Source organism: Flavobacterium sp. UBA2787, from assembly GCA_002352205.1.
Classification (GTDB): domain Bacteria; phylum Bacteroidota; class Bacteroidia; order Flavobacteriales; family Flavobacteriaceae; genus Flavobacterium.
This window is the reverse complement of the sequence record DEHZ01000010.1, coordinates 576714-692056: the sequence shown is the minus strand read 5'-3', so window position 1 is coordinate 692056 and position 115343 is coordinate 576714. Positions and strand designations below refer to the sequence as shown.

The window sequence follows — 115343 nt, the reverse complement described above, 5'->3', positions numbered from 1 at the left end:
ACTTACCTACAAAACAAAAGACACAGAACCTCGCCTAGGATTTCTTCATAACAACTTAATCATTGATATGGAAGATTTTGGTGAAATATCTAATTTTCCATTACCAATTGATATGTTAGATTTAATTGATTTGGGATTTGAAATTATCGAAGAAATTACCGAGATGATAAAAGAAACCCGTGAAATCGACTTCGAACAAATTGGTTATACCTTTGATGAAGTAGAAATTTTGGCTCCAATTCAACGTCCACGAAAAAACATTATCGGAATTGGTTTAAATTACACCGAACATGTAGCAGAAAGTGCCCGAACACTCGATACAACAGGAAAATTACCTCAAAAACCAATTATCTTTTCTAAACCACCAACAGCTGTTACAGGTCCAAATACTGAAATAATATTGAACACAAAATTAACCCAACAATTAGATTGGGAAGTTGAATTGGCTGTCGTAATTGGTGATTATGGTAAATATGTTCCGAAAGAAAATGCGTTAGATTATGTATTTGGTTATACTGTTATAAATGATATTTCTGCTAGAGATTGCCGCCGTGAAGGACAATGGATAGTTTCCAAAGGACAAGATACGTTTGCACCGATGGGGCCTTATTTGGTGACAAAAGACGAAATTCCGAATCCGCATAATTTGAATTTATCATTAAAGCTAAATGGTGTTGAAAAGCAAAATTCCAATACCAAATATTTACTATTTAATATCAATGATTTGATTGAAGATTTAAGCACTGTTTTCACCCTAGAACCCGGCGATATCATTGCTACAGGAACACCAGCCGGAGTTGGAGCCGGTCGTAATCCCCAAGAATGGATGTGGGATGGTGATGTGGTGGAAGCCACTGTGGAGGGAATTGGAACGATTGTTAATACTGTAAAAGAAATTTAGTATTCTGTTATTTATATTAACTTGAAACTTTAAACCTGAAACTTTTTAAAAAATGAAATACAGAATAGGCCAAATCGTCCCTTCCTCAAACGTAACAATGGAAACCGAAATCCCAGCTATTTTCAGAGCAAGGGAAACCATTTTACCTGAACGTTTTACCTTTCATTCCAGTCGAATGCGGATGAAAAAAGTAACGAAAGAAGAACTTGAAGCTATGGATGCAATGAGTTTAAAATGTGCACAAGAATTATCCGATGCTCACGTAGATGTGATGGGATATGCTTGTTTAGTAGCCATTATGAGTATGGGTCGAGGTTATCATTGCGTTTCCGAAGTGAATTTGCATCAGGAAACTGTTGCGAATGATTTCCCTACTCCAATTGTAACATCTGCCGGAGCATTGATTAATGGTTTGAAGGTTTTAGGTGCCAAACAAATATCGATTATAACTCCCTATATGCGTCCGCTCACGGATATGGTTGTAGATTATATTGAACACCAAGGCATCAAAGTAAAGGAAAGCATTGCTTTAGAAATTCCGGATAATTTGGAAGTTGCTGCACAAAATCCGATGAATTTATTGGAAATATATAAGCAACTGGATTTAGCTGATGTTGATGTGTTAGTTGTTTCAGCCTGTGTACAAATGCCTTCGTTGGAGTCTATCGATTTAATTCAGAAAGAATGCGGAATCCCGGTGACTTCCGCTGCAGTTTGTACGACTTATGAAATGATGAAAAAGTTAGGAATAGAAGCTAAATCAAGTATTGGTGGCGAATTGTTGAGTGGAAAATATTGAAAAAGTTCATCACATACAAAATCAAATTTTTCTTGTTTTTGTTGATGGGAATTATGCTGCTGAAATGGTTCGGAATATATTTTGCATTATGTATTCCTATTATAATTCTTGTATTTATAACAATTGTGAGAATTAAAAATCATAGTTAATATTTATTCTTTTAAAACCATGTTAAAATTATATTTCAAATTATTTATATTTAGCGAATTAATAAAAAACTTAACAAAATGAATAAAACTGTTGCATTGCTAATTCTTACAATAACAATAATTGTGACGCTTCCAATTTTTTTCATTACAATACCAGTATTGATTGTGATATACAACGGCTTGGTTAAGAAAAAAAATCAAGTACAATATGCTTTTAGTGGTGTTGATGTGGCTTTGCAAAAAAGAGGTGAGCTTATCCCAAATTTAGTTGAAAGCGTTAAAAAGTATATGGATTATGAACAAACTACCTTAAAAGATATAGTTGAGTTACGAAGTAGAATAGGCAATACAAATCCGAATTCAACGCAAAGATTTGAAATGGAAAATAAGTTAACTGGACTTTTAAAAAATTTAATGGTTAATGTAGAAAGCTATCCCGATTTAAAAGCAAACCAAAACATGATTCATTTACAACGCACTTTAAATGAAACTGAAGAACAAATAAGTGCATCAAGAAGAGCTTACAATTCTGCTGTAAATAGTTTAAATAATGCTATTCTAACTTTTCCTTCCAATGTGTTAGCCAGTCTATACAATTTCAAGATAAATCCATATTTTGTTGCCGACGAGAGTGCTAAAATCACACCCAACTTAAAGCAATTATTCAATTAATTCACAGTTCTAATGATTGACGAAAAATTAAGATCATTTTTAAAAGAACGTGCAATCTATTTAGAAAAGCAACGAGTTAAAGCAATACGGTATAATCATCTTTTCAAAATAGTAAAGCCATTAAGGAAAATTCTAAAATTTGTTCTGATTCTATTGGTTATTATCAACCTGATTATTCCAATTCTTATTCCGTTGACCATTACTGTTGGCGTTGTTTATCTCCTACTTTGGTTTGTAAATGATCCAAAAGAAGTTTTTGAATCAACACTCAAAGAGGATGTGTTGCCTTCTCTATTCAAACACATCAATGAAACGTATAACTATTCTGCCTATGGATATAACCAAAATTCGTTGCAAAACAGCGAAATTCTTTCCAAAGGACATTTTATCAACACCGTAGAAATTGAAGGAGAAGATTATGTAAGTGGAATAATTGAAAACATTGAAGTAGAATTTTTCGAAATTAAATTTTACAAAGAAAAAATTAATTACGTCAAAACGGCTGGGGGTTGCTTACTCGCATTGGTTTTGTTACCTATTTTCATCATAAAAAGTTTTTTTGATGATGATAATCAACTTGATGAAGTTTTTGATGGACCGGTAAAAGACATAAACGTTTTCTTTTCAGGATTTTTTATGTTTGCCGACTTTCACAAGGAATTTAATGGTAAAATTATGATGATTCCTAAAAATAAAGATCGCATCAAAGATAAATTCAATGAATTATTAGAACCCAAAAATTTGACTAAAATAACGGTTGAAAATTCATACATAAATGATAATTACAACATTTATGCTTCTAACATTCAAACAGGTTATTACGTTTTGTCGCAAAACTTAATTGATAAAATTCATACACTGGCAGAAAAAGAAAAAACATTGCCAATTATATCGTTCATTAATGGTAAAATGTACTTTATTATTCCTTGGAATAAGAACTTTTTTAAAGTAAATTTATTCCAGAAAATTGAAGATGAAAATTATTTTCTAACTTACATTCAGGAAATAAATGAGTTTGAAAAAATTGTAAAAGACTTGAATTTAGATACTAGGATTTGGAGTAAAGTATAACATTGAAAAATAGTAAGTCTATTTATTCATCACAATGTTAGCCGTTTCAGCTGCAATGCCAATGGTAACAATTGCACCGCTATTAAATTTTAGAAAATCCGATTCAATTCCGTCACTAAAAATAATTCCGCCTGTAGGCATTAATGATTCAATAGTTAGATGATTTTGTCCTTTTATGATTCCTGCTGTTATTCCTGTTTGGGTTCGAATACTTTGAAAAGGTTCTCGAACAGCAAATAACAATTCATTATCTTTTAGTTTAGGTTTTTTGGGTTTTAAATTTTTTTCAAACATACTCGCAACACCATACGCCATATTGAAAATTGAACTCAACCAGCCCGTTGATCCTGCCGGTGTGGAGACTATTAATCCGCTTGACGAATGTTCTTCGATGGTTTTGTTGAAGGCTATTTTATAACGAGCAGAAACATGAGAAGAAGCTCCAATAAACAGATCATTAAATGCTAAAAGTCGTTGTCCGTCATTTAACTTCGCTTCTGCAAATCGCATAGTTTTTGATTGATATTGTTTCGAAATAACTTGTTCAACACCAACCAAAAAATCAGAAGTATCAAACGGTAACAATACACCATCATATCTTTCTTTATCAGGATTTACAGCTACAATCGGACATCCTTTAGAATATTTAGCTGTGTTTGCAACCAACCCATCTTGGCCAATTACAATAATCAAATTCTTTTCAGAAAATAAAAATGATGGAAGATATAATCGTTCAATAGTTTTGTTTTTTACAACTTTTGAAAGCTGCGTTTGCAATTCAACCAACGCATGATGAAAAGTTTCATGTTCACGAACATAGTCATCAAAATTTCCACCTAGACTTTCTATGTAAAATTTGGCTTGTGCTTTTGTATTAAATCGTTCAATTAAAGCCTCAAGTCGGGTTTTATTCTTGACAATTATGGCGTATTCGATATTCATTTCTTATTCTCTCGCTTATCACTTAAAATAGATTCTAAAAGTTCGGGGCTAATATTCAAATTACCAATTTTATCAGCATTTTCGGCAAGTTGTCTAAAAGCGAGTGAAATATTGAATTTTGGATCCGGGTTATTATTCAAAGCTGTTAAAATCTTCCAGTCAATATCTTTATACGGTTTTAAAGTCGTTTCAATTACAAAACCTTGCGTTTCAGCTTCTTTTTTATCGTTGGCCGTTTGTTGCTCAATTAATAATTTTCGTTGATTTTCAACAGCTATATCGGCTTCGAGTTTCATTTCACGGAGTTTTCTGTCGTTATCTGCTTTTTGAACATCCGACTCCATTTTCTTTTCAGCAATTTGCTTTTGTTTTTCTTCCACAGCAATTTCGGTATTCAATTCGGTTTCTCTGATTCTTCGCTCCTGCTCTACAGCAAAATTTCTGCGTTCATAAATGGCTTGGTCGGCTTCTTGTTGCAACTGTTCACGGGTTTCAGTTTCCAATGCTCTCGCCATTTCAGGTGTAGCTTGAATGGCTAAAATATTGGCTCCTAAAATTTCAATTCCAAGCATAGTAATTGCCGGTGATACTTTTAAACCTTCCAAAATTCTATCCTCAATCGTTTTGGCAGATCGAATGGCATCTTTCAATTTAATTTCATGAATAAAAGAGGAAGTAGCGGTTTGTGCTTCGTTAATAATTCGCTGATTCAATTTCTCAATATCATTTTTTTTATATTGTCCGTTATCAGTAACGGTAAAATCAAGAACATCGGCCAATGTTTTCGGATTACTTATTTTATAACTAATTTGACCTTGAATCGTCACTGTTTGATAGTCATTCGTCGATTCATTAAAAATAAACGGCAAATCATTACTTCCCATAGGAATGGCAACAATCGAACTATTAGGAGCAAAATAGAAAAAAGAAAGACCTCTACCTTCTCTCGAAATCTTTCCATTCGAGAATTGAAGAACGTAAGTCATTGAATCAAATTTGATGTGTTTTATACCGAACATAGGTTTGTGGTTTTTATCGAAATCAAAGCTATACAAATTAATGTAAGAATCAAAAAAGAATAGTAAATGAATTTTCAGTAAAAAATGTTAGAAATTAACAAACAAAAAAAATGCTTCATTTATTAAATTCAATAAATATTTTAGATATTTACTATTTTAAAAATATCGCTATAATCTTATAATTATATGAATAAACATCTCAAGTACATTGACGGAAATTCAGATAAATTTTGGCAAATTGAAGTTAAAGGAAATCAATATACTGTTACCTACGGCAAAAATGGAACTTCAGGTGTATCACAAATCAAATCATTTGAGAGTGATGAACTTTGTCTTAAAACAGCCGAAAAACTTGTAAATGAAAAACTTAAGAAAGGATATTCAGAAACCGGAGAAGTTGCTATTAAAGATAAAATTGATGCTAAAACCGGAAAAGTAACAAATATAAGTGCCATTCTGGAAGAATACGATGAAATTATTAAACAAAAAGATGTCTCTCGTTTACTACCTTTTTTGATTAAAAATACAAAAGGAAATTTAGAACCAATTCGTAAACACATCAAAAAAAATAAACGATATTGGATGACCTATGTTGATTTGAACCTTGAACCCGGTGCGAAATTTAAGAGGAATGAATGGCGTTGGGGAATTAGAGGTGATGAAAAGATTACAGAAATAATCTCTCTTAGTGCAATGGCCACGTTTGACAAAACAGATATAATTTCATTTGAAGAGGTGTTTTCTGTTTTGGAAAAAGCAAATGAACCACACATTTTAGAAATTCTTCAATGGGCAAAACCTACATGGATAGAGTTTTTTCTGTTGGATAGGTTCAGAAAAAATGATTGGATTAGTTTTGATTATAACTCTTTACGTTTTCTTGAAGAAAATGATTTTTTATCCTATAATCCTGAACTTTTTACACTTTGTTTATCACGATTTAATAGTTGGCACGGAAAAGTTAAACCGCGGGAATTTATTTTGTTTCTCGTAAATGATAAAACTGCCTACGAAAGGGATGTTCCTCAATTGTATAATTATGAAACTAACATTCAAAATAGTACATTTAGAGAAAATGAAACGGCAAGTTACAGAGAATTCAATACTTGGTCAATTTTATTTTTGCAACTATTAGAAGAAAATAAGTTAGATAAAAAAACATTTATTGAAAATGCAATTCTTATTCAAACCAAAGATTGGAACAATAATCTGAAACTGTTTTTTAGAAAGCTATTAACAGACATAAATCCATCATCAGATGAATTAATTCCTTTTCAAGAATATATATTTACATTTTTTCATAATTCTAATCCAACTATTGTTAATTACGGGGCAGAGTTAATCAAGAAATTGTTTGACCATCCAAAATTTAAAACAAAAATCTATTTGGAATGGTTAGAAAGTTTGATGATGCGAAATGATTCTAAAAACGCCATCAAATCAAGCTTAATGGTATTAGAAAAATTAAGTAAATCCAATGCTAAATTAAACAAACAAATTGCTTCTTTAATAGTGGACATTTATGTGATTCCGGATTTGAACTTACAAGAAAGAACAACGAAATTACTCCTAAAAATTGGCAATGAAAAAGATAAAACACTCACCGAAAAATTAGAATCTTATTCTTCTTATTTACAAGGAAGTATTAAACCACTTTTGAGTAAATTCTTAAGCGAAGAGATAATTCTTGAAAGCGAAACCTTCTCTGCCGCGTATCAATATCATCCGCAAAGAGAAAATTATCTTGTTGAAGAAGTTGAATTACCAAAAGATTGGAACGATATTCTTATGCAAATTGGACGTTTTATTTCTTCAGATGATATTATTGATTCAGAAATTATATTGCATATCTTTATTACGCAAAGAGATTTATTTCCAAATGATTATAGTAAGCAATTGCAACCTTATTTAAAACAATTGGATAAAACTTATTTTAATAGCGTTTTGAAAAATTATGTCAAAAATTTACTTATAAATAAAATCCCAAACAAAAATCTTGTTTATAAAATTGAAGACAAAGAATATATTTCTCTTACAACTTTAAAATTAATTAAACCATTAATCGAAATTACGTTACAAAAGAATAATAAAAACTCAACGTTACCTTTACTTTCGTTACCAACCCACAAGCCGCATTGGATTGAACCAAAAACACTTTTGAACAGATTAATTCAATACGAATCTGCTAATGAAAATATTGACATGGTTGATTTAAGTATTGCCATTAGCAGAATGCCACGTGAAAATGTGGAAAAGGCAATTCCTTTATTAGATAAATTAAATCCTGAAATGAAGGAATTAATGGCGTATTGTTTAGGTACTTCAAATGAACTTAAAATCAATAGCAATTCGACTTCACTATTATCAAAACTTTTTCAAAAAGCAACCGGAAATTCGCAAAACGCAGAAAAATTAGCACTTTGGGCTGTGGCTGCACGAACTTTTTATCCTAATGATACTTTTAATGATTTTGAAAAAACCGAACTCAAGGATATTCCTTTTGTAACAGCTCCTTTTGTCCCAAAAATTGAGTTTAAAGAGAAATGGAATGAATGGAAAAATTATCAAACAAAGGAATTGGAACGTTCGCCATCTTGGACGGAGTTACGATACAACCTTCCAGTTGAAAAATCGGTTCCTAGAAATTTTATTTATAATTTAGATTTGCATCCCAAAAAAGAAAGATATACTTGGCATTCTGAATATGTTTTGAATTCCGACGAAAACACATATTACTGGAATAGCCTAATGCCCCAAAATAACGAACCATTGGCTTGTCTTTTGCTGAAAAAAAACTGCAAAACTGCCGATGGAACAAACAATGAGTTAAAAGGTTTTTTAAATGTAATAAACCAGAATGGATTTCAATTTACTGATACCTCCTTACTCGTTTTTGCTTGTTGTTTTTTTCAAGAAAAAAAAGAAGTTAGGTTATTGGCTTCTGAGGTTTTAATTAATTTAGTAGAAAAACAAGCAATTGACATACATGCTTTTTCTGAAAAAATAGCCTTATTAGTTTCAAATAAATATGGTGTTTTACTGCGAATGGTTGACGGAGTTATAGCGTTAAAAGATACTTCGCCTCAACATAATGCCGCTTTATTTTTAGTATTAGATGGGATTTTTAAACGATTCGTTATCAAAGATAAATTGCCTACAAACTTTAAAAAAATGGTTGAAAATTATGTGGATGTTACACTAAAAACAAATAGTAAGCCTTCTTCTGAAAGTATCGCTTTTTTTGAAAAACACAAAGAGAACAATTCATTAAAACAATTAATCAAACAACTACCAATCTCTTAGCTATGAATGATTTACAATATAAATATCAAAGTATTTCTACTCTCAATAAAACCAAAGGAATTAATAATTTGGTAATGGCTCATCAATCAGAAATTGAAGAAGTAAATACAATTCCATGCTTTTTTTGGGGTAGTTTAACAGAACCCTATATTACTGCCAAATGTTGGAGCACCATTGCAAAAGTGGTTCGATCCAGTTTTGGTCCGATTCCGCCAAGTCTTCGCGATCCAATTGTGTCTGCCGGTGCAGAACGACTTCGGTTTGAAGGTTTCTCATCCTGCAATGGCGTTTATGTTCGCTTAGACATGAAACCGGAAGCAATTGATGGAGAATTCATTGCATCAGGAACGACCAATGTTGATTTTAATGAACCTATGCTGAATGCTTTAAATGCAATACAAAAAAATGAAAAGGTAACGCTTGCTGTAGGTCAACACGACGTTCAAGTGATAACCACCAAAACGAAAGTAGTAGAAAAAAAAGTTACACTTCCAACCCGCTGGATAAAAGGATTAACGAGTGTTCAACTCTATTTAGCTGATATGGAATTGAAATTTGAATTGTCTAAAATACAAACCATTCAACTTTTTCAAAACCTTCCTAAAGGAAATGTAAAAGGAGAATTCTATATTACTAAAAGAGCCGATAAATTTATGTTTTCAACTTTATCAACGATAGATAGTACCAGAATTGGCGGAATTCATAGACTTCGACTATTGGAAGGAATTCTACCGATTGTTGAGAAAATTATGATTTATGAATCTATGGATAAGGAAACTTGTGCAGTGGTTGCAGAATTTGGAAAAATGCAATTACTTATGGCCTTTTCTCCTGATGCTTACCGTGGTTTTTCAGGAGAAGGAAAAGCATTGGAAAACATGTCTGAAAATTTACCCGTCGAGTGGATTTATGGTTTAAATAGTCTATTAAAATCAAATGAATCTTTTGACCCTACCCTACTTTCATTAGAAAATGATATCGATTTTAAAACAATGGAGAATTTGACAGCCAGTCTATCGTCAATGGGATTATTGGGATATGATATTACACAAAGAAATCACTTTTATAGACGATTACCATTTAAAACAGAAAGAATTCTTAGTCTTAATCCTCGTTTAAAAAATGCAAAAAAATTAATTGATAATGAAGACATCCAAATAGTAACAAAACGACACAATTACATCGAAGCTAATGTAAAAGGAACTGGTGTAACACATCGGGTCATTCTGGATGGTAACAATCAACATTGCACCTGCGATTGGTTTACAACCTATCAGGGAAAAAGAGGGATTTGTAAACACATTTTGGGTGTAAAAATGATGGGGGAATAACTTTATTGTCTTTTTTTGTTCAACTTAAATTTTAAAATATCCTTAGTTATGGATACATTATCTTGATTAAAAAAAGCTAATTCTGAACATATTTCAGGCTTCTGGTCAATCAATTTTGCAATAATTTCATAACTTATGGCTTTTACTTTTTGTTGTAATGTTTCATCTTTTTTATATTGAAGCTTGATGATTTGTAAAAACGACTCCAAATTTCTTTCTGTGGTTTTACTTTCATAAACAGATTGAATTTCGGTTAGCAATGTTTCAGGTTTAACAATATTATCAAAGTAATGTTTTAAACAATTTTGAGCATCGGCATTTTCATCCCAGCCATTCATTAGCATTTCCTGAGTTTTACTAAAGGATTCAATTTTAAATTGGTAAATTAGTGAGGCTTTTATATATTGTTTTAAACTTATATGAGATTCAATTGCCTTTTCAAAGTAAATTAAAGCATCTTTACGATTATTCATAAGCAAATAAACATCGCCTGTTTTTTCATGTAGTTCTAGTTTCTTATATAACTTTAAAGCTTCAGAATACGATTTTCCTTTTTCAAAACATTCAGCCGCTCGTTCTTCATTTTTTAAATAGTTAAGATTTATTGCTGCGGCCTCTAAATAGTAACCACCATCATAAAGTGTACTAGCAGCTGTGTAAGGATCTTTTAATAGTTTTAAATATATATAGGCTGCTTTTTGATAATTTCCTTCTTGAATATTTTTTGCAGCTAAATCTCTGTATTTCTGAGCTATTTTATCAAAAACACTTTCCCTTAAATAAACAGAAGAATCATATCCATCTCCATTCCCCGAAGTGAAATCATTGAAATTACCCGTAAAACCTCTTAGCAACACTAAAATAATTAACCCAAAAAATAATGTTCCAAAAAAAGAATTCATAAATTGAATACTTGTAACATCTCCAATGCTCAACAAAATATATACTATCTTAATTAAAAGTAATAGTAACACTACTGCAAACACTTTATCTTCAAAAGATTGATACTTTTTATTCATCTCCAAAAATGTCTTTATCTGCATGAAACAATCGATACATAAGAATGCCTATAATTACTAAAGTACCTAAAACATACCATTTAGTAAATCCATACAAACTATAAATTGGCATTAAAAGATAAAAAAGCACTACAAATAGAATCACTACCATAGCAACTCTAGAAAATGGTTTAGCAGTACCTGAAATACTAAAAGTCGAGTTTAAAAATAGTTTAATAAACAAACCAACTAGGGTACAACAAAAAACAACGAGTATAACAACATTCCAAAAATTGGATGAAACAGTTGGTGACGAGCCAATTTCACGTGAGGAAGCACCATCAACAAGCGAAAACAAAAAGTAGAGCAGAATTCCTGTAAAAAATAAACTCCAAAAAATCTTCAGAAATCCTTTGAAATAAGAACTTATACCCGATCCTGATGTTTTCTTTACGCCAAAAAAGCCCATGAAACTTTGCATAAAACCACCTCCAAAATTAAATTCGCCCATTAAACTTCCTCTGCCAGTTCCTAAAGTATCAAGTGGTAAAGCATATTTCATGGCCAATTCAGGATTTTTTTCCATAAATGCCATAAATTTTTCCATTTCACGCTCATTTCCTGCCATTAATTTCTTTAAATTGAATGGTAATTTCGCCAATTTCTCTTCCTCTGTTAAGGGCTTTTCAATTTCCATTAATAGTTTATTAGCATCCATTTCCAGACGGAAAGACTGAATATTTTTAGGAATAAACACACCAGAATGAGGTTGTTCAATTGCAATGGTAATTGATCGATATGGTTGTAAAATCATTCGCCAATCAATCGGGTCGTTTAGTTCTACTAATCCTAATTCCGGATGCAAAAAATGAAGGCATCGATTAAAAACTGTCTCAATTTCTTCAGCTGAAAGCAATGGTGAAATAGTTGAAAATGCAGGTATAAAAAGACGATTTTCAACTAATTGAACACAAACATGCTGATTAAATTGTTTGATAGATTGTAAATCAGATGAAGAAATCACAACCAAACAACCATAAATTTCGTTTGCTTTTATTCCTGGAATTGGATAGCATTGTGCTACTGATAAATTCAATTGAAATTCATCCATCGCTTTTAACCATGTCAAAGGAGAAGAACCTTTAATAAGTATTCCCCGAAGCGGATGAACGTTTTTATGACTTGGTTTTAGCTTAAGAAACATATTCCTTAATATGATTTACAAACGGTTTAAAATATTTTTGATGAAACTCATCAACAGAAATAATTGTGAGTGTACTATTTTCGGGTAAAAAATACTCATTACCGGCAAATTCTGAATCCGTACTCATTGCGGATGGTTTGTTAACAATAAACGGAATGTATATTTTCGGAATTGTTGAACTACTTTCTAATTCTAAAATTCCATTGTTATTTTTAATGGTACTACCATCTTCTGAAAAGAAATAAATTATCTCAATGTAACAAATTGCTCCTATTTTTTCGAGTTCATACTTTAAACTTTCTGCTTCATGATGCATAATATCTTCCTGAATAACCGGCAGATCTTTATCTAAAATAGATTGGCTTTCATGAAACGAATAATTTAAACGTGTCATTAACAATCGAATAACAGAAATTCGATCCGGACCAACCCGTTTTAGAATCAAATTTGATTTACTTTCAAATCTATCAAATGAATCACCGTTGAGATTTTGAGCATTTATGAACGAAGTATTGAAAAAAATATAATTATTAATTTCTAACAAACCTGTTCTCAAATTGAGTTGACAAGTATTGATTCTGCGAAGAACATTATACCGGTTATAATTCTGTTTATAGGAATTTATAAAGTCATATAAAGTACTTACATACGTGTCTTGCCCATGTGAAATAATTTTTTTAAAAGTATTATTTTTAAATTCTAAATGTTCATCGATCTCCCAATAATCTTCAGAATTAGTAAGATAAATGGTATTTTGAGTTGAAAAAAAATTTAATCCAACAAAGGAAATTGCCTTACTAAATGGTTTAGATAAAATTTCTTTACTATCTAAATTACAAGAATATAGCATGCCATCTTCTTTTTCTAAAATTATTAAAAGAAGTTCTCCTTTAGTATTTTCTTTCAACATGAATTTTTTACTTCGAAAAGGTATTCCTTGTGTAACCATTCGGAATCCTTTTTCAAATCCATCAACAAACGTGAGCAGATTGCCATTTAAAAAAATATAAAATTCATTTTTATACAAAGCTATCGCGTGATAATCGCGTTCCAAGGGATAATAAATCGGCACCTCTTCATTCAAATTTTGACTAAATGCTATTTTGCCGTTTACTTTATTTTTAACCCAAAGATCCAAAAGATTTAATTTAATTTTTTGAACGTGTTTTCGAGCCTTGTTTTTAATTTTATGAAAGTCAATTACTCCATTGCTCTCTGTAGTAATAAGAAAATTAATGCGATCATAATTTTCATTAATAACTCTCAAAAAATCAATCGAGTTCAAGGTGTCTGGTGTGGTTAAAATCATTATTTCAAGAGCAGAAGCATTGCTATATTGTTCATCGAAATAAGCTTGTAAACCTTTTGAACAATCCAACTTTCCATTGAGCTGATTTAAACCCTCAATGACTTGAGATACTTTTTCAAAATCAACTTTTTTATACGTATCACCCAAAGCAAAGGCTTCACAAGCAATATCTGTTTTAGGGTGCTTTGCGATAGCAATTGCGGTGGCAAACGAAATTATTTTAGGGTTTCCCCAATTTCTTAGTGAGCAATCGATTAATAAGATTCTAGTTTTTCTCGTGTCTTGCGGTGGAATTTCTCTAAGAATATACAACGCCTCGTTGTTTGCGATTCTTGACATAAACACATCCTCATCATTTGCAAATTCCGACAATAATAATCGATCAAAATCACCTTTGTTTGTTAAATCTGAAACTCCTCCCATGGGTTGATGACTTGGCACATTGTGGTGCAACGGAATGTTTAAACCGGACCAAATTTGTTTAATCAAACGACCAACTTGAAACGTTTTTGGATTTTCAATTAAATCTTCAACAAACTCTATAGGTTTTTTGGGTGGTTGTTTTAATTCTAATAAGTCTTCTTCAAATTGTGCCGAAATTTCTTCTTCCGGTAAACCCGTTAAAGCCTTTAAAAGTGAAGATGCTAAGGGAAATTGATGTTTGAGTAACGCGATAGTTCTAAAATCTTTGACAAAGTTTGCCTGATTAAACGAAATTGGATTTAAATCAGTGTAAAAATCAAATGCATTTTTTTCAAAATCAGTCAAAATTGCCTTTGCTTTTTCTCTTGTTAAACGGTTATGACAATCATGAAAAATAGTTTTAAAAAGTAATATCCGTTTATCACCGGTTTTATATTCTGAAGGAAGTTCAGCCAATAACTTTAAAAAATCTAATGTTCGAGTAACATTACTCAAATTGGCATTGGGAAACGAATTAACTATTTTTGTCGATCTAGTGAATTCTTCTATCAAAGCAATTGAAGTATGACTATCCGGATTAGTCGCTGCTATAGCTAAAAGCAACGAACCTAATGGCGGAATTGATTCGTCTGAAAGCAATTGTAAAACTTCGATAACATAATTACTGTATGCAATAGTTGTTCCGTTTGGTATTTCAAAAATATATTGCGTCTCACCAAAATCATCTTGATAATGATTCAGTATCCAGAAATAGTCGCTGTACGTTTGAAAATACCTAATATAATCCATTAAAATACTTGTTTGATTGAGAGCCTAAACGAACTTAAAGACAATTGTTTAAAATCATTTTTTGGAATTACAATGCAACTGTTGTCATTTTGGACCAAAATCCAGTTTTCCTTTCCTCTATTCAGTAAATCTGCAACTATTCCAGAAGTCAGAGGCAATTCAAATTCATAACCGGTTGGCAATAAAAAATTATTTAATCGCCAATACGTGATACCTTTAAAAGGCAATAATGGCGTTCCTAAGAACAAAGCTCTTTTTTCTAATACAGCCCATTGTAACGATTTTAACCTAATTTCAGGTAATGCTACGATACTCTTTTCAACATTTTCCAACTTACTGAGCAAAGCAAAAGAAGTTCTAATATTATCGCTAGGAACCAATTTAATTATTACTTTTTCCTGAATTCCGAAGAAGTTCAAATTATATTTTGGCAATTGAATTGGTAAAGCTCTAGCAATAGGTGACCACAATAAAGCGGAAGGCATTTTTTTTGAAGGTAACAAGCTTCCTTTCAAAAAAAGAAATTGCTCCTTCAATTCATACAATTTTATACCCGGAATTTGACGAAGTAAACCCGAATGAATTTGTTCCTCTGTAAAATCTTTTATGAGAATCATTTCATCACTAATGGCAGCTTTCAGGTTGTCCCAATGTCTAATGCCGGCGAGAAGTTCTGAATCCGCTCGTTGAATTTCCAAATAATACATTAGGCAATTGTTTTAAGAATAGTTTGCCAAAATTTTTCAATTTCATCCTGAATATACTTCTTTTGTTCTTGATTTTTAATCCAATCACAGCGAGTTTGCACATACCGAAGTTTGTCTTTAATCACGTTTTGCTCTTCAAAAGACAAGGTTGAATCGTTCCACTTATCAGATAGATATTTCACTTCTTTCATTACCTCTTCAGCCTGTGGAATTTTATTGTACATAGCTTGCGGATGAGATTGTTCATGTGTATCTTTTTCAATAACATGGTTTACAATGCCTTCCAATACTTCAATTTGTTCTTCATTATCCCAAATATATTTTAACACCCATAAATCGGAAACGGTAGCTTTGTTTCTACCACATATAAAAGCACTTGCTGCAATAAGGTTCTGAATTTTAACCGCTCTTCGGTCAGAAACGCTAATTCCAGTTGTGCGAAGTGAATGAACTAAATCTACATACTCTTTTCTGATAGAAGATAAATCGACTTGACGACAAGCTAACTGCAAGGCTCTAATTTCAGTTGAACTGATTGTAGGAACTTTTTCGTTGGAATTATTTTCTAATTTCCATCCGGCTAAAAGTACTTCGTTTAATAAATCAGGATCTACATAATCACATTTTACACGAACTAAAAAGCGGTCTAACAAAGCATTTAATGCTTCGTCTTCGGGCAAAATATTACTAGCTCCAACAAACATCAAGACGGGAAGTTTTTTAGTTTCTTTTCCTCTACGGAATATTTTTTCGTTCAATGCTAACAGCAAACTATTTAAAATAGCCGAGTTTGCGTTGAAAATTTCATCCAAGAAAACCATTGATGCTTCAGGCATCATTCCCTCCGTATTGGTAACTAATTCTCCTTCTTTCAGTTTTCGAATATCAAAAGGACCAAAAATCTCATTCGGTTCTGTAAAACGAGTAAGTAGGTATTCAAAATTCTTACCATCCTCTACTCCATTCGATAAACTTCTAACAATGGCACTCTTTGCAGTTCCCGGAGGACCGAGCAAAAAGGCATTTTCACGGGCTAATAAACAAATTCCTAACAAATCAATAATTTCATTTTTTCCAATAAAAGTTGACTTAACGTGGGCTAAAAGAGCGTTTAATTTTTCAGTTGAATGCATAGTGGTTTATAAATCACGATTGTTAATAAGTTCAAAATCTGTCCAAAAAACCTTTTGGTAATCACCAAAATTGGCCATTAACCGTTGTTTTATATATGGTATTTCGACAAAAGGTAATGCTTTTTTTTCTGTTATACGGTTCAAATACAATTGTTCCAAACAATTATTTTGTTTCAAAATGTCGAAGTTGAGTTGCTGATAATCGGTTTTCAAATCATAACCAATTGATGAATAATGAAAAGTGGTTAAAAAATCTTCCAAAATAGGGATCACAACATCTTCTGGATCAATACGACTGAACTCATTGAGTAAAAATGGTAGAAAACGAAGACATAAATCGGCAGAAAGTACTGCAGATGGATTGATTGTAGCGTTATAATTGGGTAAAAAAATGTTAAAATCCTTAACCGTATCTTTTCGATTAATCAAAAACTGAGTAGCAAAATAGATTGTTTTGGCAGCCCACAAAGCCGCTTTTGGTTCAAATTCTGGTGGTTGAAAAGGATAATTTAATTTCTCTTTTTCATATTCATCCACTAAAAATGAGGTCGTATCTTCTTCTTCAGCTTTTGAAACTGTTAGAATCGAATCATATAGTATTGCCTGCTCAATTGTTCGCAGTTGATAGATGGTTTCCGATAAAGGGAGCTTTTCATTAAGCATTAATTAAATTTCTTTTGTTTTTTGATCCATTAATTTCAAAAGATAGGGTAACCTAAATTCACCATGCATGGCTTTTATTTTTTCTGCTGCTATTTCTTTGCTTATTCCAATTGCAGAAACATAAAGTGGTTTACTACTTTCACCTCTTATAACAGGAATCACAGTTTCCGAATTGGCATGAAAAGTAGTTTTGGCAACACCAACCACAGGAATTTTTTGTTCTAGTGCTTCATATAAATGAGCACCCAATCCTTGTTTTAATTGATTATCAGTGAATACATAACCATCAACGATGATAGTAGAAACATTTTTTAAATCAATTTTTTTTAAAGCTTGCAACAAACAAGGTAATTCTCTTTTATAAAAAAATCCCGGTTCATAATCTGCTACTTCGAATGTGTTAACCTCTAAAATTTCAGTATAAATATCATCCAGCCAATCTTCAAACAGAACCAAAACTGTTTTAGCATAAGCTTTTTTATAGTGAACATCGACCGCAACAATCATTTCAAAATCATTTAATCACAAATATAAAAAAAGTAAGATATGATTTATCCTTATTATTTTATGAAAGAGAAAAAGGATAGTCATTTCTTAATAAATTATAAAAAAATAAGCCACTCAAAAAAAGTAGCTTATTGTTGCTCCAAACACCAATACAAAATCTTCGCAATATTCCTAGCATCATCTACACCACGGTGATGTGTACCCTCTAATGGAAGGTTTAATAATTCTAAAGCTCCGTTCATGCCTACTTTCTTTTGCATACCTCGTACTTCACTGAACAATTCTTTCACATTGATGTGATGGCTGCCTAGCGGATAATGCACATTTCGAAATTTGCATTGTTTTTTAAGCATATTCAAATCATACTGACCATAGCTCGCCCACGTATATTGATCGGGTTGATAGTCTTGTTCAAGTATCTCGATAGCTTCTTCAAAACTTACACCTTCCCTATCCAATAGTTCTTGTGTGATGGTAGTTAATTCCGTGCAAAACGGACTCACTACCGAACGTTCGGGTTGAATTAATATGCCTTTGTTTTTGGAAATCAGACCGGTTTTTGTATCTAATTCACAAATACCGATTTCTATGATTTCATTCACTTGTCCTTTCGGAATTTCGCCGTTCCAGCAAGTGGCTTCTAAATCGATTACGATTATTTTTTCTGTTGTTTTCATTTTGTTTTATGAGGCTCAAAGCCTTCGTGTTTTTTTTAATTATTATTTTGTGAATTCAGTGATGAATTCAATTCTGAATTTTTAATACAAAACTCTATTTTGCTTTTAATTACAACTCATTGCAAAAGCAAAAATTTTGATAACCAATATAGCTATTTTCAAAAAATCCAAAAAATCTGTGTTATCATTATTATCTTCCATTTCTTCAAGGTTTAATGAAACCCTGAAAAAATGCTTCAGGGTTTCGGTTATTTTACAAAAATGTCTTTTAATTGTCCAATGATGTTTCCGCTTCCGGATACGGTGATCTCACCAATTTTATCGGCAATTTTCTCTACGTATTCCATCTCTTTCAATTTCCACAACATTTCATTATCCTCCATTAATTTGGCGGTGTTTAACAAGCTTCTCATGGCAGCTGTTTCTTCTCTTCGCATGATGCTGTTGGCTTGGGCTTTCTTTTCGGCCACCAACACTTGGTTCATGATTTCTTTCATATCACCCGGCAAGATAATATCTCTAATTCCGGCATCTGAAATAGTTAATCCCAAGGCGTCGCTTTTCATGGCAGTTTGCTCTAAAATATCTTGAGCAATCGTATCTTTTCTGCTCAACAATTCATCTAAAGTAAAACTTCCTACAAAAGCTCGTAACGCTAACTGCATCAATACATACAATTGTTTTTCAAACTCTTTGTTTTCCACCAACGCTTTGGTAATATTGACCACTTGATATCGCACAAAAAAGTTAATTCTCAACGCTGCTTTATCTTTAGTCAACAATTCTTGACCGGAAATTTCCATTTGTTGCAATCTGATATCGGCGGTTTTTACTTCCACTGAAATAGCATTATTCCAGAAGTAATACGTTCCTGCTTCTAACACTTTTACAAATGTTCCGTTAACAAACAACAAACCTTTTTCATAGTTCATCACTTGAAATATTTTGATATAAGCTCTCAACTTACTGTTTTCCAAAAGTGCTTGATTCACAGCTTCTGTGATTTCAACTTTAGACAAATCCACTTTAATGAAACTGTTTTCTTTATAACCTTTCCAGAATGCGTATCTTCCGGTGGTCAAGACTTCGCTAAAAATACCGTTTACAAAGTACAAGGCAATTTCAGCATCGGCTACTTCAACAATTTCTAACAAAGAAGCTAAGGTTTCATTTTGCAATAAAATGGCTAATTCAATTGGTGCTACGAAAGATTGTTTCATTTCATACACCATAATTTCTCTTTTGCCCAAAATCCAGAATTCGCCTTCTTGCAACACTCTTTCTAATTTTCTGTTTCTAAATACCAATCCTACTTGATAGGCATTAATTGTAATTTTTCTAATCATTTTATTTCGTTTTTTGTTTGTTTATTTATAAAAAACCATTGATCTATGTCCTCAAAAAAAGGACGGAATAAAGGAAGTTTACGTAAGTATTTGATTGGTTTCTATCTTATTTTCTAAAAGAAATCACTTCTTTCAGGCAAAGCAAAAAGCAAAAAAACAGTTGCGAAAACGTCGTCTTCATTCAGGTCTTTTTTGGAGTGTGATTGGCTTACGAATAAACCCATCACCAACAAAGACCAACAGTTTTACTTTTCATTCTTTTTTGTGAGTGAATGAAACTCGGTGAACAGTTTTCAAGACTGCTGGGTGACATCCTCTGTCAAACACAATTAAATGTTGTGTGTAGGATTCGAACCTACGTAACCAAAACTAATGCTCTAACCAACTGAGCTATCTCGTTTTCATGACGAGAATGGGAGTCGAACCCACGACCGTTAGTGGCGATGATTTTTTGGTAAACCACCCAAACCTCCAACTCAAGTTGCACAGTACAACATCATTCGCCAAGGCGAAACGAATACTGCAATGGTGCTATACAGAAACACGCAACAGGACTTGGTTAGTATTTTAAATTCAAAAATCTTAAATCGATAATCATCCACAAAGATTTCAAAATGACTACGCAAATAAATCATTCTAATCCGAGGCGAACTTGATGGGCTTTATCCCTTTGCTCAATGGCTCCAAAAGGACTTCCTTTGAAATAACCAATATTGACAAATCCGTTTTCTTCGGTAATCAATGATTCTTTTTTAGTTATCGCACCGGTATATTTTGAACCATAATTTCCTGTAATTTGTTTTGTAGCCGGATCTACGTCGCCCCATTTAGGTGTTTTACCGTTATAAATTGGTTCTACAAAATAGATAATTCCGGTAATTCTTGATTTCATCAAAAACCTTCCTGTTTCGTCTGTGTTGGTTAAAAACCTTTTTAGTATTTCTGTTCTCATAACATATCAATTTAAATTAAACTTCATTTTGTCTGGGAAGCAGGATTTGAACCTGCGACCTCCCGCGTCCAAGGCGGGTAAACAACCTCCGTTATCTTCCCAGTTTATTGCAATTCATATCGTAATCTTTAAACTATGAACCGTTGTTTTATAAAAAGTAGTCCTAATAGGATTCGAACCTATAACCTGCTGCTTCGAAGGCAGTTGCTCTATCCGGTTGAGCTATAAGACTGTGCGGAGAGCAAAGGAATCGAACCTTCACCACACGAATGTGAATCTGATTAGCATTCAGACGCAACGAACCAATAGTTGACCTACTCTCCTATTTTGCGGCTTATACGAGAATCGAACTCGTGATGCCCGAGAGACAGTCGGGCATCCCGATAATTATCGGGACCAATAAGCCGGTTCCTTTCTACAGAACTATTTGCGATTTTGACAGGACTTGAACCTGTAACCTTTTGATTAACAATCAACCGCTCTACCATTGAGCTACAAAATCTTAACTTTTAATCATAAAAAAAGCACCTCGTTACAGGTGCTTCGTATCATCACAATGGAATACTATTATTCCAACTGCCTGCTCTTTTGCACCTGATTATTTTTTAATCTGAACTCAATACTCGGATTATGATCATTTGTACTATTTATTTTATTTGAATAACGCATTTTTTATTTTTTATAAAAATTATTTATTTTCTTATTATTGATAAACGGATTAATTTTCTAATTGACAAATTATCGAATTGCCTCATCGAAAATTCCTCCGCAAAGATAAAGTCAAAAAAAACTAACCTCCAAATAAAATTTTAATTTATTTTATTGATTATCAATTGATTACGATTTATTTAAGACAATAAAAATCCTGTCCGTAAAGCTACAGATTCGTTGAAATCGTCAAATGACTGTCTCTCATTTGGTTACTTTTCAAAGCTATAATTCAATCATTTGGTTAGTTGTAAAACATTTTTTTAAATTATTTTTTATTTTTTTCATTTACAATCGGTTTAAAACAAAAAAACGCCCTTTTTGCAAAGGACGTTTTGGTATATTAATGCTATTTTTAGCCGAAAATCAATTCATATTTTCTTTAAAAACCATACCAACGTCCATAAATTTACTCGGATTTAGCCCGAATAAACGATCACTTTCTATCGAAAGGATGCAATTTTTATGTTGGTTTGTGTTTTTCATGATTGGGCAAATGTATGGAAAAAAGTTAAAATAAAACAAATGGTCAATTTAGAGTAACTTAAATTTTTGTAATTGACAGATAACCGACAACTTTCATCCTTCCCCGAACGTCAACAAATTCCCATCCGGATCCAATAGCGAAAATTCTCTTTGTCCCCAAGGCTTTGTTTCCAAAAAACCATTTGGATGAATTCTGACTTTGTTATCCAATAAGGTTTGATAAAAATCGTCGATTCGATTGACACGAATATAAACTTGACCGTAATTTTGTTCCGGATCGAGATTTGAAAATAGAAAGAAATGCAGTTGAATGGCATCCCTTTCCATCATTAAATAATCGGGGTAATCCGTAGTTCCAAACACTCTAAAACCTAATTTATTTTGGTAATAGTTTTGGGTTATAGATTTATTCCGCATAGGTAATTTAGGGTGAACACTAATCAACATCTTCTTTTTATTTTGAATTATTTAAACCCTAACACTTGTTCCTCTGTCGTTAAAACATCTTCAACATACTTTTTAAAAGTAGGATAATCTTCTTTTGAAATATCATCCCAAGGAGTTGAAACATTTCGTGTAATTTTTAATGAACTCGGCGTAACTAACTCGAAACTTAGTGAATATTGATGGTTTTTAAAGTTAAAGGTACTACTTTCCGGAATATCAGTAAATTTCTTTCCTTCAGGTAAATTAATGATAATTGAATTTAAATAAGTATTACTATCTTCATAAGTAACGTAATTTATATCATAATTTCTGGTCTCCTGAGCTATTATGCTTCTTGTATATACATTGAAAATAAACGGAATATCAATAATTTTTAAACTACCCACATTCTTTAATTTTTCAGAAACTGTAAATTGAGTTTCAAATTCAATAAAATCATCGGTAGTTTCATCTTTTATAAGTTTTGCCGATTTTAAAGAAACAGTCTTCTTTAATCGTTCATTATAATTCTCTTCGAGATCTTTTTTTCGTACATCTTCAGTAGTAGATTCGGAGAATAATTCACTGTAGTATGATTTAATAGAACCGTTCATTTTATTATTCAAAACATAACTTACTTCTTTATCATTTACCGTCAAAACTGTGTTGGTTTCAACAATGTTCTTGGTTACATTATCAAAAGGTATTTTAATAATTGTTGACTTTTCATTCTCTTTTTTATCAAAGGAAATTACCAAAGCATTGGCATGATAAAGAGATATTGGCAATGATTTGAAAGGAAGGTATTTACTTGTAAGTTCTAAAAAATATTCTTTTCCGTCTAGGTTAGTTTTTATAATACAATGATTGAAATCTTTTGATGGCATTGCCATTTCATGATCGCTATTGTCGTTTGTGGAAACCAATACTAAATTAGATTTTAATCCCGCTAATTCAGAAAAAGCAATAAAAAGAGTTGATACATCTTTACAATCTCCCAATTGGGTTATAATGGTTTTAGATGGTTTTTGAGGCACATAGCCACTTTGTCTGAAATCTAATGAACTGTACTTTATGTTTTTAACGATATAAGTATAAATTATTTGAGCTATTTGTTCTTCGCTCATGCCGTTTATTCCTTTTGGAAAAAGTTTATCAAATGTACTTCTGGTAACTTTATCTGGTGTTAACGTCTTTTTTACCAAATCTGAATACCAATTTGAAATCTCTTTCCAAGACTTAATTGAACTAACCTGAATAGTGTTTGTTAAATCTCCATACGGTTTAGAAAACGATTCTAATAGAGGAATGGCTGCAATATTCGCCTTTCGCCAAGTTGTATAAACCTTGTTATTAGCTTTTTTTATAGTAGGTTTAATTTCACCATTAAAAAGTTTGTATTGGTATTGAATATTTTCAGGATTAATAATAACAAATACTGATTCTGCTGAAGGATATACGCTATTAAAATAACAATCTAAATTAAAGTCCTTATAAAATCTTCCTGTCGAATTATTGTAGCCATCATATTCAATATAAACTACGTCACCTACTTTAAGATTAGAAAAAACCAATACACCATTACCTTTTTCAGCAGGGACAATAGAACCGTCATTCTTTACAATTTCCGATTTCTGAAGATTTATTCCATACGTATTTAGACTATATTCTTTTAATTCATTGATTCCATTTTCTGAAGTAATTTCATAAATTAAAACCACTTTAGACTTCATACCGCCCTCAGGAAATATATTTACAATATATTCGTCTAACAACGTAGCTACGCCGTAGTCACTTTTTAAATTAGAATTCCTTCGTTCTTTGATTAATTTATATTTATCTTTTACGTCTATTTCTTCTATTTCATCCTTAACTTTTTTAATATCATACAATTGCTTGCGAAGTGAACCGTTTTCAGAATTGTGTTCTAAGGATTTGCGTATATATTTTTCGGCTTCTTTTTCATTATTCATATAATGATTAACCATGCCTTTTTTCTCCAAAAGAGTGTACGAATACGGAAATAAATCTAACGAATAATCTATTTCAACAAGTGCTTCGGCATACTTCTTTTCCTCAATTAAAAAGTTAATATAATCATATATAATTCCGGTTGAATGAGGAAAATTTGTTTATCTTTCCAATAACAAACGTTTTACATCTTCTTTTCTATTGGCAGCATAATAATAGTCAATTAATTTTGCAACAGCCAAATAGTTATCGCGTTTGCTAACCAATTCCTCCAACATGTCGATGGTTTTTTGTTTATCATTTTCTAAAGTATCATAAAATACTGAAAATTTAACGATATAACTCTCTCGGTATTCCGACATATTAATGATCGTATCGATATTTTTAATCATATCATCAAACTTGGAATTTCGTGCATTAATTAAAAAATCATACAACTCATAAAAAAGAGGTGATATTAATTTTTTTGCTTTTTCACGATATTTTTCCAGCTCAGTTATGTTAGCAGATTTCAACCAATTGCTATCGGTAGCCTTTACTACTATATTATAATAATAATCAGAGTCATTTAACTCAATGTTTTTAATTATCTCATTTACTTTTGCACTATCATCTTTATGACTATAATATTTGGCTAATCGAGTCTTGATTAGTGAACTATTTGGATATTTCTCGTCAAGTTCATGAATAATATCTTCTGCAAAGTCTAACTTTTTGTTGTGCATATATGCGTCAAAAAGCATCAGTTTATATAAAACATGATTTGGTTGTTCCTTGATTTGTTGAGCTAAATAAACTTCATAATCCGGAGTCAATTCTTCCACAGCAAGTGTGGCTAGTGTGGATTTTTCATAGGGTTTATAAGTGTTATGAAAAACTAACGATTCAATGTTTTGTTGTTTTTCGTCTGTGATTGAAAGATAAAAATAACTGTTTGACTGAATTGACGATTTTACCAATATGCGATTCATACCTTTTGGTAACGTCATTTTCACTTGGTAGGCATTTAAATCAGACATATTGTTTAGCGTGTTGACATAAACCTCTACATCATTTACGAACAACTTGAGTGAACCACTCATGCCTAAATTAAATACTACAGTTTGTTCAGTCGGATTTTCGGCAAACAATTGCGAATACATAATTCCATTACCATATTCCGATTCATTAGAAAAAATTTGATATCCTTCATTCAATGGTATTTTTGGATTATACCAACCAAACATTCCATTACTGTTTCCGTCAAACAATTTGTCGTTTTTAGGATATATTTCAGGCTCATATTCTATGTCAATTCCGCTGTCATTCAGATTTTCAAAAACACCACATAACTGCCAATTCATCAAAGAATTCAATTTCTTAATACCTACCGAATATTCGTCGAATTTCTTTCGGTTACGGTCTGCTACAGCTTTGTAATAAATAATCATAGGATTCTGCTCATAATGCGGAACAGTTGCCATTCTATCAATTTTGGCATAGGAGTTATTATTGAATCCAACATCAGAAATGTCATCCAATAAAAATGGCTTTTTTATTAAAGAAGTTAAGTAATATTTACTTTCATCAAATTTTGAAAAATCGGTTACAAACTCCTCTTTAAAATCAATCTTTCCGTTTTCTTCATCTAGTATTTCACCTAACAAAAAAATCTCTAAATTATTCTTGCTTGTTTTTTTCAACTCTTTGTCATACAGTTTCTTGGCTTCAACTCTTTGGTTGCTTAATAATAAATCCCATACTTTTTTTTCAGTGGTTTGAGCAAAGAAAATTTGTGTAATGAACAAACACAGGAAACCGATCTTTTTCATAAATAAATTTTAAATTTTATGTTGAATATGATAGTAAGCAAACAAATGAAGTAATCAATACCTAAAAATAGTCAAACTTGATTAATGAACTTGTCCTTAGGCTCAAATATAAATAAAAATAAACGTGTTATTTTAGTAAAGTTTAGCATTCTAGCTGCCCTTAATACAATAAAATATTTAAAAGACCTTTTGCTAGCTAGTTAATTAATAACTTTAGAAAACTTTCCATTTAACGAATAATTACCCATTGACGTATTGCAAAAAATAATAGTCATAACAAATCCATCGTTTTCCACATAAATTTTAGTACCGGGTTGGGCAGTTGCTGCAGCAGGTCCACCCATACCAAAATTCATTATATTTAATCTAGCGTTACCTTTTGAGAGATTATTAAACAGATTAAAATCGCTGTCATTTGTAATGGTATATTCTCCCGTGAGAGGATAGTTTGCGTTAATTTCATTAAAGCTTACAAAAATTCTGGCCGTTGAAAAAGAACTTCCTGCTTCAAATTCTAAATTTCCACTTTCTGAATAATAAGGATCTTCATTTAATGAAACATTATTAACATTGAGTTGCCCTAGACCATAATCAACTCTGTTAAGTTGTGTAGGATTACAAGGAGTAGCAACACCTGTAGTGAACTCATAGGATTCACCGTAGCCTGCTCCCACTTCATTAAGTCCGTATGCTCTGTAGTAGTATGTTGTTGCAGGTTGTAAATTGGAATAGGCGACAAAGAACTCGCCTAAACGGTTTCCTAAAACCGCTTTCATATCGTTTGTTGTTGGATTTTCGGAAGTACTTAAAACTACACCGTATTCTGTAACATCTTTTCCACCTTCAGCAAGCACTATTCCACCCAAGTTAGCACTATTTGTCAAAACATTTTCAGGTTCATATGAAATGACCAATGGAACTTTATAATTGATATTTTCAATTTCACATCCAGATAATAAAGAAACAAATGCTACAATGGCAATAAACTTTTTCATTTTTAAAAAATTTTATCAAAAATATATAAATAGGATTATATTTGCTAACTAAAAATTAAAAAAAGTCTTATTAATAAAATGAAAAAAAATATAACTGTTCTTTTATTTTTTGTACTTTCTAGTAACGTTACGTTTGCTCAATTTGGTGGTCGATTTGGTTTTACAGCCGGAGTAACCAATTTTTCAACTGATACTGAAATTTTATTTTCTAAATCGATGCCGGGTTTTAGTTTAGGAATTGTTGGTACAGCTGAGATTGCCGATAATTTGGAATTATTAGTTGAATTTAATTATAGCCAGCATTACCTAAAATTAATAGGAAGAGAAACACCTGAATCGACTCCGGAAGATATTAAATTCAAAATGGGCAATTATAATATTCCATTTATATTTAATTACAATATTTTAAATTTAAAAAATGACTTATTATTTGGAATTCAACTAGGTGCTTCTGCCAGTTTAATGCACGAAATGAAATTAACAGACATCAGCAAAGAAGATTATTATTTAGATCCCTATTATCTAAAACCCTCTGATTTGGAATTTGACTCTACAAATGGACAAATATCATTTAATGCCTTCGCTGTAATGGGTGTAAGTGCTTCGTATGAGCGTTTCATGTTAAATTTCAGGTATTTTAAAGGAATAACCGATCCATACAGACAAGCTCCTTTTTATATTCCGGTTGACGGTATTGAAGTAAAAGGAAAAGATAATTATTACAATTTCACCTTGATTTATTTTTTAGATAATGGCGGTTGGTAAAAATTATTGAAACAATTCCAGCTGGCTCCCCTGCTCCAATGCCAACAATTTTTTCTTAGCAGACAATCCTCCAGCATACCCCACTAATTCTTGATTACTACCAATTATTCGATGGCAAGGAATAATAATTGAAATAGCATTTGCACCATTTGCAGAAGCTACTGCTCGAATCGCTTTTGGATTGTTTAATTGTTTGGATAAACCCAAATAGGTTTGAGTTTTGCCATAGTCAATTTGTTGTAACGCTTTCCAAACAGTTTGCTGAAAATCGGTTCCAATCAACAAAAGTGGTAAATTGAAGGTAGTTATTTTTTTATCGAAATAAGATTCTAATTGGTTTTGGGTTTCGGATAACAAAGGCGTTAACCCTTCAACAAATTCAGCATGTAAACCTTTTAAAATTCGGTTATCGACTTCACTACGCATTTTGCGGTAACGCCAATCGCATAGACAAAGTTGGTTATTAAAGTCGCCCAAAACCAGTTCTCCAACAGGTGAATGACAATAGTGAATGTGGATGGTATTGGGTTGCATTATAGTATTTTAAGAATATAAAAATACTTAATTCAACTTACTTTGACAACTTTCACACAAGCTAAGTAGAGCATTATCAATAGTGGCAACACTTTCAACAGCATCGGTCATCACACATTTTTTATCAGGACAATGAGGCAAACCTAAATTATGCCCGAATTCGTGAACAGTAACTTTTTTTAATCGCATAAAATGGACTGCTTTATTTTTGTGTTGAATTCTAAAGGTAGAAACCACACAACTTTTTCCCGGACAATAAGCCAAACCCATAATTCCCCAATCTTGGTATTTGTGAGTTGGTTCTTTTATTTTTCCGTTTTCTTTCTTAGAAGTTGAAATGTCTTTTTCGGTTAAACCAATGATATAATCCAATGAATCGTCAAGTTCATCCTTTTGAAGTTTAATAATTTTATCGGCTCTATAACGTGGCGATTTTACTTTAGTAAAAGTTGAAATGTCATGGAGTTTATTGGGCAAAATAATCGTTTCAACACCATAAAATGTATGAATAATTTCAGCGATTGTGTCTGTTTTGGATTTTGGAAAATCTGCATACGGTTGAATGCCAACTTTAATTTCATTGGTTAATTTTTTATCACATCCAACTAATAAAAAAGAAAAGATAAAAATATATACGATAGACCTCATTCTATTTTTTATCAAACATACAACAGAAAACCGATTACAAAAAATCAATAAGCCATCAACTCCAACAACTCTTTTTCAAATCGTTCTTTCGGCAGATATTGATCTTCTAATGCTTTCACAAACGGAATCGGCGATTCCAAACTACCTACTCTTCGAACAGGAGCATCCAAATGCTCAAAACAATTTTCCATAATCATCGCGGATATATCGCTGGCAATTCCGCCAAAAACAGTATCTTCTTGCAAAATGATACATTTGTTTGTTTTCTTTACTGATTTGTATATGGCTTCTGTGTCTAATGGTTGCAAAGTTCTTAAATCCAATAAATCAGCACTAATTTCAGGATTTTTAGATAAAGTATCCAAAGCCCAATGCACACCAGCTCCAAAAGAAATGATGGTCACTTGTGTACCTTCTTTCAACAAAGCTGCTTTTCCAAACGGAATAGTATAATAATCCGTCGGAACATCTTGATAAATACTTCTGTACAATTGTTTATGCTCAAAAAACATCACCGGATTCGGGTCGTTTATAGCTGTATTTAATAAACCTTTCGCATCATATGGAAAAGCAGGATAAACTACTTTTAAACCGGGCGTTTTGGTAAACCAAGCTTCATTCGTTTGCGAGTGAAACGGACCGGCTTGCGTTCCGCCACCACAAGGCATTCGAACCACCACATCGGCTTTTTCATTCCAGCGGTAATGTTGCTTTGCTAATAAATTCACAATCGGATTAAACCCTGTAGAAACGAAATCAGCAAACTGCATTTCTACAATCGCTTTGTGTCCGTTGATGGATAAACCCATTCCGGCAGAAACAACTGCACTTTCACAAATCGGAGTATTACGAACACGTTCTTTACCAAAAAGTTTTACAAAACCGTCCGTTACTTTAAAAGCTCCACCGTATTCTGCAATGTCTTGACCCATAATCACCAAGTTGGAATGACGTTCCATAGACTGCTTTAAACTTTGCGTAATCGCATCAATCACACGAATATTTTCTACAGAATCAGAATGCGTAAATTCTTCAAAATCATACGGTTTGTAAACATCGTTTAATTCTTCTCTTAAATCAGCTGTAAAATCCGGTTCATCAAAAACCAAACGAATATGTTCGTCCATTTCTTGCTTGAATGCGGTTCGAATTGCATCATCATAGTCATTTGTCAACAAGCCAATCTCCTTTAAATATTCTCTGTAATTATCTATCGGATCTTTTTGAGCCCACTCATCCATCAAATCTTGCGGAACATATTTGGTACCACTCGCCTCTTCGTGTCCACGCATTCTAAACGTCAAAAATTCCAATAAAACAGGTCTCGGATTTACACGAAGTGAAGCAACTAATTCGGATACTTTCGTAAAAACTTCTAAAATATTATTTCCATCAATGATGTGACTTTCCATACCATAACCAATTCCTTTATCCGCCAAATTTGTACAACGGTATTGTTCATTAGTTGGTGTTGAAAGTCCGTAACCATTGTTTTCAATTACAAATAAAACCGGCAATTCCCAAACGGCAGCAATGTTTAATGCTTCGTGAAAATCTCCTTCGCTGGTTGCTCCTTCTCCTGTAAAAACTGCAGTAACTTTACCATTTTTTTTGAGTTTATTGGCTAAGGCAATTCCGTCTGCCACACCTAATTGCGGACCCAAATGCGAGATCATCCCGACGATTTTATACTCTTGTGTTCCAAAGTGAAACGAACGATCACGACCTTTGGTAAAACCGCTTTTCTTTCCTTGCCATTGAGCAAATAAGCGTTGCAACGGAATGTCTCGTGTTGTAAAAACACCTAAATTTCGATGCATAGGTAAAATGTATTCATCTCTGTCCAACGCCGACGTAATTCCCACCGAAATGGCTTCCTGACCAATCCCGGAAAACCATTTGGAAATTTTACCTTGACGAAGCAAGATGAGCATTTTTTCTTCAATTAAACGAGGTTTCAGTAATCGAATATATAAATCAAGAAGAGTCGTGTCGGAAAGATTTTTTCTGTCGAAAAGCATAGTTTGGGTGTTTTAAAAACGCTTCCAAAAGTACAAAAAATAACAAATTCTAATCGTTTTGTGATACTTTTTTATAAAACGTTTTCGCCACTGTTGATAACTTTCAATTTTGCATAACAAAATATTTATTTACATTTGTATTTACAAGCATTCAACTCACTTTGAGTTATTAACAAATAATAATTTTAGTATGCAAAACATTCCTAGTGTTGACTTGCGTGATTTCCTGTCGGATGAACCGGCACGTAAACAAAAATTTGTAAATGAAATCGGAAAAGCTTTCGAAGATATTGGCTTCGTAGCACTTAAAGGTCATTTTTTAGATGACAAATTGGTTGATGAATTGTATGGCGAAATTAGAAATTTCTTCGCTCTGCCATTAGAAACCAAATACAGTTATGAGATTCCGGGAATTGGTGGTCAAAGAGGCTATGTTTCCTTTGGAAAAGAACATGCAAAAGGTAAAAAAGAAGGCGATTTAAAAGAATTTTGGCACTTTGGTCAGTATGTTAGCAAAGATTCAAAATATGCTTCTGAATATCCTGACAATGTTGAAGTAAAAGAACTTCCTCGCTTTAACGAAGTTGGAAAAGAAGCTTATCAAATGCTTGAAAAAACAGGTATTTATGTGTTGAGAGCATTGGCTTTGCATTTAGGTTTAGATGAATTTTATTTTGATCAATATGGTAAAGAAGGAAATTCAATTTTAAGACCAATTCACTATCCACCAATTACTTCCGAACCCGAAAATGCAATTCGTGCGGCTGCTCACGGCGATATTAATTTGATTACACTTTTGATGGGTGCTCAAGGAAAAGGATTGCAAGTTCAAAACCACAATGGCGATTGGATTGATGCGATTGCTGAACCGGACGAATTAGTGATTAATGTAGGTGATATGTTGTCGCGTCATACGAATAATAAATTAAAATCTACCATTCATCAAGTAGTGAATCCGCCAAGAGAATTATGGGGTACTTCACGCTATTCCATTCCATTCTTTATGCATCCGGTAAGTGATATGCGTTTGGATGTATTGGAAGATTGTATTGATGAAAATAACCCAAAATTATACGAAGACATTTCTGCAGGAGAATTTTTGCACGAACGTTTGGTTGATTTGGGATTGATTAAAAAGTAATTTACATTTGAATTAAAATAAACCAAATCTCATCTTTTTGGGGTTTGGTTTTTGTTTTTGAAATAATGTTACACGCCATTTTAGAACGCTGATTTAACAGATTCGCTAAAGCGAAACGCTGATTTTTACAGATATAAACCATAAAAAAAAATTATATGCACTTATTACACAAAGAATTAACAGCACTCATTTTGAAAACATTTTATGAAGTATATAATGAACTAGGATACGGATTTCTGGAAAAAGTTTACCAAAATGCTTTATTTTTAGAATTAAAAGAAAAAGGTTTAAATGTTGTTCCCAACAAGAAGATTAAAGTTTTTTACAAAGGAAATAATGTTGGTGATTATTATTCAGACTTAATAGTTAATGATACTGTAATATTAGAATTAAAAGCAGCAGAATATGTAGTTGAAGAATTTGAAACACAATTATTAAACTATTTAAGAGCAACTGATTGCGAAGTTGGTTTATTACTTAATTTTGGTAAGAAGCCTGAATTCAGAAGAAAAGTATTTGAAAATAAAAGAAAACTAAGAAAAAATCCGTTTTAGAAGCAAATCCGTCAACATCAGCGTTTCGCTTTAGTGAATCTGTAAAATCCGCGTTCCAAAAAAATAACAACATGCACGATTTAAACGAACAACTAAAAAAACTCTTCCCCGACCATCAACCTTCCAACGAACCGGAACAAGTTGATGAAACACCACACGAATTATACGTTCAAAAAGAACCGATAATTTGTCAATACGAAAAACGAAAAGGCAAACCAACCACCATTATTTCAGGTTATGAAGGAACCGATGAAGATTTCAAAATCTTAGCCAAAGAAATAAAAAGTAAATTTGCCGTAGGCGGAAGTTTCAAAGACGGTGAAATCATCATTCAAGGTGATTACCGTGATAAAATAATGAAATTTCTCCAAGAAAAAGGATTTAAAACCAAACGTGTAGGAGGTTAAAATTGGTTTAATTTGTTCAATTTTGTTTAAAATGGTTTACTGTTGTTCTGTTAAACTTTTAAACAATTTAAACTTTTAAACCATCTTAAACAATAAAAAAAATCATGATAAAATCATCCGAATTAATACTAAACCCCGACGGCAGTGTTTATCACATCAATTTATTGCCGGAACATATTGCTCACGACATTATTTTCGTAGGTGATCAAAATCGGGTAGAAAAAATCACCAAACATTTCGATTCCATTGAATTTTCTACACAAAAAAGAGAATTCAAAACGCAAACCGGAATCTATAAAGGCAAACGAATGTCGGTAATGTCAACCGGAATTGGTCCGGACAACATTGATATTGTGATGAACGAATTGGATGCTTTAGTGAACATCGATTTAAAAACCCGAACCATAAAAGAAAAACTAACTTCGTTAAACATTGTTCGAATTGGAACTTCCGGTTCGTTGCAAGCTGATATTTCAGTGGATAGTTTTGTGATGAGTGCGTATGGTTTGGGATTAGACAATATGCTTCGCTCCTATTTAATTGATGCTATTTCTGAAAAAGACATCGAAGATGCATTTATCAATCAAACCAATTGGGATTTACGAAAAGGTCGTCCTTATGTAATTAAAGGGAGTGAATCGTTAGCTCAAAAATTTGAAAGCAATCAAATTCACAAAGGTTTTACAGGAACAGCAGGCGGATTTTATGGTCCACAAGGCCGTGTTTTACGTTTAAACATTCAAGATGCAGAACTAAATTCTAAAATGGACTCGTTTAATTACAATGGCATTCAAATGACCAATTTAGAAATGGAAACCGCTGCTATTTATGGTTTAGGAAAATTGTTAGGTCATCAATGTTTATCGTTGAATGCGATTATTGCTAACCGAGCAAATGGAACATTTAGCGAAGATCCGTACAAAGCGGTGGATGCGTTGATTGAATATGCGTTGGATAAATTAGCGGAGTAAAATGGACTTTTTTGGCAATGAAATTTTAAACTATATTGGAGGAAGCATCAGATGGTTTTTTGGAACTATTTACAGTAAATTAATGAAGAAAGAAAAATTTTCTTATCATGAGTATCTTTATGGTAAAGAAAAAATAAATAATGACTACAATAAATTAGAACATGAATTCGCTAATAAAGTGATTGCATTTATCTTTTTTTTCTTTTTAGTTTTACTATTTACTTTTTTTTAAAATCATATAAGTCGATTTGATTAACTAATACTATTAGTTTTATTAAAATAAACAATGAATCTAACCCTCGAAACCAAACGCCTCCTCCTTCGACCTCTTGAATTAAGCGATGCAGATGCGTTTTTTGCGATGGACAATAATCCTAGTGTTCACAAATACCTTTGGCAAAAGCCTACTCAGGATATTAGCGAAACGATTAAGACTATTGAATACGTTCAACAGCAGTATCGAGAAAACAAAATTGGTCGTTTTGCAACGATTCTGAAAGAAACCGGCGAATTCATTGGTTGGACAGGAATTAAATTCGTAAACGACCACGAAGAAAACGGCAACACAAATTTCTATGATTACGGTTATCGTTTAAATGAAAAATTTTGGAACAAAGGTTATGCCACCGAAGCTTCAACTGCTTGGTTAGACTATGGTTTTAATCAAATGAATATCGAAAAAATGCACGCTTACACTCACGCTGAAAACGGAGCATCCAATCACGTTTTACAAAAAGTGGGCTTTAATTTTATGGAAAATTATCCGGATAAAGATGGTGTGATTTGGAAATGGTGGATGATGGAAAGGTTAGAATTTAGAAATCAGAATTTAGAAAAATGAAAAATAAAATTTCAATAGTAGCAATCAATCTATTATTTCTCCTCGTTGCTTGTGAGAAAAAGAGAGATATTATTGAAATTTACTTAACAAAAAACAAAATTGAAAGTTACGAAGGTGTTCCTTTAAGAACAGCAATCAAAGATACTACGATAATCAGGCAAGTTCTTGAAAGTTATAATGAAGAAATTAGAATTGATACCTTAAACAACAAACCAATTTATATGGGTCATTTTGTAGCTGAACTTGGTGATTTAGAAGAAAAGCCTTTTATAAATGATTCTGAAATTTTAGGTTTTGATTTTGATGATTCTGAAATACATTTTAGTAAATCGGTAACCGAAAAAATATATAAATCAATTCCTAAGTGGAGAAAGAAAAGTAATTTTGGTAAACAATTTGTTTTATGTCATAATGGTAAAATAATTCTAAACGGATATTTTAATAACTCAATGTCCTCCTATTGGTCTACTACACATCAAATTATTTATCATAGTTACCCTGAACACAAAAGAAACGATACTTTAAGTAGTGTATCGTTTTTAATGTCCGATAGTTTAAACTTTGAAAAAAACAATTTGAAGAAAAACAAAGACTTATACAATGCGTTTAAAAATAGATTAATAATTCAATCTGAATAGTATAACTACTTAATACTCCCCATCTTAATACTAAAAAAAATGAAAACCATCAAAATAGCAGGCGTTCCCGAACATTTCAACTTACCTTGGCATTTGTGCATTGAAAACGGTGAATTTGAAGAAGCCGGAATCGATTTAAAGTGGACAGACGTTCCCGAAGGAACCGGAAAAATGTGTCAAATGTTAAGAGATAGCGAAACGGATATTGCCGTGATTCTTTCGGAAGGAATTGTAAAAGATATTACTGCCGGAAATCCATCCAAAATCGTTCAAATTTATGTAGAAAGTCCGCTCATTTGGGGAATTCACGTTGATGCAAAATCAAATTATACTTCACTTTCTGATTTAGAAAACACAAAAGTTGCCATTAGTCGATTAGGTTCAGGATCTCATTTAATGGCAATTGTAAATGCTCAAAATCAAGGTTGGAAAACAAATGATTTGCAGTTTGAAATCGTCAACACAATTGATGGTGCGGTTGAAGCTTTATCAAACGGAAAAGCCGATTATTTTATGTGGGAAAAATTTATGACAAAACCATTAGTTGATAATGGAACTTTCCGCAGAATTGGCGACTGCCCCACTCCTTGGCCGTGTTTTGTAATTGCGGTTCGCAACGAAATTCTCGAAAAACATCCACAAACTATAGAATTGATTTTAGAAATCATCAACACAACCACTGAAGAATTCAAAGACATTCCGAGTATCAACAGAACATTGGCTAGTAGATTTAATCAAAAAACGGAAGACATTGATTCTTGGTTACTTCAAACCAAATGGTCGCAAAAAAATATAACTTCGGAAACGTTAAACAAAATTCAAAATCAGCTGTTTGAGCTAAGTCTTATCGATAAAAAAAGTACTTTTGCAGAAATCGTGCACGCCTTTTAGCATTTTGACGTTTCTATGTAAATGAATCTATTCGGAACACTTAAGTATCAAGAATTAAAAACTAAATTCCAGGTCAAAAAACCATGGGACGATGTGATTATTTTTGTACTTAATATTCTGATTGCGATTCCGATTTTTATCATCATTCATCAAAATTTAAAAGATCCTGAATGGTGGTTTAATTTAGACAGAATACTTATCGCAATTGTTCTTTTGGTAATTATTCAACTTATTCTTAGACTTATACGAACCATTTTAATTCTCGGAATTGCAGCCTATTTAATAGTTTTAATTTATGGAACTGTATTTAGCGGATACGGTTTTGAATCGGTTTTTCAAGATTATGGTTATATGATATATTCAATGTCGGAAAATCCAAATCCGCAAGATTTAATGATTTCAAAACTTCTTCCGTTTCCTAACAAAAATCAGATTCTAAAAGCCATTGAATATGATAATCCGCAAGTTCGTAATTTTGCTCTAACAGCCACTACTTTGCATTTTAAAGATATAAAAGGTCAGCAAGAACATCGAAAAATGATTCAATGTTTTGCAGTTTTTAAAGAAATAAGAAACCGCTGGAACTACGTAAACGATCCGAAAGGACAAGAATATATTGCTCATGCTACTGAAAGTTTAATACATTTTTCCGGCGATTGTGATGATCATGCTATATTGATGGCGGCTTGTATTCGAGCAATTGGTGGCACTCCACGCCTCATTCATACCGGTGGACACATTTATCCTGAGATGCTAGTGGGCAAAAGAAGTGATTTGGAAGCGGCAGTCTATCTCATCAAAGAGGTACTTTTTGTAACCGAAAGTAAAAACAAAGAAATTCACTACCACATTGATGAACGTGGTCAAATTTGGTTAAACTTAGATTATACGGCACGTTATCCCGGAGGGCCGTTTATGTCTGAAGAAATTCTAGGAGCTTTAACATTAAACTAATAGTTTATCGAGTTTTTGGTTAATTTTTTTATTTCCAACCAAGCTTTTTATATATTTACACCACATAAACCCCAAAAAATGAAAAAAATTATTTTTATCTTTTTAATTCTCACTCAAGTTTCATTAGCTCAGGAAAATAATTCTTCTGATTTGGGTAAAAATGAAATCAAGTTTGATGTTGTTTCTTTAGTAGCTTTGGGAAAAATTCATGTGAGTTATGAACGATTCCTTGGTAAGGATTTTTCAGTAGGAATTAGCGGAAATTTTAATCAAAGTAAATCGCGAGAGGAAGATTTTGAAAGTGGAAAAAATCGTACGCTTGAGGAATATCAAATTATTCCGTTTGTGCGGTATTCACTTTCTAAAAGTCAGATTCGTTATTATTTTATTGAAGTTTTTGTTTCTGCAAATCAAGGAAAATACCGTGAATTAGAGCGTTTACTTGATCAAAATAACAACGGTTATTATGAAGCTATTCAAAAAGAATACTCAGATTTTGCAGTTGGTGCAGCGATTGGACACAAGTTTTATATTAAAGAAAAATTTGGTGTTGATATTTTTGTTGGAATGGGGAAAAACCTTTTCAGCAGTGGCGAGAGTCCTGATATTATTTCTCGTGTGGGTGTGAATTTAGGTTACCGATTTTAAAAATTTGATTATGAAAACATTAAAATATACATTTTTTCTTACGCTAATTGTAATTTCATTTTCTTGTAGTAAGGAAGATGAAGAGTTTTATAATGCTGTTTACACGACTATTCCCGGCTTAGTTACCATTGAAGTTCAACCGAATTATGAAGTTAATGATGTTCTTTGGATAAATACTAACTCATTTTCAAGATATTTGTCTGAACCAAATCAAACTACACCATTGGATGTTTACCGTACAACTAATTCGCAAAAATTTAGCTTTATCTATAGCTTAGAAAGACAAGTTGATGGAAATTGGGAAAATGTAGCTATTGGTAATAATTTTGTGCAAGAAAACGGATCAACGAGCATTGGAAACTATGTTACTGCCAATGCAATTTATAATTCTACTACAGAAACTTATGAATTTAGGGGTGGTTTACGGTTATTGCAAACAGGACAATATCGAATTGGTTTTTTCAGTGGTTATAACGGTTCTAATTTTGATATCATTTCAGATAGTGGTAATCGTTCAACTTTTTTAACAATTGCCACCACAGCTATTAATGCCAATAATGGTTTTTATAATTTTACAGTCAACTAAAACCATTTTTTTCGTTTAAAATAATAAATCATTCCTAATACAAGGACAAACATAACTCCCAATGTGATAAAATATCCGTTGGGAGTTTTTAATTCAGGAATATTTTCAAAATTCATCCCATAAACTCCAACAATAAAAGTCAGTGGAATAAAGACGACCGATACAATCGTAAGTGTTTTCATAATTTCATTCATTCGATGACTTTGTGCAGAAAAGTAAAAACTGGAAGCACTTTCCAATGAATTAATATCATAATCAACCTGATCCAAAAGTTCTAAGCTCTTTTGATGTAATCGAGAAAAGAATGTGTAATTAGATTTATCAATACCATTAAAATCATCATCATCTTGCATCGATTTTAAGTTAAAAAGAGAATCTTTCAGAGGAATAATGGATCGTTTCAAATAATTCAAATCTTCACTACATTTTTCAATTCTAACTAAAACATCCTGACTTTCATTCACTTTTGCTTCAATCTGAAGTAATTCGATTATATCTTCATACTTTTCTATTGTAATATAGAAGTTTTCCATTACGGCATCTAACATCAAAAACAATAAAAAATCATTTTTCTTTTTACAAACCAAACCTGTATTGGTTTTAATTCTTTCGCGAATATGAGTAAAAAAATCACCTCTTTTTTCTTGAAAAGAAATCAACAAATTATCTTTTAGTAAAAAACTAATTTGTTCAACCCGAACATTAGCTTTCTCTTTTTCCGGTAAAATAGATTTTATACTAAAAAACAAGGCATTGTCTAATTCTTCCATCCTTGTTCGTTTAGCCACATTCAAAATATCACCGGCAATATAGCTATCTACTCCGATGGTTTCTACAATTTTTTTAATTAGTTCACCGTCATGTAAGCCATGAACATTCAACCATTTTACATCTTCAGAAGCTAGTAATTCATCAACTTGCACTTTCTCTAAATTCAAATTTTTAGTTTCAGTATAGGATTCTGAATTATACAAAAACAATTGCATCTCAATCGGCTGATCTTTATGCTCCCCTGTGTATTCAAAATGGTTAGGTTGAACTTTTCTTCCTTTCTTATATTTTAATCGTTTCACGCTTTTATTTTTTATAAATTTAAGTGATTTAATTTTTTCATTCTATTTTTACAGAAAATATTTTTCATTATGCAGACACTTATCATCAATATTAAAGAACTCATTCAAATTAGGGAAATGGAAATTAAGAAAGTTTCCGGTAGCGAAATGGCCAATTTACCTTTATTGAAAAATGCTTTTTTATTGATTGAAAATGATTTGATAGCCGATTTTGGTTTGATGAACGATTGTCCTACTCTATCCAATGCAAAAATCATCGATGCTTCAGGGAAAGTGGTTCTACCAACATGGTGCGACAGTCACACCCATTTGGTGTATGCCGGAAATCGTGTGCAAGAATTTGTAGATAGAATCAATGGTTTGAGTTATGAAGAAATTGCCAATCGCGGTGGCGGAATTTTAAATTCGGCTCAAAAACTCAATGAAACTAGTGAAAATGAAATTTACGAACAATCGAAAGTTCGTCTTGAAGAAGTAATGAAATTAGGAACCGGAGCCATCGAAATTAAGTCCGGTTATGGGTTAACAGTAGAAGGCGAAATCAAAATGCTTCGTGTTATCCGACGTTTAGCAGAAAATTATCCCATCAAAATCAAAGCTACTTTTTTGGGAGCTCACGCCTTTCCGAAAGAATATAAAGAAAATCATTCAGGTTACATCGATTTGATTATTAATGAAATGTTACCGAAGATTGCTGCAGAAAATTTAGCTGACTACATTGATGCATTTCTGGAAACAGGATATTTTTCAGTAGAAGAAACTGAACGAATCATGGTAGCCGGAAAAAAATACGGCTTAATTTCTAAAATCCATGTCAATCAGTTCACAGCTATCAACGGCATTGCCTCTTGCGTGAAGCATAATGCATTATCAGTAGATCATTTAGAAATTGTAACCGATGATGACATTCAAGTGCTTAAAAACGCTGAGACCATGCCGGTAGCTTTACCTTCATGCAGTTATTTCATCAGCATTCCCTATACACCGGCTAGAAAAATGATGAATGCCGGATTGCCATTAGCCTTAGCAACGGATTATAATCCGGGAACAACTCCGTCTGGCAATATGAATTTTGTGGTGGCAACTGCTTGCATTAAAATGAAAATGACTCCGGAAGAAGCCATTAATGCAGCAACAATCAATGGTGCCTATGCGATGGGAATTTCAGATTCGCACGGAAGTATTACAAAAGGTAAAAAAGCGAATTTAATCATCACAAAACCAATTCATTCGTTTTATCAACTGCCGTATGAATTTGGTAGTAATTTGATAGAGAATGTGATTATCGAAGGAAAATTTATTCAATAAAAAAAGGAGCAACATCACATTGCTCCTTTTATATTCTATTAAATTAATTTTTATTTCAAAGAGAAGCTTGTTTTTCCAACTAATTCTCCTTTGTCAAAAATATTTACAAAGTAAGTTCCTTTTTCAAAGTTTTCACCAGGAAGATTTTCAGAAACATTTACTGTACTATTTTCGTATTGAACAGTAGATACAAAACTGTAAGTTAATGATTGCTCACCAAACTCAACTAGTTTTTTCTCGCCCAATACATTGTTTTTACTATCAATTACTTGAATGTAATACGATTTATCGCCTGATTTAGCCACTTTGTTTTCAGCAATTGTGAAGCTTACTTTCAAAATATCAGCTCTGCTAGCTCTTTCTGTAGCAACTTCTTTTCCTGAATTTCTCACTTTAAAAGCTCCTGTTTTTAAATTCAAAATAGAAAGTTTTTGAGCTTTTTCAACAGTTTTAGATAATTCTTCATTCTGTCCTGTCAATACTTGATTGTACTGTTGAGATTCAACTAAAATAGTTTTTGTACTATCAATTTCAGTTGTTAAATCTTGATTTAATTTCTTTAAAGCATCATTCTCCTGAATCAAAGCATTCATTTTATTTTGTAAATCAGCTACTTGACCTTTGTATCTGCTCATTGAAGCAGCATCGCCTTTTGCTTTTTTTACTTCTTCCATTAATTTAACCACTTTGTCACGCTCAGCGATTAATTCTTCAGACATCGATGTGTTTTCAGCAATAGCTGCATCGTAGGTAGTTTTCAATTGAGCTAATTCTGCCAAAGCTGTTTCTTTTTCTGTTGATACAGAAGATAATTCGGTTTCTACTTTTTTAGCATCAGAACTCATTTTAAACATATAGCCCAAGCTGGCTAATAGCAAAAGTGATAATACTAAGATTATCGCTTTTAGTTTTGAATTGTTGTTGTTTTGGTTTTCCATTTTTTAAGTTGATTTTAGGCAAAGTTAAATTTATTTTAGATTCGTTTTGCATTAGCATAACGTTATTTTGCATAAAAATAGTATTTTTGAATGCAATTATTTTTTTATGGAAAACCTAGTTCCGTTTACTTCCATTGATTTGGGAAAAATTACCAATCACAGAAGTGGTGAAATTAAATTTGGCGAAAAAATGCTTACTATTCCGAAAGGAGTTGATCCAATAGCGTTTCTAACCGAAAGCAAGGCCAAATTTGTTTTATTCGGAATTCCGGAAGACATTGGTGTTCGAGCTAATTTTGGTCGTCCTGGAGCAGCTTCCGCTTGGCAAAGTGCAATCAGAAGTATTGCTAACATTCAGCATAACCGTTTTTGCAAAGGAAGTCAGCTTTTGATTTTAGGCTCATTAGACGTGGCTGAAGATTTAAAAATAGCCGAAAAACTTGATTTTTTAAATGTTGATGATCGAAAAACCTTTTCAACCTTAGTTGAAAAAATTGATAAAGAAGTTTCACATATTATATTTACCATCGTAAAAGCAGGAAAAATTCCTATTATCATTGGTGGCGGACATAACAATGCTTACGGAAATATCAAAGGAACAGCCTTAGCGAAAGGAAAACCAATTAATGCTATCAATTTAGATGCTCACTCCGATTTTAGAATTTTGGAGGGAAGACACAGTGGAAACGGATTTTCGTATGCTTTTGACGAAGGTTTTTTGAAAAAGTATTTCATTTATGGTTTACACGAAAGTTATACTTCTAAAAATGTATTATTGCGTTTGAAAGATTTAGAAGATCGCGTTCGTTTTAATACCTATGACGAAATTGCCATCCGAAAAGTAAAAAACTTTGAACAAGAACTCAATCAGGCTTTAACTTTTATAAAAAATGATTTTTTTGGGATAGAAATCGATTTAGATTCACTTCCTAATATTGCCAGCAGTGCGATGACGCCAAGTGGATTTTCGGTAGAACAAACACGTCAATTTATTCATCATTTTGGGCAACACGCCAATGCGGCTTATCTTCATATTTGCGAAGGTGCTCCCGATTTATCTGATGAAAAAAATCCGCAATTGATTGGTAAATTAATTGGTTATTTGATTACGGATTTTATGAAGGCGAAGAGTGTGTTGGAGGTTTAATAACTTCTTCACTCTTTGACCTCTTTCACAAAAACTCATATATTTAGCCTATCTTTGCCGGCAAATAAATAATTTATGACTTTTCAGGATTTAAATCTACTTCAAAATATACAACATGCCTTGTCTGACGAAGGCTATACAACGCCTACTCCTATTCAACAACAAGCCATTCCGGTAATTTTAGAAGGAAATGATTTGGTTGGATGTGCTCAAACCGGTACCGGAAAAACGGCCGCTTTTGCTATTCCGATTCTGAATTTGTTGCACAGAATTGTTGGTTCGGCTCAAAAACGCAAAAATATTCGTGCGTTGGTGGTTACTCCCACACGAGAATTAGCCATTCAAATTGGTGAAAGTTTTGAAACGTATGGTCGTTATACTAATATTCGTCAACTCACTATTTTTGGTGGTGTTAGCCAAGTTCCGCAAGTAGATCAATTGAAAAAGGGTGTTGATGTTTTGATTGTTACACCGGGTCGTTTGTTGGATTTACACAAACAAGGTTTTATCGATTTAGATCATTTGCATACGTTGGTTTTAGATGAAGCCGATCAAATGCTAGACATGGGTTTTATCAATGATGTAAAGAAAATCATCAAATTAACTCCTGATAACAGACAAACTCTATTGTTTTCGGCTACCATGCCAATTGCCATTAGAGAATTGGCCGATAGTTTTTTGACCAAACCTAAATATGTTTCGGTTACACCCATTTCATCTACGGCTGAAACGGTGGAACAACACATTTACTTTGTAAATAAAGAAGATAAACGAAAATTATTATATCATTTAATTCGAAATGAAGGCTTAAAACAATTGTTGGTTTTTAGCCGAACCAAGCACGGAGCCGATAATGTGGTAAAAGCCTTGAAGAAAAACGGTGTAAATGCAGAAGCGATTCACGGAGATAAATCGCAATCTGCTCGTCAACGCGTATTGGAAGCTTTTAAAAAGAATGAAATTTCTGTTTTAGTCGCTACCGATATTGCGGCTCGTGGAATTGACATTGAAAGTTTGCCGTATGTTTTGAACTTCGATTTGCCTAACATCCCGGAAACGTATGTTCACCGAATTGGTCGAACAGGTCGTGCAGGAAATGGCGGAATTTCCATCTCTTTTTGTGGAAAAGACGAAGAAGTATATTGGAAAGACATTCAAAAACTGGTCAAAGTGAATGTAAAAACCATCAAAAATCATCCGTATCCTTGGAATGATGTAGAGGAAGTAATTGAACCAGAGAAAAAAGATTATCGAAATACCAAGAAAGCAACTCCTTCTCGTAAATCAGACGCTTCTAAAAAGAACAAAAAACGTTGGTACTAAACGTTATTTCGTTTCACTAACGTTTCAATACTGTAAATTAATTTTGATGGTTCGAATGGTTTAATTAAAACATCATTCATTCCGGCAGAAATGGCTTCTTCAGAAATTTCATCTTTGGCAAAGGCTGTTAATGCGATGATTGGAATAGTAATTCCTTTTTTTCTGATTAACCTGGTTGTGTCAAATCCGTTGATTAGTGGCATGTTGATGTCCATCAGAACCACATCAAATTGTTCTTTTGACAATGCTTCCATTGCGGCATAACCATCATCTACAATTACGGTTTTAAAATTATTTTTCTCCATAATTTTACGCGTAACCATTTGGTTTATTTTGTTGTCTTCCACCACTAAAACTTTGTAAACCATATCGCTGGACAAATCGACTTTGATGTCGTTGATAATTTCATTTACTTTAGTCATATCAGAATCAAAAGCAATAGTAAACGTAAATTTTGTTCCTTTTCCTTCTTTACTTTCCACAAAAATTTCACTTTTAAAAATAGTAACCAATTTTTTTACGATGGAAAGTCCCAAACCGGCACCTTGATAATCGTCTTCTTTTCGATCAATTTGAACGAATTTATCAAATATTTTTGAAAGATCTTTCTCTGCAATTCCAACGCCGGTGTCTTCAACTTCAAACTTAACGAAGCAAAATGTTCCTTCTCTTTTTTCTAAATTTGCTTTGATTCGAACTTCTCCGTTTTGTGTAAATTTAAGTGCGTTTGAAACTAAATTCATCAAAATTTGCGACAAACGTAGTTTATCTCCAACCAAATAATCAGGAATAGATTCGTCAATCATTGTCACCACTTTATTACTATTGCGGTTGGCTATAAACGAAAGCGAATTAGAAACCATATTAATTTCATCATGAATATTCATTGTCAGGTTTTCTAAAACCACTTTGTTTTCTTCAATTTTATTAATTTGAAGCAAATCATTTACCAAGGACAAAAGGTAACGAGCAGAAAATTTCAAAGAGTTCAAATGCGGACTATCGGCCAACTCTTTATGTTCATCGGATAACATATTGGTTATTCCAACTACGCCATAAAGCGGTGTTCGCAATTCATGACTGATGGTTGAAATAAATTGCGTTTTGAGTTTTGATGCCTCTTCTGCTTTTTCTTTGGCAATTTTCAGCTCTTCATTTTTAACTTCTAAATAATCGTTTACTTTTCTTCTAAAAATATTATTTCGATATAAAATGTATAACAAAAACATCATTAACATTAAAAACACAAGAATTAAAGAAACAATAATTTTTGTCTTTTTTAAATTTTCCGATAGAAGAAGTTTTTCTTTGTTGATGGCAGACAATTCTCTTTTTGACTCGTCTAAAGCGATATCCATTCCAATAATTTTGGCATTTTTGATTTTCTCTAAATCGAAAATTTCGTTTTTCAAAATTTGATGTTTTTCTAAAAATGTATAAGCTTCTTCATGCTTTCCAACATCAAATAAAAATTTAGAATAATCATTGTAAGAATCAGACAAATAGATTTTTGAATTATTTTCTTCACCAATTCGTATCGCTTCTTTAAAATTAAATTCGGCTTGTTCGTACTCTTTTAGATAGTGGTATTTTTTTCCTAAAAGAATGTATAAATAACCTTGTACATCAACAATTCGAATTTTATCACGATTTTTTTCTACATAATCAAGATGAATAATTCCCTTTTTATATTCTTTTTCTTCAAAATAAAGCGAGGTTAAATTTAGTTTTGATAAGACAACCGAATAAACATTATTGATTTTTTCAGAAATGGCAATGGATTGATTATAGTAGTCTATTGCTTTCGGAAAATCTTTTTTTCTATAAAAATAAATATTGCCAATGTTATTAAAAACAGCTGCTTTGAGTGTATCATTCGAGGCTTTTTCAAAATGATAAACCGATTTATCATAATACTCCAATGCTTTATCAATCTCTACAATTTCCTCATAATTTCCGGCAATCGTGTTATACGACCGAGCAATTAAGTCATCGTTTTTCAATTCTAAAGCAAAATTTAATGCTTTACGTGAAAATGACAAAGAGTTTTTATAATCTGATTTGTATAAGCAACTATCAGAAGAATTTAATAATTGCAAAACCTCCTTTTTTGTTACTATTTTTTCTTGTGAAAAAAGAGCATAAGAAGTTAATACAAAAATAAAAAGTAGTAGGTTTTTTGGGGGCATCCTAAAAATATATTTTATCAAATATAAGCTATTTATTAAAAAAAAATCCTGATTTCTCAGGATTTTAATAAAATTTAATTTCTAACTAATTTTTTGTATTTGATACGTTTTGGCGTCAAATCTCCACCTAATCGTTTTCGCTTGTTTTCTTCATATTCAGAGAAACTTCCTTCAAAGAAATAGACTTGAGAATCGCCTTCAAATGCTAAGATGTGCGTACAAACTCTATCTAAAAACCATCTGTCGTGCGAAATAATTACAGCACAACCGGCAAAGTTTTCTAAACCTTCTTCTAAAGCTCTTAATGTATTAATATCTAAGTCGTTGGTTGGCTCATCCAAAAGCAAAACGTTTCCTTCTTCTTTTAATGTGATTGCTAAGTGTAAACGGTTGCGTTCTCCACCGGAAAGTGTGGCTACTTTTTTATTTTGATCGCTTCCGCCAAAGTTGAATCGGCTTAAATAGGCTCTTGAATTCACTTGTCTTCCGCCCATCATAATCAATTCCTGACCATCACAAAAGTTTTCCCAAATTGATTTTTCAGGATCAATGTTGGAATGCGATTGATCTACATAAGCAATTTTTACTGTATCTCCGGTTGTAAATTCGCCTTTATCCGGATTTTCTTCACCCATAATCATTTTGAAAATGGTGGTTTTTCCGGCACCATTCGGACCGATAATTCCAACAATTCCGGCTTGAGGAAGGGTAAAATTCAAATCTTCATATAACAATTTATCGCCATACGCTTTAGAAACGCCATTTGCATTAATCACATTTGTTCCCAATCGAGGACCATTTGGAATATAAAGTTCTAATTTTTCATCCAACACCTTTTGATCTTCGTTCAACAATTTATCGTAATTCTGTAAACGTGCTTTTTGTTTCGTTTGACGACCTTTTGCTCCTTGTCGAACCCAATCTAACTCACGTTCTAATGTTTTTCTACGTTTGGAAGCTACTTTTTCCTCCAATTCCATTCGTTTCGATTTTTGATCTAACCAAGAAGAATAATTTCCTTTCCACGGAATACCTTCACCTCTATCCAATTCTAAAATCCAACCTGCTACATTATCCAAGAAATAACGGTCGTGCGTTACGGCAATGACAGTTCCCGGATATTGTTGTAAATGTTGCTCTAACCATAAAACCGACTCGGCATCCAAGTGGTTGGTAGGCTCATCCAACAATAAAACATCCGGTTGTTGAAGTAATAATCGACATAAAGCTACACGCCTTTTTTCTCCTCCCGATAATACTTTAATTGGTGTTTCCGGATCTGGAGTTCGAAGAGCATCCATCGCAACTTCCAATTTATTATCAATTTCCCAAGCTCCGGCTGCATCAATTCTATCTTGCAATTCCGCTTGACGATCCATTAACTTTTGCATTTTATCAGCATCTTCATAGACTTCAGGCAAACCAAACATATCGTTGATTTTATTGAATTCATCCAACAAAGCAAAAATTTCGGCTGCTCCTTCACGAACAATTTCGATAACTGTTTTTGTTTCGTCCAATTGTGGTTCTTGCTCCAAATAACCTACTTTGTAGCCCGGTGCAAAAACCAAATCACCTTGAAAATTTTTATCAATTCCGGCTATAATCTTTAATAAGGATGATTTCCCTGAACCATTTAGACCTAAAATACCAATTTTAGCTCCGTAGAAAAAGCTTAGGTAAATATCTTTTAAAACTTGTTTGTTCGTGCTTGAGTAAGTTTTACTTACTTTCGACATCGAAAATATTACTTTTTTATCGTCTGACATTTTTGTGTTTATTTATAAAATTATACTCTTCCTTTTAACGCATTAAAAACCCAAGCAATGGCAAAAAAACCAAAGCCTACGGTGGCAAATCCCCAACCGGCAACATCGGCATAACGATAAATTCCTAATCCGATTAAAATCAACCCCATTAAAATCATTATAAAAGTTGCCCAAGCTAGGACCGTGTTTTTATTCATTCCCATAATTTAGTTTTTTGTTTTGGAGTGGCAAATATCGGTAATATTTAAAGATTTTTTAAAGACTAATTAAAGATTTTAACTAACATTTCTTTCAATAAATCTGATTCGTGTAATTGATTCGCACCAACTCCTTTGCTTTTAATATCAATGTCACGTAATGTTCCTACAATTGAACTGACTTTTTTCATTGGATAATTTCTCAAAGCCACGTCATAATCCTTTACAAAATAAGGGTTTATCTTTAACACACTTGCCACATTTTTAGGATTTTTATCTTTTAAACCGTGGTATTGCAGTACTTGCGAAAAGAATGAGAAAACCATTCCCGTTGTCAAAACCATTGGATACTCTTTTTTGTTTTGAGCAAAATGATCGGCTATTCGATAGGCTTGCAACTGATCACGATCGCCTATTGCTTTTCGAAATTCAAACACATTGAAATCTTTACTAAATCCAATATTTTCTTCTATATGATTGGGATTGATAACTGTTCCTTTTGGTAAAATAATTTGCAATTTGTCTAATTCATTGCTAATTCGGCTCAAATCGGTTCCTAAAAATTCGACCAACATGGCAGAAGCTTTCGGCTCAATTGAATAATCTTTAGGTTTCAAAACCCTTGAAATCCATGCCGCTACTTGGTTTTCATATAATTTTTTGCTTTCAAATAACAACCCGTTTTTATCAATAATTTTGGTTAATTTTTTTCGCTTGTCTAAAGTTTTATACTTATAAGCAATGACCAAAACCGTTGATGGTTGCGGATTTTCGGCATAACTTTCTAATTTATCAATTGTTCGCGAAAGTTCTTGGGCTTCTTTTACAATAACAACTTGTCTGTCAGCCATCATAGGATAACGTTTAGCGTTTGAAATGATATCTTCAACCGAAACATCTCTTCCATACAAAACCATTTGATTAAAACCTTTTTCCTCCTCCGACAACACATTATCTTCGATATATTCAGTTAATTTATCAATATAATATGGTTCTTCGCCCATTAAAAAATAAATGGGTTTGATATTTCCGTTTTTAATATCGTTGATGATTTTTACAATTTCGTCCATTCTACTAACTGTTGGCAGTTCGTTTTAAATAATTAAATTTGCGGTATGCAAAAACTGAATTTTCCCGACTTTTCCTTTCGCTTCAAAAATAGTGAAAATAAAGTGTTGGTGTTTGATGAAATCAGGAAAAAATTTATTGTTCTCACTCCCGAAGAATGGGTTCGCATTCATGTTGTACAATTTCTGATGATAGAAAAAAACTATCCAAAATCATTGATTAATGTTGAAAAAGTGATTAAAATTAATGGTTTAATAAAACGATATGATGTTGTTGTATTTCAACCAGATGGAAGTATATTTTTAGTTGTGGAATGTAAACAACCTAATGTTCCGATTTCACAAACTGTATTTGATCAAATTGCACGTTATAACCTTACTTTAAAAGCCAATTATTTAATGGTAACCAATGGATTGAATCACTATTTTTGTCAAATGGATTTTGAAAAGGAAAGTTATTTGTTTTTAAACGACATTCCGAATTATAACTCAATAGAAAAATAATCTTGAAAAAAATCGCAGTTGTTATTCTCAATTGGAACGGAGCAAAATTACTTAAAGAATTTTTGCCTTCAGTGGTCAATTATTCACAGGAAGCCACTGTTTATGTTGTTGATAATGCTTCTACAGATAATTCAATTTTGGTTTTGAAGGAGAAATTTCCATCCGTTAAAATCATTCAAAATAAAGCAAATTACGGCTTTGCACAAGGTTATAATGAAGGGCTTCAATTTGTGGAAGAAGAAATTTATTGCTTGGTAAATTCAGATATTGAAGTAACCGAAAACTGGCTCACTCCTATTTTGAATTTATTTGATAAAAATCCAAACACAGCTATTATTCAACCTAAAATTTTAGACTATAAAAGTAAGGCTTACTTTGAATATGCCGGAGCCGCTGGCGGTTTTATTGATAAATTTGGTTATCCGTTTTGTCGCGGACGAATTTTTGATACGATTGAAAAAGATAATGGTCAGTATAATGATATTGCAAAAGTTTTCTGGGCTTCCGGTGCTTGTTTTTTTATTCGAAAAGAAGTTTACAGAGAATTAAATGGTTTTGATGCTGATTTTTTTGCCCATCAAGAAGAAATCGATTTGTGCTGGAGAAGTTTCAATCGAAATTATGACACGTTTTATTGTGGATTATCAACAGTTTATCACTTAGGAGGAGCAACTTTGGCTACATCAAACCCTAAAAAAACGTTTTTAAATTTTAGGAATTCACTGTTGATGCTCACTAAAAACCTTCCCAGTAATAAATTGATTATTATCATTATTGGAAGAATGATTTTAGACGGAATTGCCGGAATTCAATTTTTAATAAAAGGAAAGTTCAAACATTTCTTCGCTATTCTCAAAGCTCATTTTTCATTCTACGCATTGTTAATCAAAACGATACGCAAACGAACGTCAAAAATAAAAACTAATTATTATAAAATTAACAGCATTGTTTATGCCTATTTTGTAAAAAATTGCACGATATTTGTAGATAAATTTTAACATTAGTTTATCTATCAAAATGTAATTCTATTGATAGAATGGCGTTAATTTTGTAAAATAAAAAAGTATAATTATGAGAAAAGTAGTTTTATTACTATCAGTTGTTGCCTTAACCTTGGGCTCTTGTGGTACAAAAAAGAAAATTGCAGCCTTAGAGGCACAAAACAAAGAATGTCAAGATTTGTTGAATTCTACCACGGTTAAATTAAACATGTGTTTATCTGAAAAGGAATTATTGGCCAATCAGGTTAGTGATTTAAAGAAAAACACTTCTGATTTAATCAATAACATGGGTAATTTGACAACTTTAACCACTAAGGGTGCAGAAAATCTTGAGAAATCGTTGGAAAGTTTAAAAGAAAAAGATTTAAAAATTTCACGTTTGCAAGATGCTCTAACTAAAAAAGACAGTGTTACATTGGCTTTAGTGACTAGTCTAAAAGGTGCTGTTGGTATTTCTGACCCGGATATTCAAATTAATGTTGAAAAAGGAGTTGTAATGATTTCTATTGCTGATAAATTACTTTTTAAATCAGGAAGTTATGAAATTAGCGACCGTGCTAAAGAAATTTTAGGTAAAGTTGCTAAAGTAGTAAACGATAAGCCTGATTTTGAATGTATGGTTGAAAGCCACACAGATAATGTTCCTTACAAAAATGGTGTTTTAGTTGACAACTGGGACTTGAGTGCAAAACGTGCTACTGCCGTTGTTCGTGTGTTAACCAATACACATAAAGTAAATCCACGTCAGTTGATTGCAGCCGGTAGAGGTGAGTTTATGCCATTGGTTGAAAACAATACTGTAGAAAACAGAGCGGCAAACAGAAGAACAAGAATTATTGTGATGCCAAAAATCGATCAATTTTATCAAATGATTGAAACGGAAATGAAAAAACAATCAGGAAAATAATTTTCTAAATTGATATAAACATAAACGCCCCGAATTTCGGGGCGTTTTTTGTTTTAAGTTGAATTAGATTTATTTTTTTCTTGGCATGTCTGAAGCGGCCATATCTCTAATACAAACATATTTTCCATCACGTTTTTCAAATAAAGACATGTAATGACCATGATAAATTGTGGTTGTAGTGCTGTCTTTAACAGTAAATTCACCTAATTCTACCACTTGAACTCCATCGCTTGATGGAAAAATATCTTTAACTTCAAATGAAACTTTATAATCTTTACCTTCTTCAAAATCTTTTGCAAGTGATTCACGTAAAGCAGCTTTACCGGAAATTGGTAATTTATCAGTAGGATAACTCACAATATCATCTGCATAGTAGTTCATTACAGCATCAACATTACTTGAATTTGCAGCATCTGCATACATGTTTTCAAGTTCTTGAATTTCACTTTTTATTGCTTCTACATCAATAGCAATCGGTGCTTCTTCAACAGGCTCAGATGCTTTTTCCTTGCATGAAAAGGAAAGAAAAGCAATCATTCCGTAAACCATAATCAGTTTAACCATTTTTTTCATAATTAATTGAATTTAGAATTTAACACTTACATAATTAACTAATTCTTTTTCAACAGCTTAGACTAAATTTACAAAATAACTGAACATCTTTTTCATATTTATTTAAAAGTTTTGTGATTGATAACAAATAGGAATGAAATTGATTAATTTAAGTGCCTTAATTCTTACGCTATATCTACATAAAATAAAAAAAAATGAAATCATTATTTTGAAGAAAATTTCGTTTTTGTTAAAACTAAAATAAATTTCCTACCTTTACATAGTTGTTATAAAAACACTCTATTGTAATGAGAATACTAAAGTATATTTTATTGTTGATTTTGTTGATTTTATTGGCTTTTTCGGTTTATTTGTCAACCAAAGAAGGTGATTTTTCTGTGACCAAAAGTAAGGTTATCAACATCGAAAAATCAACTCTTTTTCAATATTTAAACGATTATCAAAATTGGGAATCATTCTTGGCTTTGAATGAGAAGAATCTAAAAATTAGTTATCCAAATAATACAGTTGGTGTTGGTGGGGCATTTAATTGGATCGGTTCAAACGGTAACGGATCTGTAGAAACAACTTTTTTGAAAGAAAATGATAGCATCGCTCAAAAAATTTCTTTGAACGGTGAAGCATCTGATGGTTACATTACTTTTAAAGATACTGTTGGCGGAACAAAAGTTACATGGAACTCTTCTGGAAAATTGAATTTTATGGGAAAAGTGGAATCCTTTTTTTCAAAAGGATTTAAAAAGAAATTAGGTTCTGTTTTTGAAAATAATTTAATTGCATTAGAAAAGGTTCTTAGCAAAGAAATTTCAACTTATTCAATCAATTTGGATGGTATTGTTGAAGTTTCTAATCAAAAATATTTAAAACGAAAAGGAGAAAGTACTATTTCAGGCTTTTACACAGTTCTTCAAGAATCGATGCCTTTGATTTATAATTTTGTTCAAGAAAATAACATCAAAACCAATAAACAAAAATTTGTAGTTTTTGACACGTATGATGTCGATAAAAATAAAGTTGAATTTTCAATTGCTACTACACTTAAAGAAATTATTTATACAACACCCGAAAGTGAGTTTACTGTTGATAGCATAATGCCGCATCAAGCATTAAAAATTATACTAAAAGGTGATTATTCTCATAGTAAAGAAGCCTGGGATAAAGGATTTGACTACCTCAAAAAAAATAATTTAGAACAAAATTACAACGGAACTTTTCGAGAAGTATATGTGAAAAACAGAACCGATGTAAAACAACCTTCGCAATGGTTAACAGAAATTTATATTCCTGTAAAACAAAAAAGTAGCAAGCCAGTTAATGTAGTTCCTGCAAACTCTACTCCTATTGAATAAATTGGTTTAATCATTTTCTAAACGAATTCTATTAAACCTTTTTGTACATTAACAGTCTAATCGATAAACACGGTTTTGCAAGACGAAAAAGCTTTTATAGAAGCGTTATTAAACCCCAAAACGCAGCGAAGTGCCTTTCAGGAGTTGGTATCTCAATATCAACGACCGCTGTATGCCCATATCCGTAATTTGGTTCTAAATCATGATGATGCTGATGATGTCTTACAAAATACTTTTATCAAAGTTTACAAAAATTTAAACGGATTTAAAGGTGAGAGCAAACTTTTTTCATGGATGTATCGTATTGCAACCAATGAAGCACTGACTTTTTTACAACAAAAATCAAAACGATTTCAAACAACTAGTGAAGAATATTTGCAGCAACAAACCGAAAAAATGCAAGCCGATGATTATTTTGATGGTGATGAAATTCAGTTAAAATTACAAAAAGCAATTGCTTTACTTCCTGAAAAACAACAATTAGTATTTAAAATGAAATATTTTGAAGAATTAAAATATGAAGAAATATCAGAAATTTTAGGAACAACTGTTGGTGGTTTGAAAGCTTCTTATCACATAGCAGTTAAAAAAATTGAAGAATATTTATCGCATGATTAAACCATTTATAATTTTTATAGTCAAATAAACATGAATCCAATAGATTTACATAAACATCCGAAAATTAAACCCGGCTTTAAAGTTCCCAAAAATTATTTTGACGAACTTGAATCTAAAATTCTAGGTCAATTAGAAACTGAAGAGCCAAAAGTCATTCAACTGAAATCGTATCGAAAATATTGGTTTTCTGCTGTTGCTGCTGTTGTTATTTTGGCTGTGAGTATTCCGTTATATCAAAATTGGAAAATCAACTCTACTCCTCTTGACAACGAATCCATCGAACAATATTTAAGTTATCATCCAAATGTTTATACGGAAGATATCATAAGTCACTTAGATGATTCAGACGTGATTTCCTTACAAAAAAAACAATCTTTAGAATCGGAAACAATTGAAAAATATTTGCTTGAAAACGAAATGATAGAACAATATCTTATAGACTAATAAAAAAATACCATGAAAAAAAGTTCCATTTATACTATTCTTATTTGTTTAATTTTTGTGTCAATGAGTTTCGCTCAGGGCGGAAAAAGAGAAAAAATTAAAGCATTAAAAACAGCCTTTATTACCACAGAATTGTCTTTAACTCAGCAAGAAGCCGAAAAATTCTGGCCAATTTATAATGCTTTTGAAGAAAAGCAATTTGAATTACGTCATGAAAAAATGAAATCATACATGAAACGAATGGATTCTGATTTAGATTCAATGTCGGAAAAAGAAGCGTCAAGTTTACTTTCTCAAATGGAAAGTGTGGAAGAAGAAACGCATCAATTGAGAAAAAAATTAGTTTCCGATTTAAAAAATGTAATCAGCTCTCATAAAATCATAAAACTAAAAAAAGCGGAAGAAGATTTTAATCGAAATTTATTAAAACAATACCGCGAAAATCGTTCGTCCAAACGAAATTAGTTTGATGTAAATTTTATTTTGATAATCTTATTCTTTCCGGCGGCAATGGCATTTCTTTCATTTATGAATCGAATGGTATGCAAATCTTTTTCATCACTGATTTTTTTCCAGAAATTACCGCTGTCGTCTGAAAAATAAATTCCTTGCGGACCAACACTAACCGTTAAAAGTCCACCCGATTCAGGTACAAATTGAATGCAGGAAGCATAACCAAACCCTTCACCGTCTGAAATTAAAGCCCAAGTTTGTCCGCTATTAATTGTCAAGGCTTTGTTTTTAGAATTTTCATCTTGATTTTCATAATCTCCTCCGGCAATAATTCCAATCGTATCATTATAAAAATCGGCTGTAAAAATTCCAGCCATCGGTCTTCCTTGACTAATAGGTGTTTCATGAACGGACCACGTTTTCCCCCTGTCTTTTGAAAAGAAAACGCGTGCTTTTGTTCCTCCGGTTACAATCCACGTATTATCTCCTTTCACTACTAAACTACTGTTGCTAGCAGCAAAACCAGCTTCTCCTGATTCTATTTTTGGCAAATCGGAACAGGAAATTTTTGTCCATGTTTGACCACTATCTCTGGTGATTAAAACAGAAAGACAACCATTTTGAGGATCGCCCATGGCAATTCCTTCATAATCATTCCAAAATTGAATACCGTTATAAAAAGCATTGGGATGTTTATCTTCGAAAACCTTCGTGACCAAATTATCTTTTTTTGAAATTTGATAAATTACCGCTGGTTTCTCTGTACTAATCAAAAATATAGATGAGCTGTTTTTAGCAATTCCTCTAAAATGTGGGTTGACTGAATCTAATGTAATCTGACCAATATAATTTTTTGATTTATCAAATTTACAATAACCATAAGTGCCTTTATCTGTGGCATACCACACTTTATCCTTCTCCAAAGTAATTGCTCTTACGCTCATTGAATCGGCAAAAAGAGTGTCAATTTCAACTCCGGTAAAAGGAGCTCTTAAATTTGGCTTTGATTTTTTCTCAACATTATTGCAAGAAACCAAAACGAATAACATAATAATTTCACAAATTTTACGCATTTTGTTAAGAATTTTTACAAATATAAAAACAAAAATGAATTTTACAAGCACTATTTTACAATATATTCTTATAAAAAAAATGCTCAAAAAAGTATTGGCACAGAAATTGTATAACTGTAAAAAGTAAAGTTCACTTTGCTATAAACTTTAAATACTCTACGTTATGAAAACTACATTATTAACCCTCTGTGTTTTGTTTGTCGGGATGACAAGTATAAATGCCCAAGATAGAACAACTGTGCGAGCAAATTCTATTGATATTAGTGATAATTTAGATTTGAGAGCTGTTGCCCACATTTTTGGTGAAGCATCAAATTTAGAAGATTTTGAAAGAAGATTAAATGATCCTTCAGATCCAATTTCTAATTTAGATTTAAACAATGATAATCAAGTTGATTATTTGCGTGTAATTGAAGTAGTGGAAAACGGAACACATTTAATCATTGTTCAATCTGTTTTAGGGAGAGATATGTTTCAAGACGTTGCAACCGTTGAAGTTGAAAGAGACCGTAACAACAATGTTCAAGTGCAAGTTGTGGGTGATATTTATATGTATGGATCAAACTATATTTATGAGCCAATTTACATTCACAGACCAATCATTTTCAATACGTTTTGGGTAAGAACATACCGTCCATACTATTCTCCATGGGCTTGGGGATACTATCCAACCTATTATTATGCTTGGAATCCTTGGCCAATCTTTAGATATAGAAATCACGTGAATGTATATGTGAATGTAAATAACACTTGCCACTATGTAAATCATAGAAGAAGTTCAAGAGCAATTGCAATGCATCACACCAGAAGATCTAATGCGTATGAAGTGCAGCACCCAACCCGTTCGTTTTCAACCCGAAATAATGGTGTGAATAATAGATATGAATTAACTCAAACAAGATCCACAAGAAATGAAGGAAATAATTCAAATGCATCTGTGAGAAGCACAAGAAATAATCAACTTTCTGAAACTTCATATACCGGAACAAGAAATAATGGGGTTCGTTCAACTGCATCACAAAGCACACCAAGAACTAGAGCTAACTCTTCAACACGTTCTGAAGACATGGCTATTAATACGCCAAGAAACACTGTGAGTACACCAAGAAATAATACGAGAAGTTCTGAATATGGAAATAGTAATTCGGCATCGTTTGAAAATCCTACTCCACGAGTGAGAAATAATTCTTCTGTTGGAAGTTCGGTAAATTCAACGCCAAGAAACACGCCACGATCTAATATGTATAATTCAGGAAGTTCAAGTAATGTTCCAAAAGTGCAATCAACACCACGTTCTTCTTCAAGTCAAATGAGTACACCAAGAAGCACGTCTGCACCAAAAGTGCAATCAACACCACGTTCTTCATCGAGTCAAATGAATACGCCAAGAAGCACATCTGCTCCTAAGGTTCAATCTGCTCCACGTTCTTCTTCTTCTAGCCAAATGAGTGCTCCAACAAGAAGTTCTTCGAGATCTGAAAGCTCAGGAACAAGAGGTTCATCAAATTCTTCAAGAAGAGGTTAATCAGATAACTTTATAAATAAAAAGCAGCAAAATCATAATTGAAATTGCTGCTTTTTTATTTATACTAATTTCTATTCTTCTTCAATCGTATTTGACTTTGAATAGTTTCTCCATTTTTCAATACAATCCACCATATCTTGAGGAATTTCAGAATCAAATCGCATGAATTCTTTGGTTGTGGGATGTTCAAATCCCAAAGTTTTTGCATGCAGAGCTTGTCGTGGTAGAATCTTAAAACAATTTTCAACAAACTGTTTATATTTTGTAAACGTTGTTCCTTTCAGAATTTGATGACCACCATATCGTTCGTCATTAAACAACGGATGACCAATATGTTTCATATGAGCACGAATTTGATGCGTTCTTCCGGTTTCTAATTTACACGAAACGAGCGTTACATAGCCCAATCGTTCTAACACTTTATAATGTGTAACAGCTGGTTTTCCAAAAGCATCAGTATCATAAACAGCCATTTGCATTCGGTCTTTTTGATGTCTTCCAATAAAACCGCCCACTGTTCCTTCGTCTTCAGTAGGATTTCCCCAAACCAAAGCAATGTATTCGCGTTCCGAAGTTTTATCTGCAAATTGTTTTGCTAAATAAGACATCGCAAATTCCGTTTTTGCAATAACCAATAATCCCGATGTATTTTTATCAATTCGATGCACCAATCCGGGACGTTCGGAACTATTCATCGGTAGATTTTCAAAATGAAAAGCCAAGGCATTTACCAATGTTCCGCTGTAGTTTCCGTGACCGGGATGAACCACCATACCCGCTTCTTTGTTAACAATCAGCAATTGCTCATCTTCATAAACAATATTGATAGGAATATCTTCGGGTTCCAACAAATATTCATAAGGAGGATGTGCCATCAAATAGCGAACAACATCAAATGGTTTTACTTTGTAATTTGATTTTACAGGAACATCATTAACCAAAATATTTCCTGCAGTTGCGGCTTGTTGAATTTTATTTCGCGTTGTATTTTCTACAACTTGCATTAAGTATTTATCTATCCGAACCATTGATTGCCCTTTAGGGACATCAAAGCGATGATGTTCAAATAATTCGTCGTCCGATTCTAATTCTACTGTTGGTAAGTTATTCATCCGTATTTTCTAAGTCTTCTTGTTGCATAAGACTATCTATTTCTGTTTCGTCAAAGGCTATTTTTCCGTCTCCCAAAACCAAATCAATTTTTGAAGTTTTCATAATTTTTGTTCCGGCTTTCACTGGTGCACCTTTGTGTTTCATTTCCAAAACCATATCTTTTCCTAAATAAGGTTTGTAAGTAATAGTGCCCACTTCCAAACCAATCGATTTTAATGTCGGTTCAGCTTGACGATAGGTTTTTTCAATTAAATCAGGTAAAGTTACATACGCATAACCATCAGAATTTATTTTAATATAAACTTTACGATTCGCTTTCACTTTAGAACCCGGCTTTGGATCTTGCTCAACCACGCCATATTTTGGAAATTCCTTTTTAAAATCCAACGTATCCAGCAAAACATAATCCAAATCTAAACTTTCCAGTTTTTCTTCCGCTTGTTCTACACTTAGTTTGCTCAAATTGGGAACAGTAATTTCTTCACCATGATTAGTAATATACGAAAGCATATTAAAAAAAACGAAGGCTAACACTGCTACAATTCCTAAAGCGACTAAAACTTGTCGAAAAAAGACTTTACTCGTAAGATATTTTCTTAAACTCATCCTATTTTATTTGTTGCAAAGATATAAAATTATAAACCGTTTTTTGTTTCGATAAATAAATGATAATTTTGTTTAACTTAAACCTAAACTTACAAACGCAATTCAATGAAAAATGTTGCCATTATTATGGGTGGATATTCTAGCGAATATCAAATTTCGCTTACTAGCGGTGGTGTTGTTTATCAGTATTTAGATAAAACAAAATACAATCCGTTTAAAATTCATATTTTTAAAGAGAAGTGGGTTTATGTAAATGAATCAAACGAAGAATTCCCAATTAATAAAAATGATTTTTCTATTGAAGTAGATGGTCAAAAAATAACATTTGATGTGGTTTTTAATGCTATTCACGGTACTCCTGGCGAAGATGGTTTAATGCAGGCATATTTTGAATTGCTCGGAATTCCGCAAACGAGTTGTGACTATTATCAATCGGCTTTAACGTTTAATAAAAGAGATTTGCTATCGGTTTTAAAACCTTATGGAATAAAAACGGCAACTTCATTTTACTTAAATTTAGGTGATGAAATTAATGCTGAAAAAATTATTGAAACGGTTGGCTTACCTTGTTTTGTAAAACCAAATAAATCAGGTTCAAGTTTCGGAATTTCGAAAGTTAAAACTAAAAATGAATTACTTCCGGCGATTGAAAATGCCTATAAAGAAGATAATGAAATCATCATCGAAAGTTTTTTAGATGGTGTTGAAGTTTCTGTGGGAGTTATAAATTATAAAGGAAAAGTCACTGTTTTACCAATTACAGAAATCGTTTCTGAAAATGATTTTTTTGATTATGAAGCCAAATATTTAGGAAAATCACAAGAAATTACGCCGGCTCGAATAAGCGAAGAATTAAATCTAAAAGTGGAAACCGTGGCTAAAAGAGCGTATGAAGTTTTGAAAATGAAAGGATTTTCACGAAGTGAATTCATCATTGTAAACAACGAACCGTATATGTTAGAAATGAATACCATTCCGGGAATGACAACCGAAAGTATTTTGCCGCAACAAGCTAGAGCAGCTGGAATTTCGTTAACAGAATTATTTGACAACGCAATTGAATTGGCTTTAGCTAAATAAAAAAACTATGAAAAAAGCAATCTTCCCGGGTTCCTTTGACCCAATCACCAACGGCCATTTCGATATTATCAAACGTGGAATTTCACTATTTGATGAAGTGATTGTTGCCATTGGCGTGAATGCCGAAAAAAAATACATGTTCTCATTAGAGCATCGCAAAAAATTTATTGAAGATGCTTTTAAAGATTCTCCAAAAGTCCGAGTGATTACTTATGAAGGACTAACAATCGATTTATGTAAAAAAGAAAAAGCTGAATTTATTCTACGTGGATTACGAAATCCAGCCGATTTTGAATTTGAAAAAGCAATCGCTCATACCAACCGAAAATTGTCTAAAATTGAAACGGTATTTTTATTAACTGCTTCAAATACATCTTATATCAGTTCAAGTATTGTTCGTGATGTAATCAGAAATGGAGGTGATTACAGCGTTTTAGTACCGGATTCAGTGAAATTATAGTTTACAGTCGCAGTTGCGGTTTACAAGTCACATAGACTGAAAACTACGACTGCGACTGAAAACTCATTCCTCCTCTTTCTTAATCACTTTTCTTGCAATTTCGATTTTAAATTTTTTCCCTTTCATTTTTTCATCTCGGATATTGGCTAAAAACTCTTTTACTTTCTTCGATTTTACGGCGGCAAACGAAATAAAATCTTTTACTTCAATTAGACCTAAATCGCTTTTGTCAAGTTTTCCTTTTTGAGAAAAGAAACCAACAATATCAATTTTATTCAATTTATTTTTCTTTCCACCACTGATGTAAATGGTTTGAAATTCGGGCGGTTTTGGTAAAGTTGTTGCGTTTTCAACATTCAAAATAGACATTCCATAATCTAAATAGTCCATTTTTTTTTCACTTTCATGAGCAATAATATAAGCCGTACCGGAAGCTAACATCCTTGCAGTACGACCGTTTCTATGTGTAAACTCATCTTCTTTTGATGGCAGATGATAGTGAATTACGTGTTTCATTTCCGGAATGTCCAACCCACGAGCGGCTAAATCGGTGGTGATTAAGTAACTCATGCTACCGTTTCTAAATTGAATCAAAGCACGTTCACGCTCATCTTGATCCATACCGCCGTGATAATAGGTGGCATATATTCCTTTTTCGCATAATGTATCACTGATTCGTTCGGCTGCATCACGATGGTTGCAAAAAACAATTGCCGATTGCGATTTTAACGAACAAATTAATTTAAAAAGCGAATTGATTTTATCCTTTTCCTTAGAAATAACCATTTTAAACGAAAGGTTTGAATTTTCTTCTTCTGTTGGAATAAAATCTAAAACAGTTGGACGGAAAACTCCAGTATATTTTGGAATTTCGATATCCGAAGTTGCCGAAACCAGCACACGTTTGTTCAATTTTGTTAACTTCGAAATGATAAACTTCATCTGTTCATGAAACCCCAATTGCAAGGATTTATCAAATTCGTCTAAAACTAACGTTTGAATGGCACCTACTTTAAACTTATCACGTTCCAAATGAACGGCAATTCTACCGGGAGTTCCAATTAACACTGCCGGTGGATTGGATAGATTCTTAATTTCTGTATCAATTAAATGACCACCATAACAACTATTTACTTTGTAATCGGTTCCCATTTTTTTCCAAACTTGCTCAATTTGCAAACCTAATTCGCGTGAAGGAACTAGAATTAAACATTGAACACTTTTAATTTCAGGTTGCAACAATTGAAAAATCGGCAATAAAAATGCCAGTGTTTTTCCGGAACCTGTAGGCGAAAGTAGCAAAACATTGGCATCATTTAAAATAGTTTCTTGAGCTATTTCTTGCATTTCATTTAAGCTTTCAATGCCTAAGTTCAATAGTAAATTGTTGGAATGTGGATTTTTATACATTTTGCAAAGATAGCGGAATATAAAGAATAGACTATTTACTTAAAAAAAGTTTATTTACATTTGAAACCATAAAAATTTAGCTATGCGTTTCATAAAATTTATCCTTCTTTTTATTTCTTTTGGTTCATTTGGTCAAAATTCTTCTCAATTTCTAACTCCTTACGAAATAGGAAATAAAAACCAAACAGCAACGTATCAAGAAGCGATTGATTTCTATAATTCATTAACCCAAAAACATGAAACTATCAAATTGATGGAAATGGGTCTAACCGATTCCGGAGAACCACTTCAATTGCTCATTTTCAATCCAGAAAAAGATTTTAATTTAAAGAAAAAACAAAACAAAGCCGTACTATTAATCAACAACAACATTCATCCCGGCGAACCAGATGGTGTTGATGCCACAATGCTTTTGCTTCGTGATTTAGTTTTAGGGAAAATTACTGTTCCAAAAAACACAATTATAGCTGTAATTCCTTTTTATAATATTGGTGGAACATTGAATCGAAACTCCCATTCAAGAGCCAATCAAAACGGACCGGAATCGTATGGTTTTAGAGGAAATGAAAGAAATTTTGATTTGAACCGTGATTTTGTTAAGTCGGACACCAAAAATGCAAGAAGTTTTGCTGAAATTTTTCATTTGGTAAATCCGGATGTATTTATTGACAATCACGTGAGCAATGGAGCTGATTATCAATATGTTTTGACGTATATTCAAACACAACATCAAAAACTTGGAAGTGATTTAGGAAATTATTTAAAAGATGAAATGACTCCAAAAATCAGAACACAATTACTAAAGAAGAAGATTGAAAGTATTCCGTATGTCACCGTTTATGGTGCAACTCCCGAAAAAGGTTTCACTCAAATGATGGATTTGCCACGTTATTCCACCGGTTATGCTTCACTTTTTCACACCATTGGCTATATGCCGGAAACGCATATGCTAAAAAAATACGAAGACCGTGTGAAAGTTACTTATGAATTTATGTTGGAAACCATCGCACATACTGATGCTAATTATTTGAAAATAAAAAATTTAAGAGCTAAAAATCAACTTCAATTCAAACCAAAATCTCTTTATACTTTGCAATGGAAAATAGATAGTACCAAAGTGGAACAAATTGATTTTTTGGGTTTTGAATCAGGTTATAAAAAGAGTGAAATATCTGGAAAGGATAGACTTTTTTACGACCAAAAGAAACCTTTTAAAAAGCAAATTCCGTACTATCATTTTTATACATCTCATAAGCAAGTTGAAATTCCTTCGGCATACATAATTCCAAAATCGTGGTGGAATGTGATTGATTTATTAAAATTGAATAAAGTGGAAATGGTTCAATTTGAAAAAGATACAGTGATTGAAGTTGAAAAATATAAAATTGCGGATTATAAAACTTCGACATCTGCTTACGAAGGACATTACACGCATTCAAACACAACTGTAAATAAATCAATTGAAGAAATAGTATTCAAAAAAGGAGATTATTTTATTCCAACCAATCAATTTGCAGTAAAATATTTGATGGAAACGTTAGAGCCCGAGGCACCCGATTCATTTTTTAATTGGAATTTTTTTGATGCTATTTTACAACAAAAAGAAGGCTATTCTGCTTATGTTTTTGAAGATTTGGCAGTTGAAATTTTGAAAAAAAATCCAACGTTAAAAGAAAAATTTGAAATGAAAAAAGCAGAAGACAAATCGTTTGCAGATAATGGTTCAGCTCAATTGGATTGGATTTATAAAAATTCAGACTATTATGAGTCCTCGCACCTCACCTATCCTGTTTACCGTGTTTTGAACTAATTAAATCAGTTCCTTTTCAAATAGTAATTTAATATTTTCATACGAATTAGTCAAGCAAGCAGGAATATTTTCTTGTTTGATCCATTCTACTTTTTCAATTCCTTCATCGGCTTGACCAACCATTTTTCCGGAATAACTGGTTTTCATTTCAAACCAATGCGTGATTTTTAATTTATAACGACCATTTCGTTTAAAAATATGGTAGGTTTTATTCAATTTTCTGGTAATTTTTAATCCTTTCACACCGGTTTCTTCTTCCACTTCACGAATGGCGGTATCTTCAATTTCTTCACCTTTTTCAATTCCGCCTTTGGGTAAATCCCATTTTTTATTCCTAAAAATGAATAAAACTTCATTCTTATCGTTTAAAACTAAACCTCCGCCAGCTTTTTCCACCGGAATTTTTGACTTCAGTTTTTTAAGAATTTCCTTTTCGTCCGGATGATACAAAAAAGCTTTATCAACTTTATTTTTAAAGATTTTGATAATAAGTTGCTTTATATCAACGCTATCCAATAAAAAAAGCTGAAAATCAGTTTCCTTTTGAATTTGATTTGTCAAAAAAAGTGGCTTGTCGTTCACAAAAACTTTATACATTTGTACTATGATTTTTAATAAAGATACAGCAAAAAAAACATCCGAATTGCTTTTACAAATAAACGCAATTAAATTAAATCCTAAAAATCCTTTTACATGGGCTTCAGGATGGAAATCACCTATTTATTGTGATAATCGGATAACTCTCTCATTTCCACCGATTCGTAATTACATCCGCGAAGAGTTTTCTAAAAATATTGAAAAACAGTACGGAAAACCTGACGTAATTGCCGGAGTTGCCACTGGAGCAATCGGAATTGGTATGCTTGTTGCAGAGTATATGGGACTTCCTTTTGTCTATGTTCGTCCGGAACCAAAAAAACACGGTCGTCAAAATCAAATAGAAGGTTTTTTGCAAAAAGGTCAAAGTGTTGTTGTTGTAGAAGATTTAATTAGCACCGGCGGAAGTAGTTTGCTCGCAGTTGAAGCGTTAAAAGCAGCAGGAGCGAATGTAAAAGGTATGGTGGCAATTTTCACATATGGTTTTGATGTTTCTGTTCAAAACTTCAAAAATGCAAATGTTGAATTACATACACTTTCTAATTATGATAATTTATTAGAATTAGCTGTATCAAAAAAATACATTACCGAAGAAGAACAGCACACTTTGCAAGAATGGCGAGTGAGTCCTTCTACTTGGGGTGTTGAAGTTTAGATTAGAGAATAGAAAAAAAGAAAATAGAGAAAAGAAAATAGAAATCCAGTTTAGGAGTAACAGAATACAGAATGCAGACAACTGACAACCGAAAACTGACAACCGATAAAAGAAAAAAATGAATTTAGAAAGTCCAAAAGTTACTGTAGAAAAATCAGCTCAATATTTATTTGAATCGTTGAGTGATGTTCGCAATTTTGAAAAATTAATGCCCGACAGCATTGCAAAATTTGAAGTAACCGGAGAAGATTCGTTTATTTTTGGTTTAAAAGGAATGCCAGAAATTAAATTAAATATGAAAGAAAAAAATGCTCCAAGCCAAGTTATTTTAGGAGCTGCTTCCGATAAATTACCTTTTACATTAACGGGAAATATCAATTCGTTATCCGAAAATAATTCGGAAGTTCAATTGGTTTTTGATGGCGAATTTAATCCTATGATGGCGATGATGATCAAAGGACCAATTTCAAAATTTATTGAAACATTGGCGGCAAATATGCACAAACTATAAGTATATCAATTCAATTTATTCTGTCCTTTTCTTTTTAAAAATACATATTTTGTATCTTTGAAAGAAAAGGATATGAAATTTTATCTTCTTCCATTACTTTTATTATTATCAACCGTTACTTTTTCTCAAACGGACAGTCGAATTTATGATATAATAGAATCAATTTCCGCAGACCGATTGCAAAAAGACATTACTACACTCGCCAATTTTGGCACTCGTAACACATTTAGTGATACCATTTCAGACACAAGAGGAATTGGAGCTGCTCGCAGATGGATAAAATCGGAATTTGAAACGATTTCCAAAGAATGCAAAAATTGTATTCAAGTGTTTTATCAAAAAGATTTTGTTACAACTAATGTAGGCGAACGCGTCCCAAAAGACAGTTGGATTGTAAATGTAGTTGCTATTCAAAAAGGAACAAAATATCCCAATCGATACATTATTATGACAGGCGATATTGATTCAAGAAATTCCGATACGATGGATTATGAAGGCGATGCTCCCGGTGCCAACGATAATGCAACCGGAATGGCAGGAACAATTGAAGCCGCTCGGGTTTTATCAAAATATAGTTTTGAAAATAGTATCATATATTTGGGATTATCCGGTGAAGAACAAGGTTTATTTGGCGGAAAAGGTTTTGCCGAATTTGCAAAGAAAAATAACTGGGAAATTATTGGTGTTTTGAATAATGATATGATTGGGAACATCGAAGGTGTTGATGGTGTGATTGATAACCGAAGTTTTAGAATTTTCTCTGAACCTACTCCACCCACAGAAACAGAAAAAGAAAGAAATTCAAGAAGATTTTATGGTGGCGAAGTAGATGGAATTTCGCGTCAATTGGCACGTTATACACACAAACAAATTCAAACTTATATGCCGGAAATGAATCCGATGATGATTTACAGATTGGATCGTTTTGGTCGTGGTGGACATCATCGTCCGTTTAATGATTTGGGTTATGCCGGAATCAGAATAATGGAAGCTCACGAAAATTATAATCGTCAACATCAAAACCTACGATCCGAAAACGGAATTGCATATGGCGATGTTTTGGAAGGTGTCAACTTTGATTACGTAGCCAAATTAACCGCCGTGAATGCTGTTGTTTTGGCCAATTTAGCTTGGGCTCCGCCAGCTCCAACCAAAGTACTAATTGGCGGAATTGTTGAACCCAACACAAAATTACGTTGGGAAAAATCGAATGATGAAACGATTGTGGGTTATAAAATTTATTGGAGAAACACCACTTCTCCGCAATGGGAATTCAGTCGATTTGTTGTCAATGTCGATAATTTTGAATTAAAAGGAATCGTTATCGACAACTTCTATTTTGGTGTTGCCGCTGTTGGAAAAAATGGTCACGAAAGTATGGTCGTTTTTCCGAGTGATATTATTCGAAATACATTCAGAACCAATTAATAGTTTCCAGTAGATTTATTTTTTTGAAAAAAATTTTAAAATTTATTGTAAACTCATTTTTTATTTTGACGTCTATACAAATGAAGTCTTCCTGCTGGATAAAACAGTAAGCTTAATGTTGTATCAGTGATTCCTAAGATTTCATAGTGTAGAGTATCTGTTTTGCTCTTTAGAATAATAAATTCTGTCTTAACATCATCCTTTACAAACTCTGGCAATCGATTTGTTATCGTTATTTCGTAATTGTCTTCTGAATCAATTTTATGCTCTTCATAATTAAAAGACCATTGATAATTGTTTATTTGTATTGATGTCAAACTGTCTTTGTCGTGCATCCAATGTCCCTGAATTAATTCTAAAGTTGATTTTTTGCCATCTGATACTTCATTTTTATTCTGTCCGTATGAACTGACAGTTATAAACATAATAAAAGTAAGTTTCGTCATTAAATATTTCACTGTCATTATTCTAATAATTTATATAAAATTAATGAATTATCGCATCATAAATCACTTGCTGAATATCTTCTCTGATATTTTGTTGAGAAAGTGTATTTTTTTCTGAATTAGGAAAAGTTCTATTGGATAAAAAGATATACACTAATTCTTGTTCCGGATCTGCCCAAGCCATTGTTCCGGTGAATCCAGTGTGTCCAAAACTCGTCATGGAAGCACAACCGCATGTTGGTCCGGATTTTCCTAGTTGTGGTTTATCAAAACCGATTCCGCGACGATTTCCTTCAGGACAATAATAACAGGTGTTAAATACATCAAAAGTTTCCTCACTAAAGAATCGTTGACCGCCATAACTTCCTTTTTGCAAATAAAGTTGCATAATTTTAGCCATATCCATCGAATTCGAGAAAATTCCGGCATGACCTCCTACTCCACCTTCCATGGCCGCTGTCATATCGTGCACATAGCCTTGAATGGTTTTGTAACGGTAATAATTATCTACTTCGGTTGGCGGAATTATACTCATATCAAACTTTTGCAAAGGATTGTAAAGTGTGTTACTTGCTCCAATTTTGGAATAAAAATTCTTTTCACTCAGTTCATCTAATGATTTTCCGGTGGCTCTTTCGATATAATTTTTTAGAATAATAAACGTGAAATCGCTGTATTTATATTCTTTTTTAGGTAATAATTTACTGTTCGCCACAATTGATAAAATAGTATCCTGATAATCTTTTCTCAAATATAAATTTTCTGCAACTTGAAAAGGAAAATCTTTGCTGTACGATTTTCTATAATATTTTTCAGAAGGTTTATTATTTGAATCTAATGTTTTCTTATAAAAAGGAATCCACGCCTGCAAACGAGCATAATGCGAAAGTAAATCTTTAAAGTTGATATTTTCTTTATCCGTTCCTTTGAAAACCGGAAGCATTTCGCCTAATTTTGAATCTAAAGTTATTTTTTCTTTATCATACAATTGCATCACATTTGGCAACGTTGAAACAATTTTCGTTAATGACGCAACATCATAAATATCTGAATTTTTTACTTCAACTTGATTGTCATACGAATGATGACCGAATGCTTTTTGATAAATTACTTTTCCTTTTCTAGCCACCAAAATTTGTCCACCTGGAGTCATTTTTTCATTGATTGCTTTTTGCATAATCAAATCGATTTTTGTTAACATAAACGGATTCATATTAACATTAGAAGGATGAGTGAATCCCAATCTATCTACTTTTTTTGTTGATAAACCATGATTCACCTTAAATTCATCATTTATAGTTACAGGTAATTTTCCTTTGGCTTCTACTGCTCCAAAAATGAGCTGTGCAGAAACATTTTGAGCAATTTCACTGTTTTGATAGGAAACAATAACTCCATCAATATTTTCAAAAGTCGGAATGGAACTTAATGCATACGGCTTTACGAAACAATTTAAAATAACTTTTTTACGTTTTGCGATTTCGGAAATCCATAAAATTTCCTTTTCTGTAAAATCGTGTTTTTTCCAAGCTCCGTCAGCTTTGTGAAAACCAATAATAACTTTGTTATATTCTTCTAATTGTGCATTGAGAGAATCTAGATTTTCATTTGAAACTTCTGTTACATCCGCATATTTTTTTAATGTTTCAAGAAATATTTCATGCGAATCGTCACCAAATTTTACATAAGCAATTTTTTCTTTTTCCAACTCCTTAATAGGTATAATAGAAAGTTTATTTTTTATAACAGTAATAATATTTTCATACAATTTATATTGTAGAGCTTCATCTTCAGCAGAATTAATATCATTTGATAAATTAGTCAAATCAATCGGTTTAACTTTATTTAATCCGGCTTTGTATTTATAATTCAAAATCTTTTTAACAGAATGAGCCAATCGTTCTTCTGTTATTGTTGATAATTCATAGGCTTCTTTGATCTTTCGAATAGCTACAGGAACATTTTCAGGAAATAAAAGAATATCATTTCCGGCCAAAAACGCAGCTAAATCAATATCTCCCGGACTTTTGAAGTTACTTGCTCCTTTCATATTAAGAGCATCTGTAAAAATTAATCCTTTAAAATTTAATTCTTCTTTCAACAAATCGGTTACAATTGGATAGGAAATTGACGAAGGATAACCTTTACGACTTTCAAAACTTGGCACTTCTAAATGAGCGACCATAACACTAGCTAATCCTTTATTAATCAGTTTTTTATAGGGATATAATTCGATATTGCGAATATGTTCTTGTGTAAAATTTACAACCGGTAAAGTATAATGCGAATCGGTTGAAGTTGCTCCGTGACCCGGAAAATGTTTTCCCGTTGCAAAAACCCCATTACTTTGTAAACCAGTCATCAACGCTAATGCTCGGTCGGAAACTTTTTCTTTATCTTCACCAAAAGACCGATTTCCAATGATGGGATTTTTTGGATTTGTATTGATGTCTAATACGGGTGCAAAATTAAAATGAACACCAATTCGTTTGGATTGAAGAGCCATTTGTTTGCCGGTTTCTTCAATTAATTTTAAATCCTGAACAGCTCCCAACGTCATATTCCAAGGAAAACGATTGACAGAATCGAGTCGCATACTCAAACCCCATTCCGCATCAATTCCAATAAACAAAGGTGTTTTAGATAATTTCTGGAAACGATTTGTCATTTGAGCTTGACGCACAGGTCCGCCTTGAAAGAAAATTAATCCTCCAATTTTTTGTTCAGTAATTAATTTATCTAATGATTTTATATGAGCCGAATCTTTGTTAGAATAGGCTGCCACCATAAAAAGTTGACCGATTCTTTCTTCAATAGAAAGTGAATTATAAACACTATCTACCCATTTTTTTTCAAAAGTTGTAGTTGAAGTATAATCAAACTGCGGAATTTCTTTTTTTATTGGTTTAACTGAATTTGTTTTGATAGAATCATGTTCAGTTTTTACTACTGTTTTTTGTCTGACTTTGTTGGTTGCACAATTGACAACAACAATCAGAATAAGTAATAACGGAATGATTCGAACAAATTTAGATTTCATGAAAATGATTTTCTCTTTTGATAAATATCAAATTTGATGCCTAGGTTTAAAGTTCTATCATAAAATAGACTTAAAACCAACAACAAATAATAAAGTAAAGGAAATTTAATTAAACTATCAAAAGTTTTTAGAAGAATCGGCTATGCCAACTGTCTTCTGCGGGAACTTCCCAACTTTCTTTCCATTCTTCAATAGTATTAACGAGATTATTAAAAACTATTGTGTTAGGAGAGACTGCTTTTTCTTTGGCCATTCGTTTAAAATCCAAGAGCGATTTGTGCGTGAGAAATTCACCTTGTTTGTAGGTTACATTCATTTTATCCAACAAATCTACTTTGTATTTTTGTTCCAATGATTGAATAAACTCAACTGATTTGTCAATAGAGCATCCGGTGGCTTGCTGCACATCCTGATTCACAGCAAGAATTATAAAACGATTATATTTTGTGATGAAGGAAGCTTCTAAAGAAGTTCCGTGAGCGACCCAATCTTCTACAAAAGTTTGAAGATCATTTTCTATTTCGGCAACTTCTTCATCCGAAAATTTTCGGTTAGACTGATAAATCCAAATTCTGGATTCTTCGGGAAGATTTTCAAAAGGGATATACATTTTTTTAGGGTTTTGGGTGACTAGTAATTGGTAATGGGTTTTAGAACTATTTCCTTTTACCGATTACCAATAACCTTTTACCTAATTTTATAAATCTTGTGCGTTTGCAATCAATTCTGCCACATCCATAACTTTTATCGATGCTTCTTTTTCTTTGTTTTTAACTCCATCGGTCATCATTGTATTACAAAATGGACAACCGGCTGCTATGATATCGGGTTTTGTTTCTAATGCATCTTCGGTTCGTTCGATGTTTACTTCTTTGTTTCCGGGTTCGGCATCTTTAAACATTTGAGCTCCACCTGCTCCACAACATAAACCGTTGGCACGGGAACGTTTCATTTCAATCAATTCAACATCTAATTTTTGAATTAAATCTCGTGGAGCTTCATAGACATTATTGGCTCTTCCTAAATAACAAGGATCGTGAAATGTAATTCTTTTTCCTTTGAATTGACCGCCTTCAATGGTTAATCTGCCGTCATCTAACAATGATTTTAGAAATTGGGTGTGATGCATTACTTCATACAAGCCACCCAACTCAGGATACTCGTTTTTAATGGTATTGAAACAATGCGGACAAGCAGTTACAATCTTTTTTACTTCATACGCATTCATCACCTGAATGTTCATCATGGCTTGCATTTGAAACAAAAATTCGTTTCCGGCTCTTTTGGCTGGATCTCCGGTACAACTTTCTTCTGTACCCAAAACCGCAAAAGGAACATTGGCACGATTTAAAATCTTGACGAATGCTTTTGTTATTTTTTTTGCTCTGTCATCAAAACTCCCTGCACAACCTACCCAAAATAAAACTTCGGGTTGTTTGCCTTGAGCCATCATTTCTGCCATGGTTGGCACTGTTAGATTTTCTGCCATTTTTTTTAAGATTGTTGGATTGTTCGATTATTAGATTTTTGGATTTTTAGATTGTTCGAAAAGTCTAATAATCCAAAAATCTAACTATCTAAAAATCGTTTTTATTCATGGTGTTCGTCATCAAAAACTTGAATCGTAACTTCTTTTTCAACTAAATCGGTAAACTTTCCTCTGTATCGGGTTGCTTTCACTAAGTGATTATCAATCCAATGATAGTTTCCTCCTCTTGGTTTTCCCATCACCATTCCGTGGTATTTGAAGCCGTGTTTTTTTAACCAAGTTTCTGTATATTCTCGGTGAGCTTCTGTTCTTGATGTAAAAAAGAAGATAATGTGACCTTCATCATACCATTTATTCAATGTGATTAATGCATCAGGATACACTTCGGCTGTGAGCATTCTTTCCGGTTCTTCGTTCGGGATATCGTCACAGATTGTTCCGTCGATATCGATTAAATAATTCTTAATTCCCTCTGGTAAAATTGGGCTTAGATGTTGTCCGTTTTCAGTGACAGTTTGCAACTTCTTTTCAATGTCTTCCGCTTTCATTTTTTAATTTTTGGTTAGTTTCACATTCATTAAACACGTTCCCAAGCCTCACATTTATGGGAATTTGTTTGGATTATATTTTAATTTTCGTCTTTCCAGTTCAAGCGATCCATTTGGTTGTATTGCCAAGGAGCACCATTATTTTCAATATTTGTCATCATTGCATTTAGTGACATTGGAGCAGCACTTTGTTCCATCACCAAATATCTTCGCATATCCATAATGATTGATAATGGACTAATATTTACCGGACATTCTTCCACACAAGCATTACACGATGTACAAGCCCAAAGTTCTTCGGGAGTGATGTAGTCGTTTAATAATGACTTATTATCAGGAACAAAAACGCCTTTGTTTAAATCGATATTTTTACCAACTTCTTCCAAACGATCTCTGGTATCCATCATAATTTTACGAGGAGACAATTTTTTTCCGGTTTGGTTAGCGGGACAAGCTGAAGTACAACGTCCACATTCCGTACACGTGTAGGCATTCAGCAATTGAACCCAATCTAAATCTTGCACATCACTTGCTCCAAATTTGGCTGGTGCAGCATCTGGATTTGCTGGTGCTGCAAAAGGATCAGCAGATGGATCAAGCATTAATTTTACTTCATTGGTCACACTTTGCAAATTATCAAATTTTCCTTGTGGGTTCAAATTGGCGAAATATGTGTTTGGAAATGCTAGTAAAATATGTAAATGTTTAGAAAAATAGAGGTAATTTAAAAACACTAAAATACCGCAAATGTGTAACCACCAAGCTGTTCTCTCGATTATGATTACTACACCTTCAGATAAACCGTTGAATAAAGGTGCAATAAATTGACTGATTGGGAAACTTCCGGCTTCATCGTAATGGTTAACATCCATTTGTTGTAACCAATAATCAGATGCATTCATTATCAAAAACAACGACATCAACACAATTTCAAAATATAAAATATAATTGGCATCACTTTTTGGCCACGCTTTCATATCTGAATTTACAAATCGTTTGATTTTGATAACATTTCTTCTTATCCAAAAAGCAATCACAGAAATAATGACTAAAACGGCCAAAATTTCAAACGAAGCAATTAGTACATCATAAAATCCTCCCATAAAAGAAAAGGCACGATGTGTTCCGAAAAGGCCATCAATGATGATTTCCAGTAATTCTAAATTGATGATAATAAATCCAACATAAACAATAATATGCAGAATACCTGCAATTGGTCGTTTTACCATTTTTGATTGACCAAGAGCAATCATTGCCATATTTTTCCAACGTTCGGCAGAATTATCTGTACGATTTACGTCTTGTCCAAGTTTAATATTACGAATTAACTTTTTGACATTTATCGCAAAATAGCCAAATCCTAATCCTAAAATAATAGCAAATAATATATTATCTAAATAACTCATAAAAGTTAATTTTTGGTAGTAGTTGAATCGGTTTCCGTTGGAGCTACATACGGTTTATTTTTCTTTCCAAAAACAGAAACATTAATATATCGGGTTGGATTTAAACGTAAGTCTTCCAATAAAAGTTCTAATTCTTTTGAAGCTTTAGTAAAGTTAGTGTACATTTTATCATCTTTCAATAACTTGCCCATTGTTCCGTTTCCTGATTCTAAATTAGCTATTATTTTATCGACGTTTGCTAATGTTTTTTCTAAATTCTCAACCGTTTGTTTCAAATTTGTTTGTGCTAATGAATCAGAAAGTTTTTCGAAATTGACTGAAACTTTTTCGAAGTTGGAAACCACATTATTCAGCTTACCTTTATTAGTGTTTAAAATTTCATTGGTAGAATTTGATGCTTCACTCAAAGCTGAGAGTGTTTTATTTAATTCGGCAAAACTGTTTCTTAGATCTTTTTTTGCTTTTTCATCCAACACATCATTGATATTCATTAAAACTCCATCGGCACTCAACATCGCTTTTTCGATTTTTTCCTGTAAAGGTGTTAATCGTTCTGACACTAAATCAGTTAAACCGGGTTTTACTCCACCTCTTAGAAAATCTCCATCTTGCACTAAGTTACTATTTTTTAAATCCGGAACAATTTGAACTTGTTTTCCACCAATTAATCCCGGCTCATATATTCTAGCTTCACTTGTTTTTGATATTTTAAAATCGGTATCAATTTGTAATTCAACTTTTAATTTTCCTGAGTCATCTAAAAAATTAATTGATTTCACTTTACCAATCGTAAGTCCGTTTATCGTCACTGGAGCAGAAGCCATAAGACCTTCAACATCATCATAAAGCACAAAAACGGTTTTATGTTTGGATAAAATATCCGTTCCTTTCAAAAAGCTATAACCCCATATAAATAATAATATGGCCGATATAACTAATATTGCTGTTTTAATTTCTCTTGATAATTTCAATGGATAGTGATTTTGTACAAATTTATAAAACTAAATTAACTTTATTGTTTTAAAGCTTCTTGAATAGATATTTTTTTTCCATTTTTAAAAGGAACGATAAAAGCGGAGTCATACCCCTTACTTTTTGCCTCAGCAAGGTTTCGCTTTGCTTCTTCATAATTTGATGTTTGGGCGTAAAAATATTTATACAAACCATTTTCTTCAATAAATGATGTTGGATCTAAACCTTTAAAATTTTTGGGCAATAATTCCAATTTTTTACCACTTGCCGAAATCTGAACTTTAAATACAACTCCTTTAGCATCCACAGGTTTATTTTCAACAACTTTTGGTTCATCTTTTGGTTTAGGAACATCTTGAACATCTGGAATTTCTGCACTTGTTTTCTCCGGTTTTTCTTCAATCATTTGCGTTGAGCTTCCATAATATTCTTTTTTGTAAGATAAAATAGCATCGGCAATACCTTTTGCCAATTCATCTTGACCTTTTTCAGAATTCAGGTAGGCTCCTTCCGGTTTATAAGACAAAAAGCCTAGTTCGGTTAGAACACTTGGCATCGCAGTTTGATTCAAAACTAAAAATGGACCTTGTTTAACTCCTCTGTTCTTTCTTTCTAATTTATTGGTGTATTCATTTTGAATTTTAGTTGCAACTGTAATACTTTGATCTAAATATTCTTCCTGTAAAAGCGTTATTCCGATTACACTTTCCGGTGATTTAGGATCATATCCTTCATATTTCATCTTATAATCACTTTCTAATGTAATTACGGCATTCTCTTTTTTAGCAACTTCAAGGTTGGAAGCATTTTTGGTTAAACCCATTACAAAGGTTTCGGTTCCATAAGCTTGACCTTTTGGAGCTGCATTACAGTGAATGGATAAAAACATATTGGCATTGGCACGATTTGCTATTCTTGCACGCTCAATCAACTCAACAAAAACATCTGTCTTTCTGGTGTAAATCACTTGAATATCAGGATATTTTTCCAATTGTTTGCCAACTTTTAGTGCAACAGCTAAGGCAATATTTTTTTCAATAAAGCCATAATAGTTTGCTCCTAAATCTTTTCCTCCATGTCCTGCATCTAAAACAACTTTAAATTTGTTGTTAGATTGTGCAAACATTGAACTTACGGAAAGTAAAATGAGGAAAAAGCCGAGTAATTTGAATCTATTTAGGGTGTACATTTTTTTAAAAGTTAATTTTAATTAAAACTCTACGTTTTAAATTTTATTATTTACTTATTTTTGACCAAAATTAATATGTAAGTTTGGCACTCCAAAAATCAAGCCATAATTTTACAAAAATAGCATTAAAACCTTTGCGTACAAACTTATTTAATATCGTTTTATCAGCATTTTTCCTAACAATCGGAATTCAAAAAAATTACGGACAGGATTTGCCAAATAAATCTTTGCGAATTGAGGCGGAAAAAGCAAATGATAGTCTGATTATCAACAAAGAAAGTTTTACAGAAGCGAATGATACTATAAAAAAAGATAGTCTTCCCAAGTTGGAAAAAAAATCACTTTTAGATGGTAAAATCAGATACACTTCTGTAGATTATGCTAAAATTGACCAAAAAAACAAACTCATAACTTTATACAACCAAGCTGAACTTTATTATCAAGACATTGAATTAAAGGCCGGAATTATTATAATGAATTATGAAAATGACGAAGTTTATGCAGGTCGTATTAAAGATTCTACTGGAACATATACTCAGTTACCTGTTTTTAAACAAGGCTCAAATGTTGTAGAACCTGATTCAATTCGCTATAACACAAAAACACAAAAAGCATTAATTTGGAATTCCAGAACTGATCAAGGTGAGTTTCGTGTAAAAGCTGAAATTACCAAAAAAGAAAATGATTCTGTCTATTTTTTAAAGAAAGCTCGGTTTACAACTTCTAAAGACATTGAAAATCCTGAGTATTATTTTCAAACCAATAAAATTAAATTGGTTCCCGGACAAAAAGTTGTTACCGGATTAACCAATATGGTGATTGCTGATGTTCCTACACCAATTGCAATTCCGTTTGCTTTTTTTCCAATGACTGATACTAGCCAATCCGGTTTAATAATACCAACGTTTCAAGACACCAGAAGACAAGGTTATTCATTACAAAACGGTGGATATTATTTAGCATTGAGTGATCATTATGATTTGGCGATTATGGGCGATTATTACACCAATGGTAGTTGGGCACTTCGATTTGAATCTTCTTATGCTTGGATGTATAAGTTCAGAGGTAATTTTAATATTCGCTTTGAAAACCTCATTCAGAGTGAACGTGGTTTTCCTGATTATAGTAAGTCAAAAATTTACAATATTCAATGGTCGCATACGCAAGATGGAAAATCAAATCCAACTTCACGTTTTTCTGCATCGGTGAATTTGGGAAGTAGCACTTTCTTTCAACAATCTCTAAATCAAGTTAATATCGGTTCTACTTTGAATAATAACTTAAGCTCATCGATTTCCTATTCTAAAACTTTTAATTCTGTGCCACAAGTAAACATGTCGCTTACAGCCACACACAATCAAAACTCCAGAACTCAGGAAATTAATATGACTTTGCCAACTTTGCAAGTAAGTGTTGATCGAATATTTCCATTTGCTCCAAAAGACGGGGCTAAAAAAGGCTTCTTTAAAAACATCAACTTCCAATATAATTTGAGAGGAGAAAACAGAATTTCAACTACCGATTCTTTGTTTTTTAAACCAGAGATGTTTAGAGATGCAAATACCGGCTTTCAACATTCTATTCCGTTAAGCACTAACTTTAAAATTTTTAAATATTTTAGTGTATCAACAAGTGCTAATTATAATGAAGTTTGGTATTTAAAAACGATTAACAGAAGATTTGATTCTGATTTAAATGATGTGGTTACCGAAGATGTAAATGGTTTTGATGCATTTAGAACTTACTCCTTTTCTTCGAGCGTTGGAACAACTATTTACGGAACATTTAATTTTGGAGAAACTAAAAAAATTCAAGCCATTCGTCATGTGATGAGACCTTCCCTTTCACACAGTTATACTCCCAGTTTTGAACAATATTATGACACTTATGCCATGGATGGCAGCGGAAGAATGGCTGAATATACTCGTTTTGAAAGTGGAATTTTTGGTTCACCTAGTAATAACTATGCAAATAACTTGGGGTTTAACCTTAGTAATACGTTTGAAGCCAAAATGACCGATAAAGACAGTACAAAAACAGAACCTAAGAAAGTTATGCTTTTGAACCAATTGAATTTTTCGACAAGTTATAACATGGCTGCCGACTCTTTACGTTGGGCTCCGGTCCGAATGAGTGGCGGAACGGCTTTGTTTGAAAATAAAATGAATGTGAATTTTGGAGCAACTTTAGATCCTTATGCAATTAATGCTGCCGGCAGAAGAATAAATACATGGAATATTGATAATGGTGGAAGTTTATTCCGAATGACAAGTGCCAATATGACTATTAATTATTCCCTTTCGAGTCAAGGCAACAAGAAAAACAACGAAAACTCTCAAGGTGCAAGAAACGGTGGTCGAGAAGATGATTTATTTGGTACGAATACCGATTTAAGTGATCGACGACAAAGTCAGTTTAACGATGATGAAATTGATGATGATAAAGATAAACCGGCTGAATTTTTTAATGCCAAACTACCTTGGGATCTAACGTTTGCTTATTCGTTGACCTACGGGAACAATAATAGAGAAAAACAAATAACAGGAAATTCAGTTATGATTTCCGGAAACCTTGACATTACACCTCGATGGAAAATGGGAGTTTCTTCCGGTTATGATTTTGTTCAAAAAGGAGTTACGTTTACACAACTTCGTTTTGAGAGAGATTTGTTGAGTTGGCGAATGGATTTTAACTGGGCTCCTTTTGGGGATTTTGCTTCTTGGGGATTTTTTATTGGAATCAAATCATCTGTGTTGAGTGATATCAAATGGGATAAGCGTGCATTACCGGACAGACAGTTGAGATAATCTTTACTTAAAATAAACTTCATTATGAAAAAAATCATTTTTACCGACAAAGCCCCTGCTCCTATTGGTCCTTACAATCAGGCCGTTTTAGTTGGAAATACATTATATACTTCAGGTCAAATTGCAATTAATCCAAAAACCAGTGATTTAGTTTTGGATAATATTGAAACCGAGACCAAACAAGTAATGGAAAATATGAAAGCAGTTTTAGAAGCTGCTGATATGACTTTTGACAATGTCATTAAAACTACTATTTTCATTATGGACATGAACGACTTTGCCAAAATAAATGGTGTTTACGGAAGTTATTTTGATGAAAAATCAGCACCGGCAAGAGAAACTGTTCAAGTGGCGGGATTACCAAAAGGTGTGAATGTGGAGATTTCGATGGTGGCGGTTAAGTAGTTTTCCGTTGTCTGTTGTCTGTTGTCTGTTGACTAGTAACTGATGACTGTTTACTGATAACTACTTCTCCAAGTAAGCGTTCTGCTTACTTTTTAGCCCCGATTGAAGTGGAAATCTTTTTGTTGGCGAGCTTTGCTCGTGAACAAAAAATTGGAACGGAAAGCGGGAAAATGGATGGCTGAAAATGCCCGAACCATTCGCTCCTAATAAATATCGGTTGTCTGTTATCTGTTATCGGTCATTGATTAATCGACCAACAAACCATTTAACAATAATTGGGCTGTAGCTTCATTGGTTGCTAAGGGAATATTATGCACATCGCAAATACGAATTAGCATATTTACATCGGGTTCATGTGGATGACTGGATAATGGATCTTTGAAAAAAAGCACCATTTTTGTTTTTCCCTCTGCAACTCTTCCTGCAATTTGAGCATCGCCTCCTTGTGGACCGGAAAGCATTTTTTTTACTTTGAAACCGGCATTTTCAGCTTTACTTCCGGTAGTTCCTGTTGCAATTAGTTTAATATTTTCATGAAGTAAAATGGTTTTATTTTTATTTAAAAACTGAACCATGTCTGCTTTTTTTCCGTCGTGAGCTATTATTGCTATTTCCATGTTTATAAGTAAAAAATGTAATTAAAGATATTTAAAATTTATTGAATAAAAAAAGAGAAAAATCATAATTGGATTAAAACCATGATTTTTCTCTTGTAAAAAATAAATCCAAAATCTATTTGTTTAAAACGTGATATGCGATCAAACCATCGATTGGTCTTCTTAGAACATTTCCGATTTTAATGTCGTATTTATTCAATATTTCTTCTAATTCATCTTTTAAATAAAAAGCAATTGAACCTACGAAATGCACATAAACGTCTCTGCAATTATCATATTGCATGATATAATTTTTGGTAAACTTTTTCAATTCACTTTTAATTATTTTTTTACAAAATTCATTGTCTTTATGCTTGATTATAAATTTTGCTAAGGTGGCCAAGTAAGCATTCGGATTTGGCTCTTTGTATAGATTTTCTTTTATATAATCGGCATCAAGATTAAATTCTTTTTCAAATTCTTTGGCTAATTCTTTGGGCATTTTATTAAAATAATATCCTCTTAATAAATGTCTTCCAAAACGATTTCCGGATCCGTCATCCATGGCAATATAACCTAACGATTGTACTTTTTGGTGTAATACTTTGCCATCAAAAAAACTGCAGTTTGAACCGGTTCCTAATATACAAACGATAGCTTGTTCCCCTTTTGGAGTGGTGGCATAAACCGCTGCATAAGTATCTTCTTGAACATCTACTTCTGCATTTTTGAAATAGTTTTGAAAAATCTCTTTTAAAAAAAGTTTCATTCTATCGGTGCCACATCCTGCTCCGTAAAAGAACAATTGTTTTACTTTATCTTTATTTTGAGAAATATCGAACTTGTCCTCTAAACGACTGATTATTTCTTCTTTATCCAACACTTCCGGATTTAAACCTAAAGATTGTGTGGTAAATTGAACTTTACCGTTATCATCAATTGCAATCCAATCGGCTTTGGTTGAACCGCTGTCTACTAATATTTTCATAAGGTTGTTTGTTTGTTAGAAAAGTCCTGCTGTGCAATGAACACAACAGGACTTTAATGAAAATTATAGTTTTGCAATATGAACAGATAAATCAATCATTTTGCTTGAATATCCGTATTCGTTATCATACCAAGATACTAATTTAAAGAAAGTTGAATTTAAACCAATTCCTGCTTTTGCATCAATTATGGAAGTTCTTGGGTCAGAAATGAAGTCTTGAGACACAACATCATCTTCTGTGAAACCTAAAATTCCTTTCAATTCATTTTCTGAAGCTTTTTTCAAAACTGCCATAATTTCTTCATACGAAGTTTCTTTGGCTACTTTTACTGTTAAATCTACAGCAGAAACATCGGCAGTTGGAACACGCATCGACATCCCTGTTAATTTTCCGTTTAATTCCGGAATTACTTTTCCAACCGCTTTTGCAGCACCAGTTGAAGATGGTATCATGTTTAGTAAAGCGGAACGACCACCACGAAAATCTTTACGTGAAGGACCGTCAACTGTTAATTGTGTAGCTGTTGTAGCGTGGATTGTTGTCATTAAACCTTCAACAATTCCGAAATTATCGTGAATTACTTTTGCTAACGGAGCTAAACAATTTGTTGTGCAAGATGCATTTGAAACGATCGTATCAGCAGCAGTTGCACTCTCGTGGTTCACACCCATAACAAACATCGGAGCATCGGCAGATGGAGCAGAAATAACAACTTTTTTTGCACCACCATCAATATGAGCCTGTGCTGTTGCTAATGTGGTGAAAATACCTGTACATTCTGCAACAATTTCAACATCAACATCTTTGTCATCCCATTTAATTAATTTAGGATCGCGTTCTGCTGTAACTCTAATATATTTATCGTTTACAAAAAGTTTTCCGTCTTTTACTTCTACTTTTCCGGCAAATCGACCGTGTACTGAATCATATTTTAGTAAATAAGCTAAATGATCTACATCTAATAAATCGTTAATAGCAACCACTTCTACATTATCTCTGTTGAATGTTTCTCTGAAAACAATTCTTCCTATTCTTCCAAATCCGTTAATTCCTAATTTTACTTTTGACATTTTTTGTTTGTTTTTTTAGCTTAGAAAAAAATCTAAACTGATTGTTATACTTGTTTTAACTTTATTATTTTATGTTGACATTATATCAGAAACTCTTAATAATTCCCTATCAATTGGATAATGTCCTTTTATAGCTTGTTCTAAAGGTGTAAGCGTTACTTCATCTTGAATAATTCCGGCCATAAAGTTTGATTTACCTTCCATTAGCGATTCTACTGCTTTTACACCTAACCTGCTCGCTAAAACCCTGTCGAAACAAGAAGGTGCTCCACCTCTTTGCATGTGGCCTAAAACGGAAACACGAATATCATATTCCGGTAAATGTTTTTCGATATAATCTTTTAATTCGAATACATTTTTACCCATTTTGTCACCTTCGGCTACCACAACAATGCTGGAGGATTTACCTGAATTTCTACTCTTTTCTAATGATTCTAATAATCTATCTAAACCTAAATCTTCTTCGGGAATTAAAATTTCTTCGGCACCGGCACCAATTCCGGCATTTAATGCAATGTGTCCTGCATCTCGTCCCATAACTTCTACAAAGAAAAGTCGGTTATGCGAACTGGCAGTATCACGAATTTTATCTATACACTCTACCACAGTGTTCAAAGCGGTATCATAGCCTAAAGTGTGACTTGTGCCATAAATGTCATTATCAATTGTACCGGGAATTCCAATTACTGGAATTCCAAATTCTTTATTGAAAACTTCAGCTCCGGTAAAACTTCCGTCTCCACCTATAATAACTAATCCGTCAATACCCTCTTTTTTCAAATGTTCATAGGCTTTTTTTCTGCCTTCAGGCGTCATAAATTCTTTTGAACGTGCTGATTTTAGAATAGTTCCACCTTTATTGACTATATTGTTTACTGAACGGGGTCCCATTTCTTTAAAATCGCCTTCTATCATTCCTTGGTAACCTCTATAAATTCCAACACATTCGATGTTATGATAAGCACATGTTCGCACAACAGATCGAATAGCTGCATTCATTCCCGGAGAATCACCTCCAGAAGTTAAAACACCTACTTTTTTTATTGTATTATTCATTTTTTTATGTTTATAATGTAAAGTTAGCAAAGATTAGCGACTTAAAATAGTGCTTTTTTGAGTAATTGACATATTAACCGAAAATCAAACGTTTTCGTTGATAAGTTTTTGATTAATACCTAAAAAGGAGAAAAAACCTTAGCCTTCCTTATTATTGTTCAGGAATATTTTCGGTTTCAGGAGGAGTAGTTTGTTTTTTTTCTGTTTTTGCTTTTTTACGATCTAGAAAATTGATGTACTCGGGAGTATAATCAGAGTCGGGAATATCGTTGTTTGAGCTTTTATCTTCTGTTAATTTTGCATTTTTGAAAACTTTGGTAATCAATTCGTTAAATGTATCAAAATCTACTTGATAGGAAACTCCAATACCTTGGGTATAACCGATTCCTTCTCCAACATAATTAATATCACTTTCACGATTAAAAACACGCATATTTAAAGTTCCATCATCATTAACACGGTATAAAATTTCGACATCTCCAACAACCGCTGCATCATTAATTCCTCCAACGGGAACTCCTAAATTTCCATTAACAGAAATGCGTTCGTTCAAGTTAAAAGATGTTGTAACACCAACATTTCCATCGGCTTCACGACCGGGAGTGGTGTCTGGTGCAACATAATTTACCCCCATTGAAATCTTACTGTCTTCATCATTAAAAATATTGTCAAACACCCCACTAACTGTTTCAAACAAATTATTATACAACGCATTTTGACCTAAAGCACCTTCGGGACTTAAAAAACTTCCTGAAGCTAATAGATACAATGCTTGGGTTTGACGGGTATCTCTGTCGTCCAACTTTGTTTGAATTTCAGATTTTAACACTGAACTAATAGTTGGAAAATTAATGTTGAAATCAGGTTCTGGATTGCTAATTGTTCCGTTGATGGCGATACCAACTTCAACAGGAACTTTTTGGTTTACAGTTGTGTTGTTTAACAACATTCCGGGATTGGCTCGTGTTTTGTAAACCGCTTCAAGATTCAAACGGGCACGTAATGGATCGCCTTCCCAAATGATGCTACCATACTTTTTTACATCAAAACGTTTGCTTACTAAACCGCGGTATTTGAAATTATAAATCCCTTCATACACTTGATAATCTCCAAAAATATTGAATTTACCAAAGGTATTGATTTGCATGGTGATTATACCCACTCCTCTACCTTTCATATTATGGCCGGTTTCTTTGTCTAAAATAACTTCAATTTCGGCATCTTCCGTTAAGGTTAAATCAAAATCAAGTTCTAACCCGTTGTAATTTCTTTTTGGACTCTGGAGATTAGAATTATAATTATATTTTTCTTCAGGAGTGATAAAACGAATGTAACTCTTCTCACCAACCGATTGCACATTTGAAATCGGAATTTTAATTGCAGTTCCTTTTTTAGAGGTCGCATTAACTGATATCAGCAAAGCATTGATTGGACCACTAATGGTAGCATTTCCTGCAATAAATGCTTTTCCATAATAATAGGCTTCATCGCTATCTTGGGTGTCTAAAGCAATTAAATTGTCTGTGTCTATTTTTAAATCTAGTTTCCAATCGGTTAAATTAGTATGCCTTACGTTTCCGTTAAGAATACCGCTAGTATTATATTTTGAATCGGTGAGTTCAATATTTCTGAGTAAAAATTGTCTTTCTGTTAAATCAACAATGGCATTATTTTCTAATTTATAATCCACGTTAAGATACGGAACTGTTAAACCGGCCTTATTTAGGAATAGTCTCCCGTTAATTTCGGGATTTGAAATTGTTCCTCTAAAATTGGCATTACCGGTCACCAATCCGCGAATGTTTGAAATAACATCTCCACCCATCGTGCTAAAAGCTCCTATATTGAAATCATTTAATCGTAAATCCAAATCCAAGAAGGGTTTTTCGCCTTCAAAAGAAATACTTCCCTCGGTTAAAAAGCTTTCTAAATTGTCATTTTTAATGGTGCCATTTACAGCAAATGTTTTCAAATCTTCATTTCCTGTGACGTTCAAATTTAAAACACCAAAATCAATGTTATTCACTTTTAGACTATCAATTTTAATGGAGGCATATGGTTCATATAATTGGCTATTTTGTTTAAAATCTATTTCTCCATTCATATTACCTTCCATCATAAAGTTTTCGATTTCGGGAATAATTTTACCAATATTTACCTGATTGAAATTCAGTTTTAAGTCTTTATAATCTTTTCCTTTAATAGTGCCCAAAAAGTTGATTTTTTGTTCTTCATGAGAGATTACAAAATTTTCAAAGACAAAATTGGTAAACTTTTTGTCAAAAACGATTCTATTTTCGTTATTGTTTTCTTCGTTGATATACCATAAATAATCTTTAAAATTCAATTCAGACTTAAAAATTCCAACAACACTATTTTTCTCTTCATCGATAGTGTGATAGGCATCAATGTTGTAATAATCATCTGCTTTGTTTCCACCTTTAAACTCTGTTCTAAAAAACAGTGTATCTCTTTTGGTAACATTAATCAGATTAAACTCTGAAATTTTATAATGCTTTGTTTTTATACTATCAATGCTAACGTAAGTGTTGAATAATGGGTTTTTATTATCGACTTGAACGTCTACTTTTTCAAATTTATTTTCAAAAGCTGTAATTTCCGGTGATTCAAAATCAAGTTTAAAATCATTTGTATCAGAACTTATGTTTCCTCTTATAAAGGTGTTCGAACTAACTGATATTTCCGGGTAAAAAATTTCAATAATCTTATTAAAAATTGAAAAATTGAACTTCAAATATTGTCCTTTTTTAATTTTGTTCGGATTATAATTGGCATAAATACTTCCTAACGAATTTTCCAACATCAACGGCAATTGATTAAAATCAAATTTACCTACTAACTTTCCTTCAATAATATCAGGAGAAGTTATTGCTATGGTTCGTTCTCGATTTTCATCAAAAGTTGAGTTTATACTAAATGAATCAAAAATATAAATATCACGATTGTTTTGATAGGATGCTTGTTCCACTAAAACATCACCATGCAAATTGTCTAAACTATTTCCAGAAAGATTGCTGTAAATTTTACCTTTAAAAATAGAAACACTATCGTTTTTTACAAAATTGAGCTTACTCAAATCAGCATAATCAACTAAAGCATCAAATTTATATACATTTTCACGTTTCGAAACGTCAACAATACCGTTAAAATCCATGAATAAATTGGGATCATTTATGTTGACTTTTCCTTTAAATATTGGATTTTTTAAACTTCCGTCAACAATAATTCCCTGATAATTGTAATTGTTATATTGAATTCGGCTAACTTTTCCTTTAATCTTAGTATCAATTAATTTTGCTGTAAAGCCTTTTCCATTCACCTCTACATTCATGGAAACCAAGCCAATATCTTTTTCATTAATCAGTGCCCCTAGATTAAAATTATCCAACACAACCACACCTTCATAAGATGCATTATCAATATTCTGTAAATTATTCATAATTAAATTCGTTTGAAGATTACCCAACGCCGAATTCATTATTAAATCTGTTTTTATGGTTTGTAAGGTGAGTTCTGTTTTTCCTTCGATATTAAATTGCCCCAATTTTTTGAGTGAAGTTGGTAACGATTTACCCAAAATGTTTGGCAGAATAGAAGCTAGATCATCATAATTTGACGTCATTTTTTCAAAATCACCTTTCATGTAGAAGGAATTATTTCCTTTGGACAAGATGTTTTTAAAATTAATTTCGCCTATAATTTGAGTTCCGTTCAAATCTTCAAGAAAGAGATTTTGTGTTGTAAAATCATTCAAAGTTCCCAACAAATTTGTTTTAAAAATATACTGGTTGTCTTTTCCTAGTTCATTATAAAAATAGCGAATATCGTTGGAGGCCACAGAAGCCGAATCAATTTGTGCATCAAAAACAACTTTGTTATTGAAATCTGAAAAATCTTCTCGTTTGTAACGCAAAGCAACATTTCCGTTTACAAATGATTTTTTTGTTTTCGCTTCTAACTTTTCAAGTAAAATATTATCCTTGGTATAAGTAAATTGAGTTTTCACATTTTGCACCTGAAGACCGCGAAAATCTCTAAAATTCATTTTATAAATTGTGGTATAAACATCCGAACCTTTGATTTTAAAATCGTTCAAGGTGGCATTGATGTGTAAAAAATCAACAACTTTGGTATTTTGCTGATTTTCATCTTCCATTAAAAATCGACTTTCAGTAAGATGCATCGATTCGGCTGTCATTAAAAACTTACCTGATGAAGGTTTTCCATCATCAAAAGCTTCAATAAATTTATCGAGATTAGTATATTTTTCGCCTTTATATTGTTTCAAATTAAATAATAATGAAGAAACATTGACATCGCCAAAAAGTAAATCGCCATCAAGAAGACGATTAAAATCTAAAATGTTAGTTTTGATTCGATTAGCATAAATAAGCGTATCTTTATGATGATCTCGTATTAGAACTTCTTTGAGTTTAACACCACCAAATATGTTAAAAGTAACTTGTTCAACATTGATATCAGTACCAAAATCTTCATTGATCGAGTTGGTTAAATATTGCCCAATTTTAGTTTGAACTGCGGGTAACGAAAGTAGTATGCCGAGAAAAAGCAATAATAGTAGAATTATTACTACCGAACGCAATACTATTTTTTTAAATTTTTTGATACCCTTAAATGTTATAAATTTGCAGTGTTTTAGTGAAAAAGCATACTTTTACACGAAACAAAAATAATTATTTTAACGTTGTAAAATCCTATTCTATAACGCTAAAATAATTTAAACAAATATATTCAAAATTCGTGCCTTTTATGTCAAATGATTACGTTTATATTTTAGCTATTGAAAGTTCGTGCGACGACACTGCTGCTGCGGTTCTAAAAAATGATAAAGTACTTTCCAATTTAGTTGCCAGACAAAGTATTCATGAGGAATTTGGTGGTGTTGTTCCGGAGTTAGCTTCTCGTGCTCATCAGCAAAATATAGTGCCTGTTGTTGATATGGCTCTCAAAAAAGCCGGAATTACCAAAAACCAACTGAGCGGAATTGCTTTTACGCAAGGTCCGGGTCTAATGGGTTCGTTGTTGGTTGGTAGTTCTTTTGCCAAATCATTATCTATGGCATTGGAAATTCCGCTTTTGGCTGTGAATCACATGCAAGCTCATATTTTGGCTCATTTTATTGATGAAGAAGGTTTTGACAAGCCGACTTTTCCATTTTTGGCACTCACGATTTCCGGAGGTCATACACAAATTGTAAAAGTTTCCGGCTTTTTTGACATGGAAGTAATTGGAGAAACCACCGATGATGCCGTGGGCGAAGCATTTGACAAAACTGCAAAAATTCTAGGTCTTCCCTATCCCGGTGGCCCGTTGATTGACCAATTTGCAAAAGAAGGAAATCCGAAAGCTTTTCCGTTTACTAAACCAAAAGTGGGAGGTTTGAATTTCAGTTTTTCGGGTTTGAAGACACAAATTTTATACTTTGTACAAAAAAATGTGGCTGCAAATCCTAATTTTATTGAAGAAAATAAAGCCGATATTTGTGCTTCTGTGCAGAATATTATCATTAAAATTTTGATGGATAAACTTAAGTTAGCTGTTGAAGAGACCGGAATCAATCAAATTGCAATTGGTGGTGGAGTTTCTGCCAATTCCGGCATTCGCCAAACATTAAAAGACGCTGAAGCAAAATATGGTTGGAAAACCTATATTCCTAAATTTGAATACACCACCGATAATGCAGCTATGATTGGCATTGTTGGGTATCAAAAATATTTACATAATCAGTTTGAAAATGCTTCCGTCGTTTCAAAAGCCCGAATTGAAATATAATGCAATTATTTTATTTTAAAGATATAAACGAACATTCAACTTCTTTTTCATTTGATAAAGAGGAAAGTAAGCATATTGCTAAAGTTTTGCGTAAAAAAGAAGGCGATATTTTATTTGTAACCAATGGTTTAGGGTTTCTGTTTAAAACTGAAATCGCCATTGCTTCCGATTCAAAATGCACTGTAAATATCATTTCATTTGAAAAACAAGAAGAACCAAAATTCCATTTGCATTTGGCGGTTGCTCCTACTAAAATGAATGACCGTTACGAATGGTTTTTAGAAAAAGCTACCGAAATTGGTGTTCAGGAAATCACACCGATTATCTGCGATCATTCGGAACGAAAAGTTATCAAAACAGAACGATTCGATAAAATTTTGCTTTCTGCTATGAAGCAATCTAATCAGTATTTTTTACCTATTTTGAATGAACCGATTACGTTTAAAGAATTTGTAAAAAAGCAATTTAAAGGACAAAAATTCATTGCTCACTGCGAAGAAACAAATAAAAAAACCTTGAAATCAGTTTTAAAAACAAGTGAAGATTGCACGATTTTGATTGGTCCTGAAGGCGATTTTTCTGTTAAAGAAATTGAAATCGCTTTAGAAAAACAATTTATTCCTATATCTTTAGGCAATACAAGACTGCGAACAGAAACAGCAGCTGTGGTGGCTTGTCATACAGTGGTTTTGATGAATGAATAACTTTTGAATATGAAAAAACTTCTTCTACTTTTTTTATTTGGTTTAACTGCAAACGCTCAAGAAATTGCCCTTTTAAAATACAGTGGTGGTGGCGATTGGTATGGAAATCCAACTTCTTTACCAAATTTGATAAAGTTTTGCAATCAAAATATTAATACCAAAATCAAACAAAAGCCGGCGACAGTTGAACCGGGAAGTTCTGATTTGTTTTCCTATCCGTTTGTGCATTTAACAGGACATGGGAACGTGGTTTTTAATGATAATGAAATTCAAAATCTTAGAAATTACTTAACATCAGGCGGATTTTTGCACATTGATGATAACTACGGAATGGACAAATACATCAGAAAAGAAATCAAGAAAATTTTTCCGAATAATGAATTGGTAGAAATTCCATCCACACACAAAATTTTTCAGGGTCCGTTTTCTTTTCCTAACGGAATACCGAAAATTCATGAACATGAAAAACAAAAACCACAAGCGTTTGGTATATTCATAGAAGGAAGACTGGCTCTAGTTTATACCTTTGAAACTGATTTAGGTGATGGTTGGGAAGACGAAGAAGTGCACAATAACCCGAAAGAAGTGCGTGAAAAAGCTCTGAAAATGGGTGCCAATTTGGTTCATTATGTATTTGTAAATTAAATTTTCCTATTTTTATAAAAAATAAAATATGACTTCAAAAACCATCTCATCCGGAATTTTAAGAGCAATTGGTACATTAGTTTTAATTGCTTTAGGTTGTTGGTTTTTATATGCTATTCAATCGATTATAATTTATTTAATTGTTGCACTAATTCTAACCTTAATTTGCAATCCGGTTGTAGAATTTTTAAAAAAGAAATGCAAGTTTAATAATACTTGGGCAGTCATTACAACGATGATTTTACTCCTCATTTTAGTAGCATTGTTCATTTTGATGTTTGTCCCGTTAATCTCCTCGCAAGCACAAAGTTTATCGCTTTTAAATACCGAATCTATCCAAGAAAAAATCATGCTATTATATTACGATTTGAATCTGTATTTATTAGATCGCGGTATACTTATAGAAGATGTTTTTAAAGACACAGACATTGCTTCCTACTTGAATATGAATTTTTTACCTTCGATTTTCAACGGGATTTTATCCACATTAAGTTCAATTGGAATTGGCGTAGCTTCTGTTTTATTCATCACTTTCTTCTTTCTTAAAGATAAAGTCACATTTTTAGTTGGAGCAAAAAAAATTATACCGGATGATCATGAATCCGAAACATTAAATTCGATAGCAAAAATTAATGATTTATTATCTCGCTATTTTATCGGTTTAATTTTTCAGCTTTTAATTTGCTTTGTTTTATATTTTATTGTTTTACTCATTTTTGGTGTTGAAAATGCATTTGTTATTGCTTTTATTTGTGCTATTTTGAATATCATTCCATATATTGGGCCAATGATTGGTAGCATTCTTGCCGCGTCATTAACTATGATTGGTGGAATTGGCAGCGATTTTCAATCTGAAATTTTACCAACTGCTTTATATGTTTTACTTGGTTTTTATATAGTTCAACTAATTGATAACAACATTAGCCAACCATTAATTTTTTCAAACAGTACAAAATCGCATCCTTTGGAAATCTTTTTGGTCATTTTGACAGCCGGTTTTATTTCAGGAATTATAGGGATGATTGTAGCAGTGCCGCTTTATACAATTATAAAAGTGATTGCTAAAGAATTTTTTCCGCAGTATAAAATCGTTCAAGTACTCACCAGAAAATTATAAACCAACCTTGAAAAATTTTGATTTTTTAGCAGTTAAAGAAGTTCGAGATTTTATAGAAACTAATTTAAATGAAAATATTTCAAAATTAGCTTTGCAAAAAAATCCTTTTCCAAACTTAGATTACAAACTAATAATTAATCAATTAGAAGCAAAGTCGAAAGCAAAAGATAAATTACCAACATGGTTTTCAACAAAAAATATAATTTATCCAAGTAGAATTTCGGTTGAGCAAACTTCTTCTGAAAAAACGGCTTTACACAAATCAAAACTCATTTCAGGAAAAAAAATTATAGACTTAACCGGTGGTTTTGGTGTAGATGCTTTTTACTTTTCCAAACAATTTTCTAAAGTTATCCATTGTGAACATAACTTGGAATTATCAGAAATTGTAAAACATAATTTTAGTCAGTTAAAAGTAGATAATATCCAATGCATTTCAGGTGAAAGTGAAGAAATTTTAAGAAAAATCTACGAAAAATTTGATTGGATTTACATCGATCCGTCCCGAAGAAATGATGTCAAAGGAAAAGTTTTCATGCTTCGTGATTGCGAACCTAATGTTCCTGATTTATTGGATTTCTATTTTAACTATTCTTCTAACATTCTGATTAAAACCGCTCCTCTACTCGATTTAACGGCCGGATTAAAGGAATTAAAAAACGTATCAGCCATTCACATCGTTGCGGTAGAAAATGAAGTGAAAGAACTGCTTTGGGAAATTAATCAAGGTTTTGAAGGAAATCCTAAAATTAAAACTGTAAATCTTACCAAAAATAAGGAAGAAAAGTTTGAATTCAATTTAGGTGAATCTTCTGTTGAAGTTAGTTACAGTGAACCGGAAAAGTTTCTCTTTGAACCAAATGCAGCCATCATGAAATCAGGAGGTTTTGATGAAGTTGCTGTTCAGTTTAATTTGAAAAAACTCCACCCACATTCACATTTATATACTTCTGATGAAAAAATTGATTTTTGTGGCAGAGTTTTTGAAATTATCGAAGTAATTCCATACCAAAAAAACGAAATAAAATTACATTTAGAAAACAAAAAAGCCAATATTACTACTAGAAATTTCCCAGAAACGGTAGAAAACATTCGAAAAAAATGGAAAATAAATGATGGTGGAAATTTATATACTTTCTTTACAACTGATCACAAAAACAACAAAATTGTGTTACTTTGCAACAAAATTTAATAGACCTATGAGATTCTTACTTTTCTGCTTAGCTTTCCTATATTTTATACCAACAACGGCTCAAAAAAGATGCGAATATGATGTTGAAGTGAATGACAGCATCGGTTCACTAAAAACCACTAAAGAATTTTTAATGCACGAAAGAAAGTTTGGTAACAATGAAAGTTATGTCTTTTTTTCGCTTTCAAATGATAATGGAACTCCGGTTTTAAATTTCCAATTGGTACATAAAAATAGTGACTTTATAAAAGCCTATTGCATTGATGCGAAAACTAAATTATATCTTCAATTAGAGAATGGAAAAATCATTACGATGCTTCATACAGATGTAGAAAATTGCGGAAGCTTTATGCGAAATGATGAACGAAATGTTAGAATACTTTCGGCAAATTTTTTGTTTCTTAAAAATAATTATGAAGATTTGAAGTTAAGTCCTGTAGTTTCAATGCGAGTAAAATATACTACTGAAACGGTAGATTATATGATTAAAAAAGAATTACAATCTGAATTATTGAACCAATTTAGTCGCCCGCAAAATTATTTCATGGATTACTTGCATTGTGTTGAAAACTAATCACAATTCCAAGTGAAATTAGACACTTTGTCTTTTTCTTCTGTTACCAAATCATAATGCCACCACTCTGATTTAATGATTTTGAAGGATGAATCTTCCATCACTTCGCGAAGCAATTTTCGATTATTTAAAACGGTTTCGGATAAATCTTGGTATAAATGTGCGGATTCTTTCCCAAAATGATCAAAATCGGTTCCCATATCTAATTCATTTCCATCCAAATCAACCAAAGTTATATCTACAGCAGCACCTCGATTATGTATCGAACCTTTGCTTGGATCGGCAACATAAGAAGGGTTCGAAACAATCGCCCACATTTTCTTTTGAACATCCAAAGGTCTATAACAATCAAAAATTTTAATTTTATAACCTAATTTCATAAACTTTTGATTGGCTTCTACTAATTTTTTGATGGTTTTGAATCGTAAATAACATTCAGCACAATCATACACTTTGGCTTTCAAAAAATTATTTTCAGTTGCATAACGCATATCATATACAAAAGCTGAAGAATATTCTTTTAAGTTGACAAATGTTGAATCGTGTACACTCTTTTCAACCTCTTGAATGATGACTTGAGAAAAAGTCGTTTGATAAAAAATAAGAAGTAAAATATAAAGTAAATTCTTCATCAATCTTTTTTTATCGAATTTACAAAAATTATTCCACAAACTCAGACCAGTAAATTTGAATTAATTCTTCGTGTTGCTGATAAAACAAGAATGCTTTTTCTCTAGATCGAAAAGCTAAAAATTGTGGTAAAATAGAAATACCGATATAAGGAGTAAATTTTCCGTCTTTCAGTTGTGGAAAAATAGCATAATTATCCAATTGATTATTCCAACCGCTATTATAAGATTTTAAGAGTTGACTCAATTGAGCTTTTGCTAACGTAGATTTTGCTTGATTTTCTGTTACAAAAACATTTCTGTTTTCTTCATTTACAGGACGGTTTTCATACGATTCAATTTTTGAAAAACTGTCAATATAGAAGCCACTTACCTCATTTAAATCCATCCAACTTTCTAAAAGCTTAGGATTTTCTTCGAGGTATTTCTTTAAAGCTCCAATCTCATCCAGGTTTTTTTTCTGTTGAAGTTCAAGAGCATTCAAACGGTTAATTATGTTCAATTTTTCTTCAGGTGTCATCTATACAACCTTATCTAATCCGTAAAAAATTGCATGCAGTATTTGGGGCTACAAACAAGTACTTAATAAAAAGCTCCGAAAGTTATGATTTTATTGGGAAAACTAATCGATCTTACTTGTAAAAAGTAAAAAAAATCGTTTAAAAGTAAATTATGTTCTCATTCTCAATAATTTATAAAAAATAAATTAAAAGAAATATACATTTATTAAGATTCAGATTGCAATTACAAATTTTGTTTAACTTAATTTAGTATTTAATAAACAATATTTGAGTAAAATTCCCTACACAACCGTAAAAAAACTATGTAAAATATCACTAACTAATTATTTAACAAGTATTTAAGGTCAAGAAACAACTGTTAAAAACATGCTAAATAAAGTTAAAATACTATTTCATATTTTGTTTATTATTAATTTTATAACATTAAACAAAAAACATAAAACTATGAAAAAAATTACTAAATTAACTTGGTTATGTTTACTTTTCTTTAGTAGTATTAGCCTAGCACAAACTGCGAGAGTGCAAGTTATTCACAACTCGCCAGACCTAGCAGCATCTTCTGTAGATGTTTATTTGAATGGTGTGTTACTATTAAATGATTTTCATTTTAGAACCGCCACACCATTTATTGATGCACCTGCCGGAGTTGAATTGAGTATCGACATTGCTCCTTCAACAAGCACCTCTTCTGCTGAAAGTTTGTACAACCTAACCACAACATTAGAGGAATTTGAAACCTACATTATTGTTGCAAATGGTATTGTTTCTCCAACAGGTTATTCTCCAAACCAACCCTTCGCACTAAATGTTTATGTAGGTGGACGAGAAGGAACTGCTGTTGAAAACAACACCGATGTTTTAGTGATGCACGGTTCACCAGACGCACCAACTGTGGATGTAGTTGAATTGGCTGTACCTGCCGGAACTATCGTAAATGATATTTCCTATGGCAGTTTTTCAAATTATTTAGAATTGCCAACAAGCAACTATGTACTGGCTGTTCGTGATGAAACCGGTGCAGCTACGGTTGAAACCTATTCTGCTCCTTTAGCCAATTTATTTTTAGAAACTGATGCCGTAACTGTTTTGGCAAGTGGATTTTTAGATCCTTCTGTAAATAGTGATGGTCCTGCATTTGGGTTGTGGGTTGCACTAGCCTCTGGTGGTGATTTGATTCCACTTCCACTTTTTCATAATCCTACTGCTAGATTACAAGTAATTCACAACTCCCCTGATTTAGCTGCATCTACTGTTGATGTTTATGTAAATGATGAATTGTTGTTAGATAATTTTGCTTTTAGAACAGCGACTCCATTCATTGATGTACCTGCCGGAATTGCTTTAAGTATTGATGTTGCTCCTTCAACAAGTACTTCTTCAGCAGAAAGTTTATATAATTTAACTGCAACATTAGAACCAAGTGAAACATACATCATTATAGCCAACGGAATTGTTTCTGGTTCAGGCTATGCACCCAACCAAGCATTCGCATTAAATGTTTTAGTTGGTGGTCGTGAAGGAACCGCCGTAGAAGATACAACAGATGTAATTGTATTTCATGGTTCAACTGATGCTCCAACTGTTGATGTAGTAGAAACTTCTGTTCCAGCCGGAACGTTAGTTGACAATCTTAGCTATGGAAGTTTTTCAGATTATTTAGAACTTCCGACAAACAATTATATAATAGATGTTAGGGATGAAACAGGAACTGTTACCGTTGCAACCTATTCAGCTCCATTAGCGGACTTATTTTTAGAATTAGATGCAATTACTGTTTTAGCTAGTGGCTTCCTTGATCCATCAGCAAATAGTGATGGTCCTTCTTTTGGACTTTGGGTAGCAAAAGCAACAGGTGGTGATTTAATTCCATTACCATTAGTAGAAACACCAACAGCTCGTTTACAAGCTATTCACAACTCGCCTGATTTAGCTGCTGCTTTGGTGGATGTGTATGTGAATGATGAATTACTTTTGAACGATTTCGCCTTTAGAACTGCTACACCATTTATCGATGTACCTGCCGGAGTTGATTTAAGTATTGATATCGCTCCGTCAACAAGTACTTCCTCTGCTGAAAGTTTATATAACCTTACAGCAAATTTAACCGAAGGTGAAACGTATATCTTAGTTGCCAACGGAATTGTGAGTCCAACTGGATATTCTGTAGGACCAAACTTCGCCATCAATGTGTATGCTCAAGGTCGTGAAGCGGCTTCAAGTCCTGCTAATACAGATGTTTTAGTAAACCATGGTTCGCCAGATGCTCCAACGGTTGATGTGGTAGAAACTTCTTTACCAGCCGGAACAATTGTAGATAATATTTCTTTCCCTGAATTTCAAGGTTATTTAGAATTACCAAACTTGGATTTTACATTAGACGTTCGCGATGCAACCGGAACATTAACAGTAGCTTCTTACCAAGCTCCACTCCAAACATTAGGATTAAACGGTGCAGCTATTACTGTGTTAGCAAGTGGATTCCTTGATCCCTCAGTCAACAGTAATGGACCAGCATTCGGATTATGGGTTGCTTTGGCTTCGGGTGGTGATTTGATTCCATTACCATTAGTAGAAACACCAACAGCTCGTTTACAAGCTATTCACAACTCTCCTGATTTAGCTGCTGCTTTGGTGGATGTGTATGTGAATGATGAATTATTATTAAATGATTTCGCTTTCAGAACGGCTACTCCATTTATCGATGTACCTGCCGGAGTTGATTTAAGTATTGATATCGCTCCGTCAACAAGCACTTCCTCTGCTGAAAGTTTGTATAACCTTACAGCAAATTTAACTGAAGGTGAAACGTATATTTTAGTTGCCAACGGAATTGTGAGTCCAACCGGATATTCCGTAGGTCCAAACTTCGCCATCAATGTATATGCTCAAGGTCGTGAAGCGGCTTCAAGTTCTGCTAATACAGATGTTTTAGTAAACCATGGTTCGCCAGATGCTCCAACGGTTGATGTGGTAGAAACTTCTTTACCAGCCGGAACAATTGTAGATAATATTTCTTTCCCTGAATTTCAAGGTTATTTAGAATTACCAAACTTGGATTTTACGTTAGACGTTCGCGATGCAACCGGAACAGTAACAGTAGCTTCTTACCAAGCTCCACTCCAAACATTAGGATTAAACGGTGCAGCGATTACTGTGTTAGCTAGTGGTTTCCTTGATCCCTCAGTCAACAGTAATGGACCAGCATTCGGATTATGGGTTGCTTTGGCTTCGGGTGGTGATTTAATTCCACTTCCGCAAATACCATTAAGTGTAAATAATTTTGATTTGAATTCCGTTTCATTATATCCAAATCCGGCAAGAGAAACAATAACTCTTTCCATTCCATTTGACTACGAAAATTTCAAAGCAACAATTTACGACCTAAGCGGAAGACAAGTTAAAACCGTTTCAAACCCAAATAATATTGACGTAAGCGATTTAAATAGTGGTATGTATATTATGAATACTACCCTCAACGATCTTAGTTTTAATCAAAAGTTTGTTAAAAACTAAGCATTTTTCAAACCAATAGTTATTGAAGGGTCATCAGCAATGATGGCCTTTCGATTTTATATTTTGGGCATGCCCCTCCGTAAACTGCGGGTCGGGCTATCCGTTGCAAGTCCTCGCCATAACTCCGCAAGCTCCATCATGGCTGTGGGCTTTCCACTGCTATCCCTCATGCGTTGTGATCACTAGAGAAGAAATTGATGAATAATTTAAAATTTTGATGCTATATAAGGAATTATTGTATTTTAGTTGAAAATTATTTGTTTCAAAAATAGAGATATTAAAAGAAAATATGAATGAAGAAGACCTTATCCGTTGGAATAAAATCAAAAATTTTGAATTAGACGAACCCGATATTCCATTAAGTTTTACAGACAGACTTGCAAGAGAAAATGGATGGACAATAGAATATTCAGTTCGAACAATTTTGGAATACAAAAAATTCATTTTTCTTTTAACAATTTCAAATCATCCACTTACACCATCAGATCAAGTTGATCAGGTTTGGCATTTACATTTGCTTTACACTCAGTCATATTGGGACGATTTTTGTGAAAATACTTTAAACAGAAAAATTCATCACGGACCTACAAAAGGTGGAGAAACAGAAACAAGCAAATACACAAATTGGTACGAAAAAACCAAAGAATTTTATTTGGAAACTTTCAAAACAGAAACCCCAATAGACATTTGGCCAACAAGCGAAATTAGATTTTCAGAAATAAATTTTAGAAGAGTAAATTTGAAGAAAAATTGGGTTATCAAAAAACCTTTTTAAATGAAGTATTTATCAGAACTAACTCCGGCTGAAGTTTACATTTTAACAAAAGAGAATGTTACTCACAAAGAACTTTTAAAAATAACTTTTATAGATTTAATTTTAAAACAGGTTCTAAAAACTTTTGAAGTTCAAAGACAACCCCACTTTCGGCATAAAATTAGAATTTATAAATATGTAGGAATTGGACAAAATTTTAAAAACTATAAATCCAAAAATCACGAAAAATTCTTTTTATCAACATACGAAAATGATAATTCAATTGAAATGCTTTTCAGAAATTTAGTAAAAGTTAGTTATCAAAAATCAAAAAACTTATCTTATTTCAAAAATGAACTAATCAAAACGCCAACCTTAAAAAAATGTTTCTCTCAAAATATTTTTCAAACAATATTTAATAGATATAGTCTAACTAAATATGGAAAAGAATTAAAGCAAAAAGTGAAAAAAGAAATTCAAAATCTCAATTCTGAAGTAGCAAGTATAAACACTATCGAAAATCAAAAAGCAATTGAACTTATAAAATTGATCGGCGGAAATATTTTTCTGCTGGAGAATATAAATTATGACCTTTTAGATCAGATTGATTCTGATTTAGCAAATGAAATGAAAAGGAAAGAAATTATATCAGATGAAACTGGTTGTTCGGGTTGTGGATGGAGTTTTGATAATTACTCGTCAAATTTTGATAGTGGTTGTAGCAGCAACAGCGGATGTGGAGGATGTGGAGGTTGCGGAGGATGTGGCTGAAATAAATCTACTACAATTTATGAAAAATCAAAATATCACCATATATGTACTATTCTTATTTCTCCTGAATTATACCGGATACCAACTAATTCCATGGATGCAAGAATTAGCGAATTGGCACAATAGTAAAGTAGATTCAATACTATTTATTTCTGTTACTCTTGCAATATTTTTTCTTGGTTATCACCTAAAAAAATATTTACAAAATAAATCAAAGATTACATTTTGTTGCGGAATTATTCTTTTCTTAAATATTTTTATGTGGGTAGCTATTTTCTCTAAAATTGAGTGTTTTTATTGTAGTCGAGTATAAATAATTAAAGACTTACTAATCATAAAAAGTAGATTCAGTCAAAAACTTCGAGTCTTGCTAACTTTCATGCGAAAAATAAAAGTACTAAAAACAAAAAAACCACCTGAAAAATCAGATGGTTCAATGTGACCCAGTCAGGATTCGAACCTGAGACCTACTGCTTAGAAGGCAGTTGCTCTATCCAGCTGAGCTACTGGGCCATTGGTCGGGGTGGCAGGATTCGAACCTGCGGCCTCCTGCTCCCAAAGCAGGCGCGATAACCGGGCTACGCTACACCCCGAAAAAAAGCGGAGAGACAGGGACTCGAACCCTGGCGACAGTTACCCGTCGACAGATTAGCAATCTGCTCCGTTACCACTCCGGCACCTCTCCTATTCTGCAAAGAACTTAACTTTTTTGCGGTTGCAAATGTAGCTTTTCATTCTTTAGTTTACAAGTATTTATCATGTTTTTTTAATATTTTTTTTGCTTTAGTTTAAAATCACTTAAAAGTCAATTACATAGACAAATTGTCAAAAAAATATTATTGTATGACTTTACCAAATAATAGTAAAAACAACATCCACATCGCTTCAATCAAAAATTATAAAAAATATAATTTTTGTGCTAAAAATAGCTGTAAAATAGTTAATTTCGCAACATAAACAAACGTAAACTCAGTTATGAATAAAAAAGTAGTCATAGTTTCTGCAGTTAGAACACCAATTGGTAGTTTTATGGGAGGTTTATCCACTGTAACTGCATCACAATTAGGAGCAATTGCCATTCAAGGAGCATTAGCAAAAATAAATTTAGATCCAAAACATGTTGATGAAGTACTAATGGGTAATGTTGTGCAAGCCGGAGTTGGTCAGGCTCCCGCAAGACAAGCTGCCATTTTAGCCGGATTACCTAACACTGTTCCTTGTACAACTGTTAATAAAGTTTGTGCTTCTGGAATGAAAGCCGTTATGCAGGGTGCACAAGCCATTCAATCCGGTGATGCCGATGTTGTTGTTGCAGGTGGTATGGAAAACATGAGTTTGATTCCACACTACGTTCATTTGCGTAATGGATATAAATTCGGACCAACAACAATGGTAGACGGCATGCAAAAAGATGGTTTAACTGATGCGTATGACAATAATGCCATGGGTGTGAGTGCCGATTTATGTGCATCTGAATATAAAATTTCAAGAGAAGAGCAAGATGCATTCGCTATTCAATCGTATGAGCGTTCTGCAAAAACATGGTCTGAAGGAAAATTTGATTCGGAAATTGTTCCAGTCGCAGTTCCACAACGAAGAGGTGAACCGATAATTGTTTCAAAAGACGAAGAATTTACAAATGTAAAATTAGATAAAATACCTAGTCTAAATCCTGCTTTCACAAAAGAGGGGACAGTTACGGCTGCTAATGCTTCAACAATAAACGACGGTGCTGCAGCTTTAATATTAATGAGTGAAGAAAAAGCACATTCTTTAGGATTAAAGCCATTAGCATTCATTAAAAGTTATGCAGACGCTGCTCATGAACCAAAATGGTTTACAACTGCTCCAGCAAAAGCTTTACCAAAAGCATTAGACAAAGCCGGCATTTCCATAAGTGACGTTGATTATTTTGAATTTAATGAAGCGTTCTCTGTGGTTGGTTTGGCCAACGCAAAAATATTAGGGCTTGATAGTGCCAAAATGAACGTAAATGGAGGTGCAGTTTCATTAGGTCATCCACTGGGTTGCTCGGGTGCAAGAATTATTGTTACTTTGCTAAATGTATTACAACAAAACAATGCTAAACTTGGAGCTGCTGCAATTTGCAACGGTGGCGGTGGTGCATCGGCAATTGTAATCGAAAGAGCATAATCAAGAAACAGTAAATTTCATGTACGGAATCTGCAATTTAGCCATTATTCCACTCAGAATTGAACCAAATGACCGAAGCGAGCAAGTTTCGCAGGTATTATTTGGAGAACATTTCGAAGTAATCGAACAACTTAAACAGTGGTTTAAAATACGTTTGCAGTATGATAATTATGAAGGTTGGATAGATTCTAAACAATGTCAGATTATTTCAGAAAGTGATTTTATCGAAATTTCAAATAGTGCTTTGATTTTAAATCATGATTTAGTAGAGTATGTAACTACTAAGGATGATTCACTTATTCCAATTCCAATAGGTGCTTCTTTATCATTTTTAAACTTCGAAGGAATAAATACGAATAGTTTTGAGTTCGAAGGATTAAAAGTCACAGGAATAAAGCCTAAAAACGAGTTGATCAAAACTGCTTATATGTATTTGAATGCCCCTTATCTGTGGGGTGGAAAAACACCTTTTGGTATTGATTGTTCTGGTTTTACACAAATGGTTTATAAATTAAATGGATATAGACTACTTCGCGATGCATCACAACAATCTACACAAGGAGAAGCGTTAAGTTTTATAGAGGAAAGTGAACCAGGCGACTTAGCTTTTTTTGATAATGAAGATGGTAAAATTATTCATGTTGGTATTATCATGAATGACAATTATATCATACACGCTAGTGGAAAAGTCAGAATTGATCGTTTAGATCACTTAGGGATTTATAATGCGGAAACGAATCGACATACACATAAACTTAGGGTTATTAAAAAAATCATATAAAAAAATCCCGATTGTTACATCGGGATTTTTTGTTTTACAAAATGTTATTTTAGTTCATTGTAGCCTTTAAAGCTTTATACTTATCTGTCATATCTAACGATGTATAAACATTTAAAAGCGTTTGTTTTGCATCTAAATTATCAGGAGATAATTCAACAACTTTTTCTAAATAAGGTAAAGCATCACTAAAAACTTTTTCACGTTGACGTTTTAGTTCTTCATAGCGTTTGTTGTCTTTGGCAGAATTTCCTAAACCATTCATTTCTTCTACAAGTTTTGTATCGCTATCAAGTTTTACAATCGCTAAATTTAAATAAGCGTTTGAATATTTTGGATTGATCTCAATGGCTTTTAAGTAATATTTTTCAGCATCAGCAGGATTATTAGCTGTTCCTGAAATTACACCTAGATTAAAATACAAATCGGCATCATTTGGAGATTTTTGTAAAACTTCTTCAATCACTCTTTTATATGACGTGTAATCTTTTGAATCTAAATATAAATTAGCTTCAGTCAATGCTAAAGAAGTGTCTTCCGGATTGTCTTTTTTCGCTTCTAATATGGCCTGCAAAGCTTTTTCCTTTTCTCCTTTTTCAACTAAAATAAGGGCATAATTTCTAAAAATCTCACCTCTTTTTGAAGGGATACTTTCATCTCTTGGGTCTGTATGTACTTTTAATTTTACAGAATTATCACGATCTTGCTTAGTTGGAAAAGCCTCTTCTTGACCATTTATGACACTTTTTGCATAATAGCCAACACCTTTTCCAGAGTAATTCAATGCTTTCAACTTTTCATAATAAGAAAAAGCTAAATCGAATTCTTTTCCGTTAACTGCACTGCTAGCAGCATAATAAAGATTAATTGTGTCTTTAGGATTTAAAAGATAAGCGTCATATAATTTTTCTGCACTTTCTTTAAATCTTTTTTCATCGCTGTCTTTAATGGCAGAATTTATTAATTTGTTTTTAACTTCTGTCAATGAATTTTCTGCTTGTTCTGAATATTTTTTCTTCCCGATTTTCTTTTCAGTTGACAACAAATCCTGATAAGATTTTGCTGCATTCTTTAAATTATTTCCGGTTTGAATGTTTTTGTTAGCTAATTCTAACAATGCATTTCCTTTCAAAAAATAAAATTGAGCTTTTTCTTGGTCAGTTGCATTAGCAATAACACCTTCTGCAGCTGACAAAGCATTTTTAACTGCAGTTGGTTCAAAATTTTTAATCGCTTTCTCTAACGCTTTCAATTGATCTTTTTGTGCATAACTGCCCAAACTTAACATCAAAGCAAAAGCGGAGATGATGTATCTACTTTTCATTGTAAATCAAATTTTAGTTAATAATTATTCTTGGGTTTCTTCGTTTTCTTCTGTTTTTTCATCAGTATCATCATCAAAATCAGTAGTCTCTGTTGTAGCTGAATCACCTTCTAGAACGGCTGCACTTACATCTTCAAACTCTACTTCTTCTGCAGCTTCTTCTTTCATAACTTTCGTTACTGCAGCGATTGAATCATTTCCTTTAATGTTAATTAATCGGACACCTTGTGTAGCTCTACCCATTACTCTTAAATCAGAAACTTCCATTCTGATGGTTAATCCTGACTTGTTGATAATCATCAAATCATCCGCATCAGTCACACTATTAATCGAAACTAATCTTCCTGTTTTATCAGTAATATTAAGGGTTTTTACTCCTTTTCCTCCACGGTTTGTGATTCGATAATCTTCTAATGAAGAACGTTTTCCATAACCATTTTCGGATACTACCAAAATCTCACTGCTCATATCATTTACAGAAACCATGCCAATCACTTCATCTTTCTCATCCGCTAAGGTAATTCCGCGAACACCCGAAGCTCCTCTTCCCATTGGACGTGTTTTACTTTCTTCGAAACGAACCAATTTACCGGATTTTACAGCCACTAAAATTTGACTTTTTCCGTTGGTTAATTTTGCTTCTAGCAATTCATCGTCTTCCTTAATAGTAATAGCGGCAATTCCGTTCACTCTCGGACGTGAATATTGCTCTAACAACGTCTTTTTAACCTGACCTTGTTTAGTTGCCATAATCACGTAATGACTATTAATGTACTCTTCATTTTTCAAATCTTGAGTACAAATGAACGCTTTTACTTTATCATCATTTTCGATGTTGATCAAGTTTTGAATCGCTCTTCCTTTCGAAGTTTTGCTTCCTTCCGGAATTTCATAAACCCTCATCCAGAAACATTTTCCTTTTTGAGTAAAGAATAACATGTATTGGTGATTTGTTGCCACAAATAAATGTTCTAAGAAATCTTGATCTCTTGTTCCTGCACTTTTTTGTCCAACTCCTCCTCTATTTTGTGTTTTGTATTCCGATAAGTTTGTACGTTTAATATATCCGGCATGTGAAATAGTAATTACCACATTTTCATCGGCAATTAAATCTTCAATACTTACATCACCACCGGCATATTCAATTACAGAACGTCTTTCATCACCATATTTATCGCGAATTTCAACCAATTCATCTTTGATCACTTGCATTCTCAAATCTTTATTAGCCAATAATTCTCTTAAATGCGTAATCAATTTCATAATTTCTTCGTACTCGGCACGCAATTTATCTTGCTCAAGGCCGGTAAGTTGACGCAAACGCATTTCAACAATCGCACGAGCTTGAATTTCGGATAATGAGAATCGTTCGATTAATTTTGTACGAGCTTCATCACCATCTTTCGAACCTCTAATCAAAGCAATTACTTCATCAATATTATCTGAAGCAATGATTAAACCTTCTAAAATGTGAGCTCTTTCTTCTGCTTTACGCAAATCGAATTTAGCTCTACGAACCACTACATCGTGACGGTGTTCAACAAAATAATGAATCAATTCTTTTAGATTCAACATTTGCGGACGACCATTTACTAACGCAATGTTATTTACGCTAAACGATGATTGTAATTGTGTGAATTTATATAAGGTATTCAAAACCACATTCGGAACTGCATCACGTTTTAATTCGTATACAATTCGCATTCCGTTTCTATCCGATTCATCACGGATATTTGAAATACCTTCAATTTTTTTATCATTAACTAAATCGGCCGTTTTCTTAATCATATCAGCCTTGTTGACCTGATATGGAATTTCGGTTACAATGATAGCATCTTTTCCATTACTTTCTTCAAAAGCAATTTTGGCACGCATCACAATACGACCACGACCTGTTTTGAAGGCTTCACGAACACCTTCATAACCATAAATGATTCCGCCAGTTGGGAAATCGGGAGCTTTGATGTGTTCCATCAATTCATCAATCTCGATTTCATTATTGTCAATGTAAGCCAATGTTCCATTAACAACTTCAGTAAGATTGTGAGGCGGCATATTTGTTGCCATACCAACTGCAATACCCGAAGCTCCATTAATCAAAAGATTAGGAACTTTAGTTGGCATTACTTTTGGCTCATATAAAGTATCATCAAAATTCAATTGAAAATCTACGGTTTCTTTTTCGATGTCGGCCATAATTTCTTCCGAAATCTTTTGCATTCTGGCTTCCGTATAACGCATCGCCGCCGGACTATCTCCATCCACCGATCCAAAGTTACCTTGACCATCAACTAAAAGATAACGTAAGCTCCATTCTTGAGCCATACGAACCATTGCATCATAAACAGATGTATCTCCGTGTGGGTGATATTTACCTAAAACTTCTCCGACAATTCTAGCGGATTTCTTGTGAGCTCTATTCGAAAAAACTCCTAAATCATACATTCCGTAAAGTACTCTACGGTGTACAGGCTTTAAACCATCTCTAACATCCGGCAATGCACGTGACACAATTACTGACATCGAATAATCGATGTACGCTGATTTCATTTCGTCCTCGATGTTAATAGGAATCAACTTTTCTCCTTCAGACATATGTATTTATTGGTTAAAAATTATAATTATTTCAAAACGTGCTAATATACGGATTTCTGTACTTTTTGAAAGCTTTTTATCGAACTAATTTCAATGATTTATTAACAAAAATGAGGTGTTTTTTGGTTAATAATTAAACGTAACTTTAACTTTCATAATTCAAATATTTTTTGTCAATTAGCTGACAGTAGATATGAATGGGAATAGTTTTTGCATTTACCAACCATATTTAGTAAATTTACCTTTAAAAAGAACTGCTATGGATGATAATTTTTCTCCAAGAGTCAAAGATGTAATCACGTACAGTAAAGAAGAAGCCTTGCGTTTAGGGCACGACTTTATTGGGACTGAGCATTTGATGCTAGGAATTTTGAGAGACGGAAATGGTAAAGCAATCACTATTTTGAGCAATTTAGATATTGATTTAGAATATTTACGTAAGAAAGTAGAAATACTTAGTCCGCCTAACCCAAATGCTGAAGTGGGTAACGAAAAAAAGAATCTTCACCTTACCCGTCAAGCGGAAAGAGCGTTAAAAACTACTTTTTTGGAAGCCAAAGTTTTTCAGAGTTCTTCCATCAGTACTGCACATCTTTTGCTTTGTATTTTAAGGAACGAGAACGATCCGACAACAAAATTACTTAACAAGCTAAAAATCGATTACGATATAGCGAAAGAACAATATTTGAATATGATACCGAATAACAACGAAGACGAATATACTGACAGCTTTCCAAAAAACGAATCTTTTAATGAAGATTCAGGACAAGATGACAGTTTGAAAGAAGGTAACTTTAATAATCCCGGAAGTAAAACCAATAAAAAATCAAAAACACCTGTTTTAGATAATTTTGGACGTGATTTAACTGAGTTAGCCGAAGAAGGAAAACTTGACCCGGTTGTGGGTCGTGAGAAAGAAATCGAACGTGTTTCACAAATTTTAAGCCGAAGAAAGAAAAATAATCCGCTTTTAATTGGTGAACCAGGTGTTGGTAAATCTGCCATTGCCGAAGGTTTAGCGTTGCGAATCATACAAAAGAAAGTATCCCGAATTTTATTCAACAAACGAGTAGTTACGCTTGATTTGGCCAGTTTAGTTGCCGGAACAAAATACCGCGGACAGTTTGAAGAAAGAATGAAAGCGGTGATGAATGAATTGGAAAAAAACGATGACATTATTTTGTTTATAGATGAAATTCATACGATTGTAGGTGCAGGTGGAGCAACTGGTTCGTTAGATGCTTCGAATATGTTTAAACCCGCTTTAGCCAGAGGCGAAATTCAATGTATTGGTGCTACAACGTTAGATGAATACCGTCAATATATTGAAAAAGACGGTGCATTAGAAAGACGTTTTCAAAAGGTAATTGTTGAGCCTACTACGATTGAAGAAACAATTACAATTTTGAATAATATTAAAGGTAAGTACGAAGATCACCACAGTGTGACGTATACGCCTGAAGCGATTGATGCTTGTGTGAAATTGACCAGTCGTTATATGTCTGATCGATTCTTACCGGACAAAGCGATTGATGCGTTAGACGAAGCCGGTTCACGCGTTCACATCACCAACATCGAAGTTCCGAAACAAATTTTGGAACTCGAAAAACAATTGGAAGATGTTCGTGAATTGAAAAACACTGTCGTTAAAAAACAAAAATATGAAGAAGCAGCTAAGTTGCGTGATGATGAAAAACGCATCGAAAAAGATTTAGCAATTGCTCAAGAACAATGGGAAATTGATTCTAAAAACAACAGAATCACCGTAACGGAAGATAATGTTGCCGATGTTGTTTCAATGATGACCGGAATTCCTGTAAACAGAATTGCTCAAACTGAAAGTAATAAATTGGCTCATTTACCGGAATTAATCAGAGGAAAAGTTATTGGTCAAGACGAAGCAGTGATGAAAATTGCCCGTTCAATTCAACGTAATCGTGCCGGATTGAAAGATCCGAACCGTCCGATTGGTTCGTTCATTTTCTTAGGTCAAACCGGTGTTGGAAAAACACAATTAGCGAAAGTTTTAGCGAAAGAATTATTCGATTCTGAAGATGCTTTGGTTCGTATTGATATGAGTGAATACATGGAAAAATTTGCAATTTCCAGATTAGTCGGAGCTCCTCCGGGATATGTTGGCTACGAAGAAGGTGGTCAATTAACCGAAAAAGTACGTCGCAAACCGTATTGTGTTGTGTTATTAGATGAAATTGAAAAAGCTCATCCCGACGTATTCAATATGATGTTGCAAGTGTTAGATGATGGTTATTTAACGGACAGTTTAGGTCGAAAAATCGATTTTAGAAATACCATTATCATTATGACTTCCAATGTGGGAGCTCGTCAATTGAAAGATTTTGGTCAAGGTGTTGGATTTGGTACTGCGGCAAAAGTTTCGCAAGCAGATGATCATTCGAAAAGTGTGATTGAGAATGCGTTAAAGAAAACTTTCGCTCCTGAATTTTTGAATCGTATTGATGATGTGATTGTGTTTAATGCTTTAGAAAAAGAACACATCGATTTAATCATCGAAATCGAATTGAAAAAATTATATGCTCGAATTAAAGATTTAGGTTATACGTTGAATTTATCAGATAAAGCTAAAGCATTTATTGCTGATAAAGGTTTTGATAAGCAATTTGGAGCACGACCATTAAAAAGAGCCATTCAAAAATATGTTGAAGATTCATTAGCCGAAGAAATTATCACTTCCAAAATTGGAGAAGGTGACGAAATCTTTATGGATATTGAAGACGATGCTCAAGAATTGAATGTAAAAGTTCAAAAAGCAGAGAAACCAACAAGTTAAACATAACAAAATTGTAAGCCACGAATTCACGAATTAAAGTAAAACTATTTGTGAATTCGTGGCTTTTTTTATTCCATCAATTAAAAACAATGTTAGACAACAAATTAATTTTAGGTAGCGAAGAATGGTGTTCTTTCCCAGAATTAGGAATTCCAACTATCAAAGCCCGAGTAGATTCCGGAGCCAAAACCTCTGCCCTACACGCCATCAACATCAGTCCGTTTATTAAAGAAGGTGAACATTGGGTGAAATTTGATATTAATCCGATTCAGAATAATGTCAAAACCATCATTCATTGTCAAGCTCCTTTAATCGACAAACGAGTAGTAAAAAGTTCAAGCGGATTTCGTGAGCAACGTTTTGTAATTCAAACGCAATTGCAATTGGGAGAATCCAATTGGACGATTGAAATGACGTTGACTAATCGAGATTCAATGGGATTCCGAATGTTGTTAGGTCGCGAAGCGATGAGCGGACGAGCGATGGTTGATCCGGAAAGGAAATATTTGTTAGGAGATAATTCAACCGATAAATTAAAAGACTTATATCCGGATGTTTTAAAAGAGCGTTCAGGTTTAAAAATCGGACTTTTAGCCAGCAATCCTGAACTTTACAGCAACAAACGAATTATGGAAGCCGGTGAACGCCGTGGTCACGAAATGCAATTTTTAAACATCAAAGAATGTTATATGAAATTAGATGCCGACACGCCCGAAATTCATTACCGAGGTGGAAAAGTTTTGAATGAATTGGATGCTGTCATTCCGCGAATTCGTCCGAATATTACCTTTTATGGTTGTGCGTTGACGCGTCAATTTGAAGCGTTAAAGATTTTTTGTTTAAATTCTTCTTCTGCAATTACGCAGTCGCGAGATAAATTATATTCGTTGCAATTGCTTTTGAATAACGGAATTGACATCCCAACCACCGGATTTGCCAATTCACCCTTAGATACCGATGATTTAATAAAAATGGTTGGCGGAACACCTTTAATTGTCAAACTTTTAGAGGGAACGCAAGGAAAAGGAGTTGTTTTGGCCGAAACTAAAAAAGCAGCAGAAAGTGTTATTAATGCTTTTAAAAGTCTGAATGCAAACATTTTAGTACAAGAATTCATCAAAGAAGCTAATGGAAAAGATTTGCGTTTATTTGTGATTGATGGAAAAGTAGTAGCGACCATTCAACGCGAAGCATTGGCAGGAGAATTCAGAGCCAATATTCATTTAGGTGGAACGGCTTCGGTTATCAAACCAACACGTGAAGAAAAAATTATTGCTGTTAAAGCTGCTAAAGCGATGGGTTTAAAAGTTGCCGGAGTTGATATTATCCGTTCGAGTAAAGGACCACTTTTGTTGGAAGTAAATTCGTCTCCCGGTTTAGAAGGAATTGAAGGTGCAACCAATAAAGATATTGCGGGTGAAATGATTAAGGCGATTGAGAAGAATTTTAAGGTGAAATAAAAAAAATCCCAAAAGCGTAATGTTTTTGGGATTCTTTTTTTAATCAATTTCTATCTCAAAACTCCTCAAAAAAGCAATAGAGTTTTCAATGTCATAATGCAAAATACGATCTTCTTTTACAAACGGAACTTCTGTTCGATAAGAAGCGATAAATTGCTCAATAAACTCACTGGATTTCAATGGTCTTCTAAACTCAATGGCTTGCGAAGCATTCATCAATTCAATAGCCAAAATGCGTTCTAAATTTTCAATTATTTTAAAACATTTTGTTGCCGCATTCGCACCCATACTCACGTGATCTTCTTGTCCGTTACTGGAAACAATACTATCAATACTGGCCGGAGTTGCTAATTGTTTGTTCTGACTTACGATACTCGCAGCCGTGTATTGCGGAATCATAAAACCGGAGTTCAACCCTGGATTATCCACTAAAAATGCAGGTAATCCACGAAGACCGGAAATCAATTGATAGGTTCTTCTTTCCGAAATACTTCCTAACTCTGCTAACGCAATTCCAAGAAAATCTAATGCCAAAGCTAATGGTTGTCCGTGGAAATTTCCACCTGAAACGATAATATCTTCGCCTACAAAAACATTTGGATTATCGGTTACAGAATTGATTTCTGTTCGAAAAACTCTTCGCACATAATCCATTGTATCTTTTGAAGCTCCGTGAACTTGCGGCATACATCGGAAAGAATACGGATCTTGAACGTGCGTTTTCTTTTGACTGATAATTTGACTTCCATCTAAAAAATCAGTGATTCGCTGAGCGGTTTCAATTTGCCCTTTGTGCGGACGAACCAAGTGAATCAATTCGTTAAACGGATCAATTCGACCATCAAAACCTTCTAAAGAAATGGTTCCAATTAAATCGGCCAAATAGGATAATTTATACGATTTTAATAAAATATGAACACCATAAGCACTCATAAACTGCGTTCCGTTCAACAATGCCAAACCTTCTTTGGATTGTAAAACGATAGGTTTCCAATTAAAATGAGCGAGAACTTCTTTAGAATGGACTTTTTTCCCTTCAAAATATACTTCACCTTCACCTAACAATGGTAAACTCAAATGTGCTAACGGAGCCAAATCGCCCGAAGCACCTAAAGAACCTTGCGTATAAATTATTGGTAATACATCATTGTTGAAAAATTCTATCAATCGCTCAACCGTTTCTAATTGAACGCCTGAATTTCCATAACTTAATGATTGAATTTTAAGTAATAACATCAACTTTACAATCGAATTCGAAACTTCATCACCTGTTCCACATGCATGCGATTTCACTAGATTTTCTTGAAGTTGTGAAAGATTTTCATTTGAAATTTTCACATTACACAAAGACCCAAATCCGGTATTTATACCATAAATTGGATCGGTTTGCGATTGCATTTTCTTATCTAAATAATCACGGCATTTCTGAATGTTGACTTTCGCTTCTTCCGATAAAGCCAGCGATTTATTTTCAAGTATAATTTGATTGATAGTTTCCAACGAAAGTAGGTCGGAACTGATATAATGATAATGGTCCATTTATTGTTTGGTTGAGGTTTCAAAATTCCGCAAACGTTTGCATAAATGCAACATAATTGTGGTTTTTTTAATAACAAATTGTGAATTGAATTTCTTACTTTTGAGAAACTAAACAATTATATGATGAAAAAAATTATCGCATTACTATCTGTAATTTGCTTTATTTCTTGTCAGGATAAAGAAATTATAACCACCTTTTCAGGAAAAATTGCAAACGCTGAGTCAAAAACCATCAAATTAGAAGGGTTGAATTTTTCAAAAGAAATTAATCTTAATGAAGACGGAACATTTTCAGACACGCTGGAATTGGATTATGACGGACTTTATTCGTTGATTTTAAATGATGAAAAGCAGCGTTTCATTTATTTGGAAAACGGATTTCAATTGAATATCGAAAACAATATGGAAGAGTTTGAAAAATCATTTACTTTCAAAGGAAGTGGTTCTGATGAAAATAATTTTATGTCTAAAAAACATCAAGTAATTGAATCGATTTATGGCAAAATGAATGATATGGAAGGTGTTAAACCGTTATTCACTTTAGATGAAAAAGCATTTATTGAAAAAAATGAATTGTACAAAAAAGAAATTTTAAAAACATTGGATGAAGCAAAGTTAACCAATCAAAATTTTGTAAAACTCGAAAAATTAGATGCCGATTATCATGTTTTAAAATTGTATGAACAATATCCGTCTTATCACGGATACTTTACTGACAATAGAGAATTCAAAGCTTCAGAAAGTTTTCCAAAAGTTGGTGATGATTTTTCTTTGGATAATGAAGAATTATTTAAATTCTCCAATTCCTATCGTAATTTAAGCGGAAGCCACTTTTCTGAAAAAATGTATGCCGAAGCAGACTCTACAAAAACACCTATTGAAAAAGGTTTTGCTACTTTAAAAACAATCAAAAGCAAACTCATTCAAAGTGAAATGGTCAAAAATATGATGTATGAATTGAATGGTACAACTCCAAATTTAGAAGCTGTTTACAAAGAAATGCTGAGTTATTCAATTGATGAAGAGTATAAAGATAAACTAACAGAAAAATTTGAAATCTTAAAAAATATTGCCAAAGGTTTACCCTCTCCTACTTTTGATTATGAAAATATAAATGGTGGAAAAACTTCTTTGGAAAGTTTGAAAGGAAAATTCGTTTACATTGATGTTTGGGCCACTTGGTGCGGACCTTGTATTGGAGAAATTCCGGCTTTAAAAGAAGTTGAAAAAGAATACCATGGAAAAAACATCGAATTTGTAAGCATTTCAATTGATGATAAAAAAGACTATGAAAAATGGAAAAAAATGGTGGCTGACAAAGAATTGAAAGGGATTCAGTTATTTGCAGATAACGACTGGAAATCTGATTTTGTGAAGAATTATGCCATCGACGGAATTCCAAGATTCATCTTATTAGATACTGAAGGTAAAATTGTCAATGCCGATGCTCCTCGACCTTCTGATGCCAAATTAAAAGAATTGTTGAAGGAAGTTGGGTTGTAATTTCAATCATCTTACTTATTTTTAAACCATTTAGAAATTAACTTAGTTTCTAAATGGTTTACTTTTTCAACTCCAAAAATACTTTACCTAGATACTTTATGATATCAGAAGCTATAAAACCTTCATAACCCATATCATTCATAGCAATATCAGCCGTTCGTCCATGAAAATAAACCCCTAAAAGTGCGGCATCAACAGCAGAATATCCTTGAGCACGAAAACTTGTAATCATTCCCGACAGTACGTCTCCACTTCCACCGGTTGCCAATGCTTGATTTCCCGAAGAATTGACATAAACATTTTTTTCATCTATAATTAAAGTAAAAGCTCCTTTAATTAAAACAATTAAATGGTACATTTTTGCAAACATTTTTACTTTTTCAATTTTATCAAAATCGTCTTCCCACATTCCAATAAGTCGTTCTAATTCTTTGGGATGAGGTGTTAAAATTGAGTTTTTAGGTAATAAACTTAACCAATCTTGATTCTCAGAAAGAATATTTAATGCATCCGCATCAATCACCAACGGAATGGAATTGTTTTTTAAAAAATGATGAAAAGCTTCTGTAGTTTCTGCATCTTGACCAATTCCCATCCCAATACCTATTGCTTTTGGTTGAAAATTAAATTCAATGTTGGTTATTTTATGGTAATTTTCATCGGTCATAACCATTGCTTCAGGAGTGGCTGTTTGCATAATTTCATAACCACATTTAGGAATAAAAACCGTTGCTAAACCACAGCCGGATCTCAAAGCTGCTTGCGATGCCAAAACCATCGCTCCAATTTTACCAAAACAACCGCCAATCAGCAAAACGTGACCTTGTGTTCCTTTGTGTGAAAATTTTGAAATTGGTTTGTAACGCTTTTTTATTTTATTTAAATCCGTGTAATAATAATTGGTAGGAATGGATT

At 32.8% G+C, this 115343-nt stretch carries 100 protein-coding genes and 8 tRNA genes (2 of these 108 cut by a window edge); 50 read left to right on the top strand and 58 right to left on the bottom strand.

Features of this window, described 5'->3' with window-relative positions; translation table 11 throughout:
* The 4 genes from B4N66_RS09765 to B4N66_RS09750 form a co-directional block, all read left to right on the top strand.
* Positions 1-901, top strand: partial view of a fumarylacetoacetate hydrolase family protein gene (locus tag B4N66_RS09765; RefSeq protein WP_291094328.1) — the 3' portion only. It extends 8 nt beyond the left edge of the window; 901 of the gene's 909 nt are visible here — the last part of the coding sequence; its start codon lies off the left edge, out of view; the stop codon is at positions 899-901.
* A 52-nt stretch (positions 902-953) separates the two neighbouring features.
* Positions 954-1700, top strand: a complete 747-nt coding sequence (locus B4N66_RS09760) for a maleate cis-trans isomerase family protein (RefSeq protein ID WP_291094327.1) — start codon at positions 954-956, stop codon at positions 1698-1700.
* Positions 1701-1927: 227 nt separating this feature from the next.
* Positions 1928-2521, top strand: a complete 594-nt coding sequence (locus B4N66_RS09755) for a LemA family protein (protein WP_291094324.1) — start codon at positions 1928-1930, stop codon at positions 2519-2521.
* A gap of 12 nt (positions 2522-2533) precedes the next feature.
* Positions 2534-3592 (top strand): DUF3137 domain-containing protein, encoded by a 1059-nt coding sequence (locus B4N66_RS09750; protein ID WP_291094322.1) that lies wholly within the window; start codon positions 2534-2536, stop codon positions 3590-3592.
* An 18-nt stretch (positions 3593-3610) separates the two neighbouring features.
* Here the strand turns inward: B4N66_RS09750 and B4N66_RS09745 are convergent, their stop codons facing one another.
* Both B4N66_RS09745 and B4N66_RS09740 read right to left on the bottom strand, forming a co-directional pair.
* On the bottom strand, positions 3611-4534 hold the full coding sequence (locus B4N66_RS09745; RefSeq protein WP_291094320.1) for a sugar kinase: 924 nt from the start codon (positions 4532-4534) through the stop codon (positions 3611-3613).
* Positions 4531-5520: an SPFH domain-containing protein gene (locus tag B4N66_RS09740; RefSeq protein ID WP_291094317.1), complete on the bottom strand. Its 990-nt coding sequence runs from the start codon at positions 5518-5520 to the stop codon at positions 4531-4533. The genes B4N66_RS09745 and B4N66_RS09740 overlap by 4 nt, the downstream gene beginning before the upstream one ends.
* A 219-nt stretch (positions 5521-5739) precedes the next feature.
* Between B4N66_RS09740 and B4N66_RS09735 the strand changes: the two genes are divergently transcribed.
* A complete protein-coding gene (locus B4N66_RS09735; RefSeq protein ID WP_291094315.1) occupies positions 5740-8856 on the top strand; it encodes a DUF6493 family protein in 3117 nt (1038 codons plus the stop codon).
* 2 nt (positions 8857-8858) lie between these two features.
* Positions 8859-10187 carry an SWIM zinc finger family protein gene (locus B4N66_RS09730; RefSeq protein WP_291094313.1) on the top strand — a complete coding sequence of 443 codons (1329 nt, stop codon included), beginning with the start codon at positions 8859-8861 and terminating at the stop codon, positions 10185-10187.
* 2 nt (positions 10188-10189) lie between these two features.
* Here the strand turns inward: B4N66_RS09730 and B4N66_RS09725 are convergent, their stop codons facing one another.
* The 19 genes from B4N66_RS09725 to B4N66_RS09635 form a co-directional block, all read right to left on the bottom strand.
* Positions 10190-11206 carry a tetratricopeptide repeat protein gene (locus tag B4N66_RS09725; RefSeq protein WP_291094311.1) on the bottom strand — a complete coding sequence of 339 codons (1017 nt, stop codon included), beginning with the start codon at positions 11204-11206 and terminating at the stop codon, positions 10190-10192.
* On the bottom strand, positions 11199-12389 hold the full coding sequence (locus tag B4N66_RS09720; protein WP_291094309.1) for a hypothetical protein: 1191 nt from the start codon (positions 12387-12389) through the stop codon (positions 11199-11201). The genes B4N66_RS09725 and B4N66_RS09720 overlap by 8 nt, the downstream gene beginning before the upstream one ends.
* Complete coding sequence (locus B4N66_RS09715; RefSeq protein WP_291094307.1) at positions 12379-14910, bottom strand: ribosomal protein L7/L12; 2532 nt, start codon at positions 14908-14910, stop codon at positions 12379-12381. Before B4N66_RS09715 ends, B4N66_RS09720 begins: the two co-directional genes overlap by 11 nt.
* On the bottom strand, positions 14910-15617 hold the full coding sequence (locus B4N66_RS09710; RefSeq protein WP_291094305.1) for a hypothetical protein: 708 nt from the start codon (positions 15615-15617) through the stop codon (positions 14910-14912). Before B4N66_RS09710 ends, B4N66_RS09715 begins: the two co-directional genes overlap by 1 nt.
* Positions 15617-16750 carry an AAA family ATPase gene (locus tag B4N66_RS09705; RefSeq protein ID WP_291094303.1) on the bottom strand — a complete coding sequence of 378 codons (1134 nt, stop codon included), beginning with the start codon at positions 16748-16750 and terminating at the stop codon, positions 15617-15619. Before B4N66_RS09705 ends, B4N66_RS09710 begins: the two co-directional genes overlap by 1 nt.
* A 6-nt stretch (positions 16751-16756) precedes the next feature.
* Positions 16757-17413: a hypothetical protein gene (locus tag B4N66_RS09700; protein WP_291094301.1), complete on the bottom strand. Its 657-nt coding sequence runs from the start codon at positions 17411-17413 to the stop codon at positions 16757-16759.
* Positions 17414-17416: 3 nt separating this feature from the next.
* Positions 17417-17920: an endonuclease V gene (locus tag B4N66_RS09695; protein ID WP_291094298.1), complete on the bottom strand. Its 504-nt coding sequence runs from the start codon at positions 17918-17920 to the stop codon at positions 17417-17419.
* A gap of 128 nt (positions 17921-18048) precedes the next feature.
* Positions 18049-18597 carry a 3'-5' exonuclease gene (locus tag B4N66_RS09690; RefSeq protein ID WP_291094296.1) on the bottom strand — a complete coding sequence of 183 codons (549 nt, stop codon included), beginning with the start codon at positions 18595-18597 and terminating at the stop codon, positions 18049-18051.
* Positions 18598-18845: 248 nt separating this feature from the next.
* On the bottom strand, positions 18846-19943 hold the full coding sequence (locus B4N66_RS09685; RefSeq protein ID WP_291094294.1) for a slipin family protein: 1098 nt from the start codon (positions 19941-19943) through the stop codon (positions 18846-18848).
* 341 nt (positions 19944-20284) lie between these two features.
* Positions 20285-20335 (bottom strand) — tRNA-OTHER (locus B4N66_RS09680).
* 239 nt (positions 20336-20574) lie between these two features.
* A complete protein-coding gene (locus tag B4N66_RS09675; RefSeq protein ID WP_291094292.1) occupies positions 20575-20895 on the bottom strand; it encodes a hypothetical protein in 321 nt (106 codons plus the stop codon).
* Positions 20896-20926: 31 nt separating this feature from the next.
* Positions 20927-20998 (bottom strand) — tRNA-Pro (locus B4N66_RS09670).
* A gap of 55 nt (positions 20999-21053) precedes the next feature.
* A tRNA-Arg gene (locus B4N66_RS09665) sits at positions 21054-21127 on the bottom strand.
* A 3-nt stretch (positions 21128-21130) separates the two neighbouring features.
* Positions 21131-21218, bottom strand: a tRNA-Ser gene (locus B4N66_RS09660).
* A gap of 107 nt (positions 21219-21325) precedes the next feature.
* Positions 21326-21397 (bottom strand) — tRNA-Asn (locus B4N66_RS09655).
* Between the two features lie 785 nt (positions 21398-22182).
* Complete coding sequence (locus B4N66_RS09650; protein WP_291094291.1) at positions 22183-22536, bottom strand: bleomycin resistance protein; 354 nt, start codon at positions 22534-22536, stop codon at positions 22183-22185.
* 17 nt (positions 22537-22553) lie between these two features.
* Positions 22554-24503: a transglutaminase-like domain-containing protein gene (locus B4N66_RS09645; RefSeq protein ID WP_291094289.1), complete on the bottom strand. Its 1950-nt coding sequence runs from the start codon at positions 24501-24503 to the stop codon at positions 22554-22556.
* 144 nt (positions 24504-24647) lie between these two features.
* On the bottom strand, positions 24648-26297 hold the full coding sequence (locus B4N66_RS09640) for a tetratricopeptide repeat protein (RefSeq protein ID WP_291094287.1): 1650 nt from the start codon (positions 26295-26297) through the stop codon (positions 24648-24650).
* A 200-nt stretch (positions 26298-26497) separates the two neighbouring features.
* Positions 26498-27292, bottom strand: coding sequence for a hypothetical protein (locus tag B4N66_RS09635; protein ID WP_291094285.1), 795 nt, complete (start codon positions 27290-27292; stop codon positions 26498-26500).
* Positions 27293-27370: 78 nt separating this feature from the next.
* Between B4N66_RS09635 and B4N66_RS09630 the strand changes: the two genes are divergently transcribed.
* On the top strand, positions 27371-28057 hold the full coding sequence (locus B4N66_RS09630) for an outer membrane beta-barrel protein (RefSeq protein ID WP_291094283.1): 687 nt from the start codon (positions 27371-27373) through the stop codon (positions 28055-28057).
* Between the two features lie 3 nt (positions 28058-28060).
* Here the strand turns inward: B4N66_RS09630 and B4N66_RS09625 are convergent, their stop codons facing one another.
* From B4N66_RS09625 to B4N66_RS09615, 3 genes are read right to left on the bottom strand one after another with little or no spacing between them, the layout of a single operon-like run.
* Positions 28061-28591 carry a methylated-DNA--[protein]-cysteine S-methyltransferase gene (locus B4N66_RS09625; RefSeq protein WP_291094281.1) on the bottom strand — a complete coding sequence of 177 codons (531 nt, stop codon included), beginning with the start codon at positions 28589-28591 and terminating at the stop codon, positions 28061-28063.
* Between the two features lie 27 nt (positions 28592-28618).
* On the bottom strand, positions 28619-29239 hold the full coding sequence (locus tag B4N66_RS09620; protein ID WP_291094279.1) for a matrixin family metalloprotease: 621 nt from the start codon (positions 29237-29239) through the stop codon (positions 28619-28621).
* Between the two features lie 44 nt (positions 29240-29283).
* On the bottom strand, positions 29284-31260 hold the full coding sequence (locus B4N66_RS09615; protein ID WP_291094277.1) for an alpha-ketoacid dehydrogenase subunit alpha/beta: 1977 nt from the start codon (positions 31258-31260) through the stop codon (positions 29284-29286).
* Between the two features lie 190 nt (positions 31261-31450).
* Between B4N66_RS09615 and B4N66_RS09610 the strand changes: the two genes are divergently transcribed.
* The 10 genes from B4N66_RS09610 to B4N66_RS09565 all read left to right on the top strand — a co-directional run bounded on the left by B4N66_RS09610 (position 31451) and on the right by B4N66_RS09565 (position 38891).
* Complete coding sequence (locus B4N66_RS09610; protein ID WP_291094275.1) at positions 31451-32401, top strand: isopenicillin N synthase family dioxygenase; 951 nt, start codon at positions 31451-31453, stop codon at positions 32399-32401.
* A 155-nt stretch (positions 32402-32556) separates the two neighbouring features.
* Complete coding sequence (locus tag B4N66_RS09605; protein WP_291094273.1) at positions 32557-32955, top strand: GxxExxY protein; 399 nt, start codon at positions 32557-32559, stop codon at positions 32953-32955.
* A 71-nt stretch (positions 32956-33026) separates the two neighbouring features.
* A complete protein-coding gene (locus B4N66_RS09600) occupies positions 33027-33362 on the top strand; it encodes a translation initiation factor (RefSeq protein ID WP_291094271.1) in 336 nt (111 codons plus the stop codon).
* Positions 33363-33466: 104 nt separating this feature from the next.
* Positions 33467-34333 carry a nucleoside phosphorylase gene (locus B4N66_RS09595; RefSeq protein WP_291094269.1) on the top strand — a complete coding sequence of 289 codons (867 nt, stop codon included), beginning with the start codon at positions 33467-33469 and terminating at the stop codon, positions 34331-34333.
* Positions 34334-34619: 286 nt separating this feature from the next.
* A complete protein-coding gene (locus tag B4N66_RS09590; protein ID WP_291094267.1) occupies positions 34620-35174 on the top strand; it encodes a GNAT family N-acetyltransferase in 555 nt (184 codons plus the stop codon).
* Positions 35171-35812, top strand: coding sequence for a hypothetical protein (locus B4N66_RS09585; RefSeq protein ID WP_291094265.1), 642 nt, complete (start codon positions 35171-35173; stop codon positions 35810-35812). The genes B4N66_RS09590 and B4N66_RS09585 overlap by 4 nt, the downstream gene beginning before the upstream one ends.
* A gap of 39 nt (positions 35813-35851) precedes the next feature.
* Positions 35852-36703 carry a substrate-binding domain-containing protein gene (locus B4N66_RS09580; protein WP_291094263.1) on the top strand — a complete coding sequence of 284 codons (852 nt, stop codon included), beginning with the start codon at positions 35852-35854 and terminating at the stop codon, positions 36701-36703.
* A gap of 21 nt (positions 36704-36724) precedes the next feature.
* Positions 36725-37657 carry a transglutaminase domain-containing protein gene (locus B4N66_RS09575; RefSeq protein ID WP_291094261.1) on the top strand — a complete coding sequence of 311 codons (933 nt, stop codon included), beginning with the start codon at positions 36725-36727 and terminating at the stop codon, positions 37655-37657.
* A gap of 78 nt (positions 37658-37735) precedes the next feature.
* A complete protein-coding gene (locus B4N66_RS09570) occupies positions 37736-38305 on the top strand; it encodes a DUF3575 domain-containing protein (protein WP_291094259.1) in 570 nt (189 codons plus the stop codon).
* Positions 38306-38315: 10 nt separating this feature from the next.
* The gene (locus B4N66_RS09565; RefSeq protein ID WP_291094257.1) at positions 38316-38891 is read left to right on the top strand and encodes a hypothetical protein; all 576 of its coding nucleotides are present in this window, start codon (positions 38316-38318) and stop codon (positions 38889-38891) included.
* On the opposite strand, the gene corA is transcribed toward B4N66_RS09565, so the two are convergent.
* Complete coding sequence (corA, locus tag B4N66_RS09560) at positions 38888-39964, bottom strand: magnesium/cobalt transporter CorA (RefSeq protein ID WP_291094256.1); 1077 nt, start codon at positions 39962-39964, stop codon at positions 38888-38890. The genes B4N66_RS09565 and corA overlap by 4 nt on opposite strands.
* Before the next feature lie 69 nt (positions 39965-40033).
* Here corA and hutI point away from each other — a divergent pair, with 69 nt between their 5' ends.
* Complete coding sequence (gene hutI, locus B4N66_RS09555) at positions 40034-41272, top strand: imidazolonepropionase (RefSeq protein ID WP_291094254.1); 1239 nt, start codon at positions 40034-40036, stop codon at positions 41270-41272.
* Positions 41273-41322: 50 nt separating this feature from the next.
* Here hutI and B4N66_RS09550 read toward each other — a convergent pair whose 3' ends face one another.
* Complete coding sequence (locus B4N66_RS09550) at positions 41323-42210, bottom strand: hypothetical protein (RefSeq protein WP_291094253.1); 888 nt, start codon at positions 42208-42210, stop codon at positions 41323-41325.
* Positions 42211-42316: 106 nt separating this feature from the next.
* Between B4N66_RS09550 and B4N66_RS09545 the strand changes: the two genes are divergently transcribed.
* The gene (locus B4N66_RS09545) at positions 42317-43357 is read left to right on the top strand and encodes a formimidoylglutamase (protein ID WP_291094251.1); all 1041 of its coding nucleotides are present in this window, start codon (positions 42317-42319) and stop codon (positions 43355-43357) included.
* Positions 43358-43432: 75 nt separating this feature from the next.
* Entirely contained in the window at positions 43433-44680 is a 1248-nt protein-coding gene (locus B4N66_RS09540; RefSeq protein ID WP_291094249.1) for a DEAD/DEAH box helicase, read from the top strand.
* Here B4N66_RS09540 and B4N66_RS09535 read toward each other — a convergent pair.
* From B4N66_RS09535 to holA, 4 genes are all read right to left on the bottom strand, one after another.
* Complete coding sequence (locus B4N66_RS09535) at positions 44677-46869, bottom strand: tetratricopeptide repeat-containing hybrid sensor histidine kinase/response regulator (protein ID WP_291094247.1); 2193 nt, start codon at positions 46867-46869, stop codon at positions 44677-44679. The genes B4N66_RS09540 and B4N66_RS09535 overlap by 4 nt on opposite strands.
* Positions 46870-46943: 74 nt before the next feature.
* Positions 46944-48638: an energy-dependent translational throttle protein EttA gene (ettA, locus tag B4N66_RS09530; RefSeq protein WP_291094246.1), complete on the bottom strand. Its 1695-nt coding sequence runs from the start codon at positions 48636-48638 to the stop codon at positions 46944-46946.
* A gap of 20 nt (positions 48639-48658) precedes the next feature.
* A complete protein-coding gene (locus tag B4N66_RS09525; protein ID WP_112085772.1) occupies positions 48659-48841 on the bottom strand; it encodes a CAL67264 family membrane protein in 183 nt (60 codons plus the stop codon).
* A 59-nt stretch (positions 48842-48900) separates the two neighbouring features.
* Positions 48901-49905: a DNA polymerase III subunit delta gene (gene holA, locus B4N66_RS09520; protein ID WP_291094242.1), complete on the bottom strand. Its 1005-nt coding sequence runs from the start codon at positions 49903-49905 to the stop codon at positions 48901-48903.
* Between the two features lie 45 nt (positions 49906-49950).
* Here holA and B4N66_RS09515 point away from each other — a divergent pair, with 45 nt between their 5' ends.
* The 3 genes from B4N66_RS09515 (at position 49951) to B4N66_RS09505 (ending at position 52314) form a co-directional block, all read left to right on the top strand.
* On the top strand, positions 49951-50406 hold the full coding sequence (locus tag B4N66_RS09515) for a type I restriction enzyme HsdR N-terminal domain-containing protein (protein ID WP_291094241.1): 456 nt from the start codon (positions 49951-49953) through the stop codon (positions 50404-50406).
* 2 nt (positions 50407-50408) lie between these two features.
* Positions 50409-51404, top strand: coding sequence for a glycosyltransferase family 2 protein (locus tag B4N66_RS09510; RefSeq protein ID WP_291094239.1), 996 nt, complete (start codon positions 50409-50411; stop codon positions 51402-51404).
* A 73-nt stretch (positions 51405-51477) separates the two neighbouring features.
* On the top strand, positions 51478-52314 hold the full coding sequence (locus B4N66_RS09505; RefSeq protein WP_291094237.1) for an OmpA/MotB family protein: 837 nt from the start codon (positions 51478-51480) through the stop codon (positions 52312-52314).
* 69 nt (positions 52315-52383) lie between these two features.
* On the opposite strand, the gene B4N66_RS09500 is transcribed toward B4N66_RS09505, so the two are convergent.
* A complete protein-coding gene (locus B4N66_RS09500; RefSeq protein WP_291094236.1) occupies positions 52384-52887 on the bottom strand; it encodes a YybH family protein in 504 nt (167 codons plus the stop codon).
* Positions 52888-53174: 287 nt separating this feature from the next.
* Between B4N66_RS09500 and B4N66_RS09495 the strand changes: the two genes are divergently transcribed.
* The 4 genes from B4N66_RS09495 to B4N66_RS09480 all read left to right on the top strand — a co-directional run bounded on the left by B4N66_RS09495 (position 53175) and on the right by B4N66_RS09480 (position 55763).
* Positions 53175-54236, top strand: a complete 1062-nt coding sequence (locus B4N66_RS09495) for a GyrI-like domain-containing protein (RefSeq protein WP_291094235.1) — start codon at positions 53175-53177, stop codon at positions 54234-54236.
* Between the two features lie 75 nt (positions 54237-54311).
* The gene (locus B4N66_RS09490; RefSeq protein WP_291094232.1) at positions 54312-54854 is read left to right on the top strand and encodes an RNA polymerase sigma factor; all 543 of its coding nucleotides are present in this window, start codon (positions 54312-54314) and stop codon (positions 54852-54854) included.
* A gap of 30 nt (positions 54855-54884) precedes the next feature.
* Positions 54885-55298 carry a hypothetical protein gene (locus B4N66_RS09485; protein ID WP_291094231.1) on the top strand — a complete coding sequence of 138 codons (414 nt, stop codon included), beginning with the start codon at positions 54885-54887 and terminating at the stop codon, positions 55296-55298.
* A gap of 12 nt (positions 55299-55310) precedes the next feature.
* The gene (locus tag B4N66_RS09480) at positions 55311-55763 is read left to right on the top strand and encodes a sensor of ECF-type sigma factor (RefSeq protein WP_291094230.1); all 453 of its coding nucleotides are present in this window, start codon (positions 55311-55313) and stop codon (positions 55761-55763) included.
* Here B4N66_RS09480 and B4N66_RS09475 read toward each other — a convergent pair.
* Positions 55760-56824 (bottom strand): sialidase family protein, encoded by a 1065-nt coding sequence (locus B4N66_RS09475; RefSeq protein WP_291094228.1) that lies wholly within the window; start codon positions 56822-56824, stop codon positions 55760-55762. The genes B4N66_RS09480 and B4N66_RS09475 overlap by 4 nt on opposite strands.
* 163 nt (positions 56825-56987) lie before the next feature.
* Between B4N66_RS09475 and B4N66_RS09470 the strand changes: the two genes are divergently transcribed.
* Positions 56988-58349 (top strand): hypothetical protein, encoded by a 1362-nt coding sequence (locus B4N66_RS09470; protein ID WP_291094226.1) that lies wholly within the window; start codon positions 56988-56990, stop codon positions 58347-58349.
* Positions 58350-58420: 71 nt separating this feature from the next.
* Here the strand turns inward: B4N66_RS09470 and B4N66_RS09465 are convergent, their stop codons facing one another.
* A complete protein-coding gene (locus B4N66_RS09465) occupies positions 58421-59461 on the bottom strand; it encodes an RluA family pseudouridine synthase (protein ID WP_291094225.1) in 1041 nt (346 codons plus the stop codon).
* On the bottom strand, positions 59454-60068 hold the full coding sequence (locus B4N66_RS09460; protein ID WP_291094224.1) for a PASTA domain-containing protein: 615 nt from the start codon (positions 60066-60068) through the stop codon (positions 59454-59456). Before B4N66_RS09460 ends, B4N66_RS09465 begins: the two co-directional genes overlap by 8 nt.
* Before the next feature lie 105 nt (positions 60069-60173).
* Here B4N66_RS09460 and B4N66_RS09455 point away from each other — a divergent pair, with 105 nt between their 5' ends.
* Together B4N66_RS09455 and coaD are read left to right on the top strand one after the other, a co-directional pair.
* A complete protein-coding gene (locus B4N66_RS09455) occupies positions 60174-61148 on the top strand; it encodes a D-alanine--D-alanine ligase (protein ID WP_291094223.1) in 975 nt (324 codons plus the stop codon).
* 7 nt (positions 61149-61155) lie between these two features.
* Positions 61156-61608 (top strand): pantetheine-phosphate adenylyltransferase, encoded by a 453-nt coding sequence (gene coaD, locus B4N66_RS09450; RefSeq protein ID WP_291094222.1) that lies wholly within the window; start codon positions 61156-61158, stop codon positions 61606-61608.
* A 63-nt stretch (positions 61609-61671) separates the two neighbouring features.
* Here coaD and B4N66_RS09445 read toward each other — a convergent pair whose 3' ends face one another.
* Complete coding sequence (locus B4N66_RS09445) at positions 61672-63018, bottom strand: DEAD/DEAH box helicase (RefSeq protein WP_291094221.1); 1347 nt, start codon at positions 63016-63018, stop codon at positions 61672-61674.
* Between the two features lie 82 nt (positions 63019-63100).
* Here B4N66_RS09445 and B4N66_RS09440 point away from each other — a divergent pair, with 82 nt between their 5' ends.
* On the top strand, positions 63101-64828 hold the full coding sequence (locus tag B4N66_RS09440; protein WP_291094219.1) for a M14 family metallopeptidase: 1728 nt from the start codon (positions 63101-63103) through the stop codon (positions 64826-64828).
* On the opposite strand, the gene B4N66_RS09435 is transcribed toward B4N66_RS09440, so the two are convergent.
* Positions 64829-65425 (bottom strand): NUDIX hydrolase, encoded by a 597-nt coding sequence (locus B4N66_RS09435; protein ID WP_291094218.1) that lies wholly within the window; start codon positions 65423-65425, stop codon positions 64829-64831. It abuts the gene before it with no gap.
* A 7-nt stretch (positions 65426-65432) separates the two neighbouring features.
* On the opposite strand from B4N66_RS09435, the gene pyrE reads away from it, so the two are divergent.
* The 3 genes from pyrE (at position 65433) to B4N66_RS09420 (ending at position 68019) form a co-directional block, all read left to right on the top strand.
* Positions 65433-66080, top strand: a complete 648-nt coding sequence (gene pyrE, locus B4N66_RS09430) for an orotate phosphoribosyltransferase (protein WP_291094216.1) — start codon at positions 65433-65435, stop codon at positions 66078-66080.
* 118 nt (positions 66081-66198) lie between these two features.
* A complete protein-coding gene (locus tag B4N66_RS09425; RefSeq protein WP_291094215.1) occupies positions 66199-66591 on the top strand; it encodes an SRPBCC family protein in 393 nt (130 codons plus the stop codon).
* A 72-nt stretch (positions 66592-66663) separates the two neighbouring features.
* Positions 66664-68019 (top strand): M28 family peptidase, encoded by a 1356-nt coding sequence (locus B4N66_RS09420; RefSeq protein WP_291094213.1) that lies wholly within the window; start codon positions 66664-66666, stop codon positions 68017-68019.
* Between the two features lie 53 nt (positions 68020-68072).
* Here B4N66_RS09420 and B4N66_RS09415 read toward each other — a convergent pair whose 3' ends face one another.
* The 8 genes from B4N66_RS09415 to B4N66_RS09380 all read right to left on the bottom strand — a co-directional run bounded on the left by B4N66_RS09415 (position 68073) and on the right by B4N66_RS09380 (position 77109).
* A complete protein-coding gene (locus B4N66_RS09415) occupies positions 68073-68483 on the bottom strand; it encodes a hypothetical protein (protein ID WP_291094212.1) in 411 nt (136 codons plus the stop codon).
* Between the two features lie 22 nt (positions 68484-68505).
* Positions 68506-71505, bottom strand: coding sequence for a glycoside hydrolase family 3 N-terminal domain-containing protein (locus tag B4N66_RS09410; protein ID WP_291094210.1), 3000 nt, complete (start codon positions 71503-71505; stop codon positions 68506-68508).
* A 127-nt stretch (positions 71506-71632) separates the two neighbouring features.
* Positions 71633-72115 (bottom strand): ABC transporter ATPase, encoded by a 483-nt coding sequence (locus B4N66_RS09405; RefSeq protein WP_291094208.1) that lies wholly within the window; start codon positions 72113-72115, stop codon positions 71633-71635.
* Between the two features lie 87 nt (positions 72116-72202).
* The gene (locus B4N66_RS09400; protein WP_291094206.1) at positions 72203-72994 is read right to left on the bottom strand and encodes a (Fe-S)-binding protein; all 792 of its coding nucleotides are present in this window, start codon (positions 72992-72994) and stop codon (positions 72203-72205) included.
* A gap of 101 nt (positions 72995-73095) precedes the next feature.
* On the bottom strand, positions 73096-73542 hold the full coding sequence (locus tag B4N66_RS09395) for an LNS2 domain-containing protein (protein ID WP_291094204.1): 447 nt from the start codon (positions 73540-73542) through the stop codon (positions 73096-73098).
* Between the two features lie 80 nt (positions 73543-73622).
* Entirely contained in the window at positions 73623-74948 is a 1326-nt protein-coding gene (locus B4N66_RS09390; protein ID WP_291094202.1) for a (Fe-S)-binding protein, read from the bottom strand.
* A gap of 5 nt (positions 74949-74953) precedes the next feature.
* Positions 74954-75919: an MlaD family protein gene (locus B4N66_RS09385; RefSeq protein WP_291094200.1), complete on the bottom strand. Its 966-nt coding sequence runs from the start codon at positions 75917-75919 to the stop codon at positions 74954-74956.
* A gap of 41 nt (positions 75920-75960) precedes the next feature.
* Positions 75961-77109 carry an N-acetylmuramoyl-L-alanine amidase family protein gene (locus tag B4N66_RS09380; protein ID WP_291094198.1) on the bottom strand — a complete coding sequence of 383 codons (1149 nt, stop codon included), beginning with the start codon at positions 77107-77109 and terminating at the stop codon, positions 75961-75963.
* A gap of 134 nt (positions 77110-77243) precedes the next feature.
* Between B4N66_RS09380 and B4N66_RS09375 the strand changes: the two genes are divergently transcribed.
* Both B4N66_RS09375 and B4N66_RS09370 read left to right on the top strand, forming a co-directional pair.
* The gene (locus tag B4N66_RS09375; RefSeq protein WP_414654114.1) at positions 77244-79916 is read left to right on the top strand and encodes a putative LPS assembly protein LptD; all 2673 of its coding nucleotides are present in this window, start codon (positions 77244-77246) and stop codon (positions 79914-79916) included.
* Positions 79917-79940: 24 nt separating this feature from the next.
* A complete protein-coding gene (locus B4N66_RS09370) occupies positions 79941-80321 on the top strand; it encodes a RidA family protein (RefSeq protein WP_291094195.1) in 381 nt (126 codons plus the stop codon).
* A 245-nt stretch (positions 80322-80566) separates the two neighbouring features.
* On the opposite strand, the gene B4N66_RS09365 is transcribed toward B4N66_RS09370, so the two are convergent.
* The 5 genes from B4N66_RS09365 to B4N66_RS09345 form a co-directional block, all read right to left on the bottom strand.
* A complete protein-coding gene (locus B4N66_RS09365) occupies positions 80567-80938 on the bottom strand; it encodes a methylglyoxal synthase (RefSeq protein WP_291094194.1) in 372 nt (123 codons plus the stop codon).
* A gap of 115 nt (positions 80939-81053) precedes the next feature.
* On the bottom strand, positions 81054-81905 hold the full coding sequence (locus tag B4N66_RS09360) for a BadF/BadG/BcrA/BcrD ATPase family protein (RefSeq protein WP_291094193.1): 852 nt from the start codon (positions 81903-81905) through the stop codon (positions 81054-81056).
* A 63-nt stretch (positions 81906-81968) separates the two neighbouring features.
* Entirely contained in the window at positions 81969-82976 is a 1008-nt protein-coding gene (gene gap, locus B4N66_RS09355; RefSeq protein WP_291094191.1) for a type I glyceraldehyde-3-phosphate dehydrogenase, read from the bottom strand.
* Between the two features lie 69 nt (positions 82977-83045).
* Positions 83046-84032 (bottom strand): 6-phosphofructokinase, encoded by a 987-nt coding sequence (gene pfkA, locus B4N66_RS09350; protein ID WP_291094189.1) that lies wholly within the window; start codon positions 84030-84032, stop codon positions 83046-83048.
* Between the two features lie 151 nt (positions 84033-84183).
* The gene (locus B4N66_RS09345) at positions 84184-88656 is read right to left on the bottom strand and encodes a translocation/assembly module TamB domain-containing protein (protein ID WP_291094188.1); all 4473 of its coding nucleotides are present in this window, start codon (positions 88654-88656) and stop codon (positions 84184-84186) included.
* Positions 88657-88823: 167 nt separating this feature from the next.
* Between B4N66_RS09345 and tsaD the strand changes: the two genes are divergently transcribed.
* The 6 genes from tsaD to B4N66_RS09315 are packed head-to-tail and all read left to right on the top strand — an operon-like array spanning position 88824 to position 94078.
* Entirely contained in the window at positions 88824-89846 is a 1023-nt protein-coding gene (gene tsaD, locus B4N66_RS09340) for a tRNA (adenosine(37)-N6)-threonylcarbamoyltransferase complex transferase subunit TsaD (protein WP_291094186.1), read from the top strand.
* Positions 89846-90550 (top strand): 16S rRNA (uracil(1498)-N(3))-methyltransferase, encoded by a 705-nt coding sequence (locus tag B4N66_RS09335; protein ID WP_291094185.1) that lies wholly within the window; start codon positions 89846-89848, stop codon positions 90548-90550. The genes tsaD and B4N66_RS09335 overlap by 1 nt, the downstream gene beginning before the upstream one ends.
* A gap of 9 nt (positions 90551-90559) precedes the next feature.
* Positions 90560-91195, top strand: a complete 636-nt coding sequence (locus tag B4N66_RS09330; RefSeq protein ID WP_291094183.1) for a DUF4159 domain-containing protein — start codon at positions 90560-90562, stop codon at positions 91193-91195.
* Positions 91196-91223: 28 nt separating this feature from the next.
* Entirely contained in the window at positions 91224-92312 is a 1089-nt protein-coding gene (locus tag B4N66_RS09325) for an AI-2E family transporter (RefSeq protein WP_291094181.1), read from the top strand.
* Positions 92313-92319: 7 nt separating this feature from the next.
* Positions 92320-93504, top strand: coding sequence for a class I SAM-dependent methyltransferase (locus tag B4N66_RS09320; RefSeq protein WP_291094179.1), 1185 nt, complete (start codon positions 92320-92322; stop codon positions 93502-93504).
* Between the two features lie 7 nt (positions 93505-93511).
* Entirely contained in the window at positions 93512-94078 is a 567-nt protein-coding gene (locus B4N66_RS09315) for a hypothetical protein (RefSeq protein ID WP_291094178.1), read from the top strand.
* Here B4N66_RS09315 and B4N66_RS09310 read toward each other — a convergent pair.
* Positions 94075-94710 (bottom strand): M15 family metallopeptidase, encoded by a 636-nt coding sequence (locus B4N66_RS09310; protein WP_291094176.1) that lies wholly within the window; start codon positions 94708-94710, stop codon positions 94075-94077. The two genes, B4N66_RS09315 and B4N66_RS09310, sit on opposite strands and share 4 nt — an antisense overlap.
* 28 nt (positions 94711-94738) lie before the next feature.
* Positions 94739-95209 carry a hypothetical protein gene (locus tag B4N66_RS09305; protein ID WP_291094175.1) on the bottom strand — a complete coding sequence of 157 codons (471 nt, stop codon included), beginning with the start codon at positions 95207-95209 and terminating at the stop codon, positions 94739-94741.
* 463 nt (positions 95210-95672) lie between these two features.
* On the opposite strand from B4N66_RS09305, the gene B4N66_RS09300 reads away from it, so the two are divergent.
* The 3 genes from B4N66_RS09300 to B4N66_RS09290 all read left to right on the top strand — a co-directional run bounded on the left by B4N66_RS09300 (position 95673) and on the right by B4N66_RS09290 (position 100266).
* Complete coding sequence (locus tag B4N66_RS09300; RefSeq protein WP_291094174.1) at positions 95673-98741, top strand: DUF4397 domain-containing protein; 3069 nt, start codon at positions 95673-95675, stop codon at positions 98739-98741.
* A gap of 289 nt (positions 98742-99030) precedes the next feature.
* Entirely contained in the window at positions 99031-99516 is a 486-nt protein-coding gene (locus B4N66_RS09295) for a glycine-rich domain-containing protein (RefSeq protein ID WP_291094173.1), read from the top strand.
* Positions 99517-100266 (top strand): hypothetical protein, encoded by a 750-nt coding sequence (locus tag B4N66_RS09290; RefSeq protein WP_291094172.1) that lies wholly within the window; start codon positions 99517-99519, stop codon positions 100264-100266.
* A 439-nt stretch (positions 100267-100705) separates the two neighbouring features.
* Here the strand turns inward: B4N66_RS09290 and B4N66_RS09285 are convergent.
* The 3 genes from B4N66_RS09285 to B4N66_RS09275 form a co-directional block, all read right to left on the bottom strand.
* Positions 100706-100779: transfer RNA gene (locus tag B4N66_RS09285), tRNA-Arg, on the bottom strand.
* Between the two features lie 2 nt (positions 100780-100781).
* Positions 100782-100859 (bottom strand) — tRNA-Pro (locus tag B4N66_RS09280).
* 8 nt (positions 100860-100867) lie between these two features.
* Positions 100868-100951, bottom strand: a tRNA-Ser gene (locus B4N66_RS09275).
* 290 nt (positions 100952-101241) lie between these two features.
* Here B4N66_RS09275 and B4N66_RS09270 point away from each other — a divergent pair.
* Positions 101242-102420 (top strand): acetyl-CoA C-acyltransferase, encoded by a 1179-nt coding sequence (locus tag B4N66_RS09270; protein ID WP_291094171.1) that lies wholly within the window; start codon positions 101242-101244, stop codon positions 102418-102420.
* A gap of 19 nt (positions 102421-102439) precedes the next feature.
* Positions 102440-103201 carry a C40 family peptidase gene (locus B4N66_RS09265; RefSeq protein WP_291094170.1) on the top strand — a complete coding sequence of 254 codons (762 nt, stop codon included), beginning with the start codon at positions 102440-102442 and terminating at the stop codon, positions 103199-103201.
* A 49-nt stretch (positions 103202-103250) separates the two neighbouring features.
* Here B4N66_RS09265 and B4N66_RS09260 read toward each other — a convergent pair whose 3' ends face one another.
* Both B4N66_RS09260 and gyrA read right to left on the bottom strand, forming a co-directional pair.
* Positions 103251-104522, bottom strand: a complete 1272-nt coding sequence (locus tag B4N66_RS09260; RefSeq protein WP_291094169.1) for a tetratricopeptide repeat protein — start codon at positions 104520-104522, stop codon at positions 103251-103253.
* A gap of 24 nt (positions 104523-104546) precedes the next feature.
* Positions 104547-107117 (bottom strand): DNA gyrase subunit A, encoded by a 2571-nt coding sequence (gene gyrA / locus B4N66_RS09255; protein WP_291094168.1) that lies wholly within the window; start codon positions 107115-107117, stop codon positions 104547-104549.
* Between the two features lie 259 nt (positions 107118-107376).
* Between gyrA and B4N66_RS09250 the strand changes: the two genes are divergently transcribed.
* Entirely contained in the window at positions 107377-109926 is a 2550-nt protein-coding gene (locus B4N66_RS09250) for an ATP-dependent Clp protease ATP-binding subunit (RefSeq protein ID WP_291094167.1), read from the top strand.
* A gap of 89 nt (positions 109927-110015) precedes the next feature.
* Positions 110016-111386, top strand: coding sequence for a 30S ribosomal protein S6--L-glutamate ligase (rimK, locus tag B4N66_RS09245; RefSeq protein WP_291094166.1), 1371 nt, complete (start codon positions 110016-110018; stop codon positions 111384-111386).
* A gap of 39 nt (positions 111387-111425) precedes the next feature.
* Here the strand turns inward: rimK and hutH are convergent, their stop codons facing one another.
* A complete protein-coding gene (gene hutH / locus B4N66_RS09240; protein WP_291094165.1) occupies positions 111426-112925 on the bottom strand; it encodes a histidine ammonia-lyase in 1500 nt (499 codons plus the stop codon).
* 123 nt (positions 112926-113048) lie between these two features.
* Here hutH and B4N66_RS09235 point away from each other — a divergent pair, with 123 nt between their 5' ends.
* Entirely contained in the window at positions 113049-114428 is a 1380-nt protein-coding gene (locus tag B4N66_RS09235) for a TlpA family protein disulfide reductase (RefSeq protein ID WP_291094163.1), read from the top strand.
* Between the two features lie 58 nt (positions 114429-114486).
* Here the strand turns inward: B4N66_RS09235 and B4N66_RS09230 are convergent, their stop codons facing one another.
* A protein-coding gene (locus B4N66_RS09230) for an NAD(P)H-hydrate dehydratase (protein WP_291094162.1) crosses the window boundary here: on the bottom strand, positions 114487-115343 show its 3' portion. It continues 640 nt past the right edge of the window; 857 of the gene's 1497 nt are visible here — the last part of the coding sequence; its start codon lies off the right edge, out of view; the stop codon is at positions 114487-114489.

What these genes read in the sequence shown, in the direction of transcription:
- B4N66_RS09420 (WP_291094213.1), top strand. Translation starts at nt 66,664, where the DNA reads ATGAAATTTTATCTTCTTCCATTACTTTTATTATTATCAACCGTTACT.
- B4N66_RS09435 (WP_291094218.1), bottom strand. Translation starts at nt 65,425, where the DNA reads ATGTATAAAGTTTTTGTGAACGACAAGCCACTTTTTTTGACAAATCAA.
- B4N66_RS09575 (WP_291094261.1), top strand. Translation starts at nt 36,725, where the DNA reads ATGAATCTATTCGGAACACTTAAGTATCAAGAATTAAAAACTAAATTC.
- B4N66_RS09465 (WP_291094225.1), bottom strand. Translation starts at nt 59,461, where the DNA reads ATGAATAACTTACCAACAGTAGAATTAGAATCGGACGACGAATTATTT.
- B4N66_RS09675 (WP_291094292.1), bottom strand. Translation starts at nt 20,895, where the DNA reads ATGAGAACAGAAATACTAAAAAGGTTTTTAACCAACACAGACGAAACA.
- B4N66_RS09390 (WP_291094202.1), bottom strand. Translation starts at nt 74,948, where the DNA reads ATGAGTTATTTAGATAATATATTATTTGCTATTATTTTAGGATTAGGA.
- B4N66_RS09690 (WP_291094296.1), bottom strand. Translation starts at nt 18,597, where the DNA reads ATGAAAACAACAGAAAAAATAATCGTAATCGATTTAGAAGCCACTTGC.
- B4N66_RS09725 (WP_291094311.1), bottom strand. Translation starts at nt 11,206, where the DNA reads ATGAATAAAAAGTATCAATCTTTTGAAGATAAAGTGTTTGCAGTAGTG.
- B4N66_RS09745 (WP_291094320.1), bottom strand. Translation starts at nt 4,534, where the DNA reads ATGAATATCGAATACGCCATAATTGTCAAGAATAAAACCCGACTTGAG.
- B4N66_RS09525 (WP_112085772.1), bottom strand. Translation starts at nt 48,841, where the DNA reads ATGGGAATGAATAAAAACACGGTCCTAGCTTGGGCAACTTTTATAATG.
- B4N66_RS09400 (WP_291094206.1), bottom strand. Translation starts at nt 72,994, where the DNA reads ATGGCAGAAAATCTAACAGTGCCAACCATGGCAGAAATGATGGCTCAA.
- B4N66_RS09740 (WP_291094317.1), bottom strand. Translation starts at nt 5,520, where the DNA reads ATGACTTACGTTCTTCAATTCTCGAATGGAAAGATTTCGAGAGAAGGT.
- B4N66_RS09445 (WP_291094221.1), bottom strand. Translation starts at nt 63,018, where the DNA reads ATGTATAAAAATCCACATTCCAACAATTTACTATTGAACTTAGGCATT.
- B4N66_RS09625 (WP_291094281.1), bottom strand. Translation starts at nt 28,591, where the DNA reads ATGCAACCCAATACCATCCACATTCACTATTGTCATTCACCTGTTGGA.
- gyrA (WP_291094168.1), bottom strand. Translation starts at nt 107,117, where the DNA reads ATGTCTGAAGGAGAAAAGTTGATTCCTATTAACATCGAGGACGAAATG.
- B4N66_RS09635 (WP_291094285.1), bottom strand. Translation starts at nt 27,292, where the DNA reads ATGAAAAAGTTTATTGCCATTGTAGCATTTGTTTCTTTATTATCTGGA.
- B4N66_RS09365 (WP_291094194.1), bottom strand. Translation starts at nt 80,938, where the DNA reads ATGGAAATAGCAATAATAGCTCACGACGGAAAAAAAGCAGACATGGTT.
- B4N66_RS09645 (WP_291094289.1), bottom strand. Translation starts at nt 24,503, where the DNA reads ATGGTTAATCATTATATGAATAATGAAAAAGAAGCCGAAAAATATATA.
- B4N66_RS09705 (WP_291094303.1), bottom strand. Translation starts at nt 16,750, where the DNA reads ATGCATTCAACTGAAAAATTAAACGCTCTTTTAGCCCACGTTAAGTCA.
- B4N66_RS09605 (WP_291094273.1), top strand. Translation starts at nt 32,557, where the DNA reads ATGCACTTATTACACAAAGAATTAACAGCACTCATTTTGAAAACATTT.
- B4N66_RS09735 (WP_291094315.1), top strand. Translation starts at nt 5,740, where the DNA reads ATGAATAAACATCTCAAGTACATTGACGGAAATTCAGATAAATTTTGG.
- B4N66_RS09475 (WP_291094228.1), bottom strand. Translation starts at nt 56,824, where the DNA reads ATGCGTAAAATTTGTGAAATTATTATGTTATTCGTTTTGGTTTCTTGC.
- B4N66_RS09485 (WP_291094231.1), top strand. Translation starts at nt 54,885, where the DNA reads ATGAATCCAATAGATTTACATAAACATCCGAAAATTAAACCCGGCTTT.
- rimK (WP_291094166.1), top strand. Translation starts at nt 110,016, where the DNA reads ATGTTAGACAACAAATTAATTTTAGGTAGCGAAGAATGGTGTTCTTTC.
- B4N66_RS09300 (WP_291094174.1), top strand. Translation starts at nt 95,673, where the DNA reads ATGAAAAAAATTACTAAATTAACTTGGTTATGTTTACTTTTCTTTAGT.
- pyrE (WP_291094216.1), top strand. Translation starts at nt 65,433, where the DNA reads ATGATTTTTAATAAAGATACAGCAAAAAAAACATCCGAATTGCTTTTA.
- B4N66_RS09265 (WP_291094170.1), top strand. Translation starts at nt 102,440, where the DNA reads ATGTACGGAATCTGCAATTTAGCCATTATTCCACTCAGAATTGAACCA.
- B4N66_RS09545 (WP_291094251.1), top strand. Translation starts at nt 42,317, where the DNA reads ATGGAAAACCTAGTTCCGTTTACTTCCATTGATTTGGGAAAAATTACC.
- B4N66_RS09570 (WP_291094259.1), top strand. Translation starts at nt 37,736, where the DNA reads ATGAAAAAAATTATTTTTATCTTTTTAATTCTCACTCAAGTTTCATTA.
- B4N66_RS09470 (WP_291094226.1), top strand. Translation starts at nt 56,988, where the DNA reads ATGAAAACTACATTATTAACCCTCTGTGTTTTGTTTGTCGGGATGACA.
- B4N66_RS09250 (WP_291094167.1), top strand. Translation starts at nt 107,377, where the DNA reads ATGGATGATAATTTTTCTCCAAGAGTCAAAGATGTAATCACGTACAGT.
- coaD (WP_291094222.1), top strand. Translation starts at nt 61,156, where the DNA reads ATGAAAAAAGCAATCTTCCCGGGTTCCTTTGACCCAATCACCAACGGC.
- B4N66_RS09565 (WP_291094257.1), top strand. Translation starts at nt 38,316, where the DNA reads ATGAAAACATTAAAATATACATTTTTTCTTACGCTAATTGTAATTTCA.
- B4N66_RS09585 (WP_291094265.1), top strand. Translation starts at nt 35,171, where the DNA reads ATGAAAAATAAAATTTCAATAGTAGCAATCAATCTATTATTTCTCCTC.
- B4N66_RS09695 (WP_291094298.1), bottom strand. Translation starts at nt 17,920, where the DNA reads ATGATTGTTGCGGTCGATGTTCACTATAAAAAAGCTTATGCTAAAACA.
- B4N66_RS09535 (WP_291094247.1), bottom strand. Translation starts at nt 46,869, where the DNA reads ATGCCCCCAAAAAACCTACTACTTTTTATTTTTGTATTAACTTCTTAT.
- B4N66_RS09500 (WP_291094236.1), bottom strand. Translation starts at nt 52,887, where the DNA reads ATGAAAAAAATGGTTAAACTGATTATGGTTTACGGAATGATTGCTTTT.
- B4N66_RS09630 (WP_291094283.1), top strand. Translation starts at nt 27,371, where the DNA reads ATGAAAAAAAATATAACTGTTCTTTTATTTTTTGTACTTTCTAGTAAC.
- B4N66_RS09290 (WP_291094172.1), top strand. Translation starts at nt 99,517, where the DNA reads ATGAAGTATTTATCAGAACTAACTCCGGCTGAAGTTTACATTTTAACA.
- B4N66_RS09495 (WP_291094235.1), top strand. Translation starts at nt 53,175, where the DNA reads ATGAGAATACTAAAGTATATTTTATTGTTGATTTTGTTGATTTTATTG.
- B4N66_RS09480 (WP_291094230.1), top strand. Translation starts at nt 55,311, where the DNA reads ATGAAAAAAAGTTCCATTTATACTATTCTTATTTGTTTAATTTTTGTG.
- B4N66_RS09455 (WP_291094223.1), top strand. Translation starts at nt 60,174, where the DNA reads ATGAAAAATGTTGCCATTATTATGGGTGGATATTCTAGCGAATATCAA.
- B4N66_RS09610 (WP_291094275.1), top strand. Translation starts at nt 31,451, where the DNA reads ATGCAAAACATTCCTAGTGTTGACTTGCGTGATTTCCTGTCGGATGAA.
- B4N66_RS09730 (WP_291094313.1), top strand. Translation starts at nt 8,859, where the DNA reads ATGAATGATTTACAATATAAATATCAAAGTATTTCTACTCTCAATAAA.
- gap (WP_291094191.1), bottom strand. Translation starts at nt 82,976, where the DNA reads ATGTCAAAAGTAAAATTAGGAATTAACGGATTTGGAAGAATAGGAAGA.
- B4N66_RS09540 (WP_291094249.1), top strand. Translation starts at nt 43,433, where the DNA reads ATGACTTTTCAGGATTTAAATCTACTTCAAAATATACAACATGCCTTG.
- B4N66_RS09425 (WP_291094215.1), top strand. Translation starts at nt 66,199, where the DNA reads ATGAATTTAGAAAGTCCAAAAGTTACTGTAGAAAAATCAGCTCAATAT.
- B4N66_RS09380 (WP_291094198.1), bottom strand. Translation starts at nt 77,109, where the DNA reads ATGTACACCCTAAATAGATTCAAATTACTCGGCTTTTTCCTCATTTTA.
- B4N66_RS09315 (WP_291094178.1), top strand. Translation starts at nt 93,512, where the DNA reads ATGAGATTCTTACTTTTCTGCTTAGCTTTCCTATATTTTATACCAACA.
- B4N66_RS09580 (WP_291094263.1), top strand. Translation starts at nt 35,852, where the DNA reads ATGAAAACCATCAAAATAGCAGGCGTTCCCGAACATTTCAACTTACCT.
- B4N66_RS09410 (WP_291094210.1), bottom strand. Translation starts at nt 71,505, where the DNA reads ATGAAATCTAAATTTGTTCGAATCATTCCGTTATTACTTATTCTGATT.
- B4N66_RS09720 (WP_291094309.1), bottom strand. Translation starts at nt 12,389, where the DNA reads ATGTTTCTTAAGCTAAAACCAAGTCATAAAAACGTTCATCCGCTTCGG.
- B4N66_RS09405 (WP_291094208.1), bottom strand. Translation starts at nt 72,115, where the DNA reads ATGTATATCCCTTTTGAAAATCTTCCCGAAGAATCCAGAATTTGGATT.
- B4N66_RS09685 (WP_291094294.1), bottom strand. Translation starts at nt 19,943, where the DNA reads ATGATTAGAAAAATTACAATTAATGCCTATCAAGTAGGATTGGTATTT.
- B4N66_RS09620 (WP_291094279.1), bottom strand. Translation starts at nt 29,239, where the DNA reads ATGAGGTCTATCGTATATATTTTTATCTTTTCTTTTTTATTAGTTGGA.
- B4N66_RS09600 (WP_291094271.1), top strand. Translation starts at nt 33,027, where the DNA reads ATGCACGATTTAAACGAACAACTAAAAAAACTCTTCCCCGACCATCAA.
- tsaD (WP_291094186.1), top strand. Translation starts at nt 88,824, where the DNA reads ATGTCAAATGATTACGTTTATATTTTAGCTATTGAAAGTTCGTGCGAC.
- B4N66_RS09235 (WP_291094163.1), top strand. Translation starts at nt 113,049, where the DNA reads ATGAAAAAAATTATCGCATTACTATCTGTAATTTGCTTTATTTCTTGT.
- B4N66_RS09395 (WP_291094204.1), bottom strand. Translation starts at nt 73,542, where the DNA reads ATGAAAGCGGAAGACATTGAAAAGAAGTTGCAAACTGTCACTGAAAAC.
- B4N66_RS09325 (WP_291094181.1), top strand. Translation starts at nt 91,224, where the DNA reads ATGACTTCAAAAACCATCTCATCCGGAATTTTAAGAGCAATTGGTACA.
- B4N66_RS09550 (WP_291094253.1), bottom strand. Translation starts at nt 42,210, where the DNA reads ATGGAAAACCAAAACAACAACAATTCAAAACTAAAAGCGATAATCTTA.
- B4N66_RS09710 (WP_291094305.1), bottom strand. Translation starts at nt 15,617, where the DNA reads ATGTATTATTTGGAAATTCAACGAGCGGATTCAGAACTTCTCGCCGGC.
- B4N66_RS09505 (WP_291094237.1), top strand. Translation starts at nt 51,478, where the DNA reads ATGAGAAAAGTAGTTTTATTACTATCAGTTGTTGCCTTAACCTTGGGC.
- pfkA (WP_291094189.1), bottom strand. Translation starts at nt 84,032, where the DNA reads ATGAATAATACAATAAAAAAAGTAGGTGTTTTAACTTCTGGAGGTGAT.
- B4N66_RS09310 (WP_291094176.1), bottom strand. Translation starts at nt 94,710, where the DNA reads ATGAAGAATTTACTTTATATTTTACTTCTTATTTTTTATCAAACGACT.
- B4N66_RS09750 (WP_291094322.1), top strand. Translation starts at nt 2,534, where the DNA reads ATGATTGACGAAAAATTAAGATCATTTTTAAAAGAACGTGCAATCTAT.
- B4N66_RS09755 (WP_291094324.1), top strand. Translation starts at nt 1,928, where the DNA reads ATGAATAAAACTGTTGCATTGCTAATTCTTACAATAACAATAATTGTG.
- B4N66_RS09415 (WP_291094212.1), bottom strand. Translation starts at nt 68,483, where the DNA reads ATGACAGTGAAATATTTAATGACGAAACTTACTTTTATTATGTTTATA.
- B4N66_RS09700 (WP_291094301.1), bottom strand. Translation starts at nt 17,413, where the DNA reads ATGCTTAATGAAAAGCTCCCTTTATCGGAAACCATCTATCAACTGCGA.
- B4N66_RS09295 (WP_291094173.1), top strand. Translation starts at nt 99,031, where the DNA reads ATGAATGAAGAAGACCTTATCCGTTGGAATAAAATCAAAAATTTTGAA.
- B4N66_RS09615 (WP_291094277.1), bottom strand. Translation starts at nt 31,260, where the DNA reads ATGCTTTTCGACAGAAAAAATCTTTCCGACACGACTCTTCTTGATTTA.
- B4N66_RS09460 (WP_291094224.1), bottom strand. Translation starts at nt 60,068, where the DNA reads ATGAGTTTAAGAAAATATCTTACGAGTAAAGTCTTTTTTCGACAAGTT.
- B4N66_RS09650 (WP_291094291.1), bottom strand. Translation starts at nt 22,536, where the DNA reads ATGTTGATTAGTGTTCACCCTAAATTACCTATGCGGAATAAATCTATA.
- holA (WP_291094242.1), bottom strand. Translation starts at nt 49,905, where the DNA reads ATGGACGAAATTGTAAAAATCATCAACGATATTAAAAACGGAAATATC.
- B4N66_RS09440 (WP_291094219.1), top strand. Translation starts at nt 63,101, where the DNA reads ATGCGTTTCATAAAATTTATCCTTCTTTTTATTTCTTTTGGTTCATTT.
- B4N66_RS09260 (WP_291094169.1), bottom strand. Translation starts at nt 104,522, where the DNA reads ATGAAAAGTAGATACATCATCTCCGCTTTTGCTTTGATGTTAAGTTTG.
- B4N66_RS09590 (WP_291094267.1), top strand. Translation starts at nt 34,620, where the DNA reads ATGAATCTAACCCTCGAAACCAAACGCCTCCTCCTTCGACCTCTTGAA.
- B4N66_RS09360 (WP_291094193.1), bottom strand. Translation starts at nt 81,905, where the DNA reads ATGAAAATATTAGTAGACAGCGGTTCAACCAAAGCCGATTGGATTGCA.
- B4N66_RS09330 (WP_291094183.1), top strand. Translation starts at nt 90,560, where the DNA reads ATGAAAAAACTTCTTCTACTTTTTTTATTTGGTTTAACTGCAAACGCT.
- B4N66_RS09515 (WP_291094241.1), top strand. Translation starts at nt 49,951, where the DNA reads ATGCAAAAACTGAATTTTCCCGACTTTTCCTTTCGCTTCAAAAATAGT.
- B4N66_RS09335 (WP_291094185.1), top strand. Translation starts at nt 89,846, where the DNA reads ATGCAATTATTTTATTTTAAAGATATAAACGAACATTCAACTTCTTTT.
- B4N66_RS09370 (WP_291094195.1), top strand. Translation starts at nt 79,941, where the DNA reads ATGAAAAAAATCATTTTTACCGACAAAGCCCCTGCTCCTATTGGTCCT.
- B4N66_RS09270 (WP_291094171.1), top strand. Translation starts at nt 101,242, where the DNA reads ATGAATAAAAAAGTAGTCATAGTTTCTGCAGTTAGAACACCAATTGGT.
- B4N66_RS09715 (WP_291094307.1), bottom strand. Translation starts at nt 14,910, where the DNA reads ATGGATTATATTAGGTATTTTCAAACGTACAGCGACTATTTCTGGATA.
- B4N66_RS09640 (WP_291094287.1), bottom strand. Translation starts at nt 26,297, where the DNA reads ATGAAAAAGATCGGTTTCCTGTGTTTGTTCATTACACAAATTTTCTTT.
- hutH (WP_291094165.1), bottom strand. Translation starts at nt 112,925, where the DNA reads ATGGACCATTATCATTATATCAGTTCCGACCTACTTTCGTTGGAAACT.
- B4N66_RS09760 (WP_291094327.1), top strand. Translation starts at nt 954, where the DNA reads ATGAAATACAGAATAGGCCAAATCGTCCCTTCCTCAAACGTAACAATG.
- ettA (WP_291094246.1), bottom strand. Translation starts at nt 48,638, where the DNA reads ATGTCAGACGATAAAAAAGTAATATTTTCGATGTCGAAAGTAAGTAAA.
- B4N66_RS09595 (WP_291094269.1), top strand. Translation starts at nt 33,467, where the DNA reads ATGATAAAATCATCCGAATTAATACTAAACCCCGACGGCAGTGTTTAT.
- hutI (WP_291094254.1), top strand. Translation starts at nt 40,034, where the DNA reads ATGCAGACACTTATCATCAATATTAAAGAACTCATTCAAATTAGGGAA.